At 65.5% G+C, this 106,593-nt stretch carries 102 protein-coding genes, 1 tRNA gene, 1 other RNA gene and 1 pseudogene; 50 read left to right on the forward strand and 55 right to left on the reverse strand.

The features are described from left to right. Nucleotides 1-202, forward strand: a 202-nt coding sequence (locus A9974_RS29355) for a hypothetical protein (RefSeq protein WP_220806113.1), incomplete at its 5' end; no start/stop codon positions are given. A 961-nt stretch (nt 203-1,163) separates the two neighbouring features. Here A9974_RS29355 and A9974_RS24570 read toward each other — a convergent pair. Then, nucleotides 1,164-1,421: an isoleucyl-tRNA synthetase gene (locus A9974_RS24570; protein ID WP_255468314.1), complete on the reverse strand. Its 258-nt coding sequence runs from the start codon at nt 1,419-1,421 to the stop codon at nt 1,164-1,166. A gap of 232 nt (nt 1,422-1,653) precedes the next feature. Here A9974_RS24570 and A9974_RS24575 point away from each other — a divergent pair, with 232 nt between their 5' ends. Further along, the gene (locus A9974_RS24575; RefSeq protein WP_183006798.1) at nt 1,654-2,601 is read left to right on the forward strand and encodes a LysR substrate-binding domain-containing protein; all 948 of its coding nucleotides are present in this window, start codon (nt 1,654-1,656) and stop codon (nt 2,599-2,601) included. Between the two features lie 50 nt (nt 2,602-2,651). Here the strand turns inward: A9974_RS24575 and A9974_RS24580 are convergent, their stop codons facing one another. Continuing rightward, nucleotides 2,652-4,169: an acetyl-CoA hydrolase/transferase family protein gene (locus A9974_RS24580; protein ID WP_183006799.1), complete on the reverse strand. Its 1,518-nt coding sequence runs from the start codon at nt 4,167-4,169 to the stop codon at nt 2,652-2,654. A gap of 126 nt (nt 4,170-4,295) precedes the next feature. Here A9974_RS24580 and A9974_RS24585 point away from each other — a divergent pair, with 126 nt between their 5' ends. Both A9974_RS24585 and A9974_RS24590 read left to right on the forward strand, forming a co-directional pair. Then, a complete protein-coding gene (locus tag A9974_RS24585; protein WP_183006800.1) occupies nt 4,296-5,207 on the forward strand; it encodes a LysR family transcriptional regulator in 912 nt (303 codons plus the stop codon). Nucleotides 5,208-5,380: 173 nt separating this feature from the next. Further along, nucleotides 5,381-7,816: a DUF3772 domain-containing protein gene (locus tag A9974_RS24590; RefSeq protein WP_183006801.1), complete on the forward strand. Its 2,436-nt coding sequence runs from the start codon at nt 5,381-5,383 to the stop codon at nt 7,814-7,816. Nucleotides 7,817-7,847: 31 nt separating this feature from the next. On the opposite strand, the gene A9974_RS24595 is transcribed toward A9974_RS24590, so the two are convergent. The 3 genes from A9974_RS24595 to A9974_RS24605 all read right to left on the reverse strand — a co-directional run bounded on the left by A9974_RS24595 (nt 7,848) and on the right by A9974_RS24605 (nt 9,954). After that, complete coding sequence (locus tag A9974_RS24595) at nt 7,848-8,576, reverse strand: hypothetical protein (protein WP_183006802.1); 729 nt, start codon at nt 8,574-8,576, stop codon at nt 7,848-7,850. 46 nt (nt 8,577-8,622) lie between these two features. Continuing rightward, complete coding sequence (locus A9974_RS24600; RefSeq protein WP_183006803.1) at nt 8,623-9,096, reverse strand: hypothetical protein; 474 nt, start codon at nt 9,094-9,096, stop codon at nt 8,623-8,625. 435 nt (nt 9,097-9,531) lie between these two features. After that, nucleotides 9,532-9,954, reverse strand: coding sequence for a hypothetical protein (locus A9974_RS24605; protein WP_183006804.1), 423 nt, complete (start codon nt 9,952-9,954; stop codon nt 9,532-9,534). A gap of 122 nt (nt 9,955-10,076) precedes the next feature. Between A9974_RS24605 and A9974_RS24610 the strand changes: the two genes are divergently transcribed. Beyond that, the gene (locus A9974_RS24610) at nt 10,077-10,367 is read left to right on the forward strand and encodes an antibiotic biosynthesis monooxygenase (protein WP_183006805.1); all 291 of its coding nucleotides are present in this window, start codon (nt 10,077-10,079) and stop codon (nt 10,365-10,367) included. On the opposite strand, the gene A9974_RS24615 is transcribed toward A9974_RS24610, so the two are convergent. The 6 genes from A9974_RS24615 to A9974_RS24640 all read right to left on the reverse strand — a co-directional run bounded on the left by A9974_RS24615 (nt 10,368) and on the right by A9974_RS24640 (nt 15,543). Continuing rightward, nucleotides 10,368-10,727, reverse strand: a complete 360-nt coding sequence (locus tag A9974_RS24615) for a nucleotide pyrophosphohydrolase (RefSeq protein WP_183006806.1) — start codon at nt 10,725-10,727, stop codon at nt 10,368-10,370. A 24-nt stretch (nt 10,728-10,751) separates the two neighbouring features. Next, nucleotides 10,752-11,369, reverse strand: coding sequence for a 3'-5' exonuclease (locus tag A9974_RS24620; protein WP_183006807.1), 618 nt, complete (start codon nt 11,367-11,369; stop codon nt 10,752-10,754). A gap of 3 nt (nt 11,370-11,372) precedes the next feature. Next, nucleotides 11,373-11,600, reverse strand: a complete 228-nt coding sequence (locus A9974_RS24625; protein WP_183006808.1) for a DUF1653 domain-containing protein — start codon at nt 11,598-11,600, stop codon at nt 11,373-11,375. Between the two features lie 112 nt (nt 11,601-11,712). Beyond that, the gene (locus A9974_RS24630) at nt 11,713-13,182 is read right to left on the reverse strand and encodes a methyl-accepting chemotaxis protein (protein WP_183006809.1); all 1,470 of its coding nucleotides are present in this window, start codon (nt 13,180-13,182) and stop codon (nt 11,713-11,715) included. 495 nt (nt 13,183-13,677) lie between these two features. Continuing rightward, the gene (locus A9974_RS24635; protein WP_183006810.1) at nt 13,678-14,385 is read right to left on the reverse strand and encodes a glutathione S-transferase; all 708 of its coding nucleotides are present in this window, start codon (nt 14,383-14,385) and stop codon (nt 13,678-13,680) included. 75 nt (nt 14,386-14,460) lie between these two features. Then, nucleotides 14,461-15,543, reverse strand: a complete 1,083-nt coding sequence (locus tag A9974_RS24640; protein WP_183006811.1) for a GlxA family transcriptional regulator — start codon at nt 15,541-15,543, stop codon at nt 14,461-14,463. A 124-nt stretch (nt 15,544-15,667) separates the two neighbouring features. On the opposite strand from A9974_RS24640, the gene A9974_RS24645 reads away from it, so the two are divergent. From A9974_RS24645 to A9974_RS24675, 7 genes are all read left to right on the forward strand, one after another. Then, nucleotides 15,668-16,723, forward strand: coding sequence for an ABC transporter substrate-binding protein (locus A9974_RS24645; RefSeq protein ID WP_183006812.1), 1,056 nt, complete (start codon nt 15,668-15,670; stop codon nt 16,721-16,723). 16 nt (nt 16,724-16,739) lie between these two features. Then, nucleotides 16,740-17,789, forward strand: a complete 1,050-nt coding sequence (locus tag A9974_RS24650) for an ABC transporter ATP-binding protein (RefSeq protein WP_183006813.1) — start codon at nt 16,740-16,742, stop codon at nt 17,787-17,789. Beyond that, on the forward strand, nt 17,786-18,634 hold the full coding sequence (locus A9974_RS24655) for an ABC transporter permease (protein ID WP_183006814.1): 849 nt from the start codon (nt 17,786-17,788) through the stop codon (nt 18,632-18,634). The genes A9974_RS24650 and A9974_RS24655 overlap by 4 nt, the downstream gene beginning before the upstream one ends. Next, nucleotides 18,631-19,422 (forward strand): ABC transporter permease, encoded by a 792-nt coding sequence (locus A9974_RS24660; protein WP_183006815.1) that lies wholly within the window; start codon nt 18,631-18,633, stop codon nt 19,420-19,422. The genes A9974_RS24655 and A9974_RS24660 overlap by 4 nt, the downstream gene beginning before the upstream one ends. A 35-nt stretch (nt 19,423-19,457) precedes the next feature. Then, nucleotides 19,458-20,471: a proline racemase family protein gene (locus A9974_RS24665; RefSeq protein WP_183006816.1), complete on the forward strand. Its 1,014-nt coding sequence runs from the start codon at nt 19,458-19,460 to the stop codon at nt 20,469-20,471. Nucleotides 20,472-20,908: 437 nt separating this feature from the next. Next, nucleotides 20,909-21,376: a type II toxin-antitoxin system RelE/ParE family toxin gene (locus tag A9974_RS24670; RefSeq protein ID WP_183006817.1), complete on the forward strand. Its 468-nt coding sequence runs from the start codon at nt 20,909-20,911 to the stop codon at nt 21,374-21,376. After that, the gene (locus tag A9974_RS24675; RefSeq protein WP_183006818.1) at nt 21,360-21,800 is read left to right on the forward strand and encodes a CBS domain-containing protein; all 441 of its coding nucleotides are present in this window, start codon (nt 21,360-21,362) and stop codon (nt 21,798-21,800) included. The genes A9974_RS24670 and A9974_RS24675 overlap by 17 nt, the downstream gene beginning before the upstream one ends. A 59-nt stretch (nt 21,801-21,859) precedes the next feature. Here A9974_RS24675 and A9974_RS24680 read toward each other — a convergent pair whose 3' ends face one another. Further along, entirely contained in the window at nt 21,860-22,624 is a 765-nt protein-coding gene (locus A9974_RS24680) for a TSUP family transporter (protein ID WP_183006819.1), read from the reverse strand. 412 nt (nt 22,625-23,036) lie between these two features. Between A9974_RS24680 and A9974_RS24685 the strand changes: the two genes are divergently transcribed. The 4 genes from A9974_RS24685 to A9974_RS24700 all read left to right on the forward strand — a co-directional run bounded on the left by A9974_RS24685 (nt 23,037) and on the right by A9974_RS24700 (nt 28,515). Continuing rightward, nucleotides 23,037-23,918 (forward strand): FxLYD domain-containing protein, encoded by an 882-nt coding sequence (locus tag A9974_RS24685; RefSeq protein WP_183006820.1) that lies wholly within the window; start codon nt 23,037-23,039, stop codon nt 23,916-23,918. After that, nucleotides 23,908-24,816, forward strand: coding sequence for an FxLYD domain-containing protein (locus A9974_RS24690; RefSeq protein ID WP_183006821.1), 909 nt, complete (start codon nt 23,908-23,910; stop codon nt 24,814-24,816). The genes A9974_RS24685 and A9974_RS24690 overlap by 11 nt, the downstream gene beginning before the upstream one ends. A gap of 301 nt (nt 24,817-25,117) precedes the next feature. After that, complete coding sequence (gene acnB, locus A9974_RS24695) at nt 25,118-27,709, forward strand: bifunctional aconitate hydratase 2/2-methylisocitrate dehydratase (protein WP_183006822.1); 2,592 nt, start codon at nt 25,118-25,120, stop codon at nt 27,707-27,709. Between the two features lie 206 nt (nt 27,710-27,915). Then, on the forward strand, nt 27,916-28,515 hold the full coding sequence (locus tag A9974_RS24700; protein ID WP_183006823.1) for a hypothetical protein: 600 nt from the start codon (nt 27,916-27,918) through the stop codon (nt 28,513-28,515). Nucleotides 28,516-28,540: 25 nt separating this feature from the next. Here the strand turns inward: A9974_RS24700 and A9974_RS24705 are convergent, their stop codons facing one another. Both A9974_RS24705 and A9974_RS24710 read right to left on the reverse strand, forming a co-directional pair. Continuing rightward, on the reverse strand, nt 28,541-29,167 hold the full coding sequence (locus tag A9974_RS24705) for a hypothetical protein (RefSeq protein WP_183006824.1): 627 nt from the start codon (nt 29,165-29,167) through the stop codon (nt 28,541-28,543). Beyond that, nucleotides 29,164-29,829 carry a thiopurine S-methyltransferase gene (locus A9974_RS24710; protein ID WP_183006825.1) on the reverse strand — a complete coding sequence of 222 codons (666 nt, stop codon included), beginning with the start codon at nt 29,827-29,829 and terminating at the stop codon, nt 29,164-29,166. The genes A9974_RS24705 and A9974_RS24710 overlap by 4 nt, the downstream gene beginning before the upstream one ends. Nucleotides 29,830-30,119: 290 nt before the next feature. On the opposite strand from A9974_RS24710, the gene A9974_RS24715 reads away from it, so the two are divergent. From A9974_RS24715 to A9974_RS24725, 3 genes are all read left to right on the forward strand, one after another. Beyond that, nucleotides 30,120-30,665 carry a fasciclin domain-containing protein gene (locus A9974_RS24715; protein ID WP_183006826.1) on the forward strand — a complete coding sequence of 182 codons (546 nt, stop codon included), beginning with the start codon at nt 30,120-30,122 and terminating at the stop codon, nt 30,663-30,665. Nucleotides 30,666-30,834: 169 nt separating this feature from the next. After that, nucleotides 30,835-31,569 carry a tetratricopeptide repeat protein gene (locus A9974_RS24720; protein WP_255468315.1) on the forward strand — a complete coding sequence of 245 codons (735 nt, stop codon included), beginning with the start codon at nt 30,835-30,837 and terminating at the stop codon, nt 31,567-31,569. Between the two features lie 71 nt (nt 31,570-31,640). Then, nucleotides 31,641-32,450 carry a hypothetical protein gene (locus tag A9974_RS24725; protein ID WP_183006827.1) on the forward strand — a complete coding sequence of 270 codons (810 nt, stop codon included), beginning with the start codon at nt 31,641-31,643 and terminating at the stop codon, nt 32,448-32,450. 31 nt (nt 32,451-32,481) lie between these two features. Here A9974_RS24725 and A9974_RS24730 read toward each other — a convergent pair. Further along, nucleotides 32,482-33,234, reverse strand: a pseudogene (locus A9974_RS24730) (YoaK family protein); the annotation flags it as partial. A gap of 122 nt (nt 33,235-33,356) precedes the next feature. Then, nucleotides 33,357-34,403, reverse strand: a complete 1,047-nt coding sequence (locus tag A9974_RS24735; protein ID WP_183006829.1) for an aldo/keto reductase — start codon at nt 34,401-34,403, stop codon at nt 33,357-33,359. A gap of 320 nt (nt 34,404-34,723) precedes the next feature. On the opposite strand from A9974_RS24735, the gene A9974_RS24740 reads away from it, so the two are divergent. Continuing rightward, nucleotides 34,724-35,674 (forward strand): AraC family transcriptional regulator, encoded by a 951-nt coding sequence (locus tag A9974_RS24740; RefSeq protein ID WP_183006830.1) that lies wholly within the window; start codon nt 34,724-34,726, stop codon nt 35,672-35,674. Nucleotides 35,675-35,691: 17 nt separating this feature from the next. On the opposite strand, the gene A9974_RS24745 is transcribed toward A9974_RS24740, so the two are convergent. Further along, the gene (locus A9974_RS24745; protein ID WP_183006831.1) at nt 35,692-36,510 is read right to left on the reverse strand and encodes a 2-keto-4-pentenoate hydratase; all 819 of its coding nucleotides are present in this window, start codon (nt 36,508-36,510) and stop codon (nt 35,692-35,694) included. 100 nt (nt 36,511-36,610) lie between these two features. Here A9974_RS24745 and A9974_RS24750 point away from each other — a divergent pair, with 100 nt between their 5' ends. Together A9974_RS24750 and ycaC are read left to right on the forward strand one after the other, a co-directional pair. Continuing rightward, a complete protein-coding gene (locus tag A9974_RS24750; protein ID WP_183006832.1) occupies nt 36,611-37,579 on the forward strand; it encodes a LysR substrate-binding domain-containing protein in 969 nt (322 codons plus the stop codon). 126 nt (nt 37,580-37,705) lie between these two features. Then, on the forward strand, nt 37,706-38,329 hold the full coding sequence (ycaC, locus tag A9974_RS24755; protein ID WP_183006833.1) for an isochorismate family cysteine hydrolase YcaC: 624 nt from the start codon (nt 37,706-37,708) through the stop codon (nt 38,327-38,329). A gap of 105 nt (nt 38,330-38,434) precedes the next feature. On the opposite strand, the gene A9974_RS24760 is transcribed toward ycaC, so the two are convergent. Next, entirely contained in the window at nt 38,435-39,580 is a 1,146-nt protein-coding gene (locus A9974_RS24760) for a sterol desaturase family protein (protein WP_183006834.1), read from the reverse strand. Nucleotides 39,581-39,842: 262 nt separating this feature from the next. On the opposite strand from A9974_RS24760, the gene A9974_RS24765 reads away from it, so the two are divergent. From A9974_RS24765 to A9974_RS24775, 3 genes are all read left to right on the forward strand, one after another. Next, nucleotides 39,843-40,067 carry a YdcH family protein gene (locus A9974_RS24765; RefSeq protein WP_183006835.1) on the forward strand — a complete coding sequence of 75 codons (225 nt, stop codon included), beginning with the start codon at nt 39,843-39,845 and terminating at the stop codon, nt 40,065-40,067. A 145-nt stretch (nt 40,068-40,212) separates the two neighbouring features. Continuing rightward, entirely contained in the window at nt 40,213-40,464 is a 252-nt protein-coding gene (locus A9974_RS24770) for a hypothetical protein (protein WP_183006836.1), read from the forward strand. A gap of 107 nt (nt 40,465-40,571) precedes the next feature. Beyond that, nucleotides 40,572-41,174, forward strand: a complete 603-nt coding sequence (locus A9974_RS24775; RefSeq protein WP_183006837.1) for a LysE/ArgO family amino acid transporter — start codon at nt 40,572-40,574, stop codon at nt 41,172-41,174. Between the two features lie 47 nt (nt 41,175-41,221). On the opposite strand, the gene A9974_RS24780 is transcribed toward A9974_RS24775, so the two are convergent. Beyond that, nucleotides 41,222-41,689 (reverse strand): carboxymuconolactone decarboxylase family protein, encoded by a 468-nt coding sequence (locus A9974_RS24780; protein WP_183006838.1) that lies wholly within the window; start codon nt 41,687-41,689, stop codon nt 41,222-41,224. Nucleotides 41,690-41,919: 230 nt separating this feature from the next. Between A9974_RS24780 and A9974_RS24785 the strand changes: the two genes are divergently transcribed. Further along, nucleotides 41,920-42,405 carry a hypothetical protein gene (locus A9974_RS24785; protein ID WP_183006839.1) on the forward strand — a complete coding sequence of 162 codons (486 nt, stop codon included), beginning with the start codon at nt 41,920-41,922 and terminating at the stop codon, nt 42,403-42,405. Between the two features lie 30 nt (nt 42,406-42,435). Here A9974_RS24785 and A9974_RS24790 read toward each other — a convergent pair whose 3' ends face one another. Both A9974_RS24790 and A9974_RS24795 read right to left on the reverse strand, forming a co-directional pair. After that, entirely contained in the window at nt 42,436-43,686 is a 1,251-nt protein-coding gene (locus tag A9974_RS24790) for an NAD(P)/FAD-dependent oxidoreductase (protein ID WP_183006840.1), read from the reverse strand. A gap of 170 nt (nt 43,687-43,856) precedes the next feature. Further along, nucleotides 43,857-44,096 (reverse strand): hypothetical protein, encoded by a 240-nt coding sequence (locus tag A9974_RS24795; RefSeq protein ID WP_183006841.1) that lies wholly within the window; start codon nt 44,094-44,096, stop codon nt 43,857-43,859. Between A9974_RS24795 and A9974_RS24800 the strand changes: the two genes are divergently transcribed. The 5 genes from A9974_RS24800 (at nt 44,095) to A9974_RS24820 (ending at nt 48,383) form a co-directional block, all read left to right on the forward strand. Continuing rightward, on the forward strand, nt 44,095-45,216 hold the full coding sequence (locus A9974_RS24800) for an ABC transporter ATP-binding protein (RefSeq protein ID WP_183006842.1): 1,122 nt from the start codon (nt 44,095-44,097) through the stop codon (nt 45,214-45,216). The genes A9974_RS24795 and A9974_RS24800 overlap by 2 nt on opposite strands. Nucleotides 45,217-45,301: 85 nt before the next feature. Continuing rightward, nucleotides 45,302-46,300 (forward strand): NAD(P)H-quinone oxidoreductase, encoded by a 999-nt coding sequence (locus A9974_RS24805; protein ID WP_183006843.1) that lies wholly within the window; start codon nt 45,302-45,304, stop codon nt 46,298-46,300. A gap of 15 nt (nt 46,301-46,315) precedes the next feature. Beyond that, nucleotides 46,316-46,930: a glutathione S-transferase gene (locus tag A9974_RS24810; protein ID WP_183006844.1), complete on the forward strand. Its 615-nt coding sequence runs from the start codon at nt 46,316-46,318 to the stop codon at nt 46,928-46,930. 10 nt (nt 46,931-46,940) lie between these two features. Further along, entirely contained in the window at nt 46,941-47,411 is a 471-nt protein-coding gene (locus A9974_RS24815; RefSeq protein ID WP_183006845.1) for a type II 3-dehydroquinate dehydratase, read from the forward strand. Nucleotides 47,412-47,423: 12 nt separating this feature from the next. Next, nucleotides 47,424-48,383: a glyoxylate/hydroxypyruvate reductase A gene (locus tag A9974_RS24820; RefSeq protein ID WP_183006846.1), complete on the forward strand. Its 960-nt coding sequence runs from the start codon at nt 47,424-47,426 to the stop codon at nt 48,381-48,383. Nucleotides 48,384-48,426: 43 nt separating this feature from the next. On the opposite strand, the gene A9974_RS24825 is transcribed toward A9974_RS24820, so the two are convergent. From A9974_RS24825 to A9974_RS24860, 8 genes are all read right to left on the reverse strand, one after another. Continuing rightward, nucleotides 48,427-49,248, reverse strand: coding sequence for an ABC transporter permease (locus A9974_RS24825; protein ID WP_183006847.1), 822 nt, complete (start codon nt 49,246-49,248; stop codon nt 48,427-48,429). Then, the gene (locus A9974_RS24830) at nt 49,248-50,102 is read right to left on the reverse strand and encodes an ABC transporter permease (protein WP_183006848.1); all 855 of its coding nucleotides are present in this window, start codon (nt 50,100-50,102) and stop codon (nt 49,248-49,250) included. The genes A9974_RS24825 and A9974_RS24830 overlap by 1 nt, the downstream gene beginning before the upstream one ends. Nucleotides 50,103-50,173: 71 nt before the next feature. Continuing rightward, nucleotides 50,174-51,199, reverse strand: coding sequence for a PotD/PotF family extracellular solute-binding protein (locus tag A9974_RS24835; RefSeq protein WP_183006849.1), 1,026 nt, complete (start codon nt 51,197-51,199; stop codon nt 50,174-50,176). Between the two features lie 25 nt (nt 51,200-51,224). Further along, nucleotides 51,225-52,010, reverse strand: a complete 786-nt coding sequence (locus A9974_RS24840; protein WP_183006850.1) for an amino acid ABC transporter ATP-binding protein — start codon at nt 52,008-52,010, stop codon at nt 51,225-51,227. Nucleotides 52,011-52,047: 37 nt separating this feature from the next. Beyond that, the gene (locus tag A9974_RS24845) at nt 52,048-52,737 is read right to left on the reverse strand and encodes an ABC transporter permease (RefSeq protein ID WP_183006851.1); all 690 of its coding nucleotides are present in this window, start codon (nt 52,735-52,737) and stop codon (nt 52,048-52,050) included. Continuing rightward, nucleotides 52,727-53,440 (reverse strand): ABC transporter permease, encoded by a 714-nt coding sequence (locus A9974_RS24850; RefSeq protein WP_183006852.1) that lies wholly within the window; start codon nt 53,438-53,440, stop codon nt 52,727-52,729. Before A9974_RS24850 ends, A9974_RS24845 begins: the two co-directional genes overlap by 11 nt. Nucleotides 53,441-53,564: 124 nt before the next feature. Then, nucleotides 53,565-54,356, reverse strand: a complete 792-nt coding sequence (locus A9974_RS24855; RefSeq protein WP_183006853.1) for a transporter substrate-binding domain-containing protein — start codon at nt 54,354-54,356, stop codon at nt 53,565-53,567. 41 nt (nt 54,357-54,397) lie between these two features. After that, entirely contained in the window at nt 54,398-55,195 is a 798-nt protein-coding gene (locus A9974_RS24860; protein WP_183006854.1) for an Asp/Glu racemase, read from the reverse strand. Nucleotides 55,196-55,512: 317 nt separating this feature from the next. Here A9974_RS24860 and A9974_RS24865 point away from each other — a divergent pair, with 317 nt between their 5' ends. From A9974_RS24865 to argE, 4 genes are all read left to right on the forward strand, one after another. Beyond that, the gene (locus A9974_RS24865; protein ID WP_175194459.1) at nt 55,513-55,926 is read left to right on the forward strand and encodes a RidA family protein; all 414 of its coding nucleotides are present in this window, start codon (nt 55,513-55,515) and stop codon (nt 55,924-55,926) included. Between the two features lie 20 nt (nt 55,927-55,946). Beyond that, entirely contained in the window at nt 55,947-56,618 is a 672-nt protein-coding gene (locus tag A9974_RS24870; RefSeq protein WP_183006855.1) for a DUF1028 domain-containing protein, read from the forward strand. A 97-nt stretch (nt 56,619-56,715) separates the two neighbouring features. Then, nucleotides 56,716-57,684: a LysR substrate-binding domain-containing protein gene (locus A9974_RS24875; RefSeq protein ID WP_183006856.1), complete on the forward strand. Its 969-nt coding sequence runs from the start codon at nt 56,716-56,718 to the stop codon at nt 57,682-57,684. Between the two features lie 45 nt (nt 57,685-57,729). Continuing rightward, on the forward strand, nt 57,730-58,917 hold the full coding sequence (gene argE / locus A9974_RS24880; RefSeq protein WP_183006857.1) for an acetylornithine deacetylase: 1,188 nt from the start codon (nt 57,730-57,732) through the stop codon (nt 58,915-58,917). A gap of 109 nt (nt 58,918-59,026) precedes the next feature. On the opposite strand, the gene A9974_RS24885 is transcribed toward argE, so the two are convergent. Then, a tRNA-Pro gene (locus A9974_RS24885) sits at nt 59,027-59,103 on the reverse strand. 155 nt (nt 59,104-59,258) lie between these two features. On the opposite strand from A9974_RS24885, the gene A9974_RS24890 reads away from it, so the two are divergent. After that, a complete protein-coding gene (locus tag A9974_RS24890; protein ID WP_183006858.1) occupies nt 59,259-60,614 on the forward strand; it encodes an aromatic acid/H+ symport family MFS transporter in 1,356 nt (451 codons plus the stop codon). Between the two features lie 74 nt (nt 60,615-60,688). On the opposite strand, the gene pstB is transcribed toward A9974_RS24890, so the two are convergent. The 5 genes from pstB to ppk1 form a co-directional block, all read right to left on the reverse strand. Beyond that, nucleotides 60,689-61,465: a phosphate ABC transporter ATP-binding protein PstB gene (gene pstB, locus A9974_RS24895; RefSeq protein ID WP_006221056.1), complete on the reverse strand. Its 777-nt coding sequence runs from the start codon at nt 61,463-61,465 to the stop codon at nt 60,689-60,691. Nucleotides 61,466-61,512: 47 nt separating this feature from the next. Beyond that, a complete protein-coding gene (pstA, locus tag A9974_RS24900; RefSeq protein WP_183006859.1) occupies nt 61,513-62,367 on the reverse strand; it encodes a phosphate ABC transporter permease PstA in 855 nt (284 codons plus the stop codon). Nucleotides 62,368-62,393: 26 nt separating this feature from the next. After that, a complete protein-coding gene (gene pstC / locus A9974_RS24905) occupies nt 62,394-63,410 on the reverse strand; it encodes a phosphate ABC transporter permease subunit PstC (RefSeq protein ID WP_175194411.1) in 1,017 nt (338 codons plus the stop codon). A 137-nt stretch (nt 63,411-63,547) separates the two neighbouring features. Further along, nucleotides 63,548-64,588, reverse strand: coding sequence for a phosphate ABC transporter substrate-binding protein PstS (gene pstS, locus A9974_RS24910; protein WP_183006860.1), 1,041 nt, complete (start codon nt 64,586-64,588; stop codon nt 63,548-63,550). A 357-nt stretch (nt 64,589-64,945) separates the two neighbouring features. After that, the gene (gene ppk1, locus A9974_RS24915; protein ID WP_183006861.1) at nt 64,946-67,021 is read right to left on the reverse strand and encodes a polyphosphate kinase 1; all 2,076 of its coding nucleotides are present in this window, start codon (nt 67,019-67,021) and stop codon (nt 64,946-64,948) included. Between the two features lie 221 nt (nt 67,022-67,242). Between ppk1 and ppx the strand changes: the two genes are divergently transcribed. After that, nucleotides 67,243-68,730, forward strand: coding sequence for an exopolyphosphatase (gene ppx, locus A9974_RS24920; RefSeq protein ID WP_183006862.1), 1,488 nt, complete (start codon nt 67,243-67,245; stop codon nt 68,728-68,730). Between the two features lie 174 nt (nt 68,731-68,904). Here ppx and A9974_RS24925 read toward each other — a convergent pair whose 3' ends face one another. The 5 genes from A9974_RS24925 to A9974_RS24945 form a co-directional block, all read right to left on the reverse strand. After that, nucleotides 68,905-69,708: a GNAT family N-acetyltransferase gene (locus tag A9974_RS24925; protein ID WP_183006863.1), complete on the reverse strand. Its 804-nt coding sequence runs from the start codon at nt 69,706-69,708 to the stop codon at nt 68,905-68,907. Nucleotides 69,709-69,924: 216 nt separating this feature from the next. Further along, nucleotides 69,925-71,268 (reverse strand): phosphoglucosamine mutase, encoded by a 1,344-nt coding sequence (gene glmM, locus A9974_RS24930; RefSeq protein ID WP_183006864.1) that lies wholly within the window; start codon nt 71,266-71,268, stop codon nt 69,925-69,927. After that, nucleotides 71,265-72,110, reverse strand: a complete 846-nt coding sequence (gene folP, locus A9974_RS24935; RefSeq protein ID WP_183006865.1) for a dihydropteroate synthase — start codon at nt 72,108-72,110, stop codon at nt 71,265-71,267. Before folP ends, glmM begins: the two co-directional genes overlap by 4 nt. 18 nt (nt 72,111-72,128) lie before the next feature. Next, nucleotides 72,129-74,027 (reverse strand): ATP-dependent zinc metalloprotease FtsH, encoded by a 1,899-nt coding sequence (ftsH, locus tag A9974_RS24940; RefSeq protein ID WP_183006866.1) that lies wholly within the window; start codon nt 74,025-74,027, stop codon nt 72,129-72,131. A 228-nt stretch (nt 74,028-74,255) separates the two neighbouring features. Continuing rightward, on the reverse strand, nt 74,256-74,888 hold the full coding sequence (locus tag A9974_RS24945) for an RlmE family RNA methyltransferase (protein ID WP_183006867.1): 633 nt from the start codon (nt 74,886-74,888) through the stop codon (nt 74,256-74,258). Between the two features lie 18 nt (nt 74,889-74,906). Here A9974_RS24945 and A9974_RS24950 point away from each other — a divergent pair, with 18 nt between their 5' ends. After that, complete coding sequence (locus A9974_RS24950) at nt 74,907-75,518, forward strand: YhbY family RNA-binding protein (protein WP_175194398.1); 612 nt, start codon at nt 74,907-74,909, stop codon at nt 75,516-75,518. A 131-nt stretch (nt 75,519-75,649) separates the two neighbouring features. Here the strand turns inward: A9974_RS24950 and greA are convergent, their stop codons facing one another. Continuing rightward, nucleotides 75,650-76,126, reverse strand: a complete 477-nt coding sequence (gene greA / locus A9974_RS24955) for a transcription elongation factor GreA (protein WP_025139566.1) — start codon at nt 76,124-76,126, stop codon at nt 75,650-75,652. 676 nt (nt 76,127-76,802) lie between these two features. Here greA and A9974_RS24960 point away from each other — a divergent pair. Next, on the forward strand, nt 76,803-78,422 hold the full coding sequence (locus A9974_RS24960) for a methyl-accepting chemotaxis protein (protein ID WP_183006868.1): 1,620 nt from the start codon (nt 76,803-76,805) through the stop codon (nt 78,420-78,422). Nucleotides 78,423-78,538: 116 nt separating this feature from the next. On the opposite strand, the gene A9974_RS24965 is transcribed toward A9974_RS24960, so the two are convergent. Next, complete coding sequence (locus A9974_RS24965; RefSeq protein WP_183006869.1) at nt 78,539-79,849, reverse strand: solute carrier family 23 protein; 1,311 nt, start codon at nt 79,847-79,849, stop codon at nt 78,539-78,541. A 131-nt stretch (nt 79,850-79,980) separates the two neighbouring features. Here A9974_RS24965 and A9974_RS24970 point away from each other — a divergent pair, with 131 nt between their 5' ends. The 6 genes from A9974_RS24970 to A9974_RS24995 all read left to right on the forward strand — a co-directional run bounded on the left by A9974_RS24970 (nt 79,981) and on the right by A9974_RS24995 (nt 86,406). Beyond that, the gene (locus tag A9974_RS24970) at nt 79,981-80,403 is read left to right on the forward strand and encodes a FlxA-like family protein (RefSeq protein ID WP_183006870.1); all 423 of its coding nucleotides are present in this window, start codon (nt 79,981-79,983) and stop codon (nt 80,401-80,403) included. A 146-nt stretch (nt 80,404-80,549) separates the two neighbouring features. Next, on the forward strand, nt 80,550-81,875 hold the full coding sequence (locus A9974_RS24975) for an ABC transporter substrate-binding protein (RefSeq protein WP_183006871.1): 1,326 nt from the start codon (nt 80,550-80,552) through the stop codon (nt 81,873-81,875). 90 nt (nt 81,876-81,965) lie between these two features. Beyond that, nucleotides 81,966-83,672, forward strand: a complete 1,707-nt coding sequence (locus A9974_RS24980) for an iron ABC transporter permease (protein WP_183006872.1) — start codon at nt 81,966-81,968, stop codon at nt 83,670-83,672. Between the two features lie 17 nt (nt 83,673-83,689). Beyond that, complete coding sequence (locus tag A9974_RS24985; protein ID WP_183006873.1) at nt 83,690-84,775, forward strand: ABC transporter ATP-binding protein; 1,086 nt, start codon at nt 83,690-83,692, stop codon at nt 84,773-84,775. Between the two features lie 24 nt (nt 84,776-84,799). Continuing rightward, on the forward strand, nt 84,800-85,708 hold the full coding sequence (locus tag A9974_RS24990; protein WP_183006874.1) for a LysR family transcriptional regulator: 909 nt from the start codon (nt 84,800-84,802) through the stop codon (nt 85,706-85,708). Nucleotides 85,709-85,761: 53 nt separating this feature from the next. Then, the gene (locus A9974_RS24995) at nt 85,762-86,406 is read left to right on the forward strand and encodes a histidine phosphatase family protein (protein ID WP_183006875.1); all 645 of its coding nucleotides are present in this window, start codon (nt 85,762-85,764) and stop codon (nt 86,404-86,406) included. 55 nt (nt 86,407-86,461) lie between these two features. On the opposite strand, the gene A9974_RS25000 is transcribed toward A9974_RS24995, so the two are convergent. From A9974_RS25000 to carA, 4 genes are all read right to left on the reverse strand, one after another. Further along, nucleotides 86,462-87,244, reverse strand: a complete 783-nt coding sequence (locus A9974_RS25000) for an SDR family oxidoreductase (protein WP_183006876.1) — start codon at nt 87,242-87,244, stop codon at nt 86,462-86,464. A gap of 86 nt (nt 87,245-87,330) precedes the next feature. Continuing rightward, nucleotides 87,331-88,227, reverse strand: a complete 897-nt coding sequence (gene lpxO, locus A9974_RS25005; RefSeq protein ID WP_183006877.1) for a lipid A hydroxylase LpxO — start codon at nt 88,225-88,227, stop codon at nt 87,331-87,333. 53 nt (nt 88,228-88,280) lie between these two features. Beyond that, nucleotides 88,281-91,523: a carbamoyl-phosphate synthase large subunit gene (carB, locus tag A9974_RS25010; protein ID WP_183006878.1), complete on the reverse strand. Its 3,243-nt coding sequence runs from the start codon at nt 91,521-91,523 to the stop codon at nt 88,281-88,283. Nucleotides 91,524-91,533: 10 nt separating this feature from the next. Continuing rightward, complete coding sequence (gene carA / locus A9974_RS25015) at nt 91,534-92,688, reverse strand: glutamine-hydrolyzing carbamoyl-phosphate synthase small subunit (protein ID WP_183006879.1); 1,155 nt, start codon at nt 92,686-92,688, stop codon at nt 91,534-91,536. Nucleotides 92,689-92,853: 165 nt separating this feature from the next. Between carA and tal the strand changes: the two genes are divergently transcribed. Beyond that, nucleotides 92,854-93,807: a transaldolase gene (gene tal, locus A9974_RS25020; protein ID WP_183006880.1), complete on the forward strand. Its 954-nt coding sequence runs from the start codon at nt 92,854-92,856 to the stop codon at nt 93,805-93,807. A 105-nt stretch (nt 93,808-93,912) separates the two neighbouring features. Here tal and A9974_RS25025 read toward each other — a convergent pair whose 3' ends face one another. Beyond that, the gene (locus A9974_RS25025; protein ID WP_183006881.1) at nt 93,913-94,440 is read right to left on the reverse strand and encodes a carboxymuconolactone decarboxylase family protein; all 528 of its coding nucleotides are present in this window, start codon (nt 94,438-94,440) and stop codon (nt 93,913-93,915) included. Between the two features lie 135 nt (nt 94,441-94,575). Here A9974_RS25025 and A9974_RS25030 point away from each other — a divergent pair, with 135 nt between their 5' ends. Genes A9974_RS25030 through A9974_RS25045 form a run of 4 tightly spaced genes read left to right on the forward strand, consistent with a single transcriptional unit; the run spans nt 94,576 to nt 98,399 of the window. Continuing rightward, nucleotides 94,576-96,792 (forward strand): ATP-binding protein, encoded by a 2,217-nt coding sequence (locus A9974_RS25030; protein ID WP_183006882.1) that lies wholly within the window; start codon nt 94,576-94,578, stop codon nt 96,790-96,792. After that, on the forward strand, nt 96,789-97,154 hold the full coding sequence (locus A9974_RS25035) for a response regulator (protein ID WP_183006883.1): 366 nt from the start codon (nt 96,789-96,791) through the stop codon (nt 97,152-97,154). The genes A9974_RS25030 and A9974_RS25035 overlap by 4 nt, the downstream gene beginning before the upstream one ends. An 8-nt stretch (nt 97,155-97,162) precedes the next feature. Continuing rightward, nucleotides 97,163-97,810, forward strand: a complete 648-nt coding sequence (locus tag A9974_RS25040; RefSeq protein ID WP_183006884.1) for a hypothetical protein — start codon at nt 97,163-97,165, stop codon at nt 97,808-97,810. 19 nt (nt 97,811-97,829) lie between these two features. Continuing rightward, the gene (locus tag A9974_RS25045) at nt 97,830-98,399 is read left to right on the forward strand and encodes a biliverdin-producing heme oxygenase (protein WP_183006885.1); all 570 of its coding nucleotides are present in this window, start codon (nt 97,830-97,832) and stop codon (nt 98,397-98,399) included. Nucleotides 98,400-98,498: 99 nt separating this feature from the next. Here A9974_RS25045 and A9974_RS25050 read toward each other — a convergent pair whose 3' ends face one another. The 8 genes from A9974_RS25050 to ffs form a co-directional block, all read right to left on the reverse strand. Next, nucleotides 98,499-99,293: an ABC transporter permease gene (locus tag A9974_RS25050; RefSeq protein ID WP_183006886.1), complete on the reverse strand. Its 795-nt coding sequence runs from the start codon at nt 99,291-99,293 to the stop codon at nt 98,499-98,501. A gap of 2 nt (nt 99,294-99,295) precedes the next feature. Next, nucleotides 99,296-100,105, reverse strand: coding sequence for an ABC transporter ATP-binding protein (locus tag A9974_RS25055; protein WP_183006887.1), 810 nt, complete (start codon nt 100,103-100,105; stop codon nt 99,296-99,298). Then, a complete protein-coding gene (locus A9974_RS25060; RefSeq protein ID WP_183006888.1) occupies nt 100,098-101,138 on the reverse strand; it encodes an ABC transporter substrate-binding protein in 1,041 nt (346 codons plus the stop codon). Before A9974_RS25060 ends, A9974_RS25055 begins: the two co-directional genes overlap by 8 nt. Next, on the reverse strand, nt 101,119-102,408 hold the full coding sequence (locus A9974_RS25065) for a CaiB/BaiF CoA-transferase family protein (protein ID WP_183006889.1): 1,290 nt from the start codon (nt 102,406-102,408) through the stop codon (nt 101,119-101,121). Before A9974_RS25065 ends, A9974_RS25060 begins: the two co-directional genes overlap by 20 nt. A gap of 154 nt (nt 102,409-102,562) precedes the next feature. Further along, nucleotides 102,563-103,171, reverse strand: a complete 609-nt coding sequence (gene recR, locus A9974_RS25070; RefSeq protein ID WP_183006890.1) for a recombination mediator RecR — start codon at nt 103,169-103,171, stop codon at nt 102,563-102,565. Nucleotides 103,172-103,238: 67 nt separating this feature from the next. Continuing rightward, nucleotides 103,239-103,565 (reverse strand): YbaB/EbfC family nucleoid-associated protein, encoded by a 327-nt coding sequence (locus A9974_RS25075; protein ID WP_183006891.1) that lies wholly within the window; start codon nt 103,563-103,565, stop codon nt 103,239-103,241. Between the two features lie 46 nt (nt 103,566-103,611). Further along, entirely contained in the window at nt 103,612-106,059 is a 2,448-nt protein-coding gene (dnaX, locus tag A9974_RS25080; protein ID WP_183006892.1) for a DNA polymerase III subunit gamma/tau, read from the reverse strand. A gap of 120 nt (nt 106,060-106,179) precedes the next feature. Further along, nucleotides 106,180-106,277: signal recognition particle sRNA small type (gene ffs / locus A9974_RS25085), an RNA gene on the reverse strand. Nucleotides 106,278-106,593 lie beyond the last annotated feature (316 nt).

Genomic DNA, 106,593 nt, shown 5'->3' on the forward strand with positions numbered 1-106,593 from the left:
GTCGCTGTCGTTGCAGCAGAGAAACGAGATTATGAAGAAGTTTTTATCGCTTGTCAAGTCAGCTTCGTTTCGTCTTAAAACTTTCGTTTTTCAACTCAACCTGCCGCCCTGCCTTGCGACCCCTTCAGGTCTCGCCCTAGCAGCTATCGAAATATCAGGGTTAACCCTAAGTTTTCGGCAACTGCCAAGCCTGAAACTATAACACAACTTTTGCAGATTATGCAACCGGCTTTTGCCTAATTTGCATCCTATCTTGCAACCCCGCCGCTTTTCGTGAATCGCTTCACTTTCGCAGCAGCCCCGGGAAACCCCAGAGGTTGGTTACCGCCCAGATGACTAGCAACTTGATTCAGACCACCCTGCCGGGCAAACCCTGATTCGCCGTCACCAGTCAAGCCCAAGACTATAGCACAATTTTTGCAGATTGTGCAACTGGCTTCTGCCTGATTTGCACCCTCTTTTGCAAAACCCGCTGACTGCTGGTTCGAGGATCCGGTCACACCTACCGACCAACCCATCGCCTTGGAGCCCTGCGGCAGATCTGTTCGCGCTTGCGTCCCGATCCGTTGCACTTGCTTGGCCTCGCTGCTCACAAAACTGCTTGAACTGCGAAGGAGCGAGACTATAGCACAGATTTTTGCCTTGTCACGCGCCGGAAGCAAAAACCTGCGTATCTGCCGCAAGGCATGGGCCACCGGGCTGATTCAGCCGGTGATTGGCGCTCTCGATGGCATCGCCCCGGGAAGGGGCGGTAGAGGGGAAGACTGTGGGGAGACGGCGCCTAAGCCAGGCGCCACGGAAGGACACCTCGGCGACAAGGCGGATGTTCTCTATATAGAGGCCCCATCTACTCGCGTGCTCTACAGTGAGTCTGTAGAAGCGTGCTTTATATAGATGCGCTCCCATGGGAGCGGTCTCCGTAGGATGATGCTCCATAGAAAAGCGTTTTCCAGGAGGGCGCTCCCCGCAAAGATACCTTCCTCCTGCCTTCTCTATATAGACAAGGCATCCACCCGTCCGTCTGGACAGGCGCCCTCTAGGGGAGTCATCTACAGGAAATCGCCTATATAGATGGCAGGACGATGCCGCTTCTCCCCCTACCTATATAGAAACGGGTGGAGAGGACGCCGCCCTTCTAGCCGGCCGCCCGGCCGGACAGACGCTCACCAGCGGAGATTGTCGATAGAGGTGATCCGCTTCAGGGCTTGTTCGCGGGTGGTCTCGTTGACCAGCCATTGCGGGGCGCCCACGTCCTCGAGCATATGGGCATCCATTTCGTCCGCCAGGTTGCGCAGGACGGCCTCGGCCCGCCGCTGGCGATAGGCGTGCCACAGGCGGCTGAGGATGCCGCCACGCGATGCGCCTTGCGGCTCGGCCTGAACGGAGACCGTGGCGGGGGCCGCGGTTGCCAGCGGGACCACGGCGGACGCCGGCTGGGCGCGGGCCGCGCCCGGGGCGCCTGTCGCAGCGCCAGTCACAGTACTAAAAGGCGGGGAAATCGGAAGGCAGGTTTGCGCGGACATGGTTGGGCTCCTTGGCTTTATCCGTTTTGGTAAGCGTAGTCGCCCAATACACACCTGAAAATCGAATTGTTTTACCCATTACGGTCAGTTAACCTAACCAATTGCAATTCACCCCTACCAAAGTCCGCTCATGCGCCTGCCTTTGAACACCCTGCCCGCCTTCCGCGCCGTCGCCGAGCTGCAGAACCTGCGCGCGGCCGCCGACCGGCTACACCTGACGCACAGCGCGGTCAGCCAGCAGATCAAGGGATTGGAAGAACAACTGGGCTTTCCCTTGTTCGAGCGCAGCGGGCGCGGCATCGTGCTCAATGCCGCCGGCGCGGCCCTGCTGTGCAGTGTGCAAAGCGCCATGGCTTTGCTGGACGAGGGGCTGATGGCGGCGTCCGCGGCGGCCAGCGGCAGCGCACAGCGGATGCGCGTGTCGGTGCTGCCGTCGTTTGCACAGCGTTGGCTGCTGCCCCGTATGGCGCGCTGGCATGCCCAGCATCCAGGCCTGTCGCTGGAAATCGAGACATCGCAGCAGGTCGTGGATCTGCTGCGCGACGGTTTTCATGCGGCGCTACGGTTTGGCCGCGGGCCTTGGCCGGGCGTCGAGTCCGAACCGCTGTTCGATATGCCGCTGCCGCTAATCGCCCTGACGTCGCCCGAGACGGCGCGGGCCTTGCCCGACAACACGCCAGAGACACTGGCGCGCCAGCCGCTGCTGGGCGAACGGGACATGTGGCAGCACTGGTTCGCCGCGGCAGGCCTGCGAGTGCCAGTTACGCCGGTGGCGACCTTCAATGACGCGGGCATGATGCTGCAGGCGGCGGAACAAGGGCTGGGCATCACGCTGGGACGTGAATTGCTGGCGGCCGACGCGATCTGCGCGGGCCGGCTGGTGCAGGTGTCGCCCATCAGCGTGCATTATGAACAGGCGCAGACCTATCACCTGGTCTACCGGCCCAGCCTGCGCGACTGGGCGCCGCTGGTGGCGTTCAAGCAATGGCTGCGCGATGAGCTGGAGCGGTCGAGCAAGACGCTGGTGACGCCGGCGCGCCACGACGCAGCCCAGGCCGCCCAAGAAAAAAAGGGGTAAAGCGGCCCGGCTTTACCCCCAACTGCGGCGGCAGTTAAACCGCGCCGGGCTCAGGCGACCTTGCGCTCGGCGGACGGGGCCGCGCGCATGCTGTCCGATTCGTTGAAACGCTGGTGCCAGGAAAAGGCTTCTTCCAGCAGATGCGGCGTCTGGCCGCCACGCTGGCAGGCCCGGTCGAAATAGTCCTGCAGCGCGTCGCGGTACGACGGATGCACGCAATGCCGGATGATGGCGCGGGCGCGTTCGCGCGGCGTCAGGCCGCGCAGGTCGGCCAGGCCGCATTCCGTGACCAGCACGTCGACGTCGTGTTCGGTATGGTCCACATGGGACACCATCGGCACGACGCTGGAAATGTCGCCGTTCTTGGCCATGGACTTGGACACGAAGATCGCCAGGTGCGCGTTGCGGGCGAAGTCGCCCGAACCGCCGATGCCGTTCATCATGTGGGTGCCGCCGACGTGGGTGGAATTGACGTTGCCGTACAGGTCGAATTCCAGCGCCGTATTGATGGCGATGATGCCCAGGCGGCGCACGATTTCCGGCGCGTTGCTGATCTCTTGCGGGCGCAGCACGATGCGGTCGCGATAGTGCTCGATGTTGGCCAGGATCTTTTCGTACACGGGTTTGGACACCGTGATGGAAGAGGCCGAGGCGAACGTCAGCTTGCCCTGATCCAAGAGTTCGATGGCGCTGTCCTGCAGCACTTCGGAATACATCGTCAAGGCATCGAAGTCCGACGATTCAAACCCGTGCAGCACGGCATTGGCGATGGTGCCGATGCCGGCTTGCAGCGGCAGCAGCGAATTGGTCAGGCGCCCGGCATCAACCTCGCCGCGCAGGAAGGTGTTGATGTGCGCCGCGATGGCGTTGGTTTCGGCGTCCGGCGGCAAGGCATTGGACGGGCTGTCCGGCTCTTGCGTGATGACGATGGCCGCGATCCGGTCTGGATCGACCTGAATGAATGGCTGGCCGATGCGCTGATCCGCCGACACCAGGCCGATGGGCTCGCGACCGGGCCGGTCGGCGGGGACGTAGATGTCGTGCAGGCCTTCGATGGCGGCGGGCACGCCCAGGTTCAGCTCGATGATGACCGTGCGCGCCTGCTGGGCGAAGGATGCCGAGTTGCCCACGGACATGGTCGGCACGATCGCGCCGGTTTCGGTGATGGCGGCGGCCTCGATGATGGCAACGTCGATCGGCCCGATATGGCCGGCGCGCAGCTGTTCCGCCGTCTCGGACAGGTGCTGGTCAATGAAGGCGATCTCGCCCTGGTTGATCTTGCGGCGCAGCGTGGTGTCGACCTGGAACGGCATGCGGCGCGCCAGCGCATTGGCCTGCGCCAGCATCTTGTCGGTGTCGTGGCCCAGCGAGGCGCCGGTGATCAGCGTGATCGACAGGGGTTCGCGCCCGGCGCGGCCGGCCAGGGCCGCGGGCACGGACTTACAGTCTCCGGCGCGGGTGAAGCCGCTCATGCCGACGGTCATGCCGTCTTGGACCAGCAGCGCCGCCTGTTCGGCGGAGGTGATCTTGGCGTGCAGCCCCGGGTGGCGAATACGGTCGAAATGCATGATGTCTCCAGATTTTTTTCGCAGTATAGGAAGGCCAAGCCAAATCTCGTAATGACTTAAAATCATCCAATCCAGTCTTTTTTTTCATTGATTGAAGGTTCCGCGCCCTGCGCGAGGAGATCGCCCTTGGACGTACGCGCCCTGCGGTATTTCGTGGAAACGGTCAGGCATGCCAGCTTCACGCAGGCGGCCAAGGCGCTGTTCGTGACGCAGTCCACGGTCAGCAAGATGATCCGCCAGCTCGAAGAGGAAGCCGGCACCGCGCTGCTGGTGCGCGATGGCCACACGGCGCGGCCTACCGACACGGGACGCGTGATGTATCAACGCGGCCTGCAAGTGCTGGAAACCATGCGCCAGCTGACCGAGGAAATGCGCCAGACCGCCGACCTGCAACGCGGCTCGCTCGAGGTCGGTATTCCGCCCATGATCAATCTGCTGTTCACGCCCGTGGTCAAGCGCTTCCGGGAACTGCACCCCGGCATACATCTGACCCTGCGCGAGGGCACCGGGCGCACCGTCGAGGATCTGGTCGCCGGTGGCGAACTGGAGGTCGGCGCCACCATCCTGCCGGTGGCGCCCGACAGCGGCCTGGCCGCGCGGGCCTTCGGCAGCTACCCCATCTGGGTGATCGGACCGCCGGACTCCCCCTGGGCCGGCAAAACGTCGCTGCCGCTCAGCGCGCTGCGCGACACCCGGCTATTGATCCCCACCGACGACTTCGCCATGACGCGACGCTTGCGGCACGCCTTTGCCGATGCCGGCTTGCAGCCCAGCATCGCCGCGCAAAGCGCGCACTGGGACTTCCTGGTGGCGATGGCGTCGGCGGGCCTGGGCGCGGCGCTGCTGCCGGAACCGCTGATGCAGCGGATGAAGACGCGCGGCCTGAGCACCGCCAAGCTGGCCAAGTCCGGACTGCAATGGGAAGTGGGCCATATCTGGCAGCAATCAGGATATTTATCGTACGCCGCCCGCGCCTGGCTGGAGGTCTGCGACGGGGTGCTGGGCAAGCGCCGGCAGGCGGCCACCTCGCCCCGCTGAAACCTGACGAATAGCCAACAAACATCCGGCCCTATTTTGCCTGCCCGCCCCCTGGCTCGCGCCGCCTGATCTTCGCCAGATCTAACAGGGACGCAGCTGAGTTTTTGTTGCAACGGCCCCGTCCGCGGCTTGTTATGCTGCCGCCTCGACGCGAGCGAATCGCCCCAAGAAAAATGACCCTGAATCTGCAACACCCGCCAGTGCGCGCCGCCCGGCCGCGCGCCCTTTCCCTGGCCGCCCTGATCGCCGCCCTCTTGCTGATGTTCTGCATGGGGCCCGCCTTTGCCGCAACGCCGGCCGCGCCCGGCGATACCGAAGCCTCGCTGGCCAGCGCCCGCAAGCAACTGGACGATATCCGCAAGCGCGTTCCCGACGAAACGGATGACGCCGAGCTGCTCAAGCAGCGCGGCGACGCGCTGGACATCCAATCCAAGGCCGATGCCGCCGCCGATGCCCTGACCCCGCAACTGACCAGCGTCACCGCGCGCCTGAGCGAATTGGGCGCGCCGCCCGACGGCGTCAAGGAAGCGCCTGACGTGGCGGCGCAGCGCATGCAGCTGGAGAAAACCAGCCGCGCGCTGGACGCGCAGATCAAGCTGGCGCGGCTGCTGTCGGTCGACGCCGCGCAAACGGCCGAGCAGATCTCGGGCTTGCGCCGCACGCAGTTCCAGGCCCGCCTGGGCGAACGGCGCGACTCGTTCCTGTCCGGCCAGTTCTGGGCGGAATTCCACGAAGAATTTCCCGGCGACCTGGAGCGCCTGGTGGCGCTGCGCGACGACCTGACCACCGCGGTCGGCCAGACGCCCAAATGGGGCTGGCTGCTGGTGGCCACCGCGGCCGCCCTGATGATCGCGCTGCGCATCTGGATCGGCCGCCTGCTGCTGCGGATCACGGCGACTCGGGTGCCGCCCGGCCGCCTGCGCCGCTCGTTCCTGGCAGTGGCGCTGTTGACGCTGGCCGTGGCCACGCCGGGCATCATCGCCGTGCTGATTCACGCCGGCCTGGATTGGAATTCGCAGCTGTCGGAAAGCACCGGCGCGCTGCTGGCCAACCTGGTCGCCACGGTCTGCTTCGGCGGCTACGTGTCCGGCCTGGGCTACGCCTTGATGTCGACCAACCGGCCGTCCTGGCGCCTGCCTCCGATCACCGACGCCGTAGCGCAACGCCTGCGCTGGCTGCCCGGCACGCTGGGCGTGCTGGTTGTAATGATCTGGCTGGCCGAGCGCCTGCCCGTGCTGCTGAACGCCAGTCTGACCACGACGATCACGCTGACCGGCATCGTCGCGGTGTTTGTGATGGTGACGATGGCGATCACGCTGTCGATCGGCCGCCGCCTGCGCCGCCAGGCGCAGCAGGAAGACGCCGCGCCCACGCCCTTCTGGATCTCGCTGTTGCTGACCGCGATCGGCACGGTACTGGTGATCAGCCTGGCCAGCCTGCTGGCCGGTTATGTCGCCTTTGGCAGCTTCCTGACCAAACAAGTGCTGTGGGTGGTGATCATCCTGGCTTCGGCGTATCTGCTGTCCACCCTGATCGAGGACGGCTTCAGCACGTTGCTGGGCACCTCGCATCGCGACGACAGCGAAGGCCCCAGCCTGCGCGACCAGGCAGCGGTGCTGCTATCGGGCGTGGGCCGGGTGGCGGTGGGCCTGCTGGCCGTGATCCTGCTGCTGGCCCCCTTCGGCGAAGGGCCGATGGACCTGCTGCAGCGTTTCGACCAGTTGCGCAAGGGGCTGGCCATCGGCGAGGCGAACATCCGCCCCGGCGCGGTGCTGCAAGCGCTGATGGTGCTGGGGCTGTCGCTGCTGAGCGTGAAGGTGCTCAAGCGCTGGCTGTCCAACCGCTATTTGCCGACCACCGAGCTGGATCCGGGCATGCAGCTGTCGGCCGCGACGCTGTTCGGCTATGCCGGCTTCGTGCTGGCGGTGGCACTATCACTGTCGGCCGCGGGCATCGGCCTGGAACGGGTGGCGTGGATCGCCAGCGCGCTGTCGGTGGGTATCGGTTTCGGCCTGCAAGCGGTGGTGCAGAACTTTGTCTCGGGCCTGATCCTGCTGGCCGAGCGGCCAGTCAAGGTAGGCGACTGGGTGTCGCTGGGCGGCGTCGAAGGCGACATCCTGCGCATCAATGTGCGTGCAACGGAAATCCAGATGGGCGACCGTTCGACGGTCATCGTGCCGAACTCGGAATTCGTGACCAAGACGGTGCGCAACGTGACGCGCTCGAATCCGCTGGGCCTGGTGCAGATCAAGCTGCCCCTGCCGCTCTCAACCGATGCGCAACGCGTGCGCGAACTGATCCTGCAAGCGTTCGCCGACCACGAGGACGTGCTGGACACGCCGGCGCCCAATGTGTTTTTGGACGGCATCGATGGCGGCAACCTGGTGTTCAACGCCAAGGGCTACGTGTCCTCGCCCCGCTCGGCGTATGGCGTGCGCAGCGCCTTGCTGTTCACGTTGCTGCAGCGGCTGCACGAAGCCGGGCTGGAGGTGTCGTCGCCGCCCACCATGCTGCTGGCATCCGCGCCGCAAGCCGCGGCCTTGCAACCGCCCGCCACGCCCGCGGCCGAAGGCCCGGGCGCCGCGGCTGCGCCTGTCGCCACGCCCTGAACCCTTGGAATTGCGTTCGCCGGTCACGATCTCAACCCGGCGAATAGAAGTCCACCAGCCCCTGCCGATCCATGCGCGGATTGCGCAGAGGCGGCGAGTTCGACATGGTGTTCTGCCCGGACAGCACGGGATAGGCCTGCGCCATGGGCGCGGTGGCGGTCGCGGGTGCCGGCGCATATTGGGCGCTTTGCATCGGCGGCTGGGCCGGTGCGTACTGGGCCTGCGGCGCCCCTGCCGGCGCGGTCTGCGCGACGTTCGGGTTCTCGAACCGGTGGTCCGCAGTGGTCAATGACGGATTGGTGCACAAGCCCTGGGCGGTCAGCGCGGCCTTGGTACGGTCGTCGGTCTGGCAAAGGATGTCGACCGCGGCGGTTTCCAGCCGGCGCGAGCGGTCCGGATCCTTGGTGGACGCGGCCGCCTGCATGGTCCGCTCGAAGTTGCGGCGCAGGCTGCATTTGGTGTCTTCGACCGGAAACGCGACGTTCATGCCGAACCCTACGACCGAACCGCCGCCGCCGGCCGACACCATGCAGCTATCGGACGAGAACGAGCCGTAGAAGCTCTGCGCCCCGATCGGCGGCGCGGTGCGCAGCGTGCTGGAGCCGCTGTTGTTGGAGTTAAGCGTAATACCCTGGTTGTTGCCCGCGTTGGTGGAACCCGACGACGCCGATGTCGTCGAGGCGGAAGTGCTGGTCTGCGCGCTGGCCGAGAACGCCACCAGCGACAACGACAGGGATAAGGCAAGCGCAATGGTTTTCATGATGTCCTCCAGCCGGACGGCCGAGGCCGTCCGGATTGCCTGCTGCTCAGTGACCGAAGCCGCCCATACCGCCCACGGGACCGATGCCGTGGATCGACGCGGTGGCGCCGATCGCACCCGCATTGAACGTGCCCGTCGCCGAGGCGTTCGTGGTGGTGCTGCCGAACGTGGCGCCGCCGTTGGCGACACTGTCGCCCACCATGATCGGCGCATTGCCGGTGATGTGGCCGTAGGTTTCGCTGGTGGCGTACTGCCGGGTGCTGGTCACCACGTTGGTACCGTCCTTGTCGAAGGTTCCGCCTGCGCTGGCAACACCGCCGGTCTCGCCGAACGACGTCTGGTTCGACGAGCCGTAGCCGTTGATCTGCGTCGACACCACCGACGTGCCGGTGGAAACAGACGAGACGGTGCCGGTGATGGTGCCGACATGTCCCGAAGCGGAAATGCTCGGGCTCGGCCCGCCGGCATAGGCGGAGAACGCGACGAGGGACAAAGTTGCGACTGCTGCGAGCTTTTTCATTTGAGCTCCTCCTGATCCGTTTCATGCGGATGAACAGGTGCCGGTGGCCGACCGGCGCGGACCTTTACCACCCCGACGCAGTACGCCCTTCCGGCAACATGGCGCTTGGGACTTTTGTATTGGTACGGAATGATTGCGCCGCACTAAGGATGTCGATATCGGTTAAACGGGCGACCGGTCCCAAGAGAGTGGGGAGGAAGACGTAAAAGATGTCGTGGAATCTGCGGGCATCGCCGTGCGGGCCATGCGTAAGGATGACGAGCCAATCGCGCCGCGCGCGATTGCTGCGGCGCATCTCAGCTGTTCGGATGGGCAGGCAAGCGGCGCTCTCGCACAATTACCCTAGCGCTCACGGCGGCAGGCCGCGCGGCAATAGCCGTTAGGCTGACTGTCAGAAAAAGGGGGGGGTGCGGCGGTATCGCGAGCGCAGCGGCGTCAGCGGCGCCAGCGGCGCCGGGCAGTCGCGACATGCCCGGCCAGGCAGACAGACTCTCTGCGCACCAGCGCCAGGTCGACGGCGACAAGCAGCAACAGTATGCCGCACTCGGCTAGTTCCAGTTGGGCCGACAGATGGTAGCCGGCCAGCAGCGCCATGCCCGCGACAGCGGCGAGCCAGCATGGCCAGGCAGGCGCCAGGCCCTTGGGCGCGGTGCCGTTGGCGCGACCCAGGCCCAGCCAGGCGATAAGCGGCAGGCCCAGCATGGACAACGGAATGTAGATGGCGATGGCCGACAGCACCGCCGCCACGCTGAACTGGGTTTGCGACGCCAGCGCCATGACGGCAAGCGCGCCAACGCCCACGTACCACAACAAGCGGGCGACAATCAGGTGCGGCAGGGTGGCAACGGGTCGGTTCATCGGGATACCGGGAGGCCGGTGGGCGCAAACTGCTGCCCGCCCGGCGACGCGAGGGGAATTTTCAGCCATACTACTCCGCCCGGCCGGGCACCGCCCGGTCCCTTTCATCCGGAGACACCATCATGATCCAGGAGATCGCCAGCATCCACGTGCGCGAAGACCAGGAAGCGCTGTTCGAGGCCGGCGTGGCACAGGCCAAACCGCTGTTTCTGAGGGCCCGGGGCTGCCACGGCATGGCGCTGTACCGCAGCATCGAACAGCCGCAGCGGTACACCCTGGTAGTGGAATGGGAAACCGTCGAAAACCATATGGTGGACTTCCGGGAATCGTCCGATTTTCAAGAATGGCGCAAGCTCGTGGCGGGCTTTTTCGTTGAACCGCCCCAGGTGCATCACGAGCAAAAAGTGATCTGATCAGGTTGGGTCGGGCGGATCGTCGTACTTGCGCGCGCTGCCGCGAAAACGATCCGCCGGATACTTCCGGGCGTTCTTGACCATCTTGGCCTCTACCGCCGCCGCGATGTCCACGCCCAGTTGGTCCGCCAGCGCCACCAGGTACATCTGCACGTCGGCGATCTCGTCGGCCGCGTCCGCCAGCAAGGCGGCCGAGGGCTGGCGCGATTCCTGCTCGGTCAGCCACTGGAACAGCGCCAGCAGTTCGCCGGCTTCGCCCGACAGGGCCATCGCCAGGTTCTTGGGCGAATGAAAGTGTTGCCAGTCGCGTTCGGCGGTGAAGGCGCGCAGCGCCTGCCTGATGTGTTCAAGGTCTGACATGGTGGGCTCCACTGCGCCGCGGCGTCAGGCCGCGGCCAATCGCGAACTGGCCGCCAGCGCGACCGCGACCGTGGTGCGCACGTCGGCCAGCGCCCGGTGGGTAGGCTCGGACGCGCCCACATGCCGCGCCAGCACATCCAGCTTGTGCGACGGCAATTCGGGCCACGCGCGCCGGGCCAGCGCCAGCGTGCAATGGGTGGCATTGGCGAACGGCAGGCCCGTCTGCAGCGCGGCCGCGCCCAGGAACCGGCGGTCGAACGACGCATTATGGAAAAACACCGGCAGGTCTTCGACGAATTCCAGGAACGACGCGAAGGCCTGCTCCACCGGTACGCCCTGGCGGTCGACCTCGGCCTGCGTGATGCCGGTCAACCGCGTGATGAAGGACGGCACAGCCCCGCGCGTGCGCACGACCTGCGCGTATTCCCGTTCGGACGACCCGCCCGGCATCACCCGGACCGCGGCGAACTCCAGGATTTCGCAGGTCGACGTCGACAGCCCGGTGGTTTCCAGGTCGGCCACCACGAACGGGCCGCGCAAGGCGTCCAGTGCCGCCGACAAGGCGGCGGCAGACTGGCGCGTGGCGGTGGCCGGCCGGGCGGCGGCGCCGGCCTGGCGCGTCCTGCGGTAGTAGAAAGCCACGGCCTACTCCGCCGCCGGACGCAGCGGCGCAAAACGCGGCGAACCATCAGCCAGCTGGCCGAAGAACAGATCCGCCGGCCGTACCCACAGGCCGCGCGCATGCGGCCAGAGATGCTCGTAGACCACCATGGACTCTTCCGTCTCGGAATGGCGGGCGGTATCCACGTAGCGGTACAGGCCGCCCTTGTAGTGGCGATGGGTGGCAAGAGCCAGGGCTTCGGATTCGGTCATGGAGGACTGCCGCAAAAAGCACGGCCCGGGCGGGAAGGTTCCTGCCTGGGCCGACGGGTTCAAACAAGACCGTATTTATAGCGCATTGGGGCGGCAGGCGCCGCCCCGGCGCTCAGTAGCGCACGTACTCCAGGACGGGTTTGGGCGGCATCGGCGTGTTGGCCGCGGGGCGGGCGCGTAGTGACGCGGCCACCGGTTTGACCGCCGGCTTCTTCAAGCTCCCCGCGCCGTGCAGTTCGTGGGCGGCCTGCAAGACGGACGCGGCCTCGGCGGTCATCTGGGTGATGTCTTCGGTGACTTCACCCAGTTTGCCCGACTGGGCCAGGGACACTTCGACCACCTCGCCCATGATCTCGGTGACCCGGCGCGACGACGCCACGATGTCTTCCATGGTGGTGCCGGCGGACTGGACCTGGCTGGCGCCGCTTTCGATCTGTTCGACCGAGGTCGTGATCAGGCCTTTGATTTCCTTGGCGGCCGCAGCGCTGTTCTGCGCCAGGCTGCGCACTTCCGCCGCCACCACCGCGAAGCCCTTGCCGTGCGCCCCGGCGCGCGCGGCCTCGACCGCGGCGTTCAGCGCCAGGATATTGGTCTGGAAGGCGATGCCATCCATCACGCCGATGATTTCCGAAATGCGCTTGGAGCTGCCGGTAATGGCGCTCATGGTCCGGACCACGCCCTGCACCGTCTTGCCGCCCTCTTCGGCGATTTTCCAGGCGTCCTGCGCCAGAGTATTGGCCTGGCTGGCGCGCTCGGCATTTTCGGTCAGCCCTTGCACGGCAACGCGCAGGGTCTGCGCGGCGGTAAACCGCTTGGTGATGTCGATCGCGAATTTCACCACCTTGAACGGCCGGCCCTCGGCATCGAAAATCGGGTTGTAGCTGGCCTCTATCCATACCTGGCGGCCGTTTTTACCGATGCGCAGATATTGGCCGGTATCGTGCTGGCCGCTGCGCAGTTTGCACCAGAAGTCCTGGTAGGCCGAACTGCGCGCCTCTTCGGGCAGCACGAACATGCTGTGATGGCGCCCCGCTACCTCGTCCTCGCGGTATCCCACCGCATTCAGGAACAGGTCGTTGGCGCGGATGATGGTGCCGTCCAGTTCGAATTCGATAATCGCCTGCACTTTTGAGATCGCCTCAAGCTGGCCTTCGGTATCGGCCTGGCGCTGCTGCTGCGCGGTAATGTCGGTGGCATACTTGACCACTTTGAACGGACGGTTGCGTTTGTCGAAAATCGGGTTGTAGCTGGCCTGCAGCCACACATCGGCGCCGTCCTTGCGCATGCGGCGGTAACGCCCGGCGTCATGATTGCCCTGGCCCAGCCGCTGCCAGAATTCCAGATATTCCGCGGACTCGCGCTCGTCGGGGTCGACGAACAGGCGGTGGTGCTGCCCCAGCACCTCGTCCAGTTCATAGCCCATGGTGTCCAGGAAATTCTGGTTGGCCATCAGCACATAGCCTTCAAGATCGAATTCAATAACCGCCTGCGCTTTATGGATGGCGGCGATCTGACCATACAGGTCCGCTTTCTGCATGCCGCGCTCTCCACGGAGCAAGCGGTTTAGGGTAAGCCATTGCATGTTGACGTCTCCTGCCAGGGGGATGGGACGGGTTTCTGAAACGGATAAAGAAACGGCGGCTTATCTGAAGCAGACTGCGTGGCGCGTCCCAGCAATCAGGCAGTGCACGCCGCGCCGCATGCACACGCTTGCCTGGATATCCGTCGCTACCGCAGCGACGGCAGGTCAGTGAATACAGAAAAACGGAAGAATGTATCCAGTCGAAAATATTTAATCCTAAAAATGAGGCGTTCTCAATGTTTTCGGCAGGCAGTTACCGAAAAAAGTTTCATGAGGTTTCTTTATTACTCACAAGTTCAGGATTAATTCAACTTCGGTATATGCCACAACACATGGCGACAACCAGGGTTAATACGAATCCGGCTCTTATTTTTAAAACTGGCGAACGCCATAATGAAGAAGCCGCCTCGATGGCGGCCCCATTTATTTAATAGGCGAATAAAAACAGCGCCGGATAGACAACCGCCCGAAACGTGTGCCGGTCGGCGCCGTCTGTTATTCCGCGTCCAGCTCCCGGTAATGGCGGAATATGCCTTCGCCGAAGGGCAGGCGCCTGCCGCTGGCGAAATAGGACTGCAAGGCCGGCAGTTCGGCCACCCGCCGATGCAGGGCCATGACGTGGGGGAATTTCGCGGCCTGGCTCCCCATCCGCTTGGGAAATGCGTAAAGCAGGCCGTCGACCAGATGGAACAGCGACAGATCCGCATAAGTCCAACGCTTGCCGCCTGCCAACCAGGCGTGCGGGTCCGTCAGGGCGCGTTCGAAATATCCCAGGAACTTCGGAATGCGCTCTTCGCGGAAACTGCGGGCACGGCGCGCGGCCTCTTCCTTCTGGTCTTCGTAATAATCGCTGGCGGAAATCGGATGGTGGGTGTCGTGCGCTTCAGCCACCATATCGGCGATGGTCAGCTGCAACTGGTTCACCCACAGGCGTCCTTCCACGGTGTCCGGCGCCAGTCCGTGTTTTTCACCCAGGAACAGCAGGATATTCGCGGTCTGCGCCAGGGTCATCTTGCCGGCCACCAGATAAGGCGGCGCAAATGGCGGATGCTTGCGGTCGGACAGCATGTCTTTCAGCAACGCGTTGTCGCCGCCCGGCTCGCGGGCGCGTTCGCGGTACGGAATGCCGCCCGCCTCCAGCGCCAGGCGCACGAACTCACCGCGCCCGGGGATACCGTCCCAATACCAAAGGTCGTAGGTCATGCAGGTCTCCTTCCCGGCGGAAAGCCAGAACCTGTCCATACTAAAAGCAGCGGCTGACCGTGTCGAACGCAGCGGCTAGGCGGGGAAGACGCTGATTTCGCCGTCCAGTTCAGCGGTCTGGCGGCCGTGGGCCTGCTGATACTGGCGCGGCGATTGCCCGAAATGCGCGCGAAAATCGCGTGAAAAATGCGCGCCGTCGGCAAAACCGCAGTCCAGGGCGATTTGCGTGATGCTGCAGGCATTATTGAGCAGCAGCCAACTGCCGTATTCCAGCCGCAGTTGCCGTTGAAACGCCATGGGCGACATGCCCGTGGCCAGACGGAATGCCCTTTCCAGCTGGCGCCGGCCCACACCGACATAACGCGCGATGGCGTCCAGCGGCGGCGGATTATCGATGCGCTGCTCGATGAAATGCGCGGCCTGGCGCACCCGCAGGTCCTGGATGCCCGACAGGTCGGTGCGGAAATGCGCCTGCGGCACGCGGCCCGGCCGCACGCCCTGCAGCATCATGTGGCGCATGGCCTGCTGCGCCTTGTCGCGGCCGCAATGGCGCGCCACCAGGTACAGCCCCAGGTCGATCGCAGCGGTGGAACCCGCGCAGGAGATCAAATCGCCTTCGTCCACGAACAGCCGGTCGACCACGGCACGGCTGTGGGGGAAGCGCTCGCGGAAGGCTTCCAACACATTCCAGTGCACGCACACCGTGCGTGGCCCGATCACATCGGCCTGGGCCAAGGCAAAGGTGCCGGTGCAGATGCCCAGCAAGCGCACCCGCTGCGCCGCGGCCAGCCGCAGCCAGTCGCGCAGCGGTTCGGGCATGCGGCCGCCGATGTAGTCATTGCCGCCACAGACCGCCACGTAGTCGAACTGCGTCGGGTCATCGGGCAAGCCCGCGGCCACGTCGATGGTCAGGCCGGCGCTGGAGCAGCGGGGCTTGCCGTCCCAGCTCATCACCCGCCAGGCGGTGTGGATCTGCCGGCTGCGTCCACCGTGGTCGCCGGCCAACCGCAAGACATCCACAAAACCGGCGAACGCGGCGAGCGTGAACTGGTCGAGCAGCACCAGGCCGACCGTCAGCGAGGGTTTCCCCTGAGGCGGGGCCTGCTCGCCGTCTTCATAGGAGAGCGGCGTGGACGAGGGTGGCGGGGCGACAGTCATGACGCAATTATTCAAGTTTATGTCCCGCGCCTTCAAGCTCGTTTTCCCGAGCATCGCCCAAGATGTGCGTGTGGTACTTGAGTCAATGCATCACGGATCGACAAATCTACAAGGGGAATCCGACATGGCAACACATCACCGCAGCGCGCTGGGCGCCGTTGCGCTGGGCGCGGGGCTGATCCTGGCTTCGCAGACCGCGCTGGCGCAGCAGCAGAAAATCACCGTCGCCTGGTACGGCGGCAACTGGGGCGACGCGTTCCGCGCCTGCGTGGCCGATCCCTACACCAAGGCGACCGGCGTGACGGTGGTGCCGGAAGTCGGCACGTCCACCACCACCCTTGCCAAGCTGCAGCAGCAAAAGGCCGCGCCCACCATCGACGTGGCCTGGATGGACGGCGGCATCAGCGAACTGGCGCAGCAGGCCGGCGTGCTGGACGCGCTGGACCCGGCCGCCGTGCCCAACCTGAAGAACGTGATCGACCAGGGCGTCTACCGGGACGGCGCGTCGGTGTTCGCGGTCAGCACCGGTTACTACTCGCTGGGCATCACGTACAACACCAAGGAAGTGACGCAGCCGCCGACCAGCTGGAAGGACCTGTGGAAGCCCGAATACGCGGGCGCGGTGGCGGTGCCCTCGCCGGCCAATTCGTCGGGCGTGCCGTTCATTTTCTTCCTGGCGCGCGTCTGGGCCATCGACCCGTCGAACCTGGGCCCGCTCTACGCCAAGCTGGCCTCGCTGGACACCGCGCTGTTCTTCGACAGTTCGGGCGCGGCCACCAATGCCTACCAGAGCGGCGAGGCCGTGATCGGCGCGCACTTCAACGTGGGCGCCTGGGACCTGATCGACAAGGGCCTGCCCATCGGCTTCACGGTGCCCAAGGAAGGCGCCTGGGCCACCGACGCGCGGCTGCACCTGGTCAAGGGCGCGCCCAACAAGGCCGCCGCGCAGAAGTTCATCGACACCGCGCTGACGCCGGATGCGGCCGCGTGTCTGGCCAGCCGCCTGTACCTGGGGCCTGCGGTCAAGGACGTGCAGGTGTCCAAGGACGTCGCCCGCAAGCTGCCGTGGGGCGCGGAGGGATCGGTCAAGAACCTGAGCCTGTTCGACTGGAACATCATCAACACCCGCCGCGCCGAGATCACCGATGCGTGGAACCGGCAGGTTGCCCGCAAGCGCTGAGCAAGGTCCTGTTCCCATGTCTGCTTTGCTCACTATCGAAGGCGTGTCGATGCGCTTTGGCGCCTACCAGGCGCTGGACCATATCGACCTGGCCATCCAGCAGGGAGAGTTCGTGGCGCTGTTGGGCCCCAGCGGCTGCGGCAAGACCACGCTGCTCAAGTCGATCGCCGGCTTCCTGAAGCCGGAATCGGGCCGCATCCTGATCGACGGCCAGGACGTCAGCCGCCTGCCGGCGCACCAACGCCCGCTCAATACCGTGTTCCAGAACTACGCGCTGTTCCCGCACATGACGGTGCTGGAGAACGTGGCCTACGGCCCGCGGCGCCAGGGCGCGTCCCGGCCCCAGGCGGCGGCCCGCGCCAAGGATGCGCTGGACATGGTGGGGCTGGCCGACTTCGGCTCGCGCTATCCGCGTGAAATGTCCGGCGGCCAGCAGCAGCGCGTGGCGCTGGCCCGCGCCATCGTCAACCAGCCCAAGCTGTTGTTGCTGGACGAACCGCTGTCGGCGCTGGACCTGAAGCTGCGCAAGCGCATGCAGCTTGAACTGAAGCACCTGCAGGCCCGCCTGGGCATCGCCTTCATCTTCGTCACCCACGACCAGGAAGAAGCGATGACCATGGCCGACCGCGTCGTGGTCATGCACGCCGGCAGGATCGAACAGGTAGGCGCGGGCACCGAGATCTACCGCCGCCCGGCCACGCAGTTCGTGGCCGAGTTCATCGGCGACGCCAATTTCCTGGCCTACACCGCCGCCGACGATGGCACCCTGGTGCTGGATGCGCAGGACCTGCGCCTGCCGCAGGCCCCAAGACCGCCGGTATCGCGCGGCCTGGCCGTGCTGCGGCCGGAAGACCTGAAACTGTGCGCCCCCGCGGACGCCATGCTGACCGGCACCGTGACCGATGTGATCAACGTCGGCAGCCACAGCATGATCCACGTCGACATCGGCGCCCAGACGCTGGTGGCGCGGCACGGCGGCATCGCGCCAACCGGGCTGCGCGCGGGCGCCGACGTCGCGCTGGCGTTCGCGCCGCAGCATCTGCACCTGATCGGCGGACAGCCATGATGCGGCGCGCCTGGCTTTCTCCCGGCCTGCTGCTGGCGGCCCCGGTGCTGTTTTTCGCGGCGTTCTTCCTGGCGCCGCTGGCCGTGGTGGCGCTGGCCAGCGCCACCGGCGGGCCTGACGGCCTGACGCCCACGGCGGCGCAATACCTGCGGGTGCTGGCCGACCAGTATCACTGGGACGTAATCCTGGTGACGTTCCGCCTGGCGCTGTTCACCACGCTGGCCTGCCTGGTGCTGGGGTATCCGCTGGCCTGGTACCTGGTGCGCGTCGTGCGCTGGCAAGCCTGGCGCCGAGCCTGCGTGATCCTGCTGGTGGTGCCGCTGTTCACCAGCAACATCGTGCGCGCCTTCGGCTGGATGGTGCTGCTGGGCCGCAACGGGCTGGTCAACCAGGGGCTGATGGCCACGGGCGCTGTCGACCGCCCGGTGCGCTTCATCGGCACCGAGCTGGGCATCCTGATCGGCATGGTGTACGTGCTGCTGCCCTTCGTGGTGCTGGCGGTGGGCAATGCGCTGGCGCGGGTGGACCCGGCCTGCGAACAGGCGTCCGCCGACCTGGGCGCCAGTCCGGCCGCGACCTTTTTCCACGTGACCTGGCCGCTGACGCTACCCGGCGTGGTGTCGGGCGCCATCATCGTCTTCACCCTGGCGGTCAGCGCCTATGTGACGCCGGCGCTGCTATCGGGCGGCCGCGTCACGGTGCTGTCGATGCTGATCTTCCAGCAGTACAGCACGGTGTTCGATTTTCATTATGGCGGTGCGCTCAGCATGGTGCTGCTGGTCTTTACCCTGATCCTGGTGGCGCTGGCCAACCGCGCCGCCACCCTGCCGGGAGCCGCGCGATGATCGCCCGCCACCTGATCCGCCTGACCGCCCTGGCCGTGCTGGCCTACCTGGCGCTGCCCCTGGTGGTGATCCTGGGCGCGTCGTTCACCGCCACGCCGTACCTGGCGTTTCCGCCGCAAGGCTGGACGCTGGAGTGGTACCGCACGCTGCTGGTCGAAGCCGGCTATGTCGCCGCGTTCACCACCAGCACCGTGCTGGCTTTGGCGGCGACCGTCGCGGCGGTGCTGCTGACGGTGCCGGCGGCGCTGGCGCTGGCGCGCTATGAATTTCCGGGCAAGGCGGCGCTGACCTCGGTGCTGATGTCACCGTTGGTGCTGCCGCACATCGTGCTGGGCGCGGCGCTCTTGCAGTTCGGGGCGTACTTCGGGCTGACCCGCAGTTTCCTGTCGTTGTTGATCGGCCACATCGTGATCATCGCGCCGTTCGTGCTGCGGTCCACGCTGACGCTGCTGACGCCCGAACAACGGGCGCTGGAAGAGGCGTCTGCCGACCTGGGCGCCAACTCCTGGACCACGTTCTTCCTGGTGGTGCTGCCGCAGATCCGCCCCGGCATCGTGACCGGTTCGATCTTTGCGTTCATCTCGTCGTGGATCAACGTGGAACTGTCCATCTTCAATACCACCGCGGACCTGAACACGATCCCGGTGAAGCTTTTCAACTATGTGCAATACACGATTGATCCGACCATCGCAGCCGTATCGGGCGCCACGATCGTGGCTGCGGTCGTCGCTATCGTGATCCTGGATTTGACCGTCGGGCTGGACATGCTGTCCGAACGCGGCAAATAACTTTTCTCTTTTATCTACCGCCTGGAGCTTCTGTCATGCGCAAGCAAGACGCGTTCGATGTCATCTATACCCATACGGAAGGCGAGCCTTTGTGCATCGTGCATAGCGGCATTCCGTACCCTGCCGGCTCGACCATTCTGGAAAAGCGCGCGTTCCTGGAACAGCACTACGACTGGCTGCGCAAGGCGCTGATGCGCGAGCCGCGCGGCCACAAGGACATGTTCGGCGTGTTCCTCACGCCGCCGTCCAGCCCTGAGTACGACGCCGGCCTGATCTACATCGACGGCACCGAGTATTCGCACATGTGCGGCCACGGCACCATCGCGGTCAGCATGGCCATGGTGGCCAACGGCCTGGTGCCGCGCGGCAAGGACGGCATCACCCGCATCCGTTTCGAGACCACCGCCGGGCTGGTGGTGTCGGAAGTCGCCTCCGAAGGCGACAACGTGCTGTGGACCCGCTTCGAGAACGTGCCGGCCTATGTGGCGGCGCAGGACATCCCGGTGGAACTGCCGGGCTACGGCAAGCTGTCGGCCGACATCGTGTGGGGCGGCAACTACTTCGGCATCGTCGACCTGTCGAACTGCGGCCTGCGCATTTCGCCGGACAACGGCACGGAACTGTCGCGCATGGGCCTGTTGGTGCGCGACCAGCTCAATGCACGCCACCGCATCCAGCATCCGACCGAGGCGCACATCAACAACCTGAACTTCATCACGTTCTGGCACCAGCCGACGATCGAGGGCGCGTTCTACAAGAACGTGCACGTGTTCAGCGCGGGCCAATTGGACCGTTCACCCGGCGGCACCGGCACCAGCGCGATGATGGCGATGTTCGAGGCGCGCGGCAAGATGGGCCTGAACCAGCCGATCAAGTCCGAAGGCCTGCTGGGCAGCGGCACGTTCGAGGGCTGCCTGCTGGGCGAGGTGAACCTGAACGGCACCCGCGCCGTGCGCCCCACGGTCAAGGGCACGGCCAGCATCCTGGGCACGGCGCGCTGGGTCATCGACAAGAATGATCCGGTGGGCGCGGGGTTCCTGATTCGTTGAGGTGACGGGAGGCGGCCGGCGCTTGCGGGCCGCCTCCGCTCCGCGTTGGAGGGATGAAGATGACCGCAGCCCCCCGTTCCCTCGTTCTCGTCACGCGACGTTATCGGAGTAGAGATCGGACGGATTGACGGGGGTGGAAAGGCTTGTAGCGGCATAGAGGAACACGTAGTCTGTCCTTGTCCAAATCGACAAGGCACCTTCCATGCTGCGCTGCCCAATCCCCCCCTATTCCGCGTCGGCAACGGCCAACCGCGGGTCCGCGCCACTGCCGCCCCGCTATATTCCCAGGAACAAACTTCCCAATGAGCAAGACTGGATCGAGCAGGTCGAGGCAATCAGTGCGGCTTGCCAGGCAGATCCCTCTCGACTGCTGACCATCGACGACGTTCGGGCCGCGCTCGCCGCCGAGCGCGCGTCATCTCGCCCATCGCGCTGACATGACGCCCGTCGTGTTCGCCCCCGATGCCTTGCGCGACATCATTGACATGCAGCGGTACTTCAGCGCTGCGGGCTCCGCCCGTGCGGCGGATCGATACATTGATGATGTCGTACGGGCCTGCCTGGACTTGGCGAGTTTTCCCTACCGGGGCGCGCAGCGCGATACCGTCACGCCCGATATGCGATTTCTGCACCATCAGCGACGCTGCACGATTGCCTATAAAGTGGGCGAACGCGCGTCAGTGACCATCATTGGCATTTTCTACGGCGGAGGCGACTACAGCCATCTGCTGCGGGAACCCCCGGCGCACTATCAGCGCCCTGTTTATCGGACGCTTGCGGCAATCCCTGCCCCGGGCTTAGGATGGAGCCACGGCCATACCGCTCGCCGCGCGCAGTCGGGCGGCACGGGCCGGCGTTTGAACCTTGCCAGCGATTCGGGAGCACATCGTGAAGAAAGTTGCTGAGATTCTCAGGGAAAAGGCCAACCCGGCCGTCGTGACGGTCACGCCGGACTCGTCGGTATACGACGCCATCAAGACCATGGCCGAACGCGGCATCGGCGCGGTGGTGGTGGTGGACGGCACCGAGGTGCTGGGCATGCTGACCGAGCGCGATTACGCCCGCAAGATCGTGCTGCAGGACCGTTCGTCGCGTACCACCAAAGTGCGCGACATCATGACCGATTCCGTTTTCTACGTGCGCCCGGAAGACACCCGCGAACACTGTATGGCGCTGATGACCGAACGGCACTTCCGCCATCTGCCGGTCATCGACGACCAGAAGCTGGTGGGCCTGGTATCCATCGGCGACCTGGTCAAGGATGTCATGAGCGAACAGAAGTTCATCATCACGGAACTCGAACGCTACATTTCCGGCCAGACGCACTGACCTGGCCACGCGGCAACTGTCGGCCCACGGCCGACAGCCCTTCAGCCAAGCCCTGGTGGCTAGCCGCCCGCCAGGATCCTGGACGCGGGTACCACCAAGCCCAGCCCGGCCGCCACCAGCAGCACGAATACCATCCGCTTGATGGTTTTCATCGACCCGGCGGTGCCGTAGCGCCGCGCCGCCCAAGTCACGCCAATGACCACCGGCAGGGCCTGCAGGCTGAGCCAGAACGCATTCGCCTTGAACGCGCCCTGCCCGGTCACCAGCGCCAGGCGCACCACGGCGTTCAAGGAAAACAGCACCAGCAGGCTGTTGCGGATGGACGCCAGCGGCAAGGGCTGGCGGTACAGGTGATACACCATGGGCGGCCCGGCGCTGGAAAACAAGCCGCCCAGCACGCCGGACACGCCGCCGAAGAACAGGAACGACCCGCGCGAGGACATACGTTCCAGCGGCTGGGTGCGCGCCACGAGCAAGACCGCGCAGGCCATGATGGTGACGCCCAGAAGCAATTGCAGCAGCACCGCCATGGACCCGCTGATCCACGCCAGCGCCGCCACGCCCACGCCGACCCCGACCAGGCTGCTGGCCAGGGCCGGCGCCATCAAGCGCCAACTGACCTGCGGCTTGGCGCGGGCCAGCGTGACGGCGGCATTGACCAGTGACAGCACGCTGACCACATTGGCCACATCGGACACGGACGCCAGCTGGAACACGCCGGACAAGCCCAGCAGCACCAGGCCGAAAGCGAAACCCGTCATGGTCTGGGCGTAGGTGGCCAGCGCCACGCAGGCGAGGAACAACACGTGTTGGAAGATGCTCATGCTTCGGGCGGAGCCTGACCTGCCTCGGCTCGGCCCGGCCGCGCGGAAGGCGGCCAAGAGCGGAACGACTGGGAACGGCGTATTCAAGAAGAGGATTGGACGCGGGCGATGATATCACCGGGGGTGGAAGGGCCTGGCTGCCTTGCCCGGGCCCCAGCCTGCGGCCGCCGCCAAGACCGCGACCTGGAACGCGATGGGAACCCCGTCTGGAGGGCCGCCTGGACGCCCGCATGGAGCCCAGTCTTGAAGCGCGTCTGCAGCCCCGCCCATACATCTTGTCATAACTGGATGCGTTCATGCACCCAGCCTCCCGCCGCCCCCCGCTATCCTTCCCGCCCTGTAAGCCACGCTCTGCCGGGTCTTGCCGCGCCATCCCGGCGCCGCGTCGAGCCCGGCGCGTTTTCCGCCCAGCATGACGCCCAAACAGACCACGATCAATACGGTGACACTGACCTGCTCCACTTGCGGCAGCGCGCAGTTCATCAAGCTGGACACCAACGAATACCAGTGCAGCCACTGCCAGGCCGTGACCCTGGTCGAGGACAACGTCGCCCAGCGGCTGGAGAAGATCCTGCGCGGCATCCAGCAGCCTGCTCCGGCGGCCAAACTGCAGCCGGGCGCCATCGTGGCGATCGTGCTGGTGGTGCTGGCGGCGATTCTAGTGCCGCTGACGTTCAATCTCGGCTCGCCGACCCAGCCCCCCTACCGCCCGATGCCAGTCATCCCGCCCCTGGACGCCTCGCTGGTCAAGCTGACCGATGTGCAGCAATGGCGCGTGCGCAACCGCAACCAGCTGGTCATGGTGATGCGCAACGAGACGGGCGAAAAGATCGACAGCCCTCGCGTCACCGCCACGTTCTACCAGGGCGAACTGACGCTGTCGTCCGCTACCGGGTCGCCGCTGGCGCGCACCCTGCAGCCCGGCGAATACACGCCCGTGGTGATCTCGCTGCCCGACACGTCCTATACCCGCTACACCCTGGAGCCCAGCGTGCCGTCCCGCGCCCGCGGCACCGCGCTGAAGATTGCCGCCGACAAGGTCCAACTGGTACGCAACGACGGCGACTACCGCCTGGTCGGCCTGTTGCGCAACCAGGACACGACCGTTTCCAACAGCACGCAGGTGACGGTGATGCTGTATGGCGAAGATGGCAAGCTGATCGGCACCGGCAACGGCTACGGCTCGGCCAACTCGCTCGCCCCCGGCGCGGTGACCTCATTCGACGTGCGCTGCGAGATGCTATCCGAGGGCAAGGTCGGCTCCTACGACTACATGGTGCAAAGTGAAAGCTAGCCGTTCCGAACCCAAACGCCTGTCCCTGCCCGCCAAGGCCGGACTGGTGCTGGTCATCCTGGCCGCCGGCGGTTATGCGCTGGCCAAGCACAACGGCCTGCTGCCCTGGGAAAAGGCCAAGGCCACGACCACCACCCAGGCCGCGATAGCCACCGCGGAGCCCGCCCCCAAACCCGCGCCCCCCGCCAGCCGCATCGTGCGGGTCAGCCCGGCCAATACGCGCGTCATCGACCACGTGCGCCTGACCACGGCGGAACTGCTGGACCCGGACTTCGCGCTGTTCGACCCCGCGGCGCTGTCGCTGTCTCCGCCGCGGCGCCTGCTGGACGAAATCGAGCGCCCGCTGCTGCTGGCCGAAGTCGTCAACCGCAGCGATGGCTACATTGCCCTGTCGCCCGGCTTGACGCTGTCGGTGTTCGACGGCGCCCGTCCGCTGCGGCTGCGCCAGGAATGGTCGCTGCCGTCCATGCTGTATCCCGGCGAGCGCATCCCCGTGCGGCTGCAAGGCGAGGATTTCGAGCGCTACAGCGAGATCAAGACCGATTGGCAACCCGCCAAACGCGCCGCGCTGCCCGGCGCACGCCCCAAGCTGGACATCACCGTCGACAACACCGAGGCAGCCGTCGGCACCGGCACGCTGAATTTCACCTACCGATTCCGCTACAAGTATGTGGTGGTGCATGGCCGGGTGCGCAACGACGACAAGACCGAGGTCCAAAGCGTCAAGGTGTGGGTCAGCCTGTACGACGCGCAGGACAGGCTGTCGGGCGCCCAATATTCGGAACTGAAGCTGCCCAAGCTCCAACCCGGCGAAAGCGCACCGTTCAAGGTGGACGTCAAGCAATACGGCGGCAACTTCGCCCGGGTGGCCGTGGTGTACGACGCCAAAGCCAACTAGGCGCGGAACAGGGCGCGCCCCTCACCCCCCCTCGTCAATATCTGCAAAACAGGGGGCCGCCAGCCCCCTGTTTTTCTGTCCCTATTTATTCCTTCCGGCCACTGTCCTCGCTGGCCGATTCCTCGCAAGACGCCCCCGCCACCCCCGTTCGGGCTCCGCCGTCCGCGGGCGCCGTGGCCTTCTCGCAACGGCTATCGATCCAAGTCTTATATAAGATATAAGACATTTGCTTGCGCCCCTTCTTCCTTCTACAATTCCTGCCGTAAACCCTTCTTCCAACCCGACTTTAAGCAGGCCTCACATGCTGGATACTTACCGCCAACACGTTGCCGAACGCGCGGCTCTGGGGATTCCCCCGCTGCCCCTGACGGCCAAACAAACCGCTGAACTGATCGAACTGCTGAAGAACCCGCCCGCCGGCGAAGAGCAGAATCTGGTCGAGCTGCTGACCCACCGTGTTCCGGCCGGCGTGGATGACGCCGCCAAGGTCAAGGCTTCGTATCTGGCCGCCGTCGCCCTGGGCTCGGAAGCTTGTGCCCTGATCAGCCGCGCCAAGGCGACCGAACTGCTCGGCACGATGCTGGGCGGCTACAACATTGGCCCGCTGGTCCAACTGCTCGACGATGCGGAAATCGGCACGATCGCCGCCGATGCGCTGAAAAAGACCCTGTTGATGTTCGACGCCTTCCACGACGTGAAGGAAAAGGCCGACAAGGGCAACGCCAACGCCAAGTCCGTGATGCAAAGCTGGGCTGATGCCGAATGGTTCACCAGCCGTCCGGAACTGCCCGAAAGCCTGACCATCACGGTCTTCAAGGTGCCCGGCGAAACCAACACCGATGACCTGTCGCCCGCCCCGGACGCCACCACCCGCCCCGACATTCCGATGCACGCCCTGGCGATGCTGAAGAACAAGCGCGACGGCGCGGCTTTCCAACCGGAAGAAGACGGCAAGCGCGGCCCGGTCAAGTTCATCGAATCGCTGAAGGAAAAGGGCCACCTCGTCGCCTACGTGGGCGACGTGGTCGGTACCGGTTCCTCGCGCAAGTCCGCCACCAACTCGGTGCTGTGGTTCACCGGCGAAGACATCCCCTTCGTGCCGAACAAGCGCTTTGGCGGCGTCTGCCTGGGCAACAAGATCGCCCCGATCTTCTACAACACCATGGAAGACGCCGGCGCCCTGCCGATCGAGCTGGACGTGTCCAAGATGGAAATGGGCGACGTGGTTGAACTGCGCCCGTACGAAGGCAAGGCCATCAAGAACGGCGAAGTCATCGCCGAATTCGAAGTGAAGTCCGACGTGCTGTTCGACGAAGTGCGCGCCGGCGGCCGCATTCCGCTGATCATCGGCCGCGGCCTGACGGGCAAGGCGCGCGAAGCGCTGGGCCTGGCGCCGTCGACGCTGTTCCGCCTGCCCAAGGACCCGGTCGACACGGGCAAGGGCTTCACGCTGGCCCAGAAGATGGTCGGCCGCGCCTGCGGCCTGCCGGAAGGCCGCGGCATCCGCCCGGGCACCTACTGCGAACCCAAGATGACCTCGGTCGGCAGCCAGGACACCACCGGCCCGATGACCCGCGACGAGCTGAAGGACCTGGCCTGCCTGGGCTTCTCGGCCGACCTGGTGATGCAGTCGTTCTGCCACACCGCCGCCTACCCCAAGCCCGTGGACGTGAAGACGCACCACACGCTGCCGGAATTCATCAGCACCCGTGGCGGCGTGTCGCTGCGCCCGGGCGACGGCGTGATCCACTCGTGGCTGAACCGCATGCTGTTGCCCGACACCGTCGGCACCGGCGGCGACTCGCACACCCGCTTCCCCATCGGCATCTCGTTCCCGGCCGGCTCGGGCCTGGTCGCCTTCGCCGCCGCCACCGGCGTGATGCCGCTGGACATGCCGGAATCGGTGCTGGTCCGCTTCAAGGGCAAGCTGCAACCCGGCGTGACCCTGCGAGACCTGGTCAACGCCATTCCGCTGTACGCCATCAAGCAAGGCCTGCTGACGGTTGCCAAGCAAGGCAAGAAGAACATCTTCTCCGGCCGCATCCTGGAAATCGAAGGCCTGCCCGACCTGAAGGTCGAACAAGCCTTCGAACTGTCGGACGCGTCGGCTGAACGTTCGGCCGCCGGCTGCTCGGTGTACCTGAACAAGGAACCGATCATCGAGTACATCAACAGCAACATCGTGATGTTGAAGTGGATGATCGCCAACGGCTACGAAGACGAACGCACGCTGGGCCGCCGCATCAAGGCCATGGAAGCCTGGCTGGCCGACCCGCAGCTGCTCAAGCCGGATGCCGACGCCGAATACGCCGCCGTCATCGAGATCGACCTGGCCGACGTGCACGAGCCCATCGTGGCCTGCCCGAACGACCCGGACGACGTCAAGACGCTGTCGGAAGTCGCCGGCGCCAAGATCGACGAAGTGTTCATCGGCAGCTGCATGACCAACATCGGCCACTTCCGCGCAGCCTCCAAGCTGCTGGAAGGCAAGCGCGACATCCCCGTCAAGCTGTGGGTGGCCCCGCCCACCAAGATGGATGCCACGCAACTGACCGAGGAAGGCCACTACGGCGTGTTCGGCACCGCCGGCGCCCGCACCGAAATGCCGGGCTGCTCGCTGTGCATGGGCAATCAGGCCCAAGTGCGTGAAGGCGCGACGGTCATGTCGACCAGCACGCGCAACTTCCCGAACCGCCTGGGCAAGAACACCAACGTGTACCTGGGTTCGGCCGAACTGGCCGCGATCTGCTCGAAGCTGGGCCGGATCCCGACCAAGGACGAGTACATGACCGACATGGGCGTCATCAACAAGAGCGGCGACCAGATCTATCAGTACCTGAACTTCGACAAGATCGCCGACTACAAGGACGTGGCGGACGTGATCGAGGTGTAAGCCTCTGTTCTCCGCCAGGCTTGCCTGCGGACGGCCCCGGAGCGATCCGGGGCCGTTTTTCTTTGGGCGGCGCCGGCCCGGACCGCGCCATGGCGCCTATTTAGTCGGGGACGGAACTTTTAGGGCGATACGTTTTCATACAATCACAGTAACCAATGACACAAAATCCCTAATCGCCGGCCGCCGGCACCAGGAGAAGACTGCCAATGACACGGCTCTTGCTGCCGCTGCCGCTGCTGACGGCGCTGGCCGGTTGCGCCACGGCCCCGCCTTCGAATCCCGAGAACATCTGCGCGATCTTCCGCGAAAAGCCCGACTGGCACGACGCCGCGCTGAAGGTGCAGAAGAAATGGGGCGCGCCGGTGCCCGTGCCGATGGCCATGATGTACCAGGAGTCCTCGTTCAAGCAGGACGCCGTGCCACCACGCTATTACTTCCTGGGCATCATCCCCTGGGGCCGGGTGAGCTCCGCCTACGGCTATGCCCAGGCCAAGGACGAGACCTGGGGCGACTACAAGAAAGACGCGGGCGGCTGGGGCTCCAGCCGCGACAACTTCGCGGACGCCCTGGACTTCATGGGGTGGTATATGAACAAGACCCAGCGCCTGAACGGCGTGTCCAAGTCCGACGCCTACGGCCAGTACCTGAACTACCACGAGGGCTGGACGGGCTACCGCAACCGCAGCTACGACCGCAAGGCCTGGCTCAAGACGGTGTCACAGAAAGTGCAGGCGCGCGCCGACAAGTTCGCCGCCCAGTACAAGAGCTGCGAAAAAGACCTCACGCGCGGCGGCTGGTTCTTCTGAACGCCGCAACCGGCACGCCGCGCGCTCAATAGATCCCGTAGGGAACCTCGACCGCCAAGGGCTTGCCGCCCTGGGCCGGGCGCAGTGCATAGGCATGCACCATGCCGTCCCCGCTGGCCAGCGACACTTCTTCGCGTTCCACGGCATAACGTTTGCCGTCGAGCTCGAGCGTGCCCGGGGCGACCGCCTGGGCCTGGGTGGGCAGCAGCAGGCCGCCCAATTCGCCGGCCATGTCCGAGAATTCGTAGTCGCGCAAAGCCCCTTCCGCCCGCAGGAGTTGCACGCGGGGCCGGTACGGCGCAGCGTCCAGGTTCCAGCCGTTGACCAGATCGGTGATCCACGGGCCCGGAATGCCATAGGTGCTGTCCAGCTCGGCCTCGCTGATTTCCGGCCCGGCCACGACCAGGCAACACACGGTCTTGCCTGCCTTGAAATCGTAGGCCGCCCACTTGCTGCCCGCGGCAACCACGCCGGGCAGCATCGAGTAGCGGTATTGCTGACTGAGCTGGGCATCGGACACCTTGCGCCAGGCGCCGACGGCGGGCGGCTGCGCCGACGATCCCGCCGCGGGCGTCTGCGCGGGCTGCTGCGCCTGGCAAGCCAGCGTCATCGTGATGCCCCCGATCAGGGCGGCGATCTGTTTGGCGATCATGGCTGCGATTGCCCCCCCAGCCGGTACACCACCGTGTCCAGCCGGCTCACGCCACGTTCGGCGAACTTGGGTTCCTTGGCCAGGATATCGCGGCGGTCAATGATGACCGCTGGCGAGACGCCGGCGAACAGGGCCTGCACGTCGGCGTCGACCAGCGCGAACGGCGGGCCTTCCATTTCTTCCTGGGGGTAGTCCAGGGTGATCAGCAGGCCGCGATAGCCCGGCGCCAATTGTCCGTAGACATGGCGCACATAGGCACCGCGCATGTCGGCCGGCAACGCCACCAGCGCCGCGCGGTCGTAGGCGCCCACGCAGTGCGACAGCAATTGCGCATCCAGCTTGAAGATATCGCCGCAGATGATCTCGATATTGCCCGCCACGTAGTGCTTGCCGTAGGCGGTGTCGTGGATGACGGGCTTGAGCTCGTTTTCGGTGAAGAATTGCTCGACCGCCAATTGGGACAGTTCCACGCCCAGCACCTGGAAACCCTGCGCCGCCAGCCAGACCATGTCCAGCGACTTGCCGCATAGCGGCACCAGCACCTTGCCCCCTGGGGGCGCCGACAGCGTCGGCCAGTATTTCTGTAACAGGGGCGTCACGCGTGTTTGATGAAAATGCGTGCGTCCGTCGCGCCAGCGTTCCAACCAGAATTCCGCGTCCATGCTTTGTATTTATCCTCCGGAAAATAGCGAATAACTCCATTCGCGGGCGGTGCCGCGCGCCGGTGCGCAGCTTGGCAAGACCCCCAGATACTACCTGTCCGGCGCCGGGTCAGCATGGGGAACAAGCGCCCGAATGACGCGTTTACCCCGCGCGGCGGTCTGCGTGCCGCGCCGGATGGCGGACACAGAGGCTTCGGGCTCGACCTAGGGTTTGTCCTAATCCGTAATCCGCATCCAGCCAGCGGCCAGCGCCGTATGTGTTCGTGACGGCCAACAAAAAGGAGATCGTCATGAAATTGCTAGCCTCGATTGCCATCGCCTGCTCCGCCCTGACCCTGTCGCCGACCTACGCGGCCGACGTCATGGTGGGCGGTCAAGCGATGATGCCCAGCAAGAACATCGTCGCCAACGCGGTCAATTCCGCCGACCACACCACTCTGGTCGCGGCCGTGAAGGCCGCCGGCCTGGTGGACACGCTGCAGGGCAAGGGGCCGTTCACGGTCTTCGCGCCCACCAACGCCGCCTTCAACAAGCTGCCGGCCGGCACGGTCGACACCCTGGTCAAGCCGGAAAACAAGGCCACCCTGACCAAGATCCTGACCTATCACGTGGTGCCGGGCAAACTGGACTTCGACGCCTTGGCCGCCAAGGCCAAGAAGGGCGGCGTCACCGAGCTGACCACGGTCAGCGGCGGCAAGCTCTGGGTCACGATGAACGGCAAGCACAACCTGACCGTCAAGGACGAAAAGGGCGGCGTCGCCACCATCAGCACCTACGACGTCTACCAGTCCAACGGCGTGATCCACGTGATCGACAGCGTGCTGATGCCCAAGTAAGCGCGCATCGCCTGCCCCGCGGCCGCTGCGGCGCGGGATGAGGATCCGGCCCGGCGGCAACGCCGGGCCTTGCCATGGGCGGCGGTGAAACGCGGATTCGCGATATCGTAGGGCCTTCGCCCCCTGCCCGCCCGCCATGATCGCAACGCTGCGCCGCCCTCTCCGATCGTTGTCCGGCCCTTCATGCCGCCTGCTCCGTGGCCTGTGGCTCGCCCTGCTGCTGACCAGCCTGATTGCCGCTGCGAACGCGCAAGCGCAACCGCAACCGGCGCCGGAATTCGACAACGCCTACAAGGCAGAACTGGCCGCGGAAAGCGCGGCCTTGCGTGCCCGTATCCAGCAGTGGCCCGCGCCCCTGCAAGCCATGAATCAGCAGATCTCGGCCGCCTTGCGCGCCAACGATCCGGAACAGGCGCGCCGCATCGCCGAAGACCTATCGCGCCGCGATCCCGCCAATGCCGACGTCAAGAACTTCCTGGGCAAACTGCAAGCCGTCAATGGCCAGCCAGGGGCGGCGGTGCAGCTATTCGATGAGGCCATCAAGCTGAGCCCGGACAACCGCTGGTTCTATGTCAACAAGGCCGGCGCACAGGCCGAACTGCGGGACTTGCCCAACGCGCTGGCCACGGCGCGCGCACTGACCGCGCGCTATCCGCAATGGAGCATAGGCCTGAACCTGGAAGCGGCGCTGCTGGACGGCCTGGACCGCGAGCCCGAGGCCCTTAGGGCGTACGAACGGGCGGTAGCCGGAACACCCCCCAGCGCCCAGATCCTGACCAACCAGGGACTGCTGCTGCGGCGCCAGGGCCGCCAGGCCGACGCCCGCGCCAGCTACGAAGCGGCGCTGCGGGTGCAGCCCGGCTATGGCCGCGCCGAGGCCGAGCTGGCGTCGCTGCCGCGATAGCCTCCCCGTTCGCCCCGAAGGTTTGCCGACACCCGAGCCATCCACCGCCGCAGGAGCCGCCGATGCCCTTCATGCCGTCCGATCAGGCCGTGCCGAACCCCAGCCGGCCGCCCGCCATCACATCCCCCGCGCGCCGCGCCCTGACGCTGTCGCTGGCGGCGCTGGCCTGCGCACCGCTGCGCGTGGCGGCGGCGGCCGGCGCCACGCCTTCCCAAGACCGGGACGCCCTCATCCGCCGGGTGTTCAAGGCAGACCTGGCCGGCATCCGCTATAACGCGGACCATGCCAGCCTGATGCGCCACCTGGGGGTGATCTGGATTCCCGTAGAGTCGGGCGCGCCGGGCATCGAATTCGAAAATCCGCTGGGCGGCAAGGACACGATCGGCGCGGCGATGGCCTTGCTCGGCACCCACGACCGAAGCCGGGCGGCGCAGCGGCTGGCGGAAGTCAGCCGGCTGGTGCCATCCTATGTGCGTGAAATCGGCCGCCTTGCCCCCGGCCGCTATGTCGTGCCGGCGGCGCGGCGCGAGGCCTTTGACTTTCCCGACAGCGGCGTCGACGCGCAGGGCAATTTCCAGCTACGGGGCGAACATCTTGCCCTGCTGCGCGCGGCGAATTGGCGCGATGCCGGCACAGACGCGCTGGAAGCCGTGCTGCGCGAGGGCGACGCGTATTGGCCCATGCCGTATATCGACGGCAAGCGTCCCTACGGCGACAGCAGTTTCTACCAGATCGACATGGCGCGGCTGCTGGGCGAACCCTACGCCTTGGACGCACGGGGCCGTGCGATCACGGAACCCGCCAAGGACGCGCGGCTGGCCAGCCTGCACTGGCAGACGGCCGCCGCGTTGCAGGTGTTCCTGGCCCACGCCAGCGCCTGATAGCACTGCAAGGCGCCTCGCACCGGCCCTAGCGCGTAAGAAAAAGCCGGATATCGTCGGCCACCGGCACCGCCGCCAGCACCATCAGGAACAGCGCCAGCGGCAGCGTGGAGCCAAAGCCGTAGTGGAAGAACGAATACGCGCCCGTCACGCCGCCAGCAAAGAACAGCGTGACCATCCAGCTCAGTACGATGAGCTTGCCGCGGTCGGCCCGCACCGGCGGCGTGTCCACCGCGTCGGCCCGCGCCAGATTCCAATAGAACAGCTTGCCCAGTTCAATGCCGATATCGGTGACCATGCCGGTCACGTGGGTGGTACGGATCTCGGACTTGGAGACCTTGGTGATCATCGCGTTCTGCAGGCCCATGATGTAGCACAGCAGCATCACGGTGCCCGGCACGTAGAACCAGCGCAGCGTTTCCAGATTGGCGCCCAGCAGACCGAACACCAGCAGCAGCAAGGCCTCGACCAGCAGTGGCAGCGCAAACTCGCTGGCCAGGTGCGAGCGGCGTCCGAAATGGATCAGCGAAGCCGACGTGGCCGCCCCCGCCAGGAACGACAGCAGCGCGGCCAGGCCCTGCAATACCACCGCCAGGCCGCCCAGTGCCATGTGGTCGGCCATCATCGACACGATGCCCGACATGTGCGAGGTGTACTGCTGCACCGCCAGGAAGCCGCCCGCGTTGACGGCGCCCGCGGTGAAGGTCAGGAAATAGGCCAGCCGCCGGTTGGCCTGCGGCGTGCGGCTGACCGCGGTGAGCTGGCGCAGAAAGGGAATGGGCACGGCCGTGAAAGCTCCCGGAAACAGGTCAGCGCGGCCGGCCAAGCCCGCCGCGCCCGGTCCCAGGATTCTACCGCCGGGGCGCGTGCGTCGACCGCCTGCGCAGCCGCCCCGGTCGCGGCAGTTCAGGCCGCGTCCGACTCCGCCAGCTGCTTGCGGCGGAACTCGCCCTGGCGCACGTGCATCCAGCCCGGATATTCCGGCGGCAGCGCGCTGACCTTGTCCAGCTGCTCCAGTTCTTCGGACGTCAGCTTGATCGCGGTGGCCGCCAGGTTGTCGTCCAGCTGATCGACCCGCTTGGCGCCGATGATGACGCTGGTCACCGAACGCTGGTGCAGCAGCCAGGCCAGCGCCACTTGCGCCACCGACACCCCGCGCGCATCCGCCACCTTGCGCAACGCATCGATGCTGTCGAACGCGCGGTCACGGTCCACCGGCGGGAAGTCGAACTGGGCGCGGCGGCTGCCGGCCTCGGCCTGGCCGTCGCGGCTGTACTTGCCGCTAAGCAGGCCGCCCGCCAAGGGGCTCCAGACCATCAGGCCGACGCCCTCGCTTTGCAGGAGCGGCACGATCTCGCGTTCCAGGTCGCGGCCGGCGATGGTGTAGTACGCCTGCAGCGACTCGAAGCGGGCCAGGCCCAGACGCTCGGCGATGCCCAGGGCTTTCATGATCTGCCAGGCCGCCCAGTTGGACACGCCGACGTAGCGCACGTGGCCGTGCTGCACCAGATTGTCCAGCGCCCGCACCGTTTCCTCGACCGGCGTGGCCGGGTCGAAGCCGTGGATCTGGTACAGGTCGATGTGATCCAGTTGCAGACGCGTCAGGCTTTTCTTGACGCTATCCATGATGTGAAAGCGCGAGTTGCCGCGGGCATTCACACCGGCGCCTGTCTGGCCGAACACCTTGGTGGCGATGACCACGTCGTCGCGCGCCACGTTCAGGTCGCGCAGCGCCTGCCCGGTGATGACCTCGGAGCGGCCTTCCGAATACACGTCCGCGGTGTCGATGAAATTGACGCCCGCGTCAAGCGCGCGCCCCACCAGGCGATTGGCGTCTTCCTGCTGCAGGTCGCCGATCTTGCTCCACAATTCGCCTTCGCCACCGAAGGTCATGGTGCCCAGGCAAAGTTCCGAGACGAACAGGCCGGTGCTGCCGAATTTTTTGTACCGCATCATTGCACTCCTTCTGGGGCGCGGCGCGCCGCCCGGGCCGGGATGGCAGGGCGATGGCGCGGGGCCGGGGGTGAAAACAGTATGCGTCTGGCGGCCCGGGGAACGGATGCTCGATCCTGCCCTTTTTTTGCCTGATTCTCTGGCGTGAGGACCTACCGGCCGGTATCCGCCCGATCCTCCGCACTTCTTGCCTATTTGTCCGTGGCGCTGCGGCAGATGGTTCAGCCAGCGCTTGGTTGGGTCTACACTCGATACCGCCTGATCCTCTGGCGCCCCCTCGCCTCACGCGCGCGCAAGACCGCTATTCACGGAGCTGCCCCATGCCTCCCAGTCCCACCCCGCCGGCCACCGCCACGTTGCTGGACGTCGCTTTCGAACCCGCCCGGCGCGAACTGCTGTGCCTGCTGGAACGCATGACCGGCACGCTGGAGGGATCGCTGGACACGCCCATCGAAGGCCTGTTCCTGCACCGCATCTCGCAACCCACCGGCCCCAAGCCCGCCCTGCAGAAAGCAGCGCTGGCCGTGATCGCGCAGGGCTCCAAGCGCCTGCTGATCGGTGACGAATCCTACGAGTACGACCCGTTCCACTACCTGATCTCGTCGGTGGACCTGCCGGTGGTGGCCAAGGTGTCGGTGGCCAGCCCCACCTTGCCGTATCTGGGCCTGCGGCTGGACCTGAATCCAGAGGAGATCTCCGCGCTGATCAGCGACGAGAACCTGCCGCCGCTGTTGCCGGCCGAGGCCTCGCGCGCCATGTGCGTCAATCCGCTGGGCGGCACGCTGCTGGACGTGATGCTGCGCCTGCTGCGCTTGCTGGACTCGCCGCGCGACATCCCGATCCTGGCGCCCATGGTCAAGCGCGAGCTGCTGTACCGCCTGCTGATGAACGGCCAGGGCGTGGTGCTGCGCCAGACCGTGCTGCAGGACAGCCAGCTCAACCGCGTGGCCAAGGCCATCCGCATCCTGCGCGATAACTACGCCCAGCCGCTGCGGGTCGAGGAAATTGCCCGCGACGTGCACATGAGCGTGTCGTCGCTGCACCATCATTTCAAGCAGGCCACCGCGATGAGCCCGCTGCAATACCAGAAACACCTGCGCCTGCAGGAAGCACGCCGGCTGATGCTGACTGACGACGCCGGAGTGGCCCTGGCCGCGCACGCCGTGGGCTATGAGAGTTCATCGCAGTTCAGCCGCGAATACAGCCGCCTGTTCGGCACCCCGCCCCTGCGCGACAAGCAACGCTGGAAGGACGAGGCGCTTGCTGCCTGATCCTCGGCAAGCGCCCCCTAGTCCGTGACCGCGATCCGCATGCCGGGCAAGGCCAGCCCGTCGATCGCGGTGTTCCACACCTGTCCGGCATGGACCGGATAGGCCATCGTCAGCGTGCCGGTCGTGACCAGCTCGCCCGCCTGGATCGCTTCGTCGGCGGGCCGGTCGGCCAGCGTTATCAGCAGATGGGCCATGGCCTGCAGCGGGCCGCCCAGCGCGTTGGCGCCGGTACCCGTTTCACGCAGCGCGCCATCGCAGGACAGCGTCACCCGGCACGCTGCCAACTGCTCGATCACATCGGGCCCCAGTTCGGCCGGCGTCTTGCCCGGCCCCACGAACAGCGCAGCGTGCAAAGCGTTGTCGGCCACCGTGTCGGCCGCCTGGAACCGCCAGGCGGGGTAATGCGACTGCACGATCTCGACGCCATGCGCGATCCAGTCCACGCAGGCCAGGATCCGCTCCAGGTCTTGCGTGGCCGGCGGCGCGGTATGGAAATGCAGCACGATCTCCGGTTCGATCCGGGGCTCGGCGCAAGCGCCGGCCGGGCAGCGCAGCTCGCCGCCGTCGTCCAGGGTCAGCGTGTGCTGGTAGACCCGCCCCCAGACGGGTGACGACACGCCCAGCGCGGCCCACATGGCCGCGTTGGTAAAGCCGATCTTGCGCCCCGCCAATTGCGCGCCGCCGTCCGTCCGCAGACGGTGGATGCGTCCCGCCACCTCGTAGGCCGCCGCCAGGGAGAAGCCCGGGTGACGCGCCGTCAACGGCGCGATCGATGCCGCGCCGTCCTGCGCGGCCATGACCTCGCGCGCCATGCCCTCCAGATCCAGAACCGTCATGTCGCGCCTCCGCGCCGTCCCGTCGATATCCCACTGTAGATCAGAATCGGCGATATGCTTGGACCTCGATCTCCCCCACCGCGAATCCCGACACGTCCCCATGCAAGACCTGAATGACCTCTATTACTTCGTGCAGGTGGTGCGCGGCGGCGGCTTCGCGCCGGCCGGGCGCGCCCTGGGCATTCCAAAATCGCGCCTCAGCCGTCGTATCGCCCTGCTCGAAGAACGGCTGGGTGTGCGGCTGATCCAGCGCTCGACCCGCAGCTTCGCGGTGACCGAGCTGGGCCAGGAATACTTCGACCAATGCCTGTCCATGCTGGCGGGCGCCGAAGCCGCCCAGGACGTCATCGACCGCACCCATGCCGAGCCCCAGGGCACGATCCGCATGAGCGCGCCGCCGGCGCTGATCTACTACTTCCTGGGCGACGTAGTGGCCCGGTTCATGGAAAAGTGCCCGAAAGTGCACGTGTACCTGAAGAGCTTCAGCCGTCCCGTCGACGTGCTGCGCGAAGGTTACGACCTGGCCGTGCGGGTGCGCTTCGGCCCCATCGAAAGCAGCGACCTGGTCATGAAACACCTGGGCCTGGGGTGCCAATGCCTGGCCGCCAGCCCGGCGCTGGCGCGCCAGGCGGGCCGCCTGGGCGATCCCGAGCGCCTCAGCCAGATGCCGACGCTGGCGCTGGGCGTCGAGCAGCGCGATTGCCAGTGGCAGTTGCAGGGCGCGGATGGCGCCCGTCTGGCCGTGCCGTTCACCCCGCGCCTGGTCACCGACGACATGCTGGCCCTGAAGCAGGCCGCCCTGCGCGGGGTGGGCGTGGTGTCCCTGCCGCTGCTGATGATCCACGAGGAGCTGGACACCGGGCGTCTGGTGAACGTGGGTGGCGCCTGGCAGCCCGAACCCGGCAACGTGCACGCGGTGTTCCCGTCGCGCCGGGGCCTGTTGCCGGCCGTGCGCGAACTGCTGGATTTCATGTCCCAGGAATACCAGCGCGTCGCCGAACTGGAAGCTACGGCGCAGCGCCGCCATGGGCTACTTATCCATACGCCGCCCCAACTGTCCGACATATAGAACACTGAAGACAGCTTTAACGTACTACCGGCACATTCACCTTGTATTTAGGATGACGGCTATCCACTCAAGTTTCTGACCCCGGCGCGGCCACCGGCCCCGCCCACCGAGCAAACGGAGCAAGCCATGACCAAACCCTATGTGAAGCTGGACAAGAACGAAGCCGCGGTGCTGCTGGTTGACCATCAAGCGGGACTACTTTCCCTGGTGCGCGATTTCCAGCCCGACCAGTTCAAGAACAACGTGCTGGCCCTGGCCGACCTGGCCGCCTACTTCAAACTGCCCACCATCCTGACCACCAGTTTCGAAGACGGCCCTAACGGCCCCCTGGTGCAGGAACTGAAAGACAAATTCCCCAAGGCGCCCTACATTGCCCGCCCCGGCAACATCAACGCCTGGGACAACGAAGACTTCGTCAAGGCCGTCAAGGCCACCGGCAAGAAGCAGCTGATCATCGCTGGCGTGGTCACCGAAGTGTGCGTGGCCTTTCCTGCGCTGTCGGCGCTGGAAGAAGGCTTTGACGTCTTCGTCGTGACGGACGCCTCGGGCACCTTCAACGAAGTAACCCGCAACGCCGCCTGGAGCCGCATGGAGCAGGCCGGCGCGCAACTGATGTCGTGGTTCGGCGTCGCGTGCGAGCTGCATCGCGACTGGCGCAACGACATCGAGGGGCTGGGCACGCTGTTCGCCAACCACATCCCCGACTACCGCAACCTGATGGCGTCCTACTCCGCCAACAAGGCCAAGTAAGCCGGCCCCGGCGCCGGGGCAAAAAATAATTGCCCCGGCCTGCATCCAATGGCGGCTCCCGCGTGTAGTACCTGCAAGTAACCCGGCGCTGTCACGCCGGCCGGCCTACTTCTTGCGGAAAGGGTAGGCCTGCTGCGACAGGAACGTGCCCGGCATGTCGTTGTCCAGGATGCCGTAGTTTTCCGGCAGGCGGTTGCCAGCGCCGCGCACCGCGGTGCCGAACAGGTAATCGATGAACGACAGGTGGGCGGCGTAGTTCTTGTCGATGGCTTCCGTGTCGGACGAGTGATGCCAGTGGTGGAAGTCCGGCGTCACGATCACGTAGCGCAGCCAGCCCCAGGGCAGCTTGACGTTGGAATGGATCAGCACCGCCTGGAAGCCCACGATGATGATGTAGGCGTCCAGCACCGGCTTGGAAAAGCCCAGTGCGAACAGCACGCCCAGCACCGCCACCCGCGTGATCAGCAATTCAACGATGTGCAGGCGCGAACCGGCCAGCCAGTCCAGGGTGCGGGTACTGTGGTGCACCGCGTGGATGCGCCACAGGAACGGGACCTCGTGATACGCCCGATGCGCGGCGTACTGCACCAGGTCGGCCACCAGCACGGCCATGAACAATTCAGCCAGGTACGGCAGCGACTGGATGGCGTGCTGCAGCGGTTCGTAGGCCGCCCACGAGAACAGTCGGTGCACGAAGAAGTTGATGCACAGCAGCACCGCGCCCACCGACAGGTGATTGAACAGGAAGTGCTTCATGTCCACCTGCCATTCGCCGCGGAACACCGGTTGCCCCGGGTACAGCGGGAACAGCTTTTCGAAGATGATGAACACGGTGCTGGAAGCCAGCAGGTCCAGGATGAACCAGTCCAGCCCCAGGTAGGGATGATTGCCGGTATTGGTCGAAGTCACCACGACCTGGCTGCCGCCCGCCGCCACCGCGCCGCACACCAGCACGAAGGCCGTGATGTTCAGCCAGCGTTGGCGGCCGAAGACAATGTTGGTCAGCGCGATGGTGCCGGATACGAGCAAGGCACCGAACAGCAGCGCGCGCATCGCTTCCACCGAATAGAAGCTGCGCAGTTCGGGCGTCGTCAGATACGCCGGGAAGTGAAACGCCAGTACCCCCAGCACGGACAGGATCGCCAGGAACAACGCGATCACGCCGGTAATCATGCCGGTGCCTGGATGGATGCGTCCGTCTTGTTTGAACAAATCCAGGACCTGACGGTAGATGGGCGCGCGCTGATTCATTTCACTTTTATGGCAGACCACGGGGAAGCGAGTGTATGCCCCGGCCTCGCCAGGCCATGTAAACAAACGTGAGCAGATAAAACCGAGCTGCTACAAGCCGCGCCAGGCCTTGCGCCGGGTCAAATCCGGCGCGGCGACTGCGGCCGTCCCAGGTTGACTTTGACGGGCCATTGGGATGTCATGGACCTGACAGCTCATTTCGGGCCGGCCTGCCGGCCCCAGCGCGCAGTTCCCTTCCAACCGGATCAAGCAAGAGGCCGTCATGTTCCCTGAGTATCGCCAACTGATTACCCAACTGAAAGCCGAAAACGGACACTTCTCGGCCCTGTTCCAGCGCCATAACGACCTGGACCAGGAAATCAAGAACATGGAGGCCGGCATCGTGCCCGCCTCGGACACCAGCGTCGAAGTCCTGAAAAAAGAAAAACTGCTGCTCAAGGACAAGCTATACAACCTGCTGCGCGCGGCGGACCAGAAGCCCGCCTAGGCCGACGCGCCCAATCTGCCCCGCCATGCCATCAGGGCGCCGGTTATGCGGCGCCCTTTTTGCCGCCCGCTTGCTGACAATTTGCTGAACGAATAGAATCCCCATGTCCGGCCCATTGCCGGAGGCGTAAGCAAGGTGGTGCAAGGTGCATGACAGAGATTTCAAGGCCGGCGAAGCCGTGTCGCCGGTAACCGGCTGGGCCATGCTGCCCCTGGTCGAACACGACTCCCTGCTGTTCCGGCTGGATTTCCTGCCCGATCCCACCCCGTCGGCCTCTGAGCAAAGCGCCCGCGGCCGCGTCTACGCCATGACGTCCGAACAATTACAGCTGCTGCTCGATTCGCTGCAGGCCCAGCTGCACAAGCTGCAACCCGCCGGAACCGGCCCGCGGCACTGATCCATCCAAGCCCCCCGCATTCAGCAAATCTAAAGATGGATTAGCATCTTTAGATTCTCTAATCACGCCACTACCGCTAGTCTGTCGCCCTTGCCTCAAGGTACGACATGACTCACGCTTTTCTCCCCGGTTTTCTTCTCAGCCTGAGCCTGATCCTGGCGATCGGCGCGCAGAACGCGTTCGTGCTGCGCCAAGGCCTGCGCCAGGAACACGTCCTGGCCGTCTGCCTGGTCTGCGCGGTGTCGGATGCGATTTTGATCGCGGCGGGGGTGGCCGGCTTCGGGCTGGCGTCCAATGCCCTGCCCTGGCTGGAACCCGTACTGCGCTACGGCGGCGCGCTGTTCCTGTTCGCCTACGCGGTGCGCAGTCTGCGGTCCGCCCTGCGCAACCACGGCAGCCTGACCCCGTCTTCGCGCCAGGCTGCCGGGCTGGGCGCCACACTGGCCACCTGTCTGGCCTTTACCTGGCTGAACCCGCACGTCTATCTGGACACCGTAGTGCTGCTCGGATCGATCTCCAGCCAATATGAAGGACAAAAGACCGCCTTCGCGCTGGGCGCGATGACGGCCTCGTTCGTCTTCTTTTTCACGCTGGGGTTCGGCGCCCGGCTGCTGCGGCCGGTATTCGCCAGCCAGACCGCGTGGCGGGTGCTCGATGCGCTGGTCGGCGCCGCCATGCTGGCGATTGCGCTGAAACTGGTCTGGCCGTAGCGCGCCAAGGCAGCGATATCCGGCGGGCCCACGCCGGGGCTGCGCCCTTACTGGACCTGCGCGGCCTTCTTGGCGGCGGCCGGCACATTGCGGAAGGTGACGCCCAGCCGGTTGAAGGCGTTCATCAACCCGATCGCATAGGTCAGGTCCGCCAGTTCCTTATCGTTGAATTCCGCGGCCGCCGCCCGGTAGTCGGCATCGGGCACGCCAGTTTCGGCCACCCGCGTCACGCATTCGGCCCAGGCCAGCGCGGCCTGCTCACGCGCGCTGAACACCGCGCCGCCTTCGCGCCATACGGGCACCAGCACCAGCTTGTCCACCGCCACGCCCTGCTTGAGCAAGTCGCGCGAATGCATGTCGATGCAATAGGCGCAGCCGTTGATCTGGGACACGCGCAGATAGACGAGGTTGACCAGCGCCTCCGGCAGGCCGCAGTGGCGCAGATACGCGTGCACGGCGCCGAAAGCCTTATAGCCCTCGGGCGAGGCCTGGGCGTAGTCGATGCGATTGCTCATGATGAGTCCTGATGATTGGGATATCGAAGACGCCATGCTGCGCCCAACGGGCGATTTCCGGTAGATCCAAGAACCAGGTTGCGTGCTGGGCCATGATGCCCGGTGCACCGTAAACTAGGCAAGACCGCCAACCCGGTGGATCGGGCGGCCGATGAAGTCATCGCCGAATGCCGCAGCCTGATCGCGTCGGGCCTCTGGCAAGCAACCTTGTTATGACGCGAGGAGACACCGTGCCGTTACGCGCCCCGTTCATGAAGCCGCTATTGCTGCTTGCGCTTTGCGCCCTTGCAGGGGCCGCCCGCGCCAACTGCCCCTCTCCCGAGCAATGGACGCGCAGCTTCCAGCAGGCCCACGCCGATTTCTACAGGAACCCGGAGCGCCACGATCCGTCGCTGTACACCCCCGGTTTCGATGCGGCCCTGCGCGGAGAATGGGCCTACGCCAAAGGCGAAGTGGGCCACCTGGACTATGACCCTTGGCTAGGCGCGCAAGATGGCGACATGGCCGCCTCCCCCGTCTTCGACGCCGAATCGGCGCCAGAGGGCACCGCCATCGTCGCGATGCGCTATCCGTTCGCCTTGGAGCCGGGAGGCCCGCAAGTCCAACAGACCGTGCACTTGATTCTCAAGCGTCAGGCGCCTCAATGCTGGCGGCTGGATGACTTCATCACGCCGCAGGGGGAATCATTGAGACGCCTGTATGCCACCGCGCCTTGAGATGAGCTAACCCTTTGTCTTTACTGGCGGTCATTCCTTCTTGTAGGCCAGGTAGTCCAGATGGATGCCGATGTGGTCGGCGATGTAGCGCGCGTCGTGCCAGACGCCCCAGATGAAAGAGGAACTGCGGTTGGTGAGGTTGGGCAGGCCGAGGAAATAGATGCCCTTTTCGGCGGAGATGCCGCGCTTGTGGATGGGGTAGCCTTTCTCGTCGAAGGTGTCGACGTCGATCCAGCTGAAGTCGACTTTGAAGCCCGTCGCCCACAGGATGGTCTTGATGCCGGCCTCGGCCAGGTCCAGGCTGAGGATGGGGTAGGCAAGGCACTCCGGGTCGGGCAGCAGCTTCCAGGCATCGGGTTCGGGCGGCAGGTCCAGGCCGTTCTGCTCGATGTAGGCATCGGCTTCGCGCAGGACTTCGAAGTAGTCCGCATCGCCTTGGGCGACGTCACGGGCGAGATTGTCGGCGAAGCGCAGCGTGCCGTTCTCGTAAGAGGTCGTGATGCCGACGAGCTGGATGCCGTCGTGGGCCAGGCGCCGGAAGTCGACGGTCTTGCCGTTTTCGTAGCCGCTCACGGCGAAGGCGACGTGTTCGCGCTTCGGCTTTTTCTTGACTTCATCCCACATTCCCAGCGCGCCCAGCCACCAGCAGTAGTCGCGTCCGCGGTATGAACGGGGCGGCCGGTAGTGCTCGCCCACCGACAGGTAGACGGTACGGCCGGCTTGGCGAAGCTCTTCGGCAATCTGCGAACCGGAAGCGCCCGCGCCGACGACAAGCACGGCGCCATCGGCCAATTGACCCGGGTTCTTGTAGGCCGAGGAATGCAGTTGCTGGATGCCGGCGCTTTCCGGCACGATCTTCGGATAGGTGGGAACCTGGAAGGGGCCGGTCGCGGCGACCACGTGCAGGGCTTCGATAGTGCCTTCGGAGGTGGTGACGGTAAAGCCCGGCCGTTTGTCATTACGCTGGACGCGCCGGACGTCAACACCCGTGCGCACCGGCGCATTGAGCATCTTGGCGTAGTCCTCAAAGTACTGAGCCATGCGCTCTTTCGGCGGAAAGACGTCAGGGCCGACGTCATCGAACTTCAAGCCGGGAAAGCGATCGTGCCAGGCGGGCCCGTTGGCCACCAGCGAGTCCCAGCGTTCGGAGCGCCAGCGTTCGGCGATCCGCTTGCGTTCAAGCACGATATGCGCAATTCCCATGGCGCCGAGGTGCTCGCTCATTGCGATACCCGCCTGGCCGGCGCCGATCACCAGCGTATTGGTTTTTTCAATTGACATGTGAAGATCCTAAGGAATACCGAGACCCTGGTGCGTCTCGAGGCTGACACGACGATCAAGGACAAGAAAGCTGGCGAACCACGTGCACGATCAGGGTGCGCGCTGAACGATTGGCAGGCAGTGTGACCCCGAAGCCCGGAGTTGATAACTTCGTTTTTCAGACGGCTGACTTAGGAAAAAGCAAAGCTGGCGGTTTGCCCGGTCCGCGTGCGCCGCCAGGCCCGCGCCATCGTGATTTCTTTTTTCCGATGGCCCCCATCAGCATCGGCAACGCACTGGAAATAGGGCTTTACCGTATTCTTGACTGCACCAGAACGCTGGCGTCGCAGCCCTGCGTGCCATGCGGCCACCGCCTGTCTTTCCCGGAATCTTCGCGCCGGGAAACTGAACTCCGTGAGTGCAGCAGCCATGCCGAATCTTCCCTTTGCCTCCGATAGCTCCAGCGCGGTCCGCCTGGAGGGCGTCGTCAAGAAATACCGCGATCTGGCGGTGCTGAAACAGGTTTCCCTGAAGATCGAGCGCGGGGAATTCCTGACGCTGCTGGGCCCATCGGGCTGCGGCAAGACCACCTTGCTGAACCTGATCGCGGGCTTTGCCGATGCGAACGAGGGCGAGATCCTCATCGACGACACGCCTGTCACGGCGCTGCCCCCGTATCTGCGCCAGATCGGCATCGTGTTCCAGAACTACGCCCTGTTCCCGCACATGACCGTCGAGCGCAATATCGCTTACGGCCTGCGGATGCGGCACGTGCCGGCCGCCGAGATCGAACAGCGGGTGCGTGAAGCCATGGCCCTGGTCAAGCTGGACGGATTGGGCGAGCGCAAGCCGCGCGAGCTCTCCGGGGGCCAGCAGCAGCGCGTGGCGCTGGCGCGGGCGCTCGTGATCCGTCCCAAGGTGTTGCTGCTCGACGAACCTTTCTCCGCGCTGGACAAAAGCCTGCGCGGCGCCATGCAGGTGGAGATCCGCGACATCCAGCGCCGGTTGGGCGTGACAACGATCTTCGTCACCCATGACCAGGGCGAAGCCCTCAGCATGTCGGATCGCATCGCCGTGATGAATCAGGGCGAGATCCGGCAGGTTGCCACGCCGGACGAGCTCTACCGCAATCCGCAGGATCCGTTCGTGGCCTCGTTCCTGGGCGACGTCAACATCCTGCCCGCGCACTACCACGGCACCAGCGCGGAAACCATCCAGCTGCGCCTGGGCGCCGGGCTGACGCACATCCCCCGCCAGCGCCTGGTGGGCGGCTCGCACGAGGGCCACCGGCTCGATCTCTACGTGCGGCCGGAACACATCAAGCTGGAAGCCCTGCACAGCGGCTCGGTCCTGAGCGGCACGGTCGTCAACCACGTGTTCCAGGGCGACCACGTGGATCTGTACCTGGAGGTGCACATTCCCGTTGAGGGGCGCCAGCACGTCATGGTGCGCACCTTCGACCTGAACTGCCTGCATGAATGGCCCGTGGGCGCGGTGGCGGGACTTGCGCTGCCCGGCCACGGGGTCAGTGTCTTCAACGCATCGTCCTGAATCCGGTTTCACGCGAGGCTCCCCTCTTCCTGGCGGCCGCGCCTGCGCAGCCGCCGAGTATCCACTCGTCCGCGAGGCACATGCCATGACCCAGATCCCCGTTGAAATGCAAGCCATCATCGCCCGCGAACCGGGCGACGCCACGGTGTTGACGCTGGCCGGCAGGCCGGTACCCACGCCTGGCCCCGGTGAAGTGCTGCTGCGCGTGCATTCGGCCGGCATCAACCGGCCCGACATCATGCAACGCCAGGGCGTGAGCAAGCCGGCGCCAGGCGTGACCGACGTGCTGGGGCTGGAGGCTTGCGGTGAAGTGGCGGCTTGCGGACCTGGCGTGCCGGACTCCCTGCGCGGACAGCGGCTCATGAGCCTGCTAGCCGGCGGCGGCTATGCGCCGTGGTGCTTGGCCCGCGTGGATCATTCCCTGGCGGTGCCCGAGGCGCTGGACGATGCAGCGGCAAGCGCCCTGCCGGAAGGCCTATTCACCGTCTGGCACAACCTGTTCGAACTGGGCCGCCTGCGCATTGGCGACACGGTGCTGATCCATGGCGGCGGTGGCGGCATCGGCACGCTGGCCATCCAGATGGCGCATGCCGCCGGCGCGCGGGTCATCGTCACGGACGGCGAACCCGACCGCTTCGACGCCCTGCGCGAACTCGGCGCCGACGAGGTGATCTGCTTTCATGACACGGATTTCGTGCAAGCCTGCGCGGCCTTCACGCAGGGCCGCGGCGTGGATGTCGTGCTGGATATCGTCGGCGGCGACTATGTGCAGCGCAACCTGCAGGCGCTGGCCTTCGGCGGGCGCCACGTCAGCCTTTCATTCCTGCAAGGGTCGGCCATCAACATCGAGCTGCTGACCTTGATGCAGAAACAGTTGAGCCTGCATTCCTCGACCATGCGTCCGCAGACCGATGCCGAGAAGGCCCGGATGGCCGTTGCGCTCAGGCGCCATGTGCTGCCCTTGGTGGCCGCGGGCCGCATCCGGCCCAGGATGGCGAAAAGCCTGCCCCTGGCCGACGCCGTGCGCGCGCATCAGTTGCTGGAAAGCGGCAAGGTGTTCGGCAAGCTGGTCCTCAAACCCTGACAACCGGAGAATGGATTGAAACTTCTCTACGCCCCGACTTCTCCCTTCGTGCGCAAGGTAATGGTTTGCGCGCACCTGACCGGCCAGGCCGGACGGATCGAATGGCTGGCCAGCGCCGCGCATCCGGTCAACCGTGACGCGCGCATCGCCGCTCACAACCCATTGGCCAAAGTGCCCACCCTGATCCTGCCGGACGGCAGAGCCCTCTACGACAGCCGCGTGATCTGCGAATACCTGGCCGAGGCTGCCGGCGACACGCGGTTGTTTCCCGCAGGTCCGGCCCGCTGGGTGGCGTTGACGCGCCAGGCCCTGGGCGACGGCCTGCTGGATGCCGCCCTGCTGGCGCGCTATGAGCACACGGCCCGGCCGGCCGCGATCCAGTGGCCCCAATGGCGCGAGGCGCAGCTCGTCAAGGTGCAGGCCTGCCTGGCGGACATCGAGTCGCAGGCGGACGACCTGCCGCGAACGCATCCGAGCATCGGCGACCTGACCCTCGCCTGCGCGCTGGGGTATCTGGATTTCCGCTTTCCCGAACTGGACTGGCGCGCCGCGCATCCGCGCGCCGCGGCGTGGTTCTCCGTGTTCAACGCATTGCCTGCCATGCAGGCGACCCTTCCCCACGACGCCTGAGACTGCCTCCATGACAACGCCGAGCGCACCCCCAACCTCATCCACGGTCTGGTTTCTCAACGGGCCGAATGCCAATCTCTACGGGCTGGATGCCAACAAAACCTACGGTTCCGACAGTTTTCCCGTGCTGCAGCAACGCTGCGAAAGCAAGGCCGCCTCGCTGGGCATCCAGCTGAATTTCGTCCAGTCCAACCATGAAGGCCAGTTGGTCGACTGGATCCAGGAAGCCCGCGGCACCGCGCAGGGCGTCATCATCAACGCGGCTGGCCTGACCTATTCGTCGGTGCCCATCCTCGACGCCTTGCTGTCCTTTCCGGGCAGGATCATCGAAGTCCACATGAGCAACATCTGGCGGCGCGAAGCCTTCCGCCACCATTCCTATATTTCCAAGGCCGCGGATGGCGTCATCGCGGGACTGGGCGGCGATGGCTACGAGCTTGCCATCGAGGCCATGTCCCGCCTGATCCACCGCAGCGCTTGAGGTAGACCGCCCATGCACGCCTCCCCCCGCCCCGCCGTGTCGGGCGCCATGATCTTCTACAGCGAGTTCGACGACTACACGGCCTGGCGCGATGCCATGCAGGCGCGTCTGCCGGACTTGCGTGTGGTGCATGGCAATGACGCACACGATCCGGCCGACATCCACTACGCGCTGGTCTGGAAAGCGCCGCCGGGCTTCTTCGACCGCATGACGCACCTGCGCCTCATCGTAAATCTGGGTGCGGGTGTGGATTCGCTCGTCGGCCGCGAGGATCTGCCCGCCGAGGTGCCCATCACGCGCCTCACCGATCCCAACATGGCGCGCATGATGGCGGGCTATGTGCTGTTTGCCGCCCTGCGCTATGCGCGCGACATTCCGCATTTCGAGGCCGCGCAGCGGCGGGGCGAATGGGCCTATCGCCATCCCCGCTCGCCGGAGACGGTGCGCGTGGCGGTGCTGGGCCTGGGCGAACTGGGCGCATGTGCGGCGCGGGAACTTTCCCGCCAGGGGCTGGCGGTGCTGGGTTGGTCGCGCAGCCCGCGCAACATCGAAGGCATCGAATGCCATGCCGGCATGGCGTCGCTGGATACGGTGCTGTCGCGCGCCGACATCCTGGTGGTGATGCTTCCGCTCACCCCGCAGACGCACGGCCTGCTGGATCGTGAACGCCTGCAACGCCTGCCGCGCGGCGCGGCGCTGATCAATGTGGCCCGGGGCGCGCTGGTCGACCAAGCCGCCCTGACCGACTTGCTGCGCAGCGGCCACCTGGGCGGCGCGACGCTGGACGTCTTCGAGCGCGAGCCCCTGCCGCCCGGCGACCCGCTCTGGGCAATGGAAAACGTGCTGATCACGCCCCACCTGGCGTCGGTGGCCATTCCGGCCTCGGCGGCCGAACAGATCGCCGACAACGTACTGCGTGTCAGCCAGGGCTTGCCGCCCGTCAATCGCGTGGATGCTGCACGCGGCTATTGACAGGCACGGCCCTGGCCCGCGGGCCAGGGCCTGTTGACAGGCCCTAGTGGTTGTCCTCGATATTCAGGATCCGGCCCAATCCCAGGAAGCGGTTGGCGAAGATCAGCAACGTGGCCGTCACGACGATATACACCACCGACAGCGCAGCCAGGGTCGGGTCGGCAAACTCGCGCACATAGTTGTACATGGTCACCGGCAGGGTCTGCGTGTTCTGGGTGGTCACGAACAGCGACGCGGTGAATTCGCTGAACGACATGATGGCCGCGAACAGCCAGCCGCCGAACAGACCCGGCGCCAACAAGGGCACAGTGATCGTGAACAGCACTCGCACGGGCGACGCTCCCAGGCTGGCGGCGCTCTGCTCCAGTCGCACGTCCAGGTTCTCCATCGAGACATAGACGCTGCGCAGCACGAAAGGCAGGACGAGAATGACGTGGCACAGGATCACGATGCCGTAGCCGCGATCGATGTTCAGCTGCGCCACCAGAATAAGCAGGCCCAGTCCCACCGTGAAGTGCGGAATCACCAGCGGTGAGAGCAGGATAGCCTGCAGGATGTTCTTGCCGGGAAACGCCATGCGCTTGACGGCAATCGCCAGCCCGGTGCCGATGACCAGCGCCAGCAACGACGACCAGAACGTCACCACCAGGCTGGCGCGAAAGCCGTCACGAAAGTCCGAGTAGGTGAAGACCCGCTCGAACCAGCGCCAGGACCAGGCCTGGGGCGGAAACGTCAGCAGGGCTTTTTCATTGAAGGAAGCCAGCACCACCACCACGACCGGCAGCAGCACGAAGGCTAGAATGAGCGTGATCAGCACGGGCGCGCCGATACGCAGCCACAGGGGCAGGGATTTGCGCAGACCCATCAGTGTCCTCCAATGACCTTGAGACGCCGCGTGACGCGGCCGAGCAGCATCAGCGCAATCGCCGTCAGGCCCAGGCCCATGACGCTCAGGCTGGCCGCCAGGGGAAAGTTCATCGACGAGAAGCCCAATTGGTAGACCAGCGTGGAAACCGTAGGCACCCGGCCTCCACCGATCATTTGCGGTGTGGCGAAGGCGCTGAACGTCCAGGCGAACGAGGTCGTGATGCTGGCCAGGATCCCCGGCATGGACAACGGCAGCGTGATGGTCAGGAACGTGCGGACCGGCCCCGCGCCCAGGCTTTCGGCGGCTTTCTCGTAATCGCGGTCGATGTGCGAGATGGCGGTGGCCAGCATCAGCACGACCACGGGGACCGTGACGTGCACCAGCGCCACCAGTACACCCAGATGACTGAACATCAGCGTAAGCGGCGTATTGATCAGGCCCAGCTTGAGCAACATCGAATTGATGAAGCCCGTGCTGCCCAGCACGATGATCCAGGAATAGGTACGCACGATCTCACCCAGGAAGAGCGGCGTGATGGCGACGATCAGGATGAAAGACTTGATGTAGCGGTTTCGCACCCTGACCAGGGCGTACGCCAAGGGATACGCGACGAGCAATGAGAAGACCGTGGTTTCCACGCTCAGGCGCAAGGTGTTGACAAAGGCATCGATGTAGATCTGCTTGCCCATGCCCGAGAAGTTCGTCAGTGTCAGGCCACCGACATCCAGAGAACCGGGAATGAAAGTGCGCAAGCTGTACTGCAGCACGGCCGCCATGGCGACGCAAATGCACAGCGCGATGAAGCTGGCCGGGGATATCAGCCATCCCCTCAAGTTGGAACGCGCATCCATGGTGGACCCATCCTTCGTGTACGGTGAAAGCGTGGCGGCGCCGCGGTCCGAAAAGGCCGCGGCGCCTGCGGTCAGTTCATGATGTTCTCGGTAAACCACTTGCGCCATTCGGCGGTCTTCTCGGCGCGCAGCTTGTCGTCGATGACGATGGCCTGGGTATCCCATTGCTGCTTGGTCGTGAACACGCCCGGCAGCGCGGCGTCTTCGGGCGAGACCTTGGCGTCGTCGATGACAGGGCTGGCCTTCTTGGCGGCCACGATCTTGGCTTGCACCTCCGGCGAAAGCGCGATGTTCATGAACTTGTGGGCCAGGTCGGTCTTGGTGCTGCCTTTCATGATGGCCATGGTGTCCACCCCCAGCACCGCGCCCTCCTTGGGCATCGCCACTTTGATCGGCACGCCTTGGCCGATCATGTAGTAGGCGTTCATGGACAGCACGATCTGCACGGGCGTCTCGCCGGCGGCGATCAGTTGCTGGCTGTTGGCATCGTTGGTGTAAAAGGCCTTGAAGTTGGGTTTCAGGGCCTTGAGCTTGTCCTGGCCCTTTTCCCAGGTGCTCGCGTCGCCGCCCGAAAGCAGGGCAGAAATGTCGATGATATGGCTGGGGTCGAAATCGGGCGCGGACAGCTTGCCTTTCAGCGCCGGATTCCAGAGGTCGTTCCAGCTGTTGAAGGTGATGCCGGCGGGAACCAGGTCGGGGCGGTAGCCGATGGTGTACACATACGCCCAGCTGCCGATATGGTACGGGCTGATCTTGGCGCGCTCCACCAGGTGCGAGTAGTTGGGGATCTTGCTCAGGTCCAGCTTCTCGTACAGGCCGGCATTGACGTAGAGCCAGCCGATGTGCGATGTGGTGAACGTGATGTCGCTTTCCGGCTTGGTGGCGAGCTTGGCCTTGTTCAGGCGATCGATGGTACCGCCCGTGATGTACTTCACCGGCACCCCCGTCTGCCGCGTGAACTCGCGGCCGATGGTCTCGTCGATAAGGTCTCGGAAGCTGCCGCCCCAGGTGCTCACCACCAGCGCATCCTGCGCCTGCACCGTACCGGCGAAGGCCGCGCCGGCAACGAGGCCCGCGCAAATAAGTTTCTTGATCATGACAACCCCTTGTCTATGTTGTTGGCTACAGAACCTGCTCCAGGAAAGTCTTCAACCGCTCGTTCCTGGGCGAGGTAAAGAATTGTTCGGTGGGCGCGGTCTCGATGATTTCGCCGCGCTCCATGAACACACAGCGGTCGGCCACCCTGCGGGCAAAGCCGATCTCGTGAGTGACGCAGATCATGGTGATGCCGGTCTGGGCCAGGTCTTCCATGATGCGCAGCACGGAACCGACCGACTCCGGATCCAGCGCCGAGGTCGGTTCGTCGAAAAGCATGATGCGCGGCCGCAGGCAAAGCGCGCGCGCGATGGCCACGCGCTGCTGCTGTCCGCCGGAAAGCTGGATTGGATACTTGCCGGCCTGTTCGATCACATTGACCTTGGCAAGGTATTCCCTTGCCGTCTGCTCGGCCTCGCCGGCCGGCGTCTTCAAGGCGATCTTCAGCGCGAAGGTGCAGTTCTCCAGCACCGTCATATGCGGAAAGAGATTGAAGCTCTGGAACACCATGCCCAGCTGGCGCCGGACTTGCTCCACGCTTTCCGGGCGCCGGGTCAGCGCGGTGCCGTTGACGTGGATATCGCCCGAGTCATGCTGCTCCAGATGGTTGATGCAGCGGATGAGCGAGGACTTGCCCGATCCCGATGGGCCGCACAGGATGACGATCTCACCGTTGGCCACTTCAAGGTGGATATCCCGCAAGGCGTGGAACGTGCCGTAGAACTTGTTCAGTCCCGCGATGGATACCGCGGGCGCGCATTCAGAACGGACGGAGGACAATGGCGGCGTGAGGCTGGACAGGATGGCAGTCATGATGGTTCGCGCTCTGGTGGACGGTCGGCCGGGCGGTTCAGACTCTGACGAGATAGCGGTTCAATTTGCGATCGGCGATCGAGAATCCAAGACGTATGCAGTTGGTGATGCACCAGTAGATGGCCGCCGCCGTGATCAGGGGCGTGAACGGGTCGTAGGTGTAGTCGAACACGGTGTTGGCAGCGGCGGTCAGGTCGACCAGCGTGATGGCGCTGACGGCCGCCGTGCTTTTCACCATGATCAGCAGCTCGTTCTGATAGGCGCGCAGCACATAGCGCGACGCCAACGGGAGCCGCAAGCGGAACAGGATTTGCGCGGGCTTCAGGCCCAGGGTCTGCGCGGCTTCGATCGTGCCCCTGGGAATCGCCGCCAGCCCGCCGCGAATGATCTCCGCCATGAAGCCCGAGTGCGTCAGCGCCAGGCCCAGCCAGGCGCAGACATAGGCGCTGGAAAAGACATTCCACAGAAAGGTGTCGCGCACGAAAGAGAACTGCGGCAGTCCGCTGTAGATCAGATACAGCAGCACCAGGCTGGGCACGCCGCGAAAGAAGCCGATATAGCTGCTGGCGAAGACGGCGCGCGGGCCCGGCCGGAAACTCGCCAGGGCAACCGGCAGCGCCAGCAACAGGCCGATGACCAGCACCGGCAGCAGCACGGCGAACGTGGTGCCGGCGCCGGCCAGCAGTTTTGGCAGGCTTTCCCAGGCCACCTGGAAATCAAAGTGCATGAGACGCTCCCTGGGTCACGACGGGATGAAAGCCCCGCGCGGCCCACGTTTCGACGCGGCGGGCCACGTAGTAGGTCAGCCAGGTCATCATGAGAAAGAAGAACGCCGCCAGCAGGTAGTAGATGAAGGGCTCCTTGGTCACGCCGGAGGCAAGCTTGGCGTAGGCCATGATTTCCTTCAGGCCGATCAGCGAGATGAGCGCGGTGTCCTTGAGCACGACGATCCACATATTGGTCATGCCGGGCAAGGCCAGGCGCAGCATCTGCGGCAGGATGATCTTCAGCCAGATGGCGCTGCGCGGCACCAGCAGCACGCGCGCGGCCTCGAACTGTCCGTGCGGCACATTCTGGATCGCGCTGCGTATCAGGTCGGCCAGGTAGGCGCCATACACCATGCCCAGCGCCGCTACCGCCGCCATGAACGGCGTAATCTCGATGCGCTGGCCGATGCCAAACGGCGCGAGCAGGCCGGCGACGATCTGCGAGCCGCCGTAATAGAACAGAAAGCCCACCAGCAGCGAAGGCACGCCGGTGAAGATGGAGGCATACGGAATCCAGATGATTCTGGCCAGCAGCGTTGGCCGCAGCGTGATCAGGGCAAAGAACGTCCCGATCACGAGCGCCAGCAGATAGGCACAGACGGCGACCTGGATCGTCATCATCGCGCCGGTCGCGAGTTGCTGCACGAAACCCATCGAAGGCATGAGGAATTCCTAAAGCCTGTTCACATTGAAAGACGCCCTGCACAGACCCTGGCAGGCGTGCGAGACATGCCGCCCGCTCCGCCGGCCTCGTGCCGGGCGGCCCAGGCGGGGTGCGCGAGTCCGGCTAGCGGCAGGCAGCTTCCTCGGGCAGGAGCTCCACTTCCATATAGGGTTTGCGCAGCTTGGTGAAGGTGCAGTCCTTGATGATGGTTTCCAGCGTGGCGTTCATACGGTTGAGCAGTTCGCCGCTGTCCTTGCGGGCGATCCAGCTCGAGCCGGCCTCGCCGCCGCCCGTCCACAAGTCGCCGCCCGCGAATTTCCAGCCCTTGCCCTGGGGCTTGGACAGGAACTCGTTGGTCCAGCTGATCTTCGGGCCCAGGCTCATGTCCAGCCGCCCGTTGGCAAGATCCAGCCGGATCTGGTCCGGGTTGTCGTAGAACACGATCTGCACCGCGTTGCCGAAGGTCTCGGACACATACTTGGCTTGTGCGGAACCGCGCTGCAGGCCGATGCGCACGCCCTTGAGCCCTTCCGGCGTGAAGGTGTAGTGCTTCGCTTCCGGCACCACGTAGGAGTCCGGATTGAACAGCACCGGACGGCCGAACAGCACCTTTTCCTTGCGCTCCGGCAGCGGCTTGGTCTGGCTGACCACGGCATCCAGTTTCTTCTGCAGCAGCGCCGGAATCAGGGCCTTGAAGTCCATGACGACGATTTCGCAATCGACCTTCATCCGTTTGCACATCTCGCGCGCCAGATCGGGTTCGAAGCCCGTCAGGCGGCCCGAGGGATCGACCATGCTGAACGGGGGATAGCTTCCCTCGTTGCCAAGCACCAGCTTCTCGGCATGGACCGGCGCCAGGACGAATAACGAGGCGCTTGCGAGTGTCAGCGCCGTGATGGTTTTGTGCAGATGCATTTTTTCCCCTTGTTTATTGGTTATCCGCCGTGGCGAAGTGCTTACATCGTGTTGGCCTTGGTCAGATTGGTGTTGAACAGCGACCCGTAGCCGGGCTTGGCGCCTGCCGCGCCGGTGAGATCCAGGCAATGCCAGAACGAGGCCTGGATGGCGGAAATCACCGGCTTGCCGAGTTTCTGTTCCAGCGCCTCGATGGCGCCGACGGTCCGGAAGTTGGTGCACGACACGAAGATGGCCGTTGCGTCCGGATGATCGACCGAGAGCACATGGTCATAGACTTTCTCCAGCGAGACCTCGGCCAGCGCATGATCATCCGAGATGCCCAGGCAGGCGCTCTTGACGACCTCGTGGCCGTTTTCCTGCAGGAAGCGGATGGCACGCTCATGGATTTCCGGCAGATACGGCGTGGCCAGCGCAACCTTGCCGGCTTTCACCTTCTTCAGTGCCGCGAGCGTGGCGGTCGACGCCGTGGTGATCTTCGGCCCCGGCACCCATTGCCGCAGCTTCTGGATAAGCGCCTGGTCATAGGCGGTGCCGTGCAGGAACGAGGCGCTGGTCCCGCCGAACAGCAGCACGTCGATGGGGGCCGCGCCGGCCAGGCGCGCGGCCTGTTCCAGTTCCGGGGCGTTCATCATTTCCTCGATGCCCTGCACGGTGACCTTGGGCAGTTTGATGCGCGCGGTATGGGTGGAAACCCCCGGTCCGGACATGGCCCACATCTCTTCTTCCATCACGACGCTGGAGGCGATGTAGATCAGCCCGATGCGGGCAAGGTCGCCAGAGCCGTCGTAGCGGAATCGGGGATAGGCGGCGGGTAGGAGCGTTGAGGCAGTGGTCATCCGGAGTCCCAGCAAAGAGAGATGGCGTCAGCCAGCGAAAACCAATGATGAGAGACGCGATCCGGGCGACCAAGTCGCCTTTTCCGTTGGCGTGGATAGATTTTCCTGATGGCCGGGCAAGGCCGCCCGAGGCGTGGCCAATGCCCATCGCCGCGGGCGCCGCCCGCGTCAGGTTTTCCGAGATGGGACGCCGGAAAAAACAAATAGGCTCGCGCCCCGCTTGGGCCGACCATCAGCGGGCAGGTCACGGCCTTATGCGATGCCGCTTGCCAGGCAGGCGCGGGGTCCCCGGATAAACCCTAATAAAGATACGAGCCATGAAGCACAAGCGCATACGCACCTTCAATACCAAGGCAACCTACCCGGAACAGAAACTCGACAACGATCTGTGCCAGGCCGTCGTCGCGCGCGGCAGCACGGTCTTCCTGCGCGGGCAGATCGGCCAGAACCTGGACACGTCCGAGAGCGTCTGCATCGGCGACGCCTCGGGCCAGGCGGAGCAGGCGATGAAGAACATCGACATGCTGCTCCGGGAAGCCGGCGGCGAACTGCAGGACATCTGCAAGATCACGATCTACATCATCGATCCCCGTTATCGCGAAGCCGTTTATCTGGTGGTCGGCAAATGGCTCAAGGGCGTGTTCCCCGTCTCCACCGGTATCGTGGTGTCGGCATTGGCCCGCCCCGAGTGGCTGGTGGAAATCGACGCGACTGCTGTTATTCCGGATTGACGCCACAGGAGGCCCAGGTCATGACTTTCTCCATCATTGCCCGTTGCCCGGCCACCGGCCAATTCGGCGCGGCCGTCTCATCGTCGTCACCCGCGGTCGCGGCGCGTTGCGTCCGCGCGCGCGCAGGCGTGGGCGCGGCGGTCAGCCAGAACATCACCGATCCCGCCCTGGGGCCGCTCATCCTTGACGCGATGAGCCAGGGCCATTCGCCCGAGCGCGCGTTGCAGTCGCTGGCCGAGCGCCCTTTCATCAGCTACCGGCAACTGATGGCCATCGACGCCACGCAGGCGCCGGCCATCTTCACCGGGTCGAACGCGCTGGGCCGCCTGGCCAGCGCAAAGGGCGAACACGCCGCGTGCGCCGGCAATATGCTGGCCTCGCTGGATGTGCCCGCCGCCATGCTGTCGGCATTCGAGCAGACGCCGGGTTCGCTGGCCGAACGCCTGATGCAGGCCATGCTGGCGGGTCAGGCAGCCGGCGGCGAAGAAGGGCCGGTGCATTCAGCCGGGCTGCTGGTGGTGGCGGATCTGGATTGGCCCATCGTCGACCTGCGCATGGACTGGGTGGAACAATGCCCCGTCGAAACCCTATACGAGGCCTGGAAGGTCTACGAGCCGCAAATCCAGGACTACATTACCCGCGCCAGGGACCCACGCGCCGCGCCGAGTTTCGGCGTGCCGGGCAATCTGTGACAGGCTGTGGCAGACGGCGAGTGCGAGAAAACCCGAGGAGCGCCCGGCTCGCTGTCCGGGCATAGTGAACACACTTCCAGCCTTCTCACTTCGGACTATGCTCAATCGCATTTCGCTGCGCCAGATGGAGTACTTCGTCGCCACCGCCAAGCATGGCAGTATCGCCGCGGCATCCAGCCAGATCCACATTTCGGCGCCGTCGATATCCGCCGCCATCGCCCATGTCGAGACCGAGCTGGACGTGCAGTTGTTCGTCCGGCATCCGTCCAAGGGCCTGGCCCTGACCGTGCTCGGCCAACAGGTCATGAGCGAATGCGAAGACCTGCTCGAGCGCGCGTCGCGCCTCTACAAGATCGCATCCGTCTCCAGCAATACCATCCAGGGCACCCTGCGCGTGGGTTGCTTCCAGTCGCTCACGGCCATGATCGCGCCCGAGGTGATCTTCGGCTTCTCGCGCGCTTTCGACAAAGTCGACCTGCACATGGTCGAAGGCGACCAGCAGTTGCTGATCGACAAGCTGCACACCTTGGAAATCGACGTCGCGCTCAGTTACGACCTGAGACTCGGCGACGAAATCTCGTTCGAGGCGCTGGCGCGCCTGCCGCCGCATGTGGTGGTCAGCGAATTGCATCCGCTGTCGCAGCAGATCGCGGTAACGCTCGAGGAGCTGGCCCGCTTGCCCATGGTGCTGCTGGACCTGCCCTTGAGCCGCGATTACTTCATGTCGCTGTTCGCGAAGTTCGGCCTGGAGCCAAACATCGTGGCGCGTTCGCGCTCCGAAGAAGTGGTGCGTTCCATGGTTGCCAACGGCATCGGCTATGCCCTGTTCAACGTGCGGCCAAAATCCACCCAGGCGCTGGATGGCAAACGGCTGGTACGGCTGCGTCTGGTGGGCGAGCATCGCCCGATGCTGCTTGGGCTGACGACCTACAAGCCGATGAAACCGTCGCGGCTGACCGAAGTCTTCATGCAGCGCTGCCGCGCCTATATCTCGGATCAATACATCCCCGGCATGAGCGAAGGCAGCTTCTTCGACCCGTATGTGCCTCCCCCTGAAAACCACTGAACGGGCGGCGCCCTGGCGCCGATCGCAACCTTGCAGGTCCATGCCATGAGCACACCGACTCCGGACAACAGTCCAGACCTATTGCGCGAACTGCTCGCGTTTCAATCCGTCACGCTGACGCCTAACATCGAACTCATCGACCGCGTGCGGGCATTGCTGGCGCAGGCGGGCATCGCATCCACGCTGGTGGCGGACCCGCAGGACGCCGGACGCAGCAATCTGTTCGCCTCCGTCGGCCCCCTGGACGTGCCCGGCATCGTGCTATCAGGCCATACCGATGTGGTTCCCGTGACAGGCCAGCCCTGGACCTCGCCGCCCTTCGAGGCGACCGAACGCGATGGACGCATCTATGGGCGGGGCAGCGCGGACATGAAGGGCTTTGTCGCCTGCGCCGTGATGGCCATGATCCGCGCGGCCGGTCAGCCGCTTGCGCGGCCCTTGCACCTGGCGCTGTCGTTTGACGAGGAAATCGGCTGCGTGGGCGTGCGTCATATGCTGCGCGCGCTGGAACACATGCAACCGGCGCCGCTGCTCTGCGTGGTGGGCGAACCCACACTGATGAAGATCGGCACCGGCAACAAGGGCAAGGCCGCCTATCGGGCCCTGTGCTGCGGCCAGGCGGGGCACTCGGGACTGGCGCCGCACTTCGTCAATGCCATCCATACGGCCAGCGACCTGATCAGCGCCCTGCGCGACGTGCAGCATGACCTTGCCGAACACGGACCGCGCGAACCCGGGTACGAAGTGCCCTACACGACCGTGCATGCCGGCACCATCAAGGGCGGCACGGCGCTGAACATCGTGCCCGCGGAATGCGAAGTCAACTTCGAGATCCGCAACGTCGCGCAGGACGACCCGAACCAGATCCTGGCGCGAGTGCTGGAACTCACCCGGGCGAAAATGCGTGCCGCGGGCGCCCTGCCCGATGCCGAGCCGCCCGGGGTCACGACGGTCAACAGCTATCCCGGCCTGGCCACGCCGCAGGATTCCGCGGGCGTCGCGTTGCTGGCCTCGTGGCTGCCGCCGGACACGCCGCTCACCAAGGCCGCGTTCGGCACCGAGGGCGGATTGTTCCAGCAGTTGTGGACCCAGACGCCGGTGCTGATCTGCGGACCTGGCAGCATCGACGTGGCGCACAAGGCTGACGAATACGTCGAGCTCTCCCAGCTGGAGGCCTGCGACGCCATGATGGAGAAGCTGACGCGGTATCTGATCGCGCCGGCAAGCCGATAGGCCCCTGATGCACGCCGAAGGCCCGCGCTGAGGCTTCTCACTGACGACGGGTACGCCAGAAAACGAAAAGGGTTAGCTCACCAAAAATGAGCTAACCCTTTGTTTTTACTGGTCGGGGCGGTGGGATTCGAACTCACGACCCTCTGCTCCCAAAGCAGATGCGCTACCAGGCTGCGCTACGCCCCGAGGGTGGCAACTATACCAGATACGGCAGACGCGCCGAAATGGCGCCGCGGTCCGGCGCCCCGAGGGCGCGGCCGCAGGCAAGCCCTGATTGACACCTATATAGTTGAAGCATAAATTAAATTCAAATTCATAACGACATACTCATCGGGAAAATCATGGCGACCGCCTCTACTGCATCCGTCTGGGCCACCCCGACACGGACCACCTACACCGTGCTGTTCGTCTGCTGGCTGGCGATCCTGTTCGAAGGCTACGACGTGGGCGTGATGGGCGCGGTGCTGCCCGCCCTGGCCGACGACAAGAACTGGAACCTGACGTCGATCCAGCTGGGCATGCTGGGCAGCTATGCCTTGGCCGGCATGTTCGTCGGCTCGTTCGCGGTCGGCACGCTGTCCGACCTGCTGGGCCGCCGGCGCATGCTGCTGGCCTGCGTCACGCTGTTTTCGCTGACGATGATCGGCGCTGCCTGGGCGCCCATGCCGACGTGGTTCGCCACCTTCCGTTTCATCGGCGGCCTGGGGCTGGGCGGCGTGATTCCCGTGGCGGCGGCGCTGACCATCGAATACTCGCCGCCGGCCAAGCGCGGCTTCAACTACGGCGTGATGTATTCCGGCTATTCGCTGGGCATCCTCTGTTCGGCCGCCGTCGCCATGGCGGTGCTGCAGCACTGGGGCTGGCGCGCGGTGATCCTGGTGGGCGCCGCTCCCCTGCTGCTGGTGCCGCTGCTGGCCCGCCTGCTGCCCGAATCGCTCGAGTACCTGCTGGCCAAGGGCGACGAAGCCGGCGCGCGCGCCATGGCGGACCGCCTGGGCATCGCCTCGCTCGAGCCGTTCCGCCCGCGCGAGGTCACGGGCGAGAAAGCCACCTGGCGCGACGTGATGGCGGCGGTGTTCGCGCCGCGCCATCTGCGCGCCACGCTGTGTTTCTGGGGCGCGTTGTTCCTGGGCATGATGCTGGTCTATGGCCTGAACACCTGGCTGCCGCAGATCATGCGCAAGAACGGCTACGACCTCGGTTCCAGCCTGTCGTTCCTGCTGGTGTTCAGCCTGGCCTCGGCCATCGGCGGCCTGGTGCTGGGCCAGTTCGCCGACAAGACCGAGCCGCGCAAGATCGTGGCCCTGTTCTTCCTGGTGGGCGCCATCGGCATCTACTGCCTGACCTACAACAACCCGCTGGTGGTGAACTACCTGTGGGTGGGGCTGGCGGGCGTGGGCAGCATTTCGTCGTCGCTGATCCTGACCGGCTACCTGGCCGGCTACTACCCGGCGCATGCGCGCGGCGCGGCCACCGGCTGGGCGCTGTCGTTCGCCCGCATCGGCGCCATGAGCGGCCCCATCGTCGGCGGCTACCTGGCCGGGCTGCAGTTGCCGCTGGCCTGGAACTTCATCGCCTTCTCGTGCGCGGCCGTGCTGGCGGCGATGTTCGTGATCCTGATCCCCGGCCGCTACGCGGGCGGACCGCAGGCGCAACAGGCGCCGGCTTCGCAGGCCCTGCAGCAGCAACGTCCCTGAGCCGCCACGCCAATGACAACGGCGCGCCTTGCGGGCGCGCCGTCGATGTCCCAGCCAGCCGGGCCGGGTCTGCCTCAGCCGAAACGGCCGGTGATGTAGTCTTCGGTTTCCTTGCGCGACGGCTTCACGAAGATCTGGTCGGTCTGGCCGAATTCCATCAGTTCGCCCAGGTACATGTAGGCCGTGTAATCCGAGCAGCGGGCGGCCTGTTGCATGTTGTGGGTCACGATGACGACGGTGTAGTCGTTCTTCAGTTCGGCGATCAGTTCTTCGATCTTGGCGGTCGAGATCGGGTCCAGCGCCGAACACGGTTCGTCCAGCAGCAGCACTTCCGGCTTGATGGCCACGCCGCGGGCGATGCACAGGCGCTGCTGCTGCCCGCCCGACAGGCTGTTGCCGCTCTGGTGCAGCTTGTCCTTCACTTCGTTCCAGAGCGCGGCCTTGCTCAGCGCCCACTCCACACGCTCGTCCATCTCGCCCTTGGACAGGCGCTCGAACAGACGCACGCCGAAGGCGATGTTGTCGTAGATGCTCATGGGAAACGGCGTGGGCTTCTGGAACACCATGCCGACCTTGGCGCGGATCAGCGAAATATCGGTCTTGGCGGTCAGCAGGTTCTCGCCGTCCAGGATGATTTCGCCTTCGGCGCGCTGGCCCGGGTACAGCTCGAACATGCGGTTGAAGGTGCGCAGCAGCGTCGACTTGCCGCAGCCCGACGGGCCGATGAAGGCGGTGACCTTCTTCTCCTGGATCGACATGTTCACATTGCGGATCGCATGGAACTTGCCGTAGTAGAAGTTCAGGTTCTTGACCTCGATCTTGTTCTTGACGGCGGTAGCGGTGTTTTCCATTTGGTTTCCCTAGGTCCGGCGCGTCTGGCGCGCCGGCAAAGCGATCTTTACTTGCGGAACATGTTGCGGGCGATGATGTTGATGCCCAGCACCAGCAGCGTAATCAGGGTAGCCCCGGCCCAGGCCAGGTCGTTCCAATCCTTGAAGGGGCTGGCGGCGTATTGGTAGATCACGACCGGCAGGTTGGCCATCGGGCCGTTCATGTTGGTCGACATGAACTGGTTCGACAGCGCCGTGAACAGCAGCGGCGCGGTTTCACCCGAGATACGGGCAATCGCCAGCAGCACGCCGGTGATGATGCCGGTCTTGGCGGCGCGATAGCACACCAGCGTGATCATGCGCCACTTGGGGCAGCCCAGCGCCGCCGCGGCTTCGCGCAGGCTGTTGGGCACCAGCAGTAGCATGTTGTCGGTGGTGCGCACCACCACCGGGATCACCAGAATGGACAGCGCGATGGCGCCGGCCCAGCCGGAATAGTGCCCCACCTGCGCCACGTACACGGCATAGATGAACAGACCGATGATGATGGACGGCGCCGACAGCAGCACGTCGTTCAGGAAGCGCGTGGCCGGCGCCAGCCAGCCGCGCTGGCCGTATTCGGCCAGGTAGGTGCCGGCCAGGATGCCGACCGGCGTGCCGATCAGCGTGCCCACGCCCGCCATCATCACGCTGCCGAAGATGGCGTTGATCAGGCCGCCGGTCTGTCCCGGCGGCGGCGTGATCTCGGTGAAGAGTGTGTACGACAGCGCCGGCGCGCCCTTGGTCAGCAGTGTCAGAATGATCCAGAACAGCCAGAACAGCCCGAACACCAGCGTGCCCAGCGAGATGGTCAACATGATGCGGTTGACCACGCGGCGCCGGCGATACACGCCGTTCTGCATATTGAGTACGGATACAGCCATGTTCTTTTCCTTGGGCTCGCGGCGCGTCAGGTTTTCTTGCCTTCGCCGGCGGACAGGCGAACCAGCAGCATCTTGGCCAGGGCCAGCACGATCGTCGTGATCAGGAACAGGATCAGGCCCAGTTCCAGCAACGCCGACTTCTGGATGCCGCCCGCTTCGTTGAATTCATTGGCCAGCGCCGAGGCGATCGAGTTGCCCGGCGAGAACAGCGAGCCGGACCACTTGAAGGCGTTGCCGATCACGAAGGTCACCGCCATGGTCTCGCCCAGCGCGCGGCCCAGGCCCAGCATGATGCCGCCGATGACGCCGGACTTGGTGAACGGCAGCACCACGCGCCACATCACTTCCCAGGTCGTGCTGCCCAGGCCGTAGGCCGATTCCTTCAGCATGGCCGGCACCAGCTCGAACACGTCGCGCATCACTGCCGCGATGAACGGGATGATCATGATCGACAGGATCAACCCGGCTGTGAAAATGCCGATGCCGAACGGCGGCCCGGCGAACATGCCGCCGATGATCGGCACGCTGCCCAGCGTGGCGATCAGGAACGGCTGCACATACTGCTGGAACACCGGCACGAAGACGAACAGGCCCCACATGCCGTAGATGATGGACGGGATGGCGGCCAGCATTTCGACCGCGGTGCCCAGGGGACGGCGCAACCAGGTCGGCGACAGTTCGGTCAGGAAGATCGCGATGCCGAACGACACCGGCACGGCGATGATCAGCGCGATGGCCGACGTCAGCAGCGTGCCGATGATGGGCACCACGGCGCCGTAGTTCTGTTTGACGGGGTCCCAGTCGTTCAGCCACAGGAACGACAGACCGTACTTGGCCAGCGATTCGCGGCTGCCGTAGATCAGGGAGATAAGAATCGCCGCCAGCAGAATGAACACCAGGAAGGCGAACAGGCGGGTCAGGTTCTTGAACAGCGCATCCATCAGCGCGTTTTTATTTTGCTTCATAGGCGAAGGCGTGCCGGTAGTCACGGAGTCCGCCACGCTGGGCGAAAGCGGCACACTATTATCCATTACCGCGCTCATGGATGGACTTTCCTTAGGAAACCTGGGGGGAAACTACGAGAGGATCCGGGAGACCCGCCTCGGCGTCCGGATATCCGGACGCCGAGGCGGCGGGCAGATCCCGGCGCGGGGCGATGCCGCCGCGCCGGGGTTCCGCTTTACTTCCAGACGGCCTTGCCGTCGGCTGCCTTGACTTCGCCCCAAGCGGCGCGAATTTCCTTGGTCACGGCTTCCGGCAGCGGCACGTAGTCCAGGGCTTCAGCCGACTTGGCGCCATTCTTGAAGGCCCAGTCGAAGAATTCCAGGACAGCGCGGCCTTGGGCGGGCTTGTCTTGCGACTTGTGGATCAGGATGAACGTCGCGGCGGTCACGGGCCAGGAATCGGCGCCCGGCTCGTCGGTCAGCACCACGCCCATGCCAGGCGCGCTCTTCCAGTCAGCGTTGGCGGCAGCAGCGGCGAAGGCCTTCTGCTCCGGCTGGACGAACTTGCCATCTTTGTTCTGCAGCTGCGTCCAGGCCAGCTTGTTCTGCTTGGCGTAGGCGTATTCCACGTAGCCGATCGAGTTCTTCAGCTGGCCGACGTAGGCGGCGACGCCTTCGTTACCCTTGCCGCCTTGACCCACGGGCCACTTGACGGCCTTGCCTTCACCGACTTGTTCCTTCCACTCCGGCGAGACCTTGGACAGGTAGTTGGTCCAGCCGAAGGTGGTGCCCGAGCCGTCCGAACGGTGCACGACGATGATGTCGGCCGACGGCAGCTTCAGATCCGGGTTCAGCGCCTTGATGGCGGCGTCATCCCACTTCTTGACCTTGCCCAGGAAGATTTCGGCCAGGACCTTGCCCGACAGCTTCAGCTTGCCCGGTTCGATGCCGTCGATGTTCACCACGGCCACGGTGCCGCCGATGACGGCCGGGAACTGCAGCAGACCGTTCTTGTCCAGGTCGGCTGCCTTCATGGGATCGTCCGAGGCGCCGAAATCGACGGTCTTGGCGATGATTTGTTGCTGGCCGCCGCCCGAACCGATCGACTGGTAGTTGACCGCGTTGTTGGTGGCTGCCTTGTAGTCCGACGCCCACTTGGCGTAGACCGGGTACGGGAACGATGCGCCGGCGCCGGTCACATCGGCGGCCTGGACGGCAAACACGGCGGCGCTCAGCGCGACACCCAGGGAAACTTGTTTGAAGACACGTTTGAACATCTTGGTTCCTTCTGTGCTCGTTAGAGGAGTCTTGGCAGGCTTTCTACTGCCTGTCTTTCAGCGACCCTCGCATCTTAGAAGTCCAACGTGACAAGATAGTGACAGTCACAATCCCCCCCCCGGAGCGCTGCGCGCTTCCCCCCCAGGGGGGCGCCGGTGGCGGACCGGCGGAGCCGGATCCGCGCGGCCTTGCTTGGAAGGGGTTGCCTCGAAAGCGGGGTTTTGCTTGCGGAGAGGAATACCCTCCGAGCGCTGCGCGCTTCCCCCCAAGGGGCGCCGTGCCTCGAAGGCGGGGTTTTGCTTGTGGGAAATGGGGGCGGATAGGGGCTAAGGGACAGATCCCCTGCCCCGCCGGGGCTAGACGCCCAGCTTCTGCATCAGGTACTGATGCAGGTTGAAAGGTTCGCGGCGGCTCTTTACGCGGGTGTAGTCGCCGTCGGCCTGTTGCTGCCAGGCCAGTTGATTGTCGCGCAGGGCAAAGGTGAAGGCTTCGTCGATGACGCGCTTCTTGAGCGTCTTGTCATAGATCGGGAAGGCGATTTCCACCCGGCGGAAGAAATTGCGGTCCATCCAGTCGGCGGACGACAGGTAGACGGTTTCCTCGCCGTCGGCGTAGAAATAGAAGACGCGGGAATGCTCCAGGAAGCGGCCCACGATGGAACGCACCCGGATGTTCTCGGACAAGCCCGGCACGCCCGCCCGCAGCGCGCAGACGCCGCGCACGATCAGGTCGATCTTCACGCCGGCCTGGCTGGCCTTGTAGAGTTCTTCGATGATCTGCTCTTCCAGCAGCGAGTTCATCTTGGCCATGATGCGCGAGCGCTTGCCCGCCTTGGCCGCCCGCGCCTCGGCGCGGATCAGTGACACCATGCCTTCGTGCATGGTGAACGGCGACTGCATCAGCGCCTTGAGCGAGCGGCGCGCGCCCAGGCCGGTCAGTTGCGCGAACACCTTGTCCATGTCCTCGCACAGCTTGGGGTCGGCGGTCAGCAGGCCGAAATCGGTGTACAGGCGCGCGGTGCGCGGGTGATAGTTGCCCGTGCCCAGGTGCGCGTAGCGGCGCAGGCGGCCCTTTTCGCGCCGCAGCACCACGGCCATCTTGGCGTGCGTCTTGTGCGCCACCACGCCGTAAACGACGTGGGCGCCCACCTCTTCCAGCTTGGAGGCCCAGTTGATGTTGGTCTGCTCGTCAAAGCGCGCCATCAGCTCCACCACCACCGTCACTTCCTTGCCGGCGCGCGCGGCGGCCAGCAGGATCTTCATCAGCTCGGAATCCTCGCCGGTGCGGTAGATGGTCTGCTTGATGGCCATCACGTCCGGATCCAGCGCCGCGGCGGTCAGGAAATCGATGACGGGCTGGAACGACTGGTACGGATGGTGCAGCAGGCGGTCTTGTTCGGCCACCGCCTCGAACAGGTCGGACGGCTTGTCGCCGACCCGGTCGAACGGCGCCGGCAGCGGCGCGCGGTAGTCAGGGAACAACAGATCCGGGCGGTCGGGCGAATTGCACAGCTGCATCAGGCGCGACAGGTTGACCGGGCCCGGCACGCGGTAGGTGTCCTCGGCCTTGAGCGAGAATTCGCGCTGCAGGAAGGTTTCCAGCTCGACCGGCGTCAGCTTGTCGATTTCCAGCCGCACCGCGGCGCCGAAATTGCGCTGCGACAATTCGCCCTGCAGGGCGTGGCGCAGGTTGGTGACTTCTTCCTCGTCCACGAACAGGTCGCTGTTGCGCGTCACGCGCCACTGGTAGCAACCCAGCATTTCCAGGCCCGGGAACAGCTCGCCGACGAACGCGCGCAGCAGCGAGGTCAGCAGGATGAAGCCCTCGGGGTGGCCGGACAGCTCGGGCGGCATCTTGATCAGGCGCGGCAGCGCGCGCGGCGCCTGTACCACGGCAATCGATGCCTGCCGGCCAAAGGCATCGGCCCCGGACAGCGACACGATGAAATTCAGGCTCTTGTTGTAGACCCGCGGGAACGGGTGCGCCGGATCCAGCCCAATCGGGGTCAACAGCGGCATCACGTCGCGGTTGAAGACCTCGCGCGCCCATTCCTGCTGCTCGGCATTCCACTCGGAGGCATGGTGCAGCGTAATGCCCTCGGCCTGCATGGCCGGCAGGATCTCGTCGTTGAGCAGGGCATATTGCCGCCCTACCAGCTCGTGCACCGCCTGCTGGACGTTCTCGAACGCCTGGTCCGGCGTCATGCCGTCCGGCCCCACCAGATTGGGCGATTGGCGCTGCTGCTCTTTCAGGCTGGAAATCCGGATTTCGAAGAATTCGTCCAGATTGGAGCTGACGATACAGACGTAGCGCAGGCGCTCGAGCAAAGGCGTCTTCGGATTTTCCGCCATCGCCAGCACGCGTTCGTTGAATTTGAGCAGCGACAACTCGCGATTCAGGAGCAAGGGCTCGGCGGGCGGGCGTGTGGTCATACCGGATTCCATACGTAGGGAGAGCGTGGAGTTTTACTGCAAAAGGGTGACGGTTCTATGACACTGCGCCAAATGCGTAGCGTACGACAAAACCGGGACGCATAGCGCCCCCGTCCGCCCGCGCCAAGCAGTTGTTCCATAAGAGAAAACCCGCAGCGGACGGCGCTGTCATATGGGGTCTCTATAATCAGGCCACCTCAAAGCCAATATTGACGAGCCGCATGGATCAACTTCTGGCCGCCGTGGACCTCGGGTCCAACAGCTTCCGCCTCTCCATCGGACGCATCGTTCAGCAGGACGGTACGCCCCAGATCTACCAGATTGATCGCCTCAAGGAAACCGTCCGGCTCGCCGCCGGCCTGGACGCCGAAAAGCGTCTCGGCGACGACGCCATCGAGCGGGCCATCGCCGTGCTGGAACGTTTCGGCGACCGCCTGCGCAGCTTCCACCCGAACCGGGTGCGGGCCGTGGCGACGAACACGTTCCGGGTCGCGCGCAACACCCGCGACTTCCTGCCCCGGGCCGAAGCCGCCCTGGGCTTCCCGATCGAAGTCATCGCCGGCCGCGAAGAGGCTCGCCTGATCTTCTCGGGCGTGGTCCACACCCTGCCCCCGTCGCCCAACAAGCGCCTGGTGATCGACATCGGCGGCGGCTCCACCGAAGTCATCATCGGCAAGGGCCACGAACCCGGGCTGATGTCGTCGCTGTACATGGGTTGCGTCAGCTACAGCCGCCAGTTCTTCTCGGACGGCATCGTCGATGCCCACCAGATGAAGCTGGCCGAACTGGCCGCCCGCCGCGAAATCGAAGTCATCGCCAAGCAGTACCGCAAGACCGGCTGGAAGGAAGCCTACGGCTCGTCGGGCACGGCCAAGGCGCTGTTCGCCATCCTGACCGAAGGCGGCCTGTCCGACCGCGGCATCACCCGCGCCGGCCTGAGCAAGCTGAAAGACCGCATCGTGCGCGCCGGCCGGGTGATCCCGTCCGAGCTGCCCGGCATCAAGGTCGAGCGCGCCGACGTGCTGCCCGGCGGGCTGGCCATCATGAGCGCGCTGTTCGACGAGCTGGGCATCGATGTCATGCACACCGGCGACGGCGCCTTGCGCCTGGGCGTGCTGTATGACCTGCTGGGCCGCGACGACGAGCACGACAAGCGCGACGAGTCGGTGCGCCAGTTCATGAAGCGCTATCACGTCGACGTCAACCAGGCCCGCCGCGTCCACCACGCCGCGCTCAGTCTGTTCGACGCGATGATGCCCGAAGGCCCGGAACGCACCGAATTGCGCGTGGCGCTGGGCTGGGCCGCCGATCTGCACGAAGTCGGCCTGTCCATCGCCCACAACGCGTATCACAAGCACACTGCCTACGTGCTGGAAAACGCCGACATGCCCGGCTTCTCACGCGCGGACCAGCAATTGCTGGCGCTGCTCGCGCTGGGCCATCAAGGCAAGCTGGGCAAGCTCGAACCGCTGGTTCGCACGCGCGCCCAATGGATGGCCATCCTGAGCCTGCGCCTGGCGGTGCTGCTGTTCCGCCGCCGCGGCGAAATCGAACCCCTGCCCCTGACGGCCTCGGTGCGCAATGATTCGATCGTGGTGCGCGTCAGCCGCGATTGGCTCGCGCAGCATCCGCTCAGCGACTTCACGCTGCGCGCGGAAGAAGCCGAGTGGTCGAAGGTGGGATTCTCGTTCGAACTGCTGGAATTTTGATGCCGGCCGCGGCCGGGGCCACGCCCCGGCCGTGCTGCCCAAGATCAGCCGGCAATGCTAGAACGGCAACAGATCCGTCTGCCGTTCCAACTGCTTGAGTTCCAGACGGAAAGGCCGCGTGGCCCGCCGTATCAGTTTGATCTTCATACGGCGGAGCAGGCGGCGCATGATGGATCAGCGCTGGCCGTTGGCCGCGGGTTGGTCCAGGCCGAAATGGCGGCGGTAACGCTCGTCCATGCCGTCCATCTTCAACAGCACCGGAAAATCGGCGGCATTGAAATCCGGGTCCCAGGCGGGTTCGCCGCAAACCGTGGCGCCCAGCTTCAGGTAGCCCTTGATCAGCGGCGGCACACGGGCCGGCAGCGTGCTGTTCAGCTTTTCCACCGGGTAGCGGTGCAGCGGCGTCACTTGCGGCTGGCCGTCTTTCGGCAATTGCTTGGAGATGGTGCGCCACACTTCCGCGGCCGTCACGCCGTCGTCGCGCAGGCTGACGCTGGCGCAGCCCAGCACGTACTGGTAGCCGCCGCGGCGCAGGTATTCCGCCAGGCCCGACCACAGCAGCATGATGACCGCGCCGTTGCGGTAGTCGGCATGCGTGCACGAGCGGCCCACTTCCACGAGTTCGTCGCGAATGGCGCCCAGGCCGGACAGGTCGAATTCGGATTGCGAGTAGTAGCCGCCCGCCTCGCGCGCCTTTTCAGGCGTGAGGATGCGGTAGGTTCCCACGACACGGCCGGTATCGAGCTCGCGAACCATCAGATGCTCGCAAAAGGGGTCGAAGCGATCGTGCTCGATCCCATCCTGGGCATCCGGGAAAACCACGCCCATGTCTTCGGTGAAGACGTCGTAGCGCAGGCGCTGGATTTGTTCGATTTCCTCGGCCGTGCGCGCCAGGCCGACCACCAGTACCCTGGCGGCGGGTCCCGTCCACGGTTCTGCGGCATTACGGCTTGGGTTGATGCGTGCTAGTTCTAGCATTGCGCGAAGCTCCTAGAGAGTCCGGTCAGTTTGGACGCCCTGTATGTCAATGACTTGACCAATATGTTACGTGACTATGAAGTTTAGTTCGGAGCAATGCGGCCCAATTCCTGCAAAGCTCGACAAATCTATACAGAAAAATACTTAATGTTCACAAACAATGGCCACTCATCGCAAAACGATGAATGGCCATGTTCGATCCAAGCAAAAAAAGGCCTATTGCAGACTGGCCGCCAGCTTTTCAGCAGACGCCACGGCCAGGGCCTCGTCCTCGGCCTCGACCATCAGACGCAGCTTGGGCTCGGTGCCCGAGGCACGGATCAGGATCCGGCCGCGGCCGGCCAGTTCGGCCTCGACAGCCTTGCGCGCCGCGGTCAGGCCCGGATGCGTTTTCCAGTCCTGCCCCGGGGCCAGCGGCACGTTGATCATCTTCTGGGGATACATGCGCAGGTCCTTGACCCACTCGGACATCGACACCTGGTTGCGGCGCAGCGCGGTCAGCACCTGCAAGGCCGCCACGATGCCGTCGCCGGTCGAGTGGCAGTCCAGGCACAGCAGGTGGCCGGAGCTTTCGCCGCCATACAGCCAGCCGCGCGACTGCATCTGCTCCAGCACGTACCGGTCGCCTACGTTGGCGCGCTCGAAGCCCACGCCCAGGCGCTCGAGCTCGCGCTCGAAGCCGAAGTTGGTCATCAGCGTGCCGACCACGCCGTCCACCTGGCCGCGCTGCATGCGCTCGCGCAGGATGGCATAGAGCAATTCGTCGCCGTTATAGATACGGCCGTCGCCGTCCACCATCTGCAGGCGGTCGGCGTCGCCATCCAGGGCGATGCCGACCTGGGCGCCGCGCGCCTTCACTTCCTTGGCGAGCAATTCGGGGTGCAGCGCGCCCACGCCCTTGTTGATGTTGAAACCATCCGGATGCACGCCGATGGCATGCACTTCGGCGCCCAATTCACGGAAGACGTGCGGCGCGATGTTGTAGGCGGCGCCGTGAGCCGCGTCCACCACGATCGTCATGCCGTTCAGGTCCAGATCGTTGGGGAACGTGCTCTTGCAGAATTCGATATAACGGCCCTGAGCGTCCGACATGCGGCGCGCGCGCCCCAGCCCTTCGGAGCTGACGCAACCGAGCGGCTCGTCCAGCGCGACTTCGATGGCGGCTTCGATCTCGTCGGGCAGCTTCATGCCCTGGGCCGAGAAGAACTTGATGCCGTTGTCCTGGTAAGGATTGTGGGACGCGCTGATCACGATGCCGGCGACCAGGCGCAGCGCGCGGGTCAGGTAGGCCACGGCGGGGGTGGGAATCGGGCCGGCCAGCAGCACGTCGATGCCCGCGGCCGACAGCCCGGCTTCCAGGGCCGATTCCAGCATATAGCCGGAAATACGCGTGTCCTTGCCGATCACGACCTGCGGGCGGCTGCCGCCGCGCACCGCGTGTTCGCGGGCCAGCACGCGGCCGGCGGCGTAGCCCAGGCGCAACGCGAATTCGGCGTTGATCACCGGACCGCCGACTTCGCCACGGACACCATCGGTACCAAAATACTTGCGTCGAATCATGAAGTAATCGCTCCTTGTTCTGCCGCGTGCCAAACCTTGAGCGCGTCGACCGTGGCCGCCACATCGTGCACCCGCACGATGGACGCGCCACGGGCCACACAGGCCAGGGCGGCGGCAATGCTGCCGGGCAGCCTGTCGCCTACCGGCCGGCCGGTGGCCTGGCCGATCATGTTCTTGCGCGACAAGCCGATCAGCAATGGATAACCGCTGCTGCGCAGGCTGGACAGCCGGCGTAGCAATTGGAAGTTCTGGTCGGCGGTCTTGCCGAACCCGAAACCGGGGTCCAGCACGATGCGCCGAGGATCGATCCAGGCCGCGCGCAGCTTTTGCGCGCGGGCCCCCAGGAAGAGCCCGATCTCGCCGATCAGGTCCGAATATTCGGGCGGGGCCGCCTGCATGGTGCGCGGCTCGCCTTTCATGTGCATGACACACAGCCCGCAGCGCGATTGCGCCACGGCCTCGACCGCGCCGGGCTGCCTGAAACCGTAGATATCGTTGATCATGTCGGCGCCGGCATCCAGCGTGGCGCGCATGACCTCGGGCTTGAAGGTGTCGATGGACAGGGGCACGCCGCAATCGCGCAGCGCCTCGATCACGGGCAGCAACCGGTCCAGTTCGTCGGCCACCGATACCGGATCCGCCCCGGGACGCGTGGATTCGCCGCCCAGGTCCAGGATCTGGGCGCCTTCCTGGATCAGTCGGCGCGCATGCGCCACGGCGGAATCGGTGTCGTCGTGCTGGCCGCCGTCGGAAAAAGAGTCCGGCGTGACATTGACGATGCCCATGACAAGCGGGCGCTCGAGATCAAACTCGAAGCGCCCGCAAAGGAAGTTATTTGCCATAACTCAGGACGGAAGACCTCAGACTGCGGCTGCCGTGCTGCCGCCTGCGGCCAAGCCGGTCGGGGGCGTGTCGGGGGTATCCGACGGGCCCTGCGGCGTCTTCGGGGGACGCGGGGGGCGGCCCTCGATGATGTCGTTGATCTGGTCGGCGTCGATGGTTTCCCATTCGAGCAGCGCGGCGGTCATGACTTCGACCTTGTCGCGGTTTTCTTCCAGGATCTTGCGCGCCACGCCGTATTGCTCGTCGATGATGCGGCGGATCTCGGAGTCCACCTTCTGCATGGTGGCTTCGGACATGTGCGTGGTCTTGGTGACGCTGCGGCCCAGGAAGACTTCGCCTTCGTTCTCGGCGTAGACCATGGGACCCAGTTCGTCGGTCATGCCGTAGCGCGTGACGATGTCGCGGGCGATGGCGGTAGCGCGTTCGAAGTCATTCGAGGCGCCGGTCGTCATCTGGTCCATGAACAGTTCTTCGGCGATACGGCCACCGAACAGCACGGCGATGGTCGACAGCAGACGGCTCTTGTCCATGCTGTAGCGATCGGTCTCGGGCAACTGCATCGTCACGCCCAGCGCACGGCCGCGCGGGATGATGGTGACCTTATGGACCGGGTCGGTCTTGGGCAGCAGGCGGGCAACGATGGCATGGCCGGACTCGTGGTACGCGGTGTTCTTGCGTTCCTCTTCGGGCATGACGATCGAGCGGCGTTCGGCGCCCATGATGATCTTGTCCTTGGCCTTTTCGAAGTCGGACATATCCACCGTGCGGCCATTGCGGCGAGCGGCGAACAGCGCGGCTTCGTTGACCAGGTTGGCCAGGTCGGCGCCCGAGAAACCGGGGCAGCCGCGCGCCAGGATGGTCGCGTCGACGTTGGGCGACAGCGGCACCTTGCGCATGTGGACCTTCAGGATCTGCTCGCGGCCGCGGATATCGGGCAACGGCACCACGACCTGGCGGTCGAAGCGGCCCGGGCGCAGCAGCGCCGGGTCCAGCACGTCCGGACGGTTGGTGGCGGCGATCACGATGACGCCCTGGCCGGATTCGAAGCCGTCCATTTCCACCAGCATCTGGTTCAGGGTCTGTTCGCGTTCGTCGTTGCCGCCACCCAGGCCGGCGCCGCGCTGACGACCCACCGCATCGATTTCGTCGATGAAGATGATGCAGGGCGCGTGCTTCTTGGCGTTTTCGAACATGTCGCGCACGCGGGCCGCGCCCACGCCGACGAACATTTCAACGAAGTCCGAACCCGAGATGCTGAAGAACGGCACCTTGGCTTCGCCGGCGATGGCCTTGGCCAGCAGCGTTTTACCGGTACCAGGCGAGCCGACCATCAGCACGCCGCGCGGAATGCGTCCGCCCAGCTTCTGGAACTTGCTGGGGTCGCGCAGGAAGTCGACCAGTTCCTGGACGTCTTCCTTGGCTTCATCGCAGCCAGCGACATCGGCGAACGTGATCTGGTTGGTGTTTTCGTCGAGCATCCGGGCGCGCGACTTGCCGAAGCTGAACGCGCCGCCCCTGCCGCCGCCCTGCATCTGGCGCATGAAGAACACCCACACGCCGATCAACAGCAGCATGGGGAACCACGACACGAAGATGCTCATCAGCAGCGATTGCTCTTCGCGCGGCTTGCCGGACACCTGCACGCCATACTTGAGCAGATCGGAGACCATCCAGAGGTCGCCCGGCGAGGTCAGGGTGTAGGCCCGGCCCGCGTCGGGGGTGACGTAAAGCACGTCGCCGCCGGGGCCGCCTTGCACGTCCACCTTGCGGATACGTCCCGCCTTGGCGTCGTCCATGAACTGCGTGTAGGTCACGCCGTCCTGGGTCTGCGCGCGTCCGTCGAACTGCTTGAAGACCGTGAATAGCACCAGGGCTATCACCATCCAGACGGCGACTTTCGAAAATGAATTATTCAAGGTCGATCTCCTGCTTTCGATTCCGACCGGCGACCGCGCACCCGCATATGGCACAGTCACAAGTATGTCAATAGCCCATTCTACCCTGTTGGACCGGGTTGCGTCCTGGGAACAGCCGGGGCCTCTAAATTACGTCTGATTCGTGATTTTGCTGGTCGTTGTCTCGGCAGGCCGGCCACGCCGGGCCAGCAGGTTTCTTCTGACCGGAGCACGGAGCCCCGGCGCGGGTTATTTCAGATCGCGGGCAACCAGAAAGGTTTCGGAGGACTTGTCCCGCGATGCCTTCGGCTTGCGCTCGACCACCCGTTTGAAGTGCTGCTTGAAGGTTTGCACGATCTGCGAAAAGCCGGTCCCGTGGAAAGCCTTGACGATCAGCGCCCCGTTGGGCTTGAGGTGAGCGCAGGAAAACTCCATCGCCAGCTCGCATACGTGTTGAATGCGCGCGGCGTCGGCGATACCCACGCCTGACAAGTTGGGGGCCATATCGGAAATTACAAGGTCTACCGCGTGCGAGCCGACCATGTCTTCCAGTTGTTTCAAAATGTCATCCTCGCGGAAGTCGCCGAGGATGAATTCGACGCCCGCCACGGGTTCCATGGGCAGCATGTCCAGGGCGATGATGCGCCCGTCCACGATGCCGCCTGGGCCCGCCAGGCGCTCGCGCGCCACTTGGGACCAGCTGCCGGGCGCCGAGCCCAGGTCGATGACCAGGTCGCCCCGGCGCATCAGTTTCTCGGTGTCGAGGATCTCGATCAGTTTGAAGGCGGCGCGGGCCCGGTAGCCCTTCTGTTGCGCCATCTTCACATAGGGATCGTTGATGTGCTGGTGAATCCAGTCTTTAGAGAATTTATTCTTGGCCATTACCGTACAATTCCACGCATGCCTATATTAGAACTTACCTCTCGTGAGCGCAGCGACCTTCGGTCCGCCGCTCACCCTCTGCGCCCCGTCGTCCTCATCGGCGACAATGGCCTGACCGAAGCCGTGCTCAAGGAAATCGACCTGGCACTCGCATCCCACGGCCTGATCAAGGTCCGCGCCGGCGGCGACGACCGTGAGGCCCGCGATGCCATGCTGTCGACCATCTGCGACACGCTGTCCTGCGCCCCCGTGCACCACCTGGGCAAGACCCTGATTCTGTTCCGCCCGCTGGCCGGCAATATCAAGCCCGCCGCGCTGGCCGCCATGGAACCGGAACGCCCGGCTTCCACCAAGCGCCGCGCTTCCGAGCCGCATACGCCCAAGAAGCTGGCCGCCGAAGGCAAGACCCTTGCCAAGCGCCCGCGCCGTTCCGAGACTGAAGAGCCCAAGCAGGCCAAGACCCGCTTCGTGCCCCAGGACCAACTCAACAAGAACGGCAAGCCGATGCGTCCCAGCAACAAGAAGACGGCTTCCAGCGGCCACGGCATTCCTCGCCGCGCCGGCAGCGCGCTCAGCCTGCGGGCCGGGGCACGCAGCGGCACCAGCCGCAAATCGTCGCCCAAGAGATAGTACCCGGGCACAAAAACGGGCGCTTTACGCGCCCGGTCCACCATAGCGTTCCGCCTTCTTGCCGCGGAAATCCTGACGAACGCTACGTTCTGGCTATGGTGTTTTGCTGATGTTACCGCTAAGAGCAGGCGTCAGATGTAACGCACGCCCAGGACTTCGTATTCGCGAACGCCAGCCGGGGCCTTGACCTCGACCACATCGCCTTCGCTTTTGCCGATCAGCGCACGGGCCACGGGGCTCGACACGGAGATCAGGTTCGACTTGATGTCGGCTTCAACGTCGCCGACGATCTGGTACGTCACACGGTCGCCGGAGTCCAGGTCTTCGATGTCGACGGTGGCGCCGAACACGGCGCGGCCTTCGGCCTCGAGGGAGGACGGGTCGATCAGGTGAGCATTGGAAAGCGTGCCTTCAAGCTCGGCAATCCGGCCTTCGATAAAACCTTGGCGCTCGCGAGCCGCATCGTACTCGGCGTTTTCCGACAGATCGCCCTGCGCGCGCGCTTCAGCGATAGCGTTGATGACGGCGGGACGTTCCACGGTTTTCAGCCGCTGGAGCTCTTCTTGCAAGCGCTCGGCCCCGCGCACGGTCAAAGGAATGGCAGACATGTCGTTTCCCAAACAAAAGTAGAAAACGCCCCCGACGGAGCGTTCTCGGTGTGAAGGTCTTGGACCTGGCGCAGTAGGCGCCGGGTCGGCTCGCCAGGCGGATGCGGCAAGCTGCGACCAAAACAAAACCCCGGCTCGGGTCGGAACCGGGGCAATCAAGGCCATATTGTGGTCAAAGTCCACGGGAATTGCAAGCCACCGGAGAAAACGTCGTTTTCGGCGCATTTCGCCGCTGTAACCCGCTAAAACCCGTCGTTTGCGAGACAAGCCCCCCCAAGCAGTCCTGCCTTGCGCGCCGCCGTGCCTGCCAGACCGCGGGGACATCCATGCATGCGCGTTGCATAAAAGATACTGACCGGTAGCGCGACGGCCGGGGTATGCCGGGTTTATGTAAAAACACCTGGTTGTATTCAATAAAAAAGGTATAACCGACAAGTTGCTCCATTAATAACAATTAAATACATACCGTATTAACCGGCGTTTTCTTTTATTCAAACCCGAGAGGGTGCGCAGGCCGAAAACATTATCGGCCGCCGCGCGAATCGATTGATTGTGCGTGTTGCAGGTTGGGCGGACGCATCGCAGTCATCCGGCTCGACGTTCGCCCCTCTACCGCATCGCCCCTGGGCCCCCGGCCCGCGCTGGCGGTGGAGCGCGGTCAAGAACGGGAGCTCTCATGCTGGAAAAATTGAAAGTCCGTACGGGAATGATGCTGGTGCTGGCCTGCTTCGTTATTACCCTGGCGCTAGCTTGCGGCTTGAGCTGGATGAATGCCGAAAACAGCGTCCGGGAAATCGAAGACCTGAATAATGTGGCGGTGCACCAGGTCGATCCCTTATATGAAGCCAATGGCGCCCTGCTGCGCGCGCGGCTGGCGCTGGGCGCCGGCATCGCCGACCTGCAGGCCGGCGCGACCGACCAGGCCGGCGCCGCCGAAACGGCCGCCGCCGGCCAGTTGCAGCAGGCGCGCGAACGCTTTACCCGCTATATGGCCGTGCCCAAGAGCGAACGCGGCCAGGAACTGGCCGTGATCCTGCAGGGCCGCTTCAACAGCTATGCCGCGGCGCTGGACGAGCTGGACGCGGCGCTGAAAGAGCGCGCTGTGGCCCGCTACCAGCAGAACGAGGGACGCGCACGCCAGGCTGACGCGGATTTCGCCAAGGACATGCAGGTTTTCCTGGCCCGGGTGCAGGAGCGCAGCGACGGGGTGCTGGACCGCTCGCAAAACACTTACGCCACGGCGAAAGTGTCTTCCATCGTGCTGCTGTCGGTGGCCGTGCTGCTGGCCGTGCTGTGCTGGGCCTTCATCCGCCGCGGGGTGCTGCTGCCGCTGCAGGACGCCGGGCGCCATTTCGACCGTATCGCCGCTGGCGACCTGACCCAGCGGGTGGACGCCCGCTCCAACAATGAGATCGGCACCCTGTTTTCGGCGGTCAAGCGGATGCAGGACGGCTTGACCCGCACGGTGACGACGGTGCGCCAGGGAGTGGAGGAAATCAACGTCGGGGCCGCCGAGATCGCCGCCGGCAACGCCAACCTGTCGACCCGCACCGAGGAGCAGGCCGCGGCGCTGGAGGAAACGGCGTCGACCATGGAAGAGCTGGCGGCCACGGTCAAGCAGAACGCCGAGAACGCCGCCCAGGCCAATCAGCTGGCCGCCGTCAGCATGGAAGTGGCCCAGCGCGGCGGCCACAACGTGGGCCAGGTCGTGGCCACGATGCAGGGCATTTCCGAAAGCTCGCGCCGCATCGCCGATATCGTCTCGGTAATCGACGGCATCGCCTTCCAGACCAACATCCTGGCGCTGAACGCCGCGGTGGAAGCGGCCCGGGCGGGCGAACAGGGCAAGGGCTTCGCCGTCGTGGCGGGCGAGGTGCGCACCCTGGCGCAACGCGCCGCGCAGGCGGCCAAGGAGATCAAGGCGCTGATCGAGACCTCGGTAGAGACGGTCGCGGCCGGCTCGGCCCAGGTATCGGCCGCGGGCCAGACCATGGAGGAAATCGTGACGTCGGTTCAGCGCGTGGCCGACATCATGGGAGAAATCTCGGCCGCCTCCGCCGAACAGGCGGGGGGCATCGACCAGGTCAGCCTGGCGGTATCGCAGATGGACGAGGTAACGCAACAGAACGCCGCGCTGGTGGAAGAAGCCTCGGCGGCGGCCTCGGCGATGGAGGATCAGGCCCGGCGCCTGGCGGAGGCGACCGCGGTGTTCAAGACGCAGTCGGGCCAGGTGATCGAAGCGACTCCCGTCCGCGTAGCGGGCCGAGCGCCGGCATCGCGACTGTCGAGGCCATAGCGGCCTGTAGGGGAAGGCGGCCCGGCTGACCACGGGCCCGCTTGGGCACCCCGGCTAGGGCCTGACGTGTGCGTCGGGTCCCGCACGCGCTTAGGCGTGCCCGGTTCGTAGCGCGCCTACTTCTTGCGGCGCAGCAGCGCGTACAGGATGATCGCGCCGAAGGTAGCGGTACCGATGCCGCCCAGCGTGAAATTACCCAGCTTGACGGTGAAGTCGCCCGCGCCCAGCACCAGCGTGACGGCGGCCACGATCAGGTTGCGGTTGTCGCTGAAGTCGACCTGGTTCACCACCCAGATGCGGGCGCCGGCAATGGCGATCAGGCCGAACACCACGACCGACATGCCACCCAGCACCGGGGCCGGGATGGTCTGGATCAGGGCGCCGAACTTGGGCGAGAAGCCCAGCACGATGGCGATCAGGGCCGCGATGACGAACACCAGCGTCGAGTAGATGCGGGTGACCGCCATCACGCCGATGTTCTCGGCGTAGGTGGTGACGCCGGTGCCGCCCACGGCGCCCGACACCATGGTGGCGACGCCGTCGCCGACGAAGGCGCGGCCCAGGTAGCGGTCCAGGTCCTGGCCGGTCATGGCGCTGACCGCCTTGACGTGCCCCAGGTTCTCGGCGACCAGGATGATGGCCACGGGCACGATCAGGCCCATCGCCTCGGCCTTGAAGACCGGCGCGGCGAAATGGGGCAGCCCGAACCAGGCAGCCGCCGATACCGCGGAAAAGTCGATCGGCTTGCCCAGACCCATGCCGTTGGCGCAGATGGCGTACACCACGCAGGCCAGGATCAGGCCCACCAGGATCAGCAGGCGCTGGACCATGCCCTTGGTATAGACGGCGATGCCGCCCACGCACAGGATGGTGACGATCGCCATGACGCTGTCGAAGCCCGATGCGCCCATGGCCCCCTTGGCGGCGATGGGCGCCAGGTTCAGGCCGATCACCGCGACCACCGCGCCGGTCACCACGGGCGGCATCAGCGTGTCGATCCAGTTGGCGCCGCCGCCCGCGCGGGCGTTGACGATCCAGACGATGACGCCGATCAGGGTGTAGGCCAGGCCGCAGGCGATGATGGCGCCCAGCGCCACGCCGATATTGGCGTTGGCGCCGCCGCCGGCATAGCCCGTCACGGCGATCACGCCGCCGATGAAGGCGAAGCTCGAGCCCAGGTAGCTGGGCACGCGGCCGCCGACGAACAGGAAGAAGATCAGCGTGCCGATGCCCGACATCAGGATGGCGACGTTGGGGTCAAAACCCATGAGCAGCGGCGCCAGCACGGTGGAGCCGAACATCGCCACCACGTGCTGCGCCCCCATGGCCACGTTCTTGGGCCAGGACAGCCGTTCGTCGGGCGCGATGATGACGCCGGGCTCGGCGTCGTCGGCCAGGCGCCAGCGCGGAAAATAGGAATTGGGCATGGATTCCCCGGGAATGATTGGTGTGAGCGGGCGCCAGTGTAAAGGGGGGCGGGAACGGGCGGCAACTTAAGTTCCCGGTCAGCATGCCGTATTAGTGAAAACCCCAGTCAACTCGATCTCTGGAGACCTTCATGGCTATCGATCCCCTCAATGGCAATTCGCGTATTGCCAATATGGCGGACCTCTGGGCGCAAAAAATCAGGGCAAACAAGGAAGCCAAGGACACCGCCAATAGCACCGCCGTGGCACCGGACGGCAAGATCCGCGTCACGAATGCCAAGGGCATGAAAGTCGGCCAGACCGAGGAGCCTGAATCGTCCGAGAACGACGACCACTACACCCGGCAGATCAAGGAGCTGCAGCGCCAGCTAAAGCGGGTCATGGAGCAGATCGCACGCGTGCGCGACAGCAACGCGTCCGCCGAGCAAAAAGCCACGCAGATGCAGACGCTGAACGGGCAGGCAGTTCAGATCATGAACCAGATCCAGCAGGTCCTGGCCGCAAAGGCCAAGGCGATGGCCAAAGCGACCGGCGGCGTGGCGGCCACGGCGTAAGCGCGTTTTCCCTGCCCCGGCCCTAAGCCAGGGCCGGGGCCACGCCCCCCCCTGACTGATGGCGCGCATCAAAATTTCTGATTGGACGCGCGGCGCGCACAGCCATTAAGGTCTCCGGACAAATCAAAAAACCACGGAGACAAACCATGCATGCAATGCGCACAGCCCTTGCAGGGGCGCTGCTGGCCGCCTGCGCCGCGCCGGCCCTGGCCGGCACCGTCACGGTGATCACGTCTTTCCCCAAGGACCTGACCCAGGCCTACAAGACCGCATTCGAGAAAGCCAATCCGGGCATCACGCTGGAAATCCTGAACAAGAACACCGTATCCGGCATCGCCTATGTGCGCGAAACGCCGGCGGGCCAGCGCCCCGAGGTGTTCTGGGCCAGCGCGCCCGACGCCTTCGAAGTGCTGGGACGCGACAAGCTGCTGGCCAAATCTTCGGATGTGGCCAACAAGAATGTGCCGGACAAGATCGGCAACTACCCCATCAACGATCCGGGCGGCATGTACCTGGGCCAGGCGCTGGCCGGCTATGGCATCGTCTACAACACGCGCTACATCAAGGCGCACAACATCCCCGCGCCGGTGGAATGGAAGGACCTGCTGGCGCCGAAGTGGTTCGGCCACGTCGGCATCACGTCGCCGTCGCGCTCGGGCACGATGCACCTGACGGTCGAAACCATCCTGCAGGGCGAAGGCTGGGATGATGGCTGGAACACGCTGCTGCGCATGTCGGGCAACAGCAGCGCGGTCACCGAACGCTCGTTCGGCGTGCCGGACGGCGTCAATAACGGCCAGTTCGGCGCGGGTCCGGTGATCGACTTCTTTGGTCTGTCGAGCAAGTATTCGAAGTTCCCGGTGGAATTCGTCTATCCCTCCGAAACCGCCATCGTGCCGGCCAACATCGCCCTGATAGAAGGCGCCAAGAATACCGAAGAAGGCAAGAAGTTCATCGCCTTCACGTTGAGCCAGGCCGGGCAGGAGCTGTTGCTGGAGCCGAAGATTTCCCGCCTGCCGGTGCTGCCGTATTCGGCGCTCAAGGGCAAGGTGCCCGAAGGCTATCCCGACCCGGCGGAAATCGCGCGCCGCAGCAAGGTGCAGTTCGACGCCGACCTGTCGCAGACCCGCTACTACGTGGTGCAGTCGCTGTATGACCAGACCGTCACGTTCCGCCTGAAGGAACTGCAGGCCGCCACCAAGGCGATCTACGACGCCGAGGCCAAGCTGGGCGAGAAGGCCAGGAGCGGCAAGCCCGCCGAACTGCTGGCGCAGGCGCGCAAGCTGGCCTGGGCGCCGCTGGTCGACGGCAAGAAAGCCGCCGATCCGGCCTTCCTGAAGATCTTCAGCGGCAACAAGAAGGACGCGGCCGTCAACCAGCAGATCACGCAGCTGGAAGGCGAATGGAACGGCACGGCCAAGAGCAATTACGAGCAGGCCGTGAAGCTGGCCCGCGAGGCCGCGGCGCTGTAAGACGCCAGGGCGGGAGGCTCGCCCCGCCCGACTGCCGCCCGCCACGCCGCGGGCGGCGGCCGCCTGTCTTGAACCATTACGGGAATCTCGATGAATCTTCCGGGCCATACCCGCCTGCCCGCCGGCCCCGTGCTGGCCGCGCTCCTGGTGCTGGGCTTTCTGGCGCTGTTCCTGGCCGTGCCGGTGGGCACGGTGTTCTACAGCGCGTTCGTCAACGCGGACGGCAGCTTCACCACGGGCCACTTCGGCGCCTTCTTCAACCAGCCGCTGATGCAGGAGGCGTTCTTCAACAGCCTCTACGTCGCGGGCTGGTCCGCCCTGCTGGCGTCACTGATCGCGGTGCCGCTGGCGTACTTCACGGTGCGCTTCGACTTTCGCGGCGCGCTCATCATCCAGACGCTGGGCGTGCTGCCGCTGATCATGCCGCCCTTTGTCGGGGCGGTGGCCATGCAGCTGATCTTCGGCCGCTCGGGCAGCGTCAACCTGCTGCTGAACGACTGGTTCGGCTTCACCATTCCCTTCATGGAAGGTCTGAACGGCGTCATCTTCGTCGAGTCCCTGCACTACTTCCCGTTCATCCTGATGAACCTGGTCGTGGCCTTGCGCAACATCGACGGCGCAATGGAGGAGGCGGCCTTCAACCTGGGCTCGCGCGGCTTTCGCCTGTTCCGCCGCGTGATCTTCCCGCTGGCATTGCCAGGCTACGTGGCGGGCGCATCGTTGGTGTTCGTGAAGGTCTTCGACGACCTGGGCACACCGCTCGTGCTGGGCACCACCAACATGCTCGCGCCGCAGGCCTATCTGCGCATCACGCAGGTGGGCCTGGAAGATCCGCTGGGCTATGTGATCAGCGTGATCATGATCGCCTTCTCGATCCTGGCGCTGTGGCTGTCGGCGCGGGTGCTCAAGGGCCGCGACTATTCCACACTGCAAAAGGGGGGCAACTCGATCCAGAAGCGCAAGCTGCGCCCGATGGAAAGCGCGCTGGCCTATGGCTGGATCGTGCTGGTGCTGCTGCTGGTGCTGTCGCCCCACCTGGGCGTGCTGCTGCTGTCGCTGGCCAGCGTCTGGAGCTTCGCGCCCTTGCCTGACGGATATACGCTGGCGCACTACTCCGCCGTGTTCAGCGAGTCCCAGGGCATGATCGCCAACACCCTGCTCTACTGCGGCCTGGCCGCGGGCGTGGACGTGATCCTGGGCACCGCCATCGCCTACCTGATGCTGCGCACCCGGCTGCCGGCGCGCCAGTGGCTGGACTTGCTGGCGTCGGCCGCGCTGGCGATCCCCGGCATCGTGCTGGCGATCGGCCTGCTGCGCACCTTCCGCGGCGTGGAGATCCCGGGCACCGGCACCTTGCTGACCTCGTCGTGGATCATCATCATGATCGCGTACTCGGTGCGGCGCCTGCCTTATGCGCTGCGATCCTGCGTGGCCTCGCTGCAGCAGATCAACGTGTCGCTCGAAGAGGCGGCGCAATCGATGGGCGCGACCCGCATGCGCACCATCCGCCGGGTGGTGGTGCCGTTGATGGCGGGCGGCATGCTGGCCGGGTTCGTCACCAGCTTCGTAACCGCGGCGGTCGAGCTCTCGGCCACCATCATGCTGGTGACCAAGGACAGCCAGGCGCCCATGAGCTACGGCATCTATCTGTACATGCAGAGCGCGGCGGGCCGGGGCCCGGGCGCGGCGCTGGGGGTGCTGGCGGTGGCCGCGGTCGCCATCGGCACGTATGTCTCGCACCTGCTGGTGGAACGCGCCCAGGCGCGCCAGCGTCCGGCGCGCAGTGACGAGACTTGAACCAAGGGGAAAACGACATGAAAAAAGTCAGCGTTGAATGCCGCAATATCCGGCTGTCCTACGGCAAGACGGAAGTGCTCAAGGACGTCAACATCAGCATCGAGCCTGGCGAATTCTTCGCCCTGCTGGGGCCGTCGGGCTCGGGCAAATCCACCCTGTTGCGGCTGATTGCCGGCTTCAACCGCCAGGACGCCGGCCAGTTGCTGGTGGACGGCCAGGACATCAGCGGCATCCCGCCCTGGAACCGCAACATCGGCATGGTGTTCCAGAACTATGCCTTGTGGCCGCACATGACGGTGTGGGACAACGTGGCGTTCGGCCTGGTCGAACGCAAGCTGCCGCGCGACCAGATCCGCGCCAAGGTCGAGGCCGCGCTGGAACTGGTGGGCCTGTCGCAATACGGCCGCCGCCGCCCCAACCAACTGTCGGGCGGCCAGCAGCAACGCGTGGCGCTGGCGCGCACCATCGTGATCGAGCCGCAGGTGCTGTTGCTCGATGAACCCCTGTCCAACCTGGACAAGAAGCTGCGCGTGCAGATGCGGCAGGACCTGCTCAGTCTGCAGCGCCGGCTGGGCATCACCACGATTTTCGTGACGCACGACCAGGAAGAGGCCATGACCACGGCGGACCGCATGGCGGTGCTGGACCACGGCGTGGTGCAGCAGATCGGCGCGCCCAGCACCCTGTTCGACTACCCGGTGAACCGTTTCGTGGCCAATTTCGTCGGCACCATGAACGTGCTGGAAGGCAATGTACGCGAACGCACCAGTGGCAGCGTGGTACTGGCGGTGGACGGCGTGGGCGACCTGCACCTGCCGCTGGCGGCCGAAGCGCCCGCGGCGCAGCGCCTGGCCGCCAGCTTCCGGCCGCATACGGTGCAGATCGAGATGGCCGACGGGCTGGGCGATGCGCGCTACGTATGGCTGCCGGGGGTGGTGGAAAGCAGCGAGTTCCTGGGCGAATTCACCCGCTACCAGGTGCAGGTGGGCGAACAGCGCCTGACGGCGGATCAATCGCATCTGGCGGGGCTCTCGCCCTTCCCGGTGGGGGCGCCGGTGTCGATCGGGCTGGAGCCGACCCAGGTGCGGCTGCTTGCCGCCTGAGGCCGCTTCCCCTACAAAGGCGCCATGGAAATCTATCAGATACGCGCCTTCGTCACGGTGGCCCGATTGGGCAACCTGACCAAGGCGGCAGAAGCCCTGTCGCTGACCCAGCCCGCCGTCACCGGGCAGATCAAAGCCCTGGAACAGAGCCTGGGCGTGGCGCTGTTCGACCGCAGCGGCGGCCGGCTGGCGCTGGCCAAGGCGGGCGAGGTGCTGCTGCCCACCGCCGAGTCGCTGCTGGTGCTGGGGGCGCAGTTCAAGTCCGAAGCGCAGCAGTTACAAGGCAGCCTGCAAGGCGTGGTCGAGCTGGGCGTGCCCAGCGAAAAGCCGGATTTCCTGCGGCTGGGCGAACTGGCATCGGCCATCGCGCAGCGGCTGCCGCTGATCGAACTGAAGACGCAGACGCTGCCCACCGCCCTGCTCGCCGAACAGGTCAGCACCGGCAGACTGCCCGCGGCGCTGACCATCGCCGCGAATCCGCCGCGCGGCGTGCTGTGGCTGCCGCTGCGCAGCGTGCGCTACCGCATCGCGCTGCCCAAGGAACAGGCGGCGGTGCTCAAGCGCGGCGGCTGGCGCGAAGTGGCGCAGCTGCCGTGGCTGGACGGCCCGGCCGGCAGCCACACCCACCTGCTGCTGCGCGATATGTTCGAACGCCATGGCCTGTCGCCGCGCGTGGCCATGCAGCACGACGACCAGGCCAATCTGGAAGCGCTGGTCCGGGCGGGCGCCGGCTGCGCCTTGCTGCGCGAGGAAACCGCGCTGGCCGGCGCGGCCTCGAACGACTTTCTGGTCTGGGGGCAGGCGCGCGCCGACGCCGTGCTGGGATTCATCCTGCCCTACGAACGCGCTAGCGAGCCCGCGCTGGTCGCGTTAAGCTCGATCATTCAAGCCATCTGGAAGCCGCGCGCGCCAATCGCGCCCGGCCCGCTCTGAGCCGGACCCCGCAAGACGTCCACGCACCCTTCCCCACCCGTATCGATATTGCAATGACTGAAATCTGGTTCATCCGCCACGGCGAAACCGACTGGAACCGCGAACGCCGCCTGCAAGGCTGGAAAGACATTCCCCTGAATGAGTTCGGGCGCAACCAGGCCGGCCTGCTGGCTTCACGCTTGCGCGAAGAGGCCCGGCACACGCCGATCCACGCCATCTACAGCAGCGACCTGCAACGCGCCCACGCGACCGCCACGCCCGTCTCCGAGCAGCTCTCCTTGCGCGTGCGCATCGAACCCGGCATCCGCGAACGCGGCTTCGGCGTGCTCGAAGGCCTGGATCATGACCGCATCGACGTGCTGGCGCCCGAAGCCGCTGCGGCCTGGAAGAGCCGCGATCCGCTGCGGCCGCTGGACGGCGGCGAAACGCTGGGCCAGTTCCAGTCGCGCGTCATTTCCACGGTGGAAGACATCGCCAGCCGCCACGACGGCGAACGCATCCTGATGTTCACCCACGGCGGCGTGCTGGACATCATCTGGCGCCATGCCAGCGGCGTGCCGCTGAACGCGCCGCGCGACGCGGCGCTGCTGAACGTCAGCATCAACCGGGTGGGCGTCCAGGGCCGCCAATGGCAGGTGCTGGACTGGGGCGACGTGGGCCATGTGGCCGCCGAGGTCGGCGACGACGTCGTGCCGTGATACCGCGCGAGCGGCCCTGGCCCGCGCCGAACGGCTGGGTCCGCCAGCCCGGCTTCTAGTCCGCCTTGTCCGCCTTGTCCGCTTTACGCGGCTTGCGCGGCGCGTTGCGCGCCAGCCGGTCGTAGACCGCGTTGGGCAACAGGCGCATGAGCTTGGCCACCACGCCCATTTGCCATGGAATCACCGTATACGAGGTGCCGCGCCCGATCGCCGCTTGCGCGCGCCGGGCGAAGGCATCGGCATCCATCAGGAAAGGCATGGAATACGGGTTGTGCGCGGTCATGGCGGTGCGGATATAGCCCGGCGCGATCGTGACGACGCGGATGCCGTCGGCGGCCAGTTCCAGCCGCAGGCTTTCGCAGTAGGTCACCACCGCAGATTTCGAAGCGCTGTAGGCGCCCGCCCCCGGCAAGCCGCGCACGCCGGCCACGCTGGCGATACCTACCAGACGCCCCGACCCCGCTTGACGCATGCTGTCAACGAAGGGTTCGAAGGTCGCGACGGTGGCCAGCAGATTCGTGTCGACGATGGCTTTGAAGACGTCGTAGTCCTCGCCGTGCTCGGTCAGCGTGCCGGCGCTGATGCCGGCACTGGCGATCACCACATCCACGCGGCCCTGGCAGAAGGCGATGAAGTCGCGCGCCGCCGCGTGCAGGGCAGCACGGTCACGAACGTCGACGGCATAGCAACGATGGGCGCCCGGCAGGCTGGCCGCCAGCTCGCGCAGCGCGTCTTCGCGTCGCCCCAACAAACCCAGCGTGGCCCCTGCTGCGGCATATTGCTGCGCCAGGGCGCGGCCCAGGCCGCTGCTGGCGCCGGTGATGAAGACTCTGTTCATGGATACGCCTAGGGTCGGATGAAAAAAGGCGGCGTCCGCCCGAGGCAGAGCCGCCCGATATCCTACAGGAAGGCCGGCGCCGGCGATTACAGGAAAATCAGCGCGAAGATCGCCGCCACCAGCGCCCACTTGGACAGGTAGTACAGCGGCTTGCTCTTTTTCTTGAGCGCCTTGCCAAACCGCCGCACCGCATACACCGCGCCGAAAATGCGGTTGATGCCGCCGGTGGCGTCGCCTTCCTGGTTGGGCGCGGTGGCCGCGCGCAGCAGGAAACCGCCGACGACGCGATTGAACGCCTGGGCCCAGCGGTAGCGCATGGGACGTTCGACGTCGGCGAACAGGATGATGCGGTTCTGGTCCGTCTTGTTTTCGGCGTAATGGATGAACGTTTCGTCGAACACCACGGCTTGGCCGTCGCGCCAGTAGTATTGCTGGCCATCGACATTGATATAGCAGTCGGGGCTGTTCGGCGTGATCAGGCCCATGTGGAAACGCAGCGAACCGGCGTACGGATCGCGATGCCGCGGCAAGCGGCTGCCGGGCGGCAACGACGCGAACATCGCGGCCTTGATGGTGGGAATGCCCGCCAGCAGTTTGGTCGTGACCGGACACAGGGCTTGGGCCGACGGGTGATCGGCGTCATACCATTTCAGGTAGAAACGCTTCCAGCCCGTCTTGAAAAAGGAATTGAAGCCCGCGTCGTTGTATTTGTCCGAGGCTTTGATGTGGCCGTCGCCATACAGGTTGGCGGCCTCTGCCCGGATCTCGTCGCAGCGGTCCAACAAGACCTTCAGCTCTGGAAACCTGTCCAGATCGAGATAGGGCTTGTTGGGCACGCTGGAGAACGCGTACATGAAGCAGTTCAGCGGCGCGGTGAACGTGGAGTGATCCAATGCCTGCCGCGAGAACCGGTGCCTGACACGGCCACGGTAGTGAACTACCGTGGCGCACACAATGAATAACGCCAGAATGAACCACTTCATTCCTTTGCCCTCACTTCACTTCACTTGCTGCGCGCCCTCTGCGCGCCCAAGCATTATTTGTCAGTTAAAGACGCGTGCAGTTCCTGCAAGGGGTAAACCTGCAGGCCCAGACCCTGGCGCAAGTACTGCATGCCTTCGACCGCGGCGCGGGCGCCGGCGATAGTGGTGAAGAAGGTCACGCGGGCAGCGAGCGATTGGGTACGGATGGTGCGCGAGTCGACGATGGCGTTGCGGCGCTCTTCGACAGTGTTGATGACCAGCGAGATTTCGCCGTTCTTGACCATGTCGACAATGTGCGGACGGCCTTCAGTGACCTTGTTGACGCGTTGCACGGGAATGCCCGCCGCTTCGATCTCGGCGGCCGTGCCACGCGTGGCCACCAGCTTGAAGCCCAGGGCATGCAGGCCGCGCGCCACTTCCACGGCGCGGGGCTTGTCCTGGTTCTTCACGCTGATGAACACCGTGCCGGATTCCGGCAGGCGCACGCCCGCGGCCAGCTGCGACTTGACGAAGGCTTCGCCGAAGCTCATGCCCACGCCCATCACTTCGCCGGTCGACTTCATTTCCGGGCCCAGGATGGTGTCCACGCCCGGGAACTTCACGAACGGGAACACGGCTTCCTTGACCGAGAAGTAAGGCGGCACGACTTCCTTGGTGATGCCCTGGGCCGCCAGCGTCTGGCCGGCCATGGCGCGCGCGGCGATCTTGGCCAGTTGCAGGCCGGTGGCCTTGGACACGTAGGGCACCGTGCGCGAGGCGCGCGGGTTCACTTCCAGCACGTAGACGTCGCCGCCCTGGATGGCGAACTGCACGTTCATCAGGCCGCTGACGTTCAGGGCCTTGGCCATCATGGTGGTCTGGCGCTTGATTTCGGCGATGACGTCGGCCGACAGCGAGTAAGGCGGCAGGCTGCAGGCGGAGTCGCCCGAGTGCACGCCGGCTTGCTCGATGTGTTCCATGACGCCGCCGATGAAGACGGTTTCGCCGTCGGCCAGGCAGTCCACGTCGACTTCGGTGGCGTTGTTCAGGAAGCGGTCGAGCAGCACCGGCGAGTCATTGCTGACCTTCACGGCCTCGCGCATGTAGCGTTCGAGGTCTTGCTGCTCGTGCACGATTTCCATCGCGCGGCCGCCCAGCACGTAGCTGGGACGCACCACCAGCGGGTAGCCGATTTCGGTGGCGTGGGCCAGGGCCTCGCCTTCGGTGCGGGCCGTGCGGTTGGGCGGCTGGCGCAGGCCGAGCTTGTTGAGCAGCTTCTGGAAGCGCTCGCGGTCTTCGGCCACGTCGATGGATTCGGGGCTGGTGCCGATGATGGGCACGCCGTTGGCTTCCAGGGCGCGCGCCAGCTTCAGCGGGGTCTGGCCGCCGTACTGGACGATCATGCCGACCGGGTTTTCCTTGTGGACGATTTCCAGCACGTCTTCAAGCGTCAGCGGCTCGAAGTACAGACGGTCGGAAGTGTCGTAGTCGGTGGACACGGTTTCCGGGTTGCAGTTGACCATGATGGTCTCGTACCCGTCTTCGCGCAGCGCCAGCGCGGCGTGCACGCAGCAGTAGTCGAATTCGATGCCCTGGCCGATGCGGTTCGGACCGCCGCCCAGCACCACGATCTTCTTGCGGTCGGTGGGCGCGGATTCGCACTCTTCCTCGTACGTGGAGTACATGTAGGCGGTGCGGGTAGCGAATTCGGCGGCGCAGGTATCCACCCGCTTGTAGACCGGGCGCACGTTCAGCTGGTGACGCAGCTTGCGCACTTCGGATTCGGCCGAATCCAGCAGGAACGCCAGGCGGCGGTCGGAGAAACCGCGGCGCTTCAGTTCCCACAGGGTGGCGTAGTCCAGGTCGGCCAGCGTCTTTTGCTCGAGCGCGAGCTCGATGTCGACGATTTCCTTGATCTGCGACAGGAACCAGGGGTCGATGTGCGTGATGGCATGCACTTCGTCCAGGGTGAAGCCCTGGGCGAAGGCGTCGCCCACGTACCAGATGCGTTCCGGACCGGGCTCGCCCAGTTCGACCTGCAGCTTTTCGCGGTCGGTGGTTTTCTGGTTCAGGCCGTCAACGCCGACTTCCAGGCCACGCAGCGCCTTCTGGAACGATTCCTGGAAGGTGCGGCCGATGGCCATGACTTCACCCACGGACTTCATCTGGGTGGTCAGGCGCGCGTCGGCGGTGGGGAATTTCTCGAAGGCGAAACGCGGCACCTTGGTGACGACGTAGTCGATCGACGGTTCGAACGAGGCGGGCGTGGCGCCGCCGGTGATTTCGTTCTTGAGCTCGTCCAGGGTGTAGCCCACGGCCAGGCGCGCGGCGACCTTGGCAATGGGAAAACCCGTGGCCTTGGAGGCCAGCGCCGACGAACGCGACACGCGCGGGTTCATCTCGATGACGATCATGCGGCCGTCGCGGGGGTTGACCGCGAACTGCACGTTCGAGCCGCCCGTGTCCACGCCGATCTCGCGCAATACCGCGATCGATGCATTACGCATGATCTGGTATTCCTTGTCGGTCAGCGTCTGGGCCGGCGCCACGGTGATCGAGTCACCGGTGTGCACGCCCATGGGGTCCAGGTTTTCGATGGAGCAGACGATGATGCAGTTGTCCGCCTTGTCGCGGACCACTTCCATCTCGAATTCCTTCCAGCCCAGCAGCGACTCTTCGATCAGGAGTTCGCTGGTGGGCGAGGCTTCCAGGCCGCGGCGGCAGATGGTTTCGAATTCTTCGGCGTTGTAGGCGATGCCGCCGCCCGAACCGCCCATGGTGAAGCTGGGGCGGATGACGGCCGGGAAGCCCGAGGTGCCGACTTCGGCCGCGATGCGGCGCTGCACTTCCCAGGCTTCGTCCATGGTGTGGGCGACACCCGACTTGGCCGATTCCAGGCCGATGTCGGTCATGGCCTGCTTGAACTTCTGGCGGTCTTCGGCCTTTTCGATGGCGTGCTCGTTGGCGCCGATCAGTTCGACGTTGTGCTTTTTCAGCACGCCGTGGTGCGCCAGGTCCAGCGCGCAGTTCAGCGCGGTCTGGCCGCCCATGGTGGGCAGCAGCGCATCGGGCTTTTCACGCTCGATGATCTTTTCGACGGCTTGCCAGGTGATGGGCTCGATGTAGGTGACGTCGGCCGTTTCCGGGTCCGTCATGATCGTGGCGGGGTTGCTGTTCACCAGGATGGTGCGGTAACCCTCGGCCTTGAGCGCCTTGCACGCTTGCGCGCCGGAATAGTCGAATTCGCAGGCCTGCCCGATGATGATGGGGCCGGCGCCGATGATGAGAATGCTTTTTAGGTCTGTACGCTTGGGCATGATGCAATCTTTACTTTTGGCCGGACATCAGGCTGATGAACTTGTCGAAGAGCTCCAGGATGTCGTGCGGACCGGGGCTGGCTTCGGGGTGGCCCTGGAAGCAGAAGGCCGGACGGTCGGTGAGCTCGAAGCCCTGCAGCGTGCCGTCGAACAGCGACACGTGCGTGACGCGCGCATTGGCCGGCAGGCTGGCCGCGTCGACCGCGAAACCGTGGTTCTGGCTGGTGATGAACACGCGCTTGGAGGCCAGGTCCTGCACCGGGTGATTGGCGCCGTGATGACCGGTCTTCATCTTGAGCGTCTTGCCGCCCACCGCCAGGCCCATGATCTGGTGGCCCAGGCAGATGCCGAATACGGGCAGCTTCTTGTCCAGGAACGTGCGCGTGGCGGCGATGGCGTAGTCGCAGGGCTCGGGATCGCCGGGGCCGTTGGACAGGAACACGCCGTCGGGATTGAGCTTCAGGACCTCTTCGGCGCTGGTCTGCGCCGGCACCAGCGTCAGGCGGCAGCCGCGGTCGGCGAGCAGGCGCAGGATGTTGGACTTGATGCCGAAGTCGTAGGCGACGACGTGGAACTTGGACTGGTCGGGCTGGGTGAAGCCGCCGCCCAGTTGCCAGGTGCCTTCGGTCCAGGTCGTGCTGGCCTTGATGGACACGACCTTGGCCAGATCCTGGCCGGCCATGCCGGCAAAGCCGCGGGCCAGTTCGACGGCGCGGTCGGCGTCGGTGCCAACGAAGATGCAGGCGCCCTGGGCGCCCTTTTCACGCAGGATGCGGGTCAGCTTGCGGGTGTCGATGCCGGAAATGGCGACGATGCCTTGGGCGGAAAGGTACTCGGGCAGCGATTGCGTGGAACGGAAGTTCGACACGCGGGCGGGGCAGTCGCGGACCACCAGGCCGGCGGCGTAGACGCGATTCGCTTCGACGTCTTCGGCGTTGACGCCGGTATTGCCGATGTGCGGATAGGTCAGCGTGACGATCTGGCCGCTATAGCTGGGATCGGTGAGAATTTCCTGGTACCCGGTCATCGCGGTGTTGAACACCACTTCGGCAACGGTATGCCCCGGCGCACCGATCGACACGCCTCGAAAAATGGTACCGTCCGCCAGAGCCAGAATTGCAGGAGGGAAGCGGTTGATCCCCTCGGGAAAAAGTTGCGGCAGCACAGTAAACCCCGGTTTTATGAATCGATAATCAAACCTTCGAATTATACCTTGAGCGGCCGTTTTCCCCGGAAAACCGCGCCAAATAAGGCCAGGATCGAAGATTTCGCCTGCCGGCGGTGATACGCTAAAGCACCTTCAACCCTGACGTTGTGAGCCGTTTTGTCCATGTCCAGCCAACTTGACGCCCTGCGCAATCACACCACCGTTGTCGCCGACACCGGGGATTTCGAAGCGATGAAGGCGCTGCGTCCCACCGACGCCACCACCAATCCGTCCCTTATTCTCAAGGCCGTCCAGCAAGAGGCCTACCGCCCGCTGCTGGAAAAGACCGCCCGCGATCATCGCGGCGCCCCCACCCCAGAATTGATGGACCGCCTGCTGGTCGCCTTCGGCCGCGCCATCCTGAATATCGTGCCCGGCCGGGTCTCGACCGAAGTCGACGCCCGCCTGTCGTTCGACACCCGCGCCACCATCGAGCGCGCCCGGGGCCTGATCGCCCTGTACGAGGCCGCCGGCGTGCCGCGCGAACGGGTGCTGATCAAGATCGCGTCCACCTGGGAAGGCATCCAGGCCGCCCGCGCGCTGCAGGCCGAGGGCGTGCGCTGCAACCTGACCCTGCTGTTCTCGCTGCCGCAGGCCGTGGCCTGCGCCGACGCCAATGTGCAGTTGATCTCGCCTTTCGTGGGCCGCATCTACGACTGGCACAAGAAGGCCGCCGGCGCCGCCTGGGTCGAAGCCGACCACGCCGGCGCGCGCGATCCGGGCGTGCAGTCCGTGACCCGCATCTACCAGTACTACAAGCGCTTTGGCATCGCCACCGAGATCATGGGTGCGAGCTTTCGCAACGTGGGCCAGATCCTGGCGCTGTCGGGCTGCGACCTGCTGACCATCAGCCCCGAGCTGCTGACGCAGCTGGCCAACACCGAAGGCGACGCGCCCGCGCAACTGCGCGCCGACGCGGTAACGGGTGACATCGCCCGTATCGCTTCCGGCGAAGTGGCCTTCCGCACCCAGTTGAACGACGACGCAATGGCCAGCGACAAGCTGTCCGAAGGCATCCGCGCGTTTGTCGCCGACGCCATCAAGCTGGACGCGCTGATCGAGGCGCAGCGCGGCTGAACGCGGGCACAACTGGCTGGCGGCGCGCCGCCAGCCAGTTGTGCGTCGTCGGGGTGACCGCCCGCGGGGCCGCGGCCAGCCTGGCCGATGACGGCCCCGACGCAATCAACGGTGGTCGTGCGAGTGCACCTGCAGCGCTTCCAGGAAGCGCGACACCATGTTGTAGGCCGCGACCGTCGCCGTCAGCTCGACGGTCAGCTTGTCCGACCCCATCGCGGCGCGCGCTGCCTGGAACACCGGCCCCGGCACCTGCACCTGGCGCGTCATGGCGTCGGTATAGGCCAGCACCGCGCGTTCCCGCTCGCTGAAGAGCGTGGACGCTTCCCAGTCGGGCAAGGCATCCAGTTGCGCCTGCGACACGCCCTCTTTCAGGGCGATCGGGGCATGCTGGTCGGCCTCGTAGGGCGCGCCATTGATACCCGCGACCCGCATGATCACAAGTTCGCGAAGATCGCCTGGCAGCGTGGAAAGCTGGCGGATCGAGGTCAGGTAGTTGAGCCAGCCGCCGGCCACGGCCGGGCTGTGCAGCAGCATCTGGTACAGGTGCAACACGCTGCCGCGTTCGGCGACGATGCGATCGACCAGGGGACGCGCTTCAGGATGAGACAGATCGGCGTAGGGAAGACGCGCCATGAGAACTCCGTAGGGGCTTAAAACCGGTTTGCGCCAAAGAGACCAGGTCCAAAATCCCGGGCGCTGCAAATGCACACATTCGCAAGAATTTTGACATAATGACAGCACACTGCGCACCTCCAGGACAAGCCTAGAATGAATGCGCCTACCCAGTCCCTCCCGCCTGTCACGCTCGCGAACTGCGACAGCGAACCGATCCACGTACCGGGCGCCATTCAGCCCCTGGGCGCGTTGCTCGCGTTCGCCCCCGACGGCGCGCTGCGCTACGCCAGCGAGAACGCGCCACGGGTGCTGGGCGTGCCGCTGGCGCTGGGTATCCGCTGCGAACCGGGTTCGCTGCCCCCCGGCCTGGAGCACTACCTGTCCATCTGGCTCGATAGCGCCGATCCGGTCTTCGACCCGCTGACCCTGGCGCTGGACGGACACACCTACGACGTCATCGCGCACCGCAACGCCAACGGCCTGACGCTGATCGAGCTGGAACGCCGCGGCGACGACGCTGGCATGGCCGAGCCCGCGCGGATCTATCGCGGCATCGAACGCATCCGCCTGCAGCGCGACATCGCCAGCCTGCTGGAGCGCACCCTCCAGGAAGTGCAGCGCGCCACCGGTTTCGACCGCGTCATGGCCTACCGCTTCCACCCCGACGACAGCGGCGAGATCGTGGCCGAACGGCGCGGCGACGCCACCCTGGAAGACTGGGCCGAGCGCCGTTATCCGGCCGGCGACATCCCCGCCCAGGCGCGCCGCCTCTATACCGTGAACACGCTGCGCCAGATCGCCGACGCGCAATACCAGCCGGTGCGCGTGCTGGGCTCGCATGGCCAGGGCGAGCAGCCGCTGGACATGAGTTTTTCGGTGCTGCGCAGCGTCTCGCCGATCCACCTGGAATACATGGCGAACATGGGCGTGCGGGCCTCGATGAGCCTGTCGCTGGTGATCGGCGGCAAGCTGTGGGGCATGATCGCCTGCCATCATCATTCGCCGCGCCACATTCCCTACCCGGCGCGCCTGGCCTGCGAAGCGCTGGCGCAAGTGCTGTCGGCCGCGCTGGCCAACATCGAAGGCAATCTGCGCGCCGAACAGACGCGCCAGAGCGCCGCCCTGGTCAGCCGGCTTGCCGAGCGCGCGTCCGATTCCGAAAACATGCACCTGGCCCTGTCCGGCGGCCCGGACACGCCGGCCTCGCTGATCCCCAACGACGCGGCGCTATGCCTGTGGGGCAACAGCGTGACGGTGTTCGGCGGCATCGCGCCGCGCGGTGAACTGGCCGGCATCCTGTGCGCGCTGGACCAGAGCGGCCAGCGCTTGGTGCACACGAACAACATCGCGCGCGACTACCCCGGGTTGCAGACCGACCTGGTGCCCTATGCGGGCCTGCTGGCCTGCAAGTTCGACCCCATGAACAACGGCTGGCTGATCTGGCTGCGCAAGGAGCAGATCGAAACCGTGGTGTGGGGCGGCAAGCCCGAGAAACAATACGCAGTGGGCAGCCTGGGCCCGCGCCTGACCCCGCGCGGCTCGTTCGACGCCTGGCGCGAAGTGACGCGCGACACCAGCTCGCCATGGCTGCCCGCCGAGCTGGAAGCGGCCGACAACCTGCGCGACGAGCTCTCGCATATCGCCACCAGCCGCGCCGCCGACGTGGACCGGGCCCGCACGGCGTTGCTGGCGATGCTGGGCCACGACCTGCGCGATCCGCTGCAGTCCATTTCCATGGCCGCGACCCTGCTGTCGAAAACGGATTCCGGCGCCCGCATGGGCGAACGCATCCGCTATTCCAGCGGCCGGATGCAGCGCCTGATCTCGCAGGTGCTGGACCTGTCCCGCTTGCAGGGCGGCATGGGCCTGGGCATCGAAAAGCGCGAATGCCGGCTGTCTGAACTGCTGACCGGATTGATCGAGGAAAAGCGCCAGGCCTATCCCGGCCTGCGCATCGAACCCGATGTGCAAGCCGGCCTGACCCTGATGGCCGATACCGACCGCATTGCCCAGGTCGTCACCAACCTGATGAGCAACGCCCGCCAGCACGGCGCGCCGCGCATGCCGATCCACGTAACGGCCCGCCAGGACGGCGACGACATCGAACTGGCGGTGACCAACCATGGCGCGCCGATTCCCGACGACGTCATGGCGCATCTGTTCTCGCCGTTCAAGCCAGAATCCGTGGGGCACTCGCGCAATCGCAACGGCCTGGGACTCGGGCTGTATATTGCGGAACAGGTGGTTCGCGACCACAACGGCCAGATTGCCGTGTCGTGCCGCGACGGCCTGGTCAGTTTCACTGTTATCCTGCCCCGCGGCGTGGATGCGCCGCCCCCCTCTTCCCCGAATTCTGGAGACAACACTTGAACGAAGCGCGCTCGCTACGCGTCCTGCTGGTCGACGACAACGAAATGGGCTCGGAGCTGCTGGCCGAATTCCTGGCCCTGTCCGGACTGGAAACGCGTTGCGCCATCAACGGCGAAGACGCCCTGGCGCAAGCCGCGGCCTTTGACCCGCAGGCGGTGCTGGTGGATATCCTGCTGCCCGACATGGACGGCTACGAACTGGCCCGCAAACTGCGCGCACGCGCCACCCCGACCCGCATCTACGCCCTGAGCGGCCTGGCGCGCCACGCGCGCCATGAAGACGCGGCCAGCCTGTTCGACGGCTGGATCGAAAAACCCGCCGATCCCGACGCGCTGCTGACCGTGTTGCGGCAGCCGGACTGAGGCGGTCGATGCACACCGCCCCTGGCCCCTTGGCCCTGGCCGCGCAAGGCGTGCGGTTCAAGGTGCTGGCCCAGATTTTCCCCGTGCTGCGGCACGAAGCGCTTGCGCCGCTTTCCAACGCCACCCTGGCCGCAGCCATGCTGCGCCAGGTGCCGGAAGGCGCCGATGCCGACGCCGTGCAGCAACGCAGCCAACGCCTGGCCAGTGACCTGAACCACATGCTGGAAGACAGCGTCGCGGTGCTGCGGGACCTGGATCAGTGGCTGAACGACAATGGCGCCGTGCTGCCGGTCGAGACGCTGCTGCGGCAATGCCGCAAGCTGCTGTTTTCGCAGTTGATGTGGTCCAAGCGCCAGGTCCGCTGGCCCGACGAGGCCGCCGCGGTCGACCTGCCCGCGTTCACGTCGCGCTATCTGTTGATGGCCTGGGTGCTGGGCATGCTGCCCTGGCTGCCCGAAGGCGCCGAGCTGACGCTGGACGCCGCCGATGCGCATGTCTGGCACGCGCATTTTTCGTTGCCGGCGCAAGCGCCCGACGCGCCGCCCCTGTTCGACGTGAGCGAGATCGAGCAACTGGCCACCGCCTCGGGCTGGCGCCTGGAACGGCAGCCGCAATGCTGGTCGTTGCACCTGCCTACCACCGTGGCGTCCTGTTGACAACGCAAAGGAGTCTTGCATGATTTCCCCCGTGCACCAGGTCCTGCGGGACGGTACCCGCGAACGCCACGAAGCCCTGGACCAGGGCCTGGCGCTGGCCGACGGCGACGTCAGCCGCGCCCATTACCTGAACTACCTGCGGGCCCTGCTAGGCTGGCTGGAACCGGTCGAACAACGCCTGTGGCGGCTGGAATGGCCGGCCGCATTGCAAGCCCCTGCCCGCGCCGGCAAGAGCGCCCTGATCCGCGCCGACCTGCAGGCGGCGGGCGATGCCGGCCCGGTGGCGCATTGCGCCGATGCGCCCGAGCCGGACCAGGCCGACGCCTATGCGCTGGGCGTGGCCTACGTGGTGGAAGGCTCGCAATTGGGCGGACGCTTCCTGGCCAAGCGGCTGGAAGACGTCACCCCGCCCCTGCCGCTGGGCTACCTGCGCGGGTATGGCGACGAGACCGGTGCGCTGTGGAAAGGGTTTCTGCTGCACCTGGACAGCGCGGCCCAGGGCCAGGAGACGCGTGCGCTGCAAGGCGCGCAGGATGCGTTTGACAGCCTGACGGTGTGGCTGCGCAGCCAGCGCGCGCTGCAGGCCTGAGGCCTGCCAGCACGGAAGCAGCGGGTCGCCTTCTGGCGATGCCGCATGAAAAAGCCCGGCGCGAGCCGGGCTTTTCATAGACATGCTACGCGCACAACCTCAGAGCTTTTCGGTTTCGCCCGACTTGGGCTGCCACTTCATCAGCCGTTTTTCGCCGATACCGACCAGGTAGTCCAGCACCAGCGCGAATGCCGTCAGGACCACGATGCCAGCGAACACGGTGTTGACGTCGAACGTGCCTTCAGCCTGCAGGATCAGGTAGCCCACGCCGCTGGCCGAGCCCAGGTATTCCCCCACCACCGCGCCCACGAAGGCCAGGCCGACCGAGGTGTGCAGACTGGAAAACACCCAGCTGGTGGCCGACGGCAAATAGACGTGGCGCAGCAACTGGCGCTGGCGCGCGCCCAGCATGCGGGCATTGTCCAGCAGGGTCGGGCTGACTTCACGCACGCCCTGGTAGACGTTGAAAAATACGATGAAGAACACCAGCGTGACCGCCAGCGCGACCTTGGACCAGATGCCCAGCCCGAACCACATGCCGAAAATCGGCGCCAGGATCACGCGCGGCATCGAGTTGGCCGCTTTGATGTAGGGATCCAGGATGGCGCTGGCGCGCGGCGACAGGCCCAGCCAGAGGCCGAAGCCCAGGCCCGCGATGGTGCCGATGAAGAACGCCAGCACGGTTTCGGTGAGCGTGACCCATAGGTGGGTGTAGATGTCGGCGTTGGTGACGAACCAGGCCCAGATGCGGCCCCAGACCTTCAGGGGCTCGCCGAAGAAGAAGGCCACCTTGGTATCGCGCGAGGCGAAATGCCAGACGCCCAGGATGACGACCAGCAACAGCAACTGCCAGAAACGCAGGCTGACGGAACCGGGTTTGAACGACTTGGACATGGTCAGGCCCGCTTCTGTTGGGCATAGCCCTTGAGCACTTCTTCGCGCAGCACGGCCCAAATAGCGGCATGCAGCTCGATGAAGCGCGGGTTGTTGCGCACCTCGGCCACGTCACGCGGGCGCGGCAGATCGATCGCAAATTCGCCGATGGGATGCGTGCCCGGCCCGGCCGACAGCACCACGACGCGGTCGCTCATGGCGATGGCCTCGTCCAGGTCGTGCGTAATGAACAGCACTGCCTTGCGCTTGGCCATCCACAGGTCGAGCACCTCGTTTTCCATCAGCTGGCGCGTCTGGATGTCGAGCGCGGAAAACGGTTCGTCCATCAGGATGATGTCGGGGTCGCGGATCAGGGTCTGCGCCAGCATGGCGCGCTTGCGCATGCCGCCCGACATCTGGTGCGGGTAACGGCCTTCGAAGCCGCCCAGGCCCACGCGGCGCATCCATTCGCGGCCGCGCTCCAGGGCCTCGGGGCGCGGCACGCCCGCAAAATCCAACCCGGCCACCACGTTGTCCAGCGCGCTGCGCCAGGGCAGCAGCGCTTCGCCCTGGAACATGTAGCCCGCGCGCGAGTTGATGCCGGACAAGGGCTGGCCGAACACCAACACCCGCCCCGACGACGGCGCGAGCAGGCCGGCGCTGACGTTGAGCAGGGTGGACTTGCCGCAGCCCGTCGGGCCCACCACCGACACGAACTCACCCGGCGCGATGGCCAGGGTGGTGTCGCTGACGGCGGTGTAGCGCTGCGAGCGGTCGTCGCGGGAGACAAAGGTGCAGCTGATGTTTTCCAGCGAAAGCGCGGCTTCAGCCATTGGGGTATTTCTCGTTGGCGCGGCGCGCGAAGTCGTTGGTCCAGACCTTGGAGGCGTCGATCTTGGCGCCGTCGAAGTCCGCCTGGTAGGCGGCCAGGGCCTTGAGCGCCGTGGCGGCGCCGTCTTCGGGGATCAGGCCGTCGGGCGACAGGCCTTCCAGGCTCTTGCCGATGGCGGCCTTGTAGACGGCCGGATCGCCCAGCAGGTAGGTCTCGGGAACGACCTTGGCGATCTCGTCGGGACCGGCCTTCTGGATCCATTTGTCGGCGCGCACCAGCGCGTTGGTCAGCGCCTGGGTGGTGTTCGGGTTGGCGTCGATGAACGCTTGCGGCGCATACAGGCAGCCGGCCGGCATATTGCCGCCGAAGATGTCCTGCGTGTCCTTGAGGGTGCGGGTGTCGACGATGATCTGGATGTCGCCCGGCATTTCCAGCATCGACACCACGGGGTCGGTGTTGGAGATGGCGTCGATCTGGCCGCTGCGCAGCGCGGTCACCGCGCCGGCGCCGGCGCCCACGCCGATGATGGATACGTCCGAAGCCTTCAGGCCGTGCTTGGCCAGGAAGAAGCTGACCACCATGTTGGTGGACGAACCCGGCGCGGTCACGCCGATCTTCTTGCCCTTGAGGTCGGCCGGGCCCTTGTAGTTGGGCATGTTCTTCTTGGACACGCCCACGCCGATCATCGGCGCGCGGCCCTGCAACACGAAGGCGCGGTAGAACTGCCCCTTGGATTGCATCGCCAGCGTGTGTTCGAAGGCACCCGACACGACATCGGCGCTACCGCCCACCACGGCCTGCAGGGCCTTGGAACCACCGGCGAAGTCGGCGATTGACACGTCCAGGCCTTCGTCCTTGAAGTAGCCGCGGGCCTCGGCGATGGACAACGGGAGGTAATAGATCAGGGGCTTGCCGCCCACGGCGATCTGGACCTTGGTCTTCTCAAGCTTCTGCGCGCGCACGATGGCGGGGGCCATGCCCATGACGCCGGCGGCGCCAGCCATCTTGAGCAGTTCACGGCGTGTGACTGACATGTGTTGTCTCCTTGGTATCGGGTCTACCGATAGCGCCAGTCTGCGCCAGCTTGTCGATAGCCGCTGAATCATACCCCAGCGATTTCAGGACTTCCTCGGTATGTTCCCCTAATGCAGGGCCGATCCAGCGGGTGCCGCCGGGGGTTTCCGAAAGCTTGGGCACCACCGCCGGCAGCTTGACCGGACGGCCGTCGGCGAAGCGGTGCTGCTCGATCATGCGCCGCGCCAGGAACTGCGGGTCGGCGAACATGTCGGCCACGCTGTAGATCTTGCCCACCGGCACGTCGGCCGCTTTCAGGGTGTTCAGCGCTTCGTCAATATCGCGGCCGCCACACCATTGCTGGATGGCGCCGTCGATCTCCTCCACGCGCCGGGCGCGGCCGTCGTTGCGCACCAGGTCCGGGTCCGAGGCCAGATCATCGCGGCCGATGGCCAGCATCAACCGATGGAAGATCGCGTCGCCGTTGCCGGCGATGACGACGTTCTGGCCGTCTCGCGTGGTGTAGGTGTTGGACGGCACGATGCCGGGCAACGCGCCGCCGGTGCGTTCGCGCACCACGCCGGCCACGTCGTATTCGGGCACCAGGCTTTCCATCATGTTGAAGACGGCTTCGTACAGCGCGACGTCGACCATCTGGCCCTGGCCCGCGCGGCAGGCCTCTCCGGTCTGGCCATTCCAACGGCCGCCGGTGGCGTCGCGGTGCCGCAGCGCCATCATCGCGCCGATCACGCCATGCAGCGCGGCAATGGAATCGCCGATCGAGATGCCGACCCGCAGCGGCGGCCGGTCGGGATGGCCCGACACGTAGCGCAGGCCGCCCATGGATTCGCCGATGGCGCCGAAGCCCGGCTGGTCCTTCATCGGCCCGGTCTGGCCGTAGCCGGACAGGCGCACCATGATCAGCGCGGGATTGATGGCGCGCAGTTGTTCATAGCCCAGGCCCCACTTTTCCAGCACGCCGGGGCGATAGTTCTCGACCACCACGTCGGCATCCAGCGCCAGCTTGCGAGCGATCTCGCGCGCCTCGGGGTGCTTCAGGTTGAGCGCAATGGACTGCTTGTTGCGGGCCTGCACCGTCCACCACAGCGAATTGCCTTCGTGCAGGTGGCGCCAGCTGCGGATGGGGTCGCCCCCGCCCGTGCCGTCGGGGCCATGCGGCGTTTCCACCTTGATGACGTCGGCGCCGAATTCGCCGAAGATGCGCGCGGCGAACGGGCCGGCGATGAGCGTGCCGAGTTCCAGGACCTTCAGGCCGGTCAGGGCTGACATGTGGCTTGTCTTCCTCGTGGATGCCCGCGCCGTACGTGCGCCGCGGGTCGATTTTGCGAGCGATACAGAATACCCTTTCCGGTCCGGCGCGCCCAAGGCCGATGCTCGCCCCATGGACGACGGAAAAACCGCGCGGCCGGCGCCGAACGGGAAGTCAGGTGGTCTTGCGTTCCATCAGCGCCCAGGCGATGGTGCCGGCGTCGACGTATTCGAGCTCGCTGCCCGCGGGCACGCCGCGCGCCAGGCGCGTGACCCGCAAGCCGCGCTCGCCCAGGGCTTCACCCAGGAAATGCGCGGTGGTCTCGCCTTCGGCGGTGAAGTTGGTGGCCAGGATGACCTCTTGCACCACCCCGTCGGTCGCGCGGCGGATGACGCGGTCGAAATCCAGTTCGCGCGGCCCGATGCCCTCCAGCGGCGCCACCCGCCCCATCAGCACGTAGTACAGGCCACGGTAGCCGTGGCTGGACTCGATCATGTTCTGGTCGGCTGGCGTCTCGACGATGCACAGCAGGGAAGGATCGCGCTTGGGGTTGGCGCAGGTGGCGCACACATCGTCTTCGGCGAAGCCGTTGCAACGCGAGCAGTGGCGCAGGTCGCGCACCGCGCCCGCCAGCGCCCGCCCCAGCATGTCGGCCCCCTGGAGGTCGTGCTGCAGCAGGTGATAGGCCATGCGCCGGGCGGAGCGCACGCCCACGCCGGGCAGGCGCCGCAGGGCCTCGATCAACGAGACGAGCGGTTCGGGTTCGGGCAGTAGTGGATCCATGGCGCGGTGCAATCTTGCGGGCGGCAATAACCGCGCCGCAAAACGCGGCGGCGGCCGGAGCGTTCGATCAGAACGGCAGCTTCATGCCCGGGGGCAGCGGCATGCCGGCGGTGACCGACGCCATCTTTTCCTGGGAGGTGGTTTCGGCCTTGCGCAGCGCGTCGTTGAACGCGGCGGCAACCAGGTCTTCGAGCATGTCCTTATCGTCGGCCAGCAGCGAGGGATCGATTTCCACGCGCTTGACGTCATGGCGGCAGGACATGGTGACCTTGACCAGGCCGCCGCCAGCGGCGCCTTCGACCTGGATTTCAGCCAGCGCGTCTTGCGCCTTCTTCATGTTTTCCTGCATCTGCTGCGCCTGGCGCATCAGGCCGGCCAGTTGTCCTTTCATCATGATCGAGCTTCCTTGAACGAGGGGAATAAGGGGATTTGCCGGCGCCTCAGGCGGCGGCGGAAGGCGGATCGACGTGGCGGATCGAGCCGGCCACGACATAACCGCCGAAATCGGACAGCAGCGCCTGCACGAACGGGTCGACGGCGACCGCGTCTTCGGCGGCCTGCTGGCGCGCCGCGCGCTCGGCCTGGGCCACAGCGTGGGCCGTGGCTTCGCCAACGGCGCCCACGTCCACGTCCAGGCGGATGCCCTGGCCGAAATGTTCGCACAGCACGGTCTGCAGGCGCACGCGGCTTTCGCTTTCAGCCAGCGTCCTGACCGCCACGCGCAGGATGACGGCATCGCCCTGCACGCCGGCCCATTCGCTTTGGCGGGCCAGTTCGGCGGCCAGGCCGGTCACCGGCAGACGCGCGGCCAGCTCGGGCCACGCGGCGGAGGTCATGTCGCCGATACGGGCGCGCGACTGGCGCTTGCGGGCCGGCGCGGCGCCTTCGCGGCGGGCTGGCGCGGGCGCCGGCACGGGAGCGGCCGACGGCGCGCTGGCCAGCGTTTCGAAGTCGTCGTCGGGATCCGACGTGAAGCCGCCATCGGGTGCGAAACCGCCTTCGGCTTCAAAGGGAATTTCTTCGTCGACCCAGGACGGCGGGCCGTCGCCGTCGTCCGCGGCCGGCGCCACGGCAGCCGCCGCGGGCGTCACGGCGAGCGGCGCGGATTTGGCGGGGGCGGGAGCGGCGGCAGGCGATCCTGCGGCGGGCGATCCCGCGGCAGGCGATCCTGCGGCAGGCGATCCCGCGGCGGGCGATCCCGCGGCAGGCGATCCCGCGGCGGGCGATCCCGCGGCGGGCGCCCCCGCAGCGGCCGACCCCGCGGTGATCGCTGCCGCGGGAGTGGCCGAGGCAAGCATCGCGCCTGATGATTGTTCAACGGACGCGGGTTCCGCGGCGGATCCCGCTGCGTCGCCTGCGGGCAGTTCTTCCCAAGGCGGCACGCCCGCGGAAGCCGTCTGCGCGGCAGCGGTTTGCGGCGCGGCCGGTGCCGTCACGACGACCGGAGCAGGCGGCACGGAAGGTGCTACGGCAGCCGTTGCCGCAGGAGCGGCGGTGTTGGCTGCCGGGGCGGCGTTGGCGACAGACGCCGTGGCAGCCTGGGCCGGTGCCGGCGCGGCGACAGGCGCTTGGGCGACTGCGGCTTGCGCAACAGCAGCTTGAGGCGCGGGAGCGGAAGCCACCGGGGTTGGAGCAACTGGAGCTTGCGCCACGGGCGCCGCAGCGGCAGGCGCCAGGGGTGCGGACACCGCCGGGGTAGCGGCGGCCGGCGCTGGCGCTTGCGACGGCTGCGCGGCGGCAGCGGCGGTTTCGGCCGTCTGGCGGGCGGGCGCGGCGGGCGCCTCGAGCGCCGTTTGCGGACCGGCGTCGCCGTTGAGCGCCAGCATGCGCAGGCAAGCCATGATGAAGCCGGCATATTCGTCCGGCGCCAGCGTCAATTCACCGCGGCTATGCACCGCCACGGAATAGAACAGCTGCACGGCGTCGGGGTGCAAGGTTTGCGCCAGGCGGGCGATGTCGGCCGCCAGGGGGTCTTCGGCGGGCATCACGCCGGACACACGCTGCTCGATGGCCACGCGCGACAGCAGCACGGCCAGGTCGGCCAGCGCGCCGGCGTAGGACAGGCCGCGAATGGCCAGTTCATCGGCCACGGCCAGCACGCTCTTGGCATCGCCGGCGGCCAGCGCGTCCAGGAGGCGCACCAGATGGCGTTGGTCGATCGTGCCGAGCATGCCGCGCACGGCGTCCTCGGTCAGGTTGCCGGCGCTGTAGGCGATGGCCTGGTCGGTGAGGGACAGCGCATCGCGCATGGAACCCGAGGCGGCCTGGCCGATCAGGCGCAAGGCGGGCACTTCAAAACCGACCTGTTCTTCGCCCAGCACCGCCTGCAGGTGGCCCACGATGGAGTCGGCCGGCATCTGCTTCAGGTTGAATTGCAGGCAGCGCGACAGCACCGTGACCGGGATCTTCTGCGGATCGGTGGTGGCAAGAATGAATTTGACGTGCGGCGGCGGCTCTTCCAGCGTCTTGAGCATCGCGTTGAACGCGTGCCCGGTCAGCATGTGCACTTCGTCGATCATGTAGACCTTGAAGCGGCCCGCGCCCGGCGCGTAGACGGCCTGCTCCAGCAGCTGGGTCATTTCCTCGACGCCGCGGTTGGAGGCCGCGTCAAGCTCGAGGTAGTCGACGAAACGCCCGGCATCGATCTCGGTACAAGCGCGGCAGACGCCGCAAGGCTTGGAGGTGATGCCGGTTTCGCAGTTGAGGGATTTGGCCAGGATGCGCGACAGCGTGGTCTTGCCCACGCCGCGGGTGCCCGTGAACAGCCAGGCATGGTGCAGGCGCTGGGTATCGAGCGCGTGCGTCAGCGCGCGCACCACGTGATCCTGTCCCACGAGGGTATCGAACGATCGCGGCCGCCACTTGCGGGCCAGTACCAGATAAGTCATGGCGGGATTGTAGAGCCTTTGCAAGAGCCTAAGCGATGGCCGGCGTGAAATGCAAAGGGGACGGAATCATCTTCCGGGGAATCCCCCTTGGAAAACAACCCCGTCCCCTTTGAGAAACCGGTTGGCGAGCCTTACTCCGGCACTGACCCTAAACGACTATGGCTGCTTCGTTCCCGACCTGACCAGGTTCACCGTCGAACCATGCGAAGGGGCCCGCCAATCAAGATTCTAGCAGAGCTTCGCGTTGCTCGCTCGCTGGAATCTTGATTGGCGGGCCCCCTTGGGGCTGTAGGGGGGCCCCCTCCCCGGCCCTCCCCCCTAGGGGGAGGGAGAGAGGACGTCGCTTTGCTTGTCCTTTTGGCTCGCTTCGCTTTGCCTTGATTCTCTTTGCGGCTTGCTTCTCTTTGCGGCTTGCTTCTCTTTGCGGCTTGCTTCTCTTTGCGGCTTGCTTCTCTTTGCGGCTTGCTGCGCTTTGTCTTCCTTTCGTTATGGAGGGGGGAGGTCTATCCAGGCTTTGGCGCGGGGGAAGTAGAG

The organism is Achromobacter sp. UMC71 (assembly GCF_014170305.1).
In the GTDB taxonomy this organism is placed as follows: Bacteria; Pseudomonadota; Gammaproteobacteria; order Burkholderiales; family Burkholderiaceae_B; genus Achromobacter.

What these genes read in the sequence shown, in the direction of transcription:
- A9974_RS24575 (WP_183006798.1), top strand. Translation starts at nt 1,654, where the DNA reads ATGCGCCTGCCTTTGAACACCCTGCCCGCCTTCCGCGCCGTCGCCGAG.
- A9974_RS24580 (WP_183006799.1), bottom strand. Translation starts at nt 4,169, where the DNA reads ATGCATTTCGACCGTATTCGCCACCCGGGGCTGCACGCCAAGATCACC.
- A9974_RS24590 (WP_183006801.1), top strand. Translation starts at nt 5,381, where the DNA reads ATGACCCTGAATCTGCAACACCCGCCAGTGCGCGCCGCCCGGCCGCGC.
- A9974_RS24595 (WP_183006802.1), bottom strand. Translation starts at nt 8,576, where the DNA reads ATGAAAACCATTGCGCTTGCCTTATCCCTGTCGTTGTCGCTGGTGGCG.
- A9974_RS24600 (WP_183006803.1), bottom strand. Translation starts at nt 9,096, where the DNA reads ATGAAAAAGCTCGCAGCAGTCGCAACTTTGTCCCTCGTCGCGTTCTCC.
- A9974_RS24605 (WP_183006804.1), bottom strand. Translation starts at nt 9,954, where the DNA reads ATGAACCGACCCGTTGCCACCCTGCCGCACCTGATTGTCGCCCGCTTG.
- A9974_RS24610 (WP_183006805.1), top strand. Translation starts at nt 10,077, where the DNA reads ATGATCCAGGAGATCGCCAGCATCCACGTGCGCGAAGACCAGGAAGCG.
- A9974_RS24615 (WP_183006806.1), bottom strand. Translation starts at nt 10,727, where the DNA reads ATGTCAGACCTTGAACACATCAGGCAGGCGCTGCGCGCCTTCACCGCC.
- A9974_RS24625 (WP_183006808.1), bottom strand. Translation starts at nt 11,600, where the DNA reads ATGACCGAATCCGAAGCCCTGGCTCTTGCCACCCATCGCCACTACAAG.
- A9974_RS24630 (WP_183006809.1), bottom strand. Translation starts at nt 13,182, where the DNA reads ATGCAATGGCTTACCCTAAACCGCTTGCTCCGTGGAGAGCGCGGCATG.
- A9974_RS24635 (WP_183006810.1), bottom strand. Translation starts at nt 14,385, where the DNA reads ATGACCTACGACCTTTGGTATTGGGACGGTATCCCCGGGCGCGGTGAG.
- A9974_RS24640 (WP_183006811.1), bottom strand. Translation starts at nt 15,543, where the DNA reads ATGACTGTCGCCCCGCCACCCTCGTCCACGCCGCTCTCCTATGAAGAC.
- A9974_RS24645 (WP_183006812.1), top strand. Translation starts at nt 15,668, where the DNA reads ATGGCAACACATCACCGCAGCGCGCTGGGCGCCGTTGCGCTGGGCGCG.
- A9974_RS24650 (WP_183006813.1), top strand. Translation starts at nt 16,740, where the DNA reads ATGTCTGCTTTGCTCACTATCGAAGGCGTGTCGATGCGCTTTGGCGCC.
- A9974_RS24655 (WP_183006814.1), top strand. Translation starts at nt 17,786, where the DNA reads ATGATGCGGCGCGCCTGGCTTTCTCCCGGCCTGCTGCTGGCGGCCCCG.
- A9974_RS24660 (WP_183006815.1), top strand. Translation starts at nt 18,631, where the DNA reads ATGATCGCCCGCCACCTGATCCGCCTGACCGCCCTGGCCGTGCTGGCC.
- A9974_RS24665 (WP_183006816.1), top strand. Translation starts at nt 19,458, where the DNA reads ATGCGCAAGCAAGACGCGTTCGATGTCATCTATACCCATACGGAAGGC.
- A9974_RS24670 (WP_183006817.1), top strand. Translation starts at nt 20,909, where the DNA reads ATGACGCCCGTCGTGTTCGCCCCCGATGCCTTGCGCGACATCATTGAC.
- A9974_RS24680 (WP_183006819.1), bottom strand. Translation starts at nt 22,624, where the DNA reads ATGAGCATCTTCCAACACGTGTTGTTCCTCGCCTGCGTGGCGCTGGCC.
- A9974_RS24685 (WP_183006820.1), top strand. Translation starts at nt 23,037, where the DNA reads ATGACGCCCAAACAGACCACGATCAATACGGTGACACTGACCTGCTCC.
- acnB (WP_183006822.1), top strand. Translation starts at nt 25,118, where the DNA reads ATGCTGGATACTTACCGCCAACACGTTGCCGAACGCGCGGCTCTGGGG.
- A9974_RS24700 (WP_183006823.1), top strand. Translation starts at nt 27,916, where the DNA reads ATGACACGGCTCTTGCTGCCGCTGCCGCTGCTGACGGCGCTGGCCGGT.
- A9974_RS24705 (WP_183006824.1), bottom strand. Translation starts at nt 29,167, where the DNA reads ATGATCGCCAAACAGATCGCCGCCCTGATCGGGGGCATCACGATGACG.
- A9974_RS24710 (WP_183006825.1), bottom strand. Translation starts at nt 29,829, where the DNA reads ATGGACGCGGAATTCTGGTTGGAACGCTGGCGCGACGGACGCACGCAT.
- A9974_RS24715 (WP_183006826.1), top strand. Translation starts at nt 30,120, where the DNA reads ATGAAATTGCTAGCCTCGATTGCCATCGCCTGCTCCGCCCTGACCCTG.
- A9974_RS24725 (WP_183006827.1), top strand. Translation starts at nt 31,641, where the DNA reads ATGCCGTCCGATCAGGCCGTGCCGAACCCCAGCCGGCCGCCCGCCATC.
- A9974_RS24735 (WP_183006829.1), bottom strand. Translation starts at nt 34,403, where the DNA reads ATGCGGTACAAAAAATTCGGCAGCACCGGCCTGTTCGTCTCGGAACTT.
- A9974_RS24740 (WP_183006830.1), top strand. Translation starts at nt 34,724, where the DNA reads ATGCCTCCCAGTCCCACCCCGCCGGCCACCGCCACGTTGCTGGACGTC.
- A9974_RS24745 (WP_183006831.1), bottom strand. Translation starts at nt 36,510, where the DNA reads ATGACGGTTCTGGATCTGGAGGGCATGGCGCGCGAGGTCATGGCCGCG.
- A9974_RS24750 (WP_183006832.1), top strand. Translation starts at nt 36,611, where the DNA reads ATGCAAGACCTGAATGACCTCTATTACTTCGTGCAGGTGGTGCGCGGC.
- ycaC (WP_183006833.1), top strand. Translation starts at nt 37,706, where the DNA reads ATGACCAAACCCTATGTGAAGCTGGACAAGAACGAAGCCGCGGTGCTG.
- A9974_RS24760 (WP_183006834.1), bottom strand. Translation starts at nt 39,580, where the DNA reads ATGAATCAGCGCGCGCCCATCTACCGTCAGGTCCTGGATTTGTTCAAA.
- A9974_RS24765 (WP_183006835.1), top strand. Translation starts at nt 39,843, where the DNA reads ATGTTCCCTGAGTATCGCCAACTGATTACCCAACTGAAAGCCGAAAAC.
- A9974_RS24775 (WP_183006837.1), top strand. Translation starts at nt 40,572, where the DNA reads ATGACTCACGCTTTTCTCCCCGGTTTTCTTCTCAGCCTGAGCCTGATC.
- A9974_RS24780 (WP_183006838.1), bottom strand. Translation starts at nt 41,689, where the DNA reads ATGAGCAATCGCATCGACTACGCCCAGGCCTCGCCCGAGGGCTATAAG.
- A9974_RS24790 (WP_183006840.1), bottom strand. Translation starts at nt 43,686, where the DNA reads ATGTCAATTGAAAAAACCAATACGCTGGTGATCGGCGCCGGCCAGGCG.
- A9974_RS24800 (WP_183006842.1), top strand. Translation starts at nt 44,095, where the DNA reads ATGCCGAATCTTCCCTTTGCCTCCGATAGCTCCAGCGCGGTCCGCCTG.
- A9974_RS24795 (WP_183006841.1), bottom strand. Translation starts at nt 44,096, where the DNA reads ATGGCTGCTGCACTCACGGAGTTCAGTTTCCCGGCGCGAAGATTCCGG.
- A9974_RS24805 (WP_183006843.1), top strand. Translation starts at nt 45,302, where the DNA reads ATGACCCAGATCCCCGTTGAAATGCAAGCCATCATCGCCCGCGAACCG.
- A9974_RS24815 (WP_183006845.1), top strand. Translation starts at nt 46,941, where the DNA reads ATGACAACGCCGAGCGCACCCCCAACCTCATCCACGGTCTGGTTTCTC.
- A9974_RS24820 (WP_183006846.1), top strand. Translation starts at nt 47,424, where the DNA reads ATGCACGCCTCCCCCCGCCCCGCCGTGTCGGGCGCCATGATCTTCTAC.
- A9974_RS24825 (WP_183006847.1), bottom strand. Translation starts at nt 49,248, where the DNA reads ATGGGTCTGCGCAAATCCCTGCCCCTGTGGCTGCGTATCGGCGCGCCC.
- A9974_RS24830 (WP_183006848.1), bottom strand. Translation starts at nt 50,102, where the DNA reads ATGGATGCGCGTTCCAACTTGAGGGGATGGCTGATATCCCCGGCCAGC.
- A9974_RS24835 (WP_183006849.1), bottom strand. Translation starts at nt 51,199, where the DNA reads ATGATCAAGAAACTTATTTGCGCGGGCCTCGTTGCCGGCGCGGCCTTC.
- A9974_RS24840 (WP_183006850.1), bottom strand. Translation starts at nt 52,010, where the DNA reads ATGACTGCCATCCTGTCCAGCCTCACGCCGCCATTGTCCTCCGTCCGT.
- A9974_RS24845 (WP_183006851.1), bottom strand. Translation starts at nt 52,737, where the DNA reads ATGCACTTTGATTTCCAGGTGGCCTGGGAAAGCCTGCCAAAACTGCTG.
- A9974_RS24850 (WP_183006852.1), bottom strand. Translation starts at nt 53,440, where the DNA reads ATGCCTTCGATGGGTTTCGTGCAGCAACTCGCGACCGGCGCGATGATG.
- A9974_RS24855 (WP_183006853.1), bottom strand. Translation starts at nt 54,356, where the DNA reads ATGCATCTGCACAAAACCATCACGGCGCTGACACTCGCAAGCGCCTCG.
- A9974_RS24860 (WP_183006854.1), bottom strand. Translation starts at nt 55,195, where the DNA reads ATGACCACTGCCTCAACGCTCCTACCCGCCGCCTATCCCCGATTCCGC.
- A9974_RS24865 (WP_175194459.1), top strand. Translation starts at nt 55,513, where the DNA reads ATGAAGCACAAGCGCATACGCACCTTCAATACCAAGGCAACCTACCCG.
- A9974_RS24870 (WP_183006855.1), top strand. Translation starts at nt 55,947, where the DNA reads ATGACTTTCTCCATCATTGCCCGTTGCCCGGCCACCGGCCAATTCGGC.
- A9974_RS24875 (WP_183006856.1), top strand. Translation starts at nt 56,716, where the DNA reads ATGCTCAATCGCATTTCGCTGCGCCAGATGGAGTACTTCGTCGCCACC.
- argE (WP_183006857.1), top strand. Translation starts at nt 57,730, where the DNA reads ATGAGCACACCGACTCCGGACAACAGTCCAGACCTATTGCGCGAACTG.
- A9974_RS24890 (WP_183006858.1), top strand. Translation starts at nt 59,259, where the DNA reads ATGGCGACCGCCTCTACTGCATCCGTCTGGGCCACCCCGACACGGACC.
- pstB (WP_006221056.1), bottom strand. Translation starts at nt 61,465, where the DNA reads ATGGAAAACACCGCTACCGCCGTCAAGAACAAGATCGAGGTCAAGAAC.
- pstA (WP_183006859.1), bottom strand. Translation starts at nt 62,367, where the DNA reads ATGGCTGTATCCGTACTCAATATGCAGAACGGCGTGTATCGCCGGCGC.
- pstC (WP_175194411.1), bottom strand. Translation starts at nt 63,410, where the DNA reads ATGAGCGCGGTAATGGATAATAGTGTGCCGCTTTCGCCCAGCGTGGCG.
- pstS (WP_183006860.1), bottom strand. Translation starts at nt 64,588, where the DNA reads ATGTTCAAACGTGTCTTCAAACAAGTTTCCCTGGGTGTCGCGCTGAGC.
- ppk1 (WP_183006861.1), bottom strand. Translation starts at nt 67,021, where the DNA reads ATGACCACACGCCCGCCCGCCGAGCCCTTGCTCCTGAATCGCGAGTTG.
- ppx (WP_183006862.1), top strand. Translation starts at nt 67,243, where the DNA reads ATGGATCAACTTCTGGCCGCCGTGGACCTCGGGTCCAACAGCTTCCGC.
- A9974_RS24925 (WP_183006863.1), bottom strand. Translation starts at nt 69,708, where the DNA reads ATGCTAGAACTAGCACGCATCAACCCAAGCCGTAATGCCGCAGAACCG.
- glmM (WP_183006864.1), bottom strand. Translation starts at nt 71,268, where the DNA reads ATGATTCGACGCAAGTATTTTGGTACCGATGGTGTCCGTGGCGAAGTC.
- folP (WP_183006865.1), bottom strand. Translation starts at nt 72,110, where the DNA reads ATGGCAAATAACTTCCTTTGCGGGCGCTTCGAGTTTGATCTCGAGCGC.
- A9974_RS24945 (WP_183006867.1), bottom strand. Translation starts at nt 74,888, where the DNA reads ATGGCCAAGAATAAATTCTCTAAAGACTGGATTCACCAGCACATCAAC.
- A9974_RS24950 (WP_175194398.1), top strand. Translation starts at nt 74,907, where the DNA reads ATGCCTATATTAGAACTTACCTCTCGTGAGCGCAGCGACCTTCGGTCC.
- greA (WP_025139566.1), bottom strand. Translation starts at nt 76,126, where the DNA reads ATGTCTGCCATTCCTTTGACCGTGCGCGGGGCCGAGCGCTTGCAAGAA.
- A9974_RS24960 (WP_183006868.1), top strand. Translation starts at nt 76,803, where the DNA reads ATGCTGGAAAAATTGAAAGTCCGTACGGGAATGATGCTGGTGCTGGCC.
- A9974_RS24965 (WP_183006869.1), bottom strand. Translation starts at nt 79,849, where the DNA reads ATGCCCAATTCCTATTTTCCGCGCTGGCGCCTGGCCGACGACGCCGAG.
- A9974_RS24970 (WP_183006870.1), top strand. Translation starts at nt 79,981, where the DNA reads ATGGCTATCGATCCCCTCAATGGCAATTCGCGTATTGCCAATATGGCG.
- A9974_RS24975 (WP_183006871.1), top strand. Translation starts at nt 80,550, where the DNA reads ATGCATGCAATGCGCACAGCCCTTGCAGGGGCGCTGCTGGCCGCCTGC.
- A9974_RS24980 (WP_183006872.1), top strand. Translation starts at nt 81,966, where the DNA reads ATGAATCTTCCGGGCCATACCCGCCTGCCCGCCGGCCCCGTGCTGGCC.
- A9974_RS24985 (WP_183006873.1), top strand. Translation starts at nt 83,690, where the DNA reads ATGAAAAAAGTCAGCGTTGAATGCCGCAATATCCGGCTGTCCTACGGC.
- A9974_RS24990 (WP_183006874.1), top strand. Translation starts at nt 84,800, where the DNA reads ATGGAAATCTATCAGATACGCGCCTTCGTCACGGTGGCCCGATTGGGC.
- A9974_RS24995 (WP_183006875.1), top strand. Translation starts at nt 85,762, where the DNA reads ATGACTGAAATCTGGTTCATCCGCCACGGCGAAACCGACTGGAACCGC.
- A9974_RS25000 (WP_183006876.1), bottom strand. Translation starts at nt 87,244, where the DNA reads ATGAACAGAGTCTTCATCACCGGCGCCAGCAGCGGCCTGGGCCGCGCC.
- lpxO (WP_183006877.1), bottom strand. Translation starts at nt 88,227, where the DNA reads ATGAAGTGGTTCATTCTGGCGTTATTCATTGTGTGCGCCACGGTAGTT.
- carB (WP_183006878.1), bottom strand. Translation starts at nt 91,523, where the DNA reads ATGCCCAAGCGTACAGACCTAAAAAGCATTCTCATCATCGGCGCCGGC.
- tal (WP_183006880.1), top strand. Translation starts at nt 92,854, where the DNA reads ATGTCCAGCCAACTTGACGCCCTGCGCAATCACACCACCGTTGTCGCC.
- A9974_RS25025 (WP_183006881.1), bottom strand. Translation starts at nt 94,440, where the DNA reads ATGGCGCGTCTTCCCTACGCCGATCTGTCTCATCCTGAAGCGCGTCCC.
- A9974_RS25030 (WP_183006882.1), top strand. Translation starts at nt 94,576, where the DNA reads ATGAATGCGCCTACCCAGTCCCTCCCGCCTGTCACGCTCGCGAACTGC.
- A9974_RS25040 (WP_183006884.1), top strand. Translation starts at nt 97,163, where the DNA reads ATGCACACCGCCCCTGGCCCCTTGGCCCTGGCCGCGCAAGGCGTGCGG.
- A9974_RS25045 (WP_183006885.1), top strand. Translation starts at nt 97,830, where the DNA reads ATGATTTCCCCCGTGCACCAGGTCCTGCGGGACGGTACCCGCGAACGC.
- A9974_RS25050 (WP_183006886.1), bottom strand. Translation starts at nt 99,293, where the DNA reads ATGTCCAAGTCGTTCAAACCCGGTTCCGTCAGCCTGCGTTTCTGGCAG.
- A9974_RS25055 (WP_183006887.1), bottom strand. Translation starts at nt 100,105, where the DNA reads ATGGCTGAAGCCGCGCTTTCGCTGGAAAACATCAGCTGCACCTTTGTC.
- A9974_RS25060 (WP_183006888.1), bottom strand. Translation starts at nt 101,138, where the DNA reads ATGTCAGTCACACGCCGTGAACTGCTCAAGATGGCTGGCGCCGCCGGC.
- A9974_RS25065 (WP_183006889.1), bottom strand. Translation starts at nt 102,408, where the DNA reads ATGTCAGCCCTGACCGGCCTGAAGGTCCTGGAACTCGGCACGCTCATC.
- recR (WP_183006890.1), bottom strand. Translation starts at nt 103,171, where the DNA reads ATGGATCCACTACTGCCCGAACCCGAACCGCTCGTCTCGTTGATCGAG.
- A9974_RS25075 (WP_183006891.1), bottom strand. Translation starts at nt 103,565, where the DNA reads ATGATGAAAGGACAACTGGCCGGCCTGATGCGCCAGGCGCAGCAGATG.
- dnaX (WP_183006892.1), bottom strand. Translation starts at nt 106,059, where the DNA reads ATGACTTATCTGGTACTGGCCCGCAAGTGGCGGCCGCGATCGTTCGAT.